This is a genomic window from Amycolatopsis sp. VC5-11, from assembly GCF_037034185.1.
GTDB classification, from domain to species: Bacteria; Actinomycetota; Actinomycetes; order Mycobacteriales; family Pseudonocardiaceae; genus Amycolatopsis; species Amycolatopsis nivea.
Map to the genome: position 1 here is coordinate 1 of NZ_JBAGKF010000019.1, position 112,148 is coordinate 112,148.

Genomic DNA, 112,148 nt, shown 5'->3' on the forward strand with positions numbered 1-112,148 from the left:
ACCGCGCCACCGCGCCACCGCGCCACCGCGCCACCGCGCCACCGCGCCACCGCGCCGTCGGCGATCGGCGTGTCCCGCGGCGGCAGACGGGACCGCGCGAGTTCCACGCCCCGGCACGCCGATACGGCCTGCCGAGGGACCGGCCGCCGAGGACACGGGCGTCGGCGCCCCTGTCTCGATTAGGGTCGGGAGCAGCACTCGCTCCGCCTACCCTGGGGGTCCACGCCGATGACCGTCGTTTCCGATCTCGCCGACGAACTCGTCGAGGTGTCGTTCGACCACGAGCCGCTCGACGCCGCCATTCTCGGCATCCGGCCGGACGCGCCGGGGCTCGGCGATCCGTCGGCCGCGGCGGAGGCGGCGCTGCGCGGGAAGCTCGCCGGGATCCGGGAGCGGGCCGAGGCGGTCGACCCGGCCGGGCTCGACGACGTCGACCGCGTCACCCGCGACGTCCTGCTCAGCTCCGTCGACGGCACCCTCGACCGGATGGACAGCCGGGTCGTCGACTTCACCGTCACCGACCTGTTCGTCGGGCCCGCTTCCGGGCTGCTGTCCGCGCTGCCGATGGTCACCGTCACCGCGGAAACCGCCGAGGTGCATCTCGGCAGGCTCCGCGAGATCCCGGAGTACCTCCGCGCCGTCGCGCAACGGCACCGCGACGGCATCGCCGCCGGGCTGCTGCCGATCGAACGCCTGGTCAAGGCCGCGATCGCGCACCTCGACCGCTACCTCGCCGAGCCCGAGAACGACCCGCTGCTGCGCCAGCCCGCCCCGGACGACGAGTTCGCCGCGCGCCGCAGGCAGATCCTCGAAGACGTCGCCCGGCCCGGCTTCCGCGAGTACCGCGACTTCCTCGAGGCCGAGGTCCTCCCGCACGGCCGCCCGGACGACAAGGCAGGCGTCTCCTGGCTGCCCGGCGGCGACGAGATCTACGCCCGTCTCGCCCGCACCCACACCACCAGCAACCGCACCCCGCAGGAGCTGCACGACACCGGCCTCGCGGTGATCGCCGGCCAGGTCGAGCAGTACCAGGCGCTCGGCGAGCGCGTGTTCGGCACGCGCGAGCTGCCGGAGATCTTCGAGCGGCTGCGCACCGACCCGAAGCTCCGCTGGACGAGCGCCGAGGACCTCCTCGAAACCGCCCGCACGGCCATCTCCCGCGCCGCGGCCGAGGCGCCGAACTGGTTCGGCAAGATCCCGGAGCACCCGTGGACCGTCGAGGCGGTGCCGGAGGACTCCGCGCCCGGCGCGCCCCCGGCGTACTACATGCCGCCCGCCGCGGACGGGTCCCGGCCGGGCGTCTACTTCGCGAACACCCACCAGGCCACCGAGCGGTTCCGGCACACCGCCGAGGTCATCGCGTTCCACGAGGCGATCCCGGGCCACCACTTCCAGCTCAGCACCGCGCTCGACCTCGCCGACCTGCCGCTGCTGCGCCGCATCGGCAACTTCACCGCGTACGCCGAGGGCTGGGGCCTCTACACCGAGCGCCTCGCCGACGAGATGGGTCTGTACTCCGACGACGTGTCGCTGCTCGGCATGCTGACGATGGAGTCCATGCGGGCCGGGCGGCTGGTCGTCGACACCGGCCTGCACGCGCTGGGCTGGAGCCGGCAGCAGGCGGTCGACTACCTGCTCGAGCACACGCCGATGGCGCAGGTCGAGATCGAGTCCGAGGTCGACCGGTACCTCGGCTACCCGGGCCAGGCGCTCGCGTACCTGGTGGGGCGGCTGGAGATCGAGCGGCTGCGCAAGCAGGCCGAACAGCGGCTCGGCAGCCGCTTCGACGTCAAGGCCTTCCACGACACGGTCCTCTCCGGCGGCTCCCTGCCGCTGTCGGTGCTGGACGCCGTGGTCACCGAATGGGCCGCGGGCTACGGCGACACCGTCGTCGGTCTGGCGGACGAGCTGGTCGAGCTGGACTTCGAGCGGGAGCCGCTGGAGCGCACCGTCCTCGGCCTCCCCGGCGACCACACGAAGCTCGCCGACCCGAGCCTCGCCGCGGCCGACCGCGACCGGGCCAAGTACGCCGCGATCGCCGAACGCGCCGACGCGATCGACCCGGCCGGGCTGACTCCGTCCGAGGTCATCACCCGCGAGGTGGTGCGCACGCACGCCCGCGGCGCGATCGACACGATCGATTCGCGGCTGTCCGGTTTCGCGGTGAGCGACGGGTTCAGCTCGCCCGCGCTGAACTTGATGACCATCCTTCCCGCGCTGGCCCCGGACGACGCGGACAAGGCACGCGACTACCTCACCCGGCTGGCGGCGATCGGCGGCTATCTGGACGCGGTGATCGAGGCGCAGCGGACGACCGTCGCGGACGGGTTCGCGCCGCCGGACTTCCTGGTGCGCATCGGGATCGAGTACGTCGAGCGGTACCTCGCGAACGAGGACGGCGACCCGTTCCGCGTCACGCCGTCGGTCGAGGTCGAGGGCTTCGCGGCGGAATGCGACCGGCTGCTCGCCGAGGTCGTGCGGCCCGCGTACCGCCGCTACCGCGACTTCCTCGCCGAGGACGTCCTGCCGGTTTCGAAGACGGACAGCCAGCCAGGCATCAGCCACCTGCCGGGCGGGCTGGAGAAGTACCAGGGCCTGATCCGCGCGCACACCACCACGGACCGCACCGCGCAGGAACTGCACGACACCGGGCTGCGGCTGGGCGAGAAGCTGGCCGAGGAGTACCGCGAACTGGGCTCCCGCGTGTTCGGCACCGGAGAACTGCGGGAAATCTTCGACCGCCTCCGCACCGACCCGGAGCTGCGCTGGCGCGACGGCGAGGAGCTGCTGGAAGGCGCTCGCACCGCGATCGCCCGGGCAGAAACCGTTGCCCCGCAATGGTTCTCCCGGGTGCCGGACGCGAAGTGCGCGGTCGAGCCGGTCCCGGAGGCGGACGCGGCGAGCGGCACCATCGCCTACTACCTCCAGGCCGCGTTCGACGGTTCCCGGCCCGGCACGTACTACGCGAACACCTACGAGGCGAGTTCGCGGCCGCGGTTCACCAGCGAGGGGATCGCGTTCCACGAGGCCGTTCCCGGGCACCACTTCCAGCTCACGTTCGCGCAGGAACTCACCGATCTGCCGCTGCTGCGCCGGATCGCGCCGTTCAACGCCTACATCGAGGGCTGGGGCCTGTACGCGGAGCGCCTCGCCGACGAGATGGGCCTGTACTCCGACGACGTCGCCCGCTTCGGCATGCTCGCCCAGGACTCGATGCGGGCCGGCCGGCTGGTCGTCGACACCGGCCTGCACGCGCTGGGCTGGACCCGGCAGCAGGCGGTCGACTACCTCGTCGAGCACACGCCGATGGCGAAGATGGAGATCGAGGCGGAGATCGACCGGTACGTCGCGAATCCGGGCCAGGCGCTGAGCTACATGGTGGGGCGGCTGGAAATCCAGCGCGTGCGCGCCGAGGCCGAGCGGGCGCTGGGCGACCGGTTCGACATCCGCGCGTTCCACGACGTGATCCTGGGCAACGGGATTCTCCCGCTGTCCGCTTTGGACACCGTGGTCGGCGCGTGGATCGCGGAGGCGTCCGCGTGACCTGGCTCGACCTTCCGGCCGACACCCTCTTCGGCCTCGACAACCTGCCCTACGGCGTCTTCTCGCACGGCGAGCGGACCCGCCGGGCCGGCGTCGCGGTCGGCGACCAGGTGCTCGACTTGACCGCGGCGGCCGAGGGGGAGTCCTTCGGCCGCCTGCTCGGCGCGGGCGTGCTGAACCCGTTGCTCGCCGCCGGCCCGGAAGTCTGGGCCGACGTGCGGGCGCGGGTCCGCGAATGGCTCTCCGAACCGCGGCACGCCGACCGGATCCGGCCGCATCTGGTGCCCCGCAAGGACATCACGAGTCATCTGCCGGTGGAGGTCGCGGATTACGTCGACTTCTACTCCAGCGAACAGCACGCGATCAACGCCAGCCGGATCTTCACCGGCGGGGACGATCTGGTGCCGGCGAACTGGAAACACCTGCCGATCGGCTACCACGGCCGCGCGGGCACCGTCGTCGCGTCCGGCACGCCGGTGATCCGCCCGGCGGGGCAACGGAAACCGCGCAAGGCGGCGGAACCGTCGTTCGGCGCGGCCAAGCGGCTCGACTTCGAGGCGGAGGTCGGCTTCGTCGTCGGCGTGGGATCGGAGCTGGGCGCGCCGGTGCCGATCGACGAGTTCCCCCGCCACGTCTTCGGCGTCTGCCTGGTCAACGACTGGTCGGCGCGCGATCTGCAGGGCTGGGAATCGCAGCCGCTCGGGCCGTTCCTCGGCAAGTCGTTCGCCACGTCGATGTCGCCGTGGCTGGTTCCGCTGGCCGCGCTGGAGCACGCCCGCGTGCCGCAGCCAGCGCAGGACCCGGAGCCGTTCGAGTACCTGCGCGCGGCCGAGCCGTGGAGCCTGGACCTGACGCTGGAAATCCGGATCAACGGACGGCTCGTGTCCAGTCCGCCGTTCGCCACGCAGTACTGGACGGGCGCGCAGCAGCTCGCGCACCTCACCGTGAACGGCGCGAGCCTGCGCACCGGCGACCTGTACGCGTCCGGCACGGTCACCGGCCCGGCGAAGGACCAGCGCGGCTCGCTGCTGGAGCTGAGCTGGGGCGGGCGCGAACCGCTCGCGGTCGGCGAGGAGACCAGGGCGTTCCTGGAGGACGGCGACGAGGTCGTCATCACCGCTTCCGCCCCAGGTCCAGGCGGTGCGCGGATCGGGTTCGGCGAGGTGCGCGGGACGGTGGCGCCCGCTGTGGTGTGACCCACGCCGTAGCGTCGTCACCCGGGCGGCCGCATAATGAGCAAACGCTTAGTCACAGTCGACCGGCACGGGAATGAGGGATCGATGAGGATCGGCACCGGCGTCAGCTACTCGGGCGGGTTCGCCGAAAGCGTCGCGGACATCGTGGAGCTGGAACGGGTCGGGCTCGACATCGTGTTCGTCCCCGAGGCCTACAGCTTCGACGCGGTGAGCCAGCTCGGCTTCCTCGCCGCGAAGACCGAGCGCGTCGGCTTGATGTCGGGCATCTTCCAGATCTACACCCGCACGCCGAGCCTCACCGCGATGACCGCGGCCGGGCTGGACTTCGTGTCCGACGGCCGGTTCACCCTCGGCCTCGGCGCGTCCGGGCCGCAGGTCATCGAGGGTTTCCACGGCGTGAAGTACGACGCGCCGATCGGCCGCACCCGCGAGATCATCGAGATCTGCCGCCAGGTGTGGAAGCGCGAGCGCGTCGTACACGACGGCAAGCACTACACGATCCCGCTGCCCGCTGACCAGGGCACCGGCCTCGGCAAGCCGCTCAAGCTGATCAACCACCCGGTGCGCGAGCGGATCCCGGTCGTGCTCGCCGCGCTCGGGCCGAAGAACGTCGCGCTCGCCGCCGAGGTGGCCGAGGGCTGGCAGCCGATCTTCTTCCACCCGGAGAAGGCCGCCGACGTCTGGGGCGCTTCGCTCGCCGAGGGCAAGGCCAAGCGCGACCCGCAGCTGGGCGAGCTGGACGTGTTCGCCGCGCCGCCGCTGGCCATCGGCGACGACGTCGACCACCTGCTCGACTGGGTGCGCCCGGTGTTCGCGCTGTACATCGGCGGGATGGGCGCGCGCGGCAAGAACTTCTACAACACGCTGGCCTGCAACTACGGCTACGAGGCCGAGGCCAAGCAGATTCAGGACCTCTACCTCGACGGCAAGAAGGAAGAAGCCGCCGCGGCGGTCCCGACGGAGCTGCTGCGCGCCACGTCGCTGGTCGGCCCGGCCGGGTACGTGAAGGAGCGGCTGGCGGCGTTCAAGGAGGCCGGGGCGACGACCCTCGCGGTCAACCCGCTGCAGCCCGGACGCGAGGCGCGAGTGGCCGCCGTCGCCAAGCTGAAGGAGCTGCTCGGCTAGGTCCGCTATGATGCGGGCTACTGAGAGTGTGAAAAAACCGCACTTCAGGTCGATGCCGCCGTCGAAATGCCGTCAACTCCCCGCGCGGGACGCGAATTCGGGAGTAAGAACGGGTTCAACGGGGAATCCGGGCGGGGCGAAAGCGAGGTAGGCCGGGCTGTGCGCAGAATCGAAGGACCCGCTGCTGCGGTGCTGGACGTCGGGTCGTTCAGTGCCCGGCTTGTCGTGCTCGAACCCGGCGGATCCCCGATCGACCCGGCCTTGACGCACCAGACCCGGCTGCGGCTGGACCGCGAACTGGACGACGACGGACGGCTCAGCAAGTGCGGCATCGCCGCCATCGCCAAGGCCGTCTCGAACGGGATGGAATTCGCCCGCGAGCACGGCGTCGAAGACGTGTTTCCGCTGGCCACGTCGTCGATCCGGGACGCGGTCAACTCCCGCGACGCGGTCCGCGAGGTCGCTCGTGAGACCGGCGTCGAACTGCGGTTCCTGTCCGGCCGCCGGGAGGCGGAACTGACCTACGTCGGCGCGCGGCGCTGGTTCGGCGCGTCCGGCGGCCCGCTGCTGGCGCTCGACATCGGCGGCGGCACGGTCGAACTGTCCGCCGGAGCGGGCGAGCAGGCCACGTTCGCGCGGTCGCTTCCGCTGGGCGCCCGGTCGGTTACGCGCGACTGGTTGCCCGCCGAACCGCCGGTGCGCAGCAAGCAAGTGCGTGCGCTGCGTGACCACGTGCTGGAAGAAGTCTCCGCCGCACTGGGCGACGTGAAGGACGAGCTGGCCGAACACCGCGTGGTCGGCTGCTCGAAAGTGCTGCGGCAGCTGGCGCGGCTGGCGGGCGACCGTCCGGGCAAGGCCCGCGAGCTGCACCTGGACGACGTGCGCGCGTGGATTCCGCGGCTGTCGGCGATGCCGTTCGCGCGGCGCGCGCAGCTGCCGGGGATTTCGCGGCAGCGGGCCCAGCAGGCGCTCGGCGGCGCGGTCGTCGCGGAGGCGCTGCTGACGGTCGCGGGCGGGAGCCTGTCGATCTGCCCGTGGTCGACCCGGGACGGGCTCCTGCTGACGCTGCTGGACCAGCTCACGGACGCGACCGGAAAGCAGCGCTCGCGTCCGGCCGCGTGAACTCCCTGGTGCGGGCGCGGTAAACCGGGTATCCCGGAGAGATGACCCCGCGCAGCGAATTCCTTCCCCGCGACCGGTCCGAGGACGACGACGAGGAAACGCCGTTCCCCGCGCGCCGCAAACGCGAGCTGCCGGACTCGGACGAGCTGCCCGGCGAGGTGGCGAACGCGCCGGGGCCGGATCTGAGCCCTTCCCGGACCGACGAGGTGCCTCGGGTGCCGGGCACGGACGAAACGCCGTCGTGAGCGGCAATCGCGGTTCTCTCCGCGATTGCCGCTCACGAGTCAGCTCCGGTCGAACTGCCGCACCTTCGACGGGTCCCTTCGCGCCGGGGCCCGGCCGATCGGCTGGACCGGCGCGGGGCCCGGGTCGAGCTTCGGGATCGGCAGTTCCACCGGCTCCTCGGTCACGGTGAACCGCTCGCCGTGGTGGAGCAGGTCCAGCGGCGGGCCGTTGAGCACCCGGTACGTCGCCGCGCCGGGCCGGATCGACACCTGGAACCGCGTTTCCCGTAACGCGAGGCGGAAGGTGAGGCCGCCGAGCTCGTCCGGCAGCCGCGGCGCGAACGACAGCTGGCCGCCGTAGTCACGGAAGCCGCCGAATCCGGCGACGGCGGCTTGCCAGGCGCCGGCCAGCGACGCCATGTGCAGGCCGTTGCGGACGTTGTTGTGCACGTCGTGCAGGTCGGTCAGCGCGGCTTCGGCGAGGTAGTCGTACGCCAGCTGCAGGTGCCCGACCTCGGCGGCGATGACGGCCTGCGTGCCCGCGGACAGCGAGGAGTCGCGGACCGTCCGTGCCTCGTAGTAGGCGAAGTCGCGGGCTTTTTCCTCCGGGCTGAACGAATCGCCGCAGAGGTGCAGGGCGAGCACGAGGTCGGCCTGCTTGACGACCTGCTTGCGGTAGAGGTCGAAATACGGGTAGTTCAGCAGCAGCGGGTAGAAATCCTCGTCGGTGGCGGCGAAATCCCACTCGTCGTGCTGCAGGAAGCCTTCCGACTGCGGGTGCACGCCGAGTTCCTGGTCGTACGGCAGCGCCATCGCGTCCGCCGCGGCGCGCCAGGAATCGATCTCCGGAGCGTCCACTTCGAACTGTTCGGCGACGTCCGGATGCCGCTGGCACACCTCGGCCGCGGCGAGCAGGTTCCGGCGCGCCATCAGGTTCGTGTAGACGTTGTTGTCCGCCACCGCGGAGTACTCGTCCGGCCCGGTGACGCCGTCGATGCGGAAGTGCCCGTGGTGGTCGAAATGCCCGAGGGACGCCCACAGCCGCGCGGTTTCCAGCAGCAGCTCCGCGCCGCAGGTGCGCTCGAAATGCTCGTCCTGGGTGGCGTTGACATAGCGCACGACGGCGTCGGCGATGTCCGCGCTGACGTGGAACGCGGCGGTGCCGGCGGGCCAGTACGCGGAACATTCGGCCCCGTTGATGGACCGCCACGGGAAAGCCGCGCCGCGCAACCCGAGCTGGGTCGCGCGTTCCTTGGCTTTGTCTATTGTGGAGTGTCGCCAGCCGAGTGCGTCGCGGGCGGCGTCCGGCATCGTGTACGTCAGCACCGGCAGCACAAAAGTCTCGCTGTCCCAGAACGCGTGCCCGTCGTATCCCGGTCCGGTGAGGCCTTTTCCGGCGATAGCCCGGGTTTCGCCGCGGGCGCCGGCCTGCAGCAGGTGGAAGAGCGCGAACCGGACGGCCTGCTGGAGTTCCGGGTCGCCGTCGATTTCGATGTCCGAAGTGGCCCAGAAATCGTCCAGGAACTGGCGTTGCTCGGCGGCGAGCCCCTTCCAGCCGGTCTGCCTCGCGCCCGCGAGCGCGGCTTCGACCTGCGCCCGCAGCGCCGGTGCGGAGCGTTGCGCGGACCAGCCGTAGGCGAGGAATTTGGTGACCCGCAGCCGTCCGCCCTTGGGCACGTCGACCGCGGCGGTGAGCCGGGCGAGGTCCTCCTCGGCGTGGATGCGGGTGCGCAGGCCGTCGTCGACCTCGATTTTGTGGTCCATCGCGGCGGCGACCCGCAGCCCGGACATCCGGGTCTGGTGCACCAGTACGGCCTGGTAGCCCGCGGCGTGGCTGAACTCGCCGACCAGCGGCGCGTCGAGCGCGGCGGCGACGCGCGGGTCGTGCGTGTCGGACTCGACCGGCTCGTTGGCCAGCAGGTCGGACTGCACGACGAGCTGCAGGTCCTCGTCCAGCGGTTCGACCTCGTAGCGGATCGCGGCGACCGCGCGCTGGGTGAAGGAAACCAGCCGTTCGGTGGTCACCCGCACCCGCCGGCCGGTGGGCGAGGACCATTCGGTGACGCGCCGCAGCGTGCCGCGGCGGAAGTCGAGCACACGGTCGTGCGCGGTCGCGATGCCGTAGCGCATGTCCAGCGGCTCGTCCTCGACCAGCAGCCGGATGATCTTGCCGTCGGTCACGTTGACGACGGTCTGGCCTTCCTCCGGATAGCCGTAACCGCCCTCGGCGTAAGGGAGTTCGTGCTGTTCGTAGAAGCCGTTGAGGTACGTGCCGGGCAGCCCGCGCGGTTCGCCTTCCTCAAGCGTGCCGCGCAGTCCGATGTGTCCGTTCGACACCGCGAAGGCGGATTCGGTGCGCTGCAACGCATCCACGTCGAGCCCGCGCCAGCGCAGCTCCCACGGAGCGCATTCGTAACCGGATTCCGTCACTTGTCCTCCAGCAGGTCGGCGAGGTCGTCCACCACGACGTCGGCGCCGTGCGCGCGCAAGGCGTCAGCCTGGTTTTCCCGGTTCACGCCCACGACGTAACCGAAACCGCCGGCTTTGCCTGCTTGGACGCCGGATTGTGCGTCCTCGAACACCGCGGCCTGCTTCGGGTCCACGCCGAGTTCCTTGGCGCCGGCGAGGAACGAGTCGGGTGCGGGCTTGCCTTTGAGGTGGTCACGGCGGATGACCAGGCCGTCTACGCGGGCTTCCACGAAGCGGGACAGGTCTGCTGCGTCGAGGACTTTCGCGCCGTTCGCGGAGGAGGTCACTACGGCGATCCTGAGTCCGGCTTGCTTGGCGGCTTCGAGGTAGCGGACGGAGCCCGGGTAGGGGTTTACGCCGCGTTCGTCGATGATCTTCAGGACTAACTCGTTTTTGCGGTTGCCGATGCCGTTCACGGTCGGGGCGTCGACGGGGTCGTCCGGGGTGCCTTCGGGGAGGTCGATTCCGCGGGAGCGGAGGAATTCCCGGACGCCGTCGGCCCTCGGGCGGCCGTCTACGTAGGTGGCGTAGTCGGCGTCGGTGAATTCCTGGAAGTTCGCGGTGTCGCGGGTGCGGAGGTATTCGTCGAACGTCCGTTTCCACGCCTCGCGGTGGAGCACGGCCGTCCCGGTCAGTACGCCGTCCAGGTCGAAGAGGCAGGCGGTGATGGTGTCGGGCAGTCCGATCATGCCTGCAAGGTACCGGGCGTTCGGCGGGTGGGCTCGTCGCCTGGCGGCGACATTGGCCCCTTGGTTGCGTGGGGCACCCCGAAGCTTGATTGTGCTGACGGTTCGGGGGTGCTTGTCAAGGCGGGAAAGATGCCTTGACAAGCACCCCCGAACCGCAGGGAGGCTTCGTATCGGGGTGCGGGGGGAGGGCTGGGTGCCTCGCTCGTGGGTGCATCGGCTGCGGTTTGGGTGGGGGTTAGCGCCCCAATGTGGCATTGGGTGCGTGGGATGCACCCAATGTGGCGTTCGGTGCGTCTGACGCACCCAATGCCACATTGGGGGCGGGATCCCAGTGGCTGCGGCGGAACGCTAGGCGGCGCCTACTCGGCGGTCGAAGACCAGGCGTTCCGCTGCGCGTAAGCCGACGCTGATTGCGCCGGTTAGTACGCCGTCGTCGCCTAGTTCGCCTTGTACCACTGTGGTGGTCAGGGGGGTGAAGGCGCGGAGTGCTCGGTCGATGGGTTCCAGCAGGAGGTCTGCTGCTGTTCCTACGCCGCCGCCCAGGACGATGAGTTCTGGGTCGATTACTGCGGCTACCGAAGCGACTGTGTAGGCGAGGCGGTCTGCTTCCGCGGAGACTGCGCGTTGAGCCAGTTCGTCGCCTTCGCGGGCCAGGCGGAAGACTTCGCGGGCGGATCGTGCTGTGCCCAAGCCCAGTTCGCGTGCGCCGCGGACTACTGACTGTGCGGCGGTGGCTTCTTCCAGGTGGCCGCGCGCGGGTGGTTCGGCTGGTTCGTCGGCGACGCGGGTGCGGCCGTAGGGGAGGTAGCCGATTTCGCCTGCGGCGCCGGTGGCGCCCCGGAAGACTCGGCCGTCGACCATCAGGCCCATGCCTACGCCGGTGCCGATGGTGATGCAGCCGACTACCGATGCTCCGCGGGCGGCGCCGCTTTCCCATTCGCCGACGGCGGTGAGGTTCGCGTCGTTTTCCACCACCAGTTCCGGGCCCAGGACCTGCTCCAGGTCGTCGAGCAAGCCCGGGCGGCCCCAGCCGGGCAAGTTCGGGGCGTGCCGGAAACAGCGTTTCACCGGGTCCGCGACGCCGGGGGAGCCCAGTACGCGGACCACGATGTCGTCGTTGGTCAGGCCCGCCTCGGCCACGATGTCGGCGGCCAGTTTGCCCAGTGCGGAGATCAGTGCGCTGCCGGAGCGGGCCGTGTTGCGCACGTCGCGCCGGGCGACCGTGGTGCGGCCCAGGTCGGCGACCGCGACCCGGATGTGCTCGCGGCCGATGTCCAGGCCCAGCACGTACCCCGCGGTCGGGTCCGCCTCGTAGAGCACCGCCGAACGGCCGGTGCCGGTGGACGTGTGCCCGGTCGCGCGGGCGAGCCCGGCGGCCTCCAGCGCCAGCAGCGCCTGGCTCACCGTGGGCTTCGACAGCCCGGTGTCCTTCGCCACCTGCGGCCGCGTCGCGGGCCCGCCGCGGCGCAGCAGGTCGAGCACCGCCCGCTGGTTGATCATGCGCATCCCGGCCGGGGTGCCGACCGGTGGTGTACCCGACCCTGCCACCTGCTGAGTTTCCTTCCCGTTCGGACTTCCGTCCTGCCACGGTAACCGGATTCGCCCCGCTTTGGCAGGAAAGTTTCTTTTCTTCCGGCTCGGGAGGGCAGGCGGGAGGTCTTGCCCGACGATACGGGCTCGGCGGGCAAGACCCGGGGACGGCACGCGGAGTGTGCCGTCCGCTGATCGAGGCGGATCAGGCGTCGGGCAGCCAGTTGCCGTGGAACCCGGCGGGCACGCGGCCGGGCAGGTGGACCGTCGCGACCGGATCGGCTTCGAGGTCCTGCGCGTCGAGCACGACCAGATCGCTGCGGTCGTTGGGGCCGTCGTAGACGTAGGCGAGCAGCCAGCCCGCGCCGTCCGGACGGTCGTCCGCCGGTACGAAAACCGCTTCGCCCGGGATGTGCCCTTCCGGGAACAGGTGCTCGCGCGACGCGTTCGTGTGCAGGTCGTACCGGCGCAGCACGAGCGGGCCTTCCGGGCTGTGCCATCCGGTGACGTGGCCGAAGCGGGCGTCGAGCCCGGCGAGCCGGTCGTCGATGCGGGGGAACTCGCCGTCGCGGTCGTCGAGCAGGTCCTCGGTGACGGTGCCCGCGCGCGGGTCGATCGTCCACCGCCACAGCACGCCCTTCGGATTCGGGACGTCCGGCTTGGACAGATGCCCGTACCGCACGACGTGCACCACGATCCGGCCGTCGGCGGTGTCGTGCGCGTTGAGGGTGTGGAAGACGTAGCACGGGTCGATTTCGAACCAGCGCACGCCGTCCTCCGGCCGGTCGCGGCTGAGCAGGCCGAGCCGCGCGCCGTACGTGTCGCTCCAGCGGTACGGGATCCCGCCGTCGGTCGCGTGGTCGAACACCACCGGGAGGTCGAAGAACACCACGTGCCGCCGGGTGAGCGCGAAGTCGTGCATCATCGTCAGCCCGGGAACGTCGATCGGCTGCTGCACCACGAGTTCCCCGGCGGCGTCGGCGCGGTAGTAGCTCACGTGCGGGGCGGTGATGCTGCCGTAGCCGAAGAAATGCAGTTCGCCGGTTTCCGGGCAGATCTTGGGATGCGCGGTCATCGCGTCGGCGAGCTTGCCGCCGAAATCGTAGACGCCGACGGTGTCGAGATCCGTGGTGATTTCGTACGGCAGCGAGGATTCCACGAGCGCGAGCGTGCGTCCCGCGTGGTTGACGACGTGGGTGTTGGCGACGCTCCACCGGAGATTCCGGGTTCCGTCGGCGTTGTAGAGCGCCGGATCCGGAAGATCGAAGCTTTCGGTGCGCACCCAGCGATTGCGATACCAAGCGGCGCGGCCGTTTTCCAGCCGCACGCCGTGCACCATTCCGTCGCCGGTGAACCAATGCGCGCTGTCCTGGCGCGGATTCGGCCCGTTGCGCAGATACCAGCCGGTGAGTTCCGGCGGCAGCGCACCGGTGACCGGCAGGTCGTAGGCGGTGAGTTCGTCGTGGACCGGGGCGTAGTGGCCCTTGAGGTGAAAATCGGTGGTGGTCATGGATTCACGCGGCTTTCTGGGCACGGGCCCGGACGATGCGCGGATAGCGGATGGTGAACGAGATCGGAATCGCGAAACCGAGCACCTTGATGACGACCAAGCCGACAGTGTCGTGCGGGGCGTAATGCAGCAGGACGGCTTCGGCGATTCCGGTGACCGTGAAGCTGGCCGCCCATACCGCGGTGATGACGACGTTCACCCGGCGGAACACCGCGGTCGCGGCGATTTCCGGCGGGACCATGGTTTTCGCGATCCCCAGGGTGAACGGCCGTTTCGCGGCGATCGACCCCCAGGCGGTCGCCGCGAGCCACAGATCGGTGAGCGCGCCGACGTAATCCCGGAGCGGCGAGGCCGGGTCGCTGAAGGACCAGATCGACAGCGCCGCGAAGAAAACGACCGCGGAGACCTCGATGACCAGCGTGTCCCAGCCCTTGCCGCGCCGGCGTTCGAGCAGGAGCAGTCCGCCCGCGAGCACCAGCCCGGTCAGCCCGGACCAGCGCCAGTCGGCCTGCGTCGACACGACCGCGAAGGCGATCCACGGAAGGAAACTCTTCAGGTAGTTCATCGGTGCCCCTCGCTCACGTTCCTGTGGTGACATGTCAAAGCTAGAACGTCCGGCGTGCACATGTCAATAGTGGAGGGTAGGGTGAGCGCATGACCTTGCGACACGCGGTGCTGGGGCTGCTCGCCACTGCCCCCGGCAGCGGCTACGACCTGCTGAAACGCTTCGAAACGGCAATGTCGAGCGTCTGGACGGCCACGCAGAGCCAGCTGTACGGGGAACTGGGCAAGCTCGAGAGCGCGGACCTGATCGAGGTCTCCGCAGAAGGCCCGCGCGGCCGCAAGGAGTACGCGATCACCGACGCCGGCCGGTCGGAACTGCGCAAGTGGCTGCTGGAGGAGCGGCCGCCGGCCGCACGGCGGAACGAGATGCTGCTGCGGGTGTACTTCCTGGGCGAGGTCACGCCGGAGGAGGCCCGCGGATTCCTGCGCAGGCACGGGGCTTTCGCCGAGGGACTGGTCGACGAACTGGCGGCGATCGACGCGTCGGTGGACTGGGACGACAGCGATCCGTCGCTGTACGGCCGCCTCGTGCTGGAGTGGGGCAAGCGCTACGCGGCGATGGAACGCGATTGGGCGGAGTGGGCGGCGGAGACGATCCGCGCGGCCCGCGGCTGATCATGACCGGCAGCGAGGCCCGCCACTGCGGCGACGACGCGGTTTTCGCGCGCGATCTTCGGGACGAGGGCGAACCGGAGGCCGAGTTCAACCCGGGCATCGCCGAACGGTTTCCGCGCAAGAACGCGGCCGCGGGAGCGCTCGTCCGCGACGAACGCGGTCGGATCCTGTTCGTCTGCCCGACCTACAAGCCGTTCCTGGAAATCCCGGGCGGCTTGGTCGAAGACGGCGAATCACCGTTGGCGGCGTGCCGCCGGGAGGTCCGCGAGGAACTCGGCATCGACGTGCCGCTGGGGCGTCTCCTCGTGGTCGATTGGCTGCCTGCGCACGGAGTCTGGCGGGACAGCCTGCAATTCGTCTTCGACGGCGGCGTGCTGAGCCGCGAGCAGATCGGCGCCATCCGCCTGGCAGCGGACGAAGTGAGCCGGTTCGAGTTCCTTGATCTCGAGGCCGCGCAAACGCAGTTGCGGCCCTCGAAGGCGCGGCGGATTGCCCTGGCGCACCAAGCGTTTCTGGCCGGGGAGACGGTTTACGGCGAGTTCGGCCGGAGGCTCGGGTAGCCCTCGCCTCCGGCCGTGCCGGGTCATCCGTCCGAAGACCGCTTCCAGATGTTGATGCCTTCTTCGGTGGCGTGCTGGTCGATCTCGGCCAGCTCCTCCGCGGTGAACGACAGGTTGTCCAGCGCGGCGACGTTGTCCTCCAGCTGCTTCACGCTGCTGGCCCCGATCACCAGCGACGTCATCCGCGGATCCCGCAGCGCCCAGGCCAGCGCGAGCTGCGCCAGCGTCTGCCCGCGCCGCGCCGCGATCTCGCCCAGCGCCCGGATCTTGGCGAGCTTCTCCTCGGTGATCGTGTCCGGGTTCAGCGATTTCCCTTGCGCCGCACGAGAATCCGAGGGCACCCCGGAGAGGTACTTGTCGGTCAGCAAGCCCTGCGCCAGCGGCGAGAACGCGATGCACCCGGCCCCGGCCTGCTCCAGCGTCCCGAGCAGATCGTCCGTCTCGGTCCACCGGTTGAACATCGAATACGACGGCTGGTGGATCAGCAGCGGCGTGCCCAGTTCGCGCAGCAACCGCGCGGCTTCCGCGGTCCGCGCGGAGTTGTAGGACGAGATCCCGACGTACAGCGCCTTGCCGGACCGGACCGCCCGGTCGAGCGCGCCGACGGTCTCCTCCAGCGGCGTCTCCGGGTCGAAGCGGTGCGAGTAGAAGATGTCGACGTAGTCCAGGCCCATCCGCCCGAGCGACTGGTCGAGGCTGGCCAGCAGGTACTTCCGCGAACCCCATTCGCCGTACGGGCCGGGCCACATGTCGTAGCCGGCCTTGGTGGAGACGACCAGCTCGTCGCGGTACGGCTTCAGGTCGCTGGCCAGCAGCCGGCCGAAGTTCTCCTCGGCGCTGCCGTAGGGCGGGCCGTAGTTGTTGGCCAGGTCGAAATGCGTGATGCCGAGGTCGAAGGCGCGCCGGACGATGTCGCGCTGGACGGTGAGCGGGCGGTCGTTCCCGAAGTTGTGCCACAGTCCCAGCGAGATCGCGGGCAGCTTCAGGCCGCTGCGCCCGCAGCGGCGGTAGGGCATCGAGTCGTAACGGGCGTCAGCGGCAGCGTAAGTCACGCCGCGATGCTAGCCCGCGACCCGCCGCCGGAGCCCGCACACTGCCGGTGACCTCCTGATCGGTGGCAAAAGGCGGTTTTGCGCGCGACATCCCATTTGGCTCCGTACTATGCGGGCTGTGGCACCCGTCACGGCCGGGCAGCCCGACGGCGAACGAGGGAGGAACGCATGGCCGGTTACAAGGTCATCACCGGCGCCTTGCGCACCGAAGCGAAGAAGTGGGATCCGCACGCGGAGAAGATCGCCGGCGTGCACACGGCGGTTTCCGGCATGACGCTCGACATCTCGGCGTTCTGGATCGGCGACGGCGTGAACTTCCTCCTCACCGCCGGGGTCGCCGCGATCGACAAATCCGCCTACGACAAGCTCCAGCAGTTCATGGAGCAGAAACTCTCCACGGCGGGCGCGGACATGGGCCACATCGGCGACGTGCTGGTCAAGGCGGCCAACACCTACGACCAGAACGAAGAAATCGTCGAACTCGACCTCAAGGACTGGTCGAAGAAGATCCCGGAGGGCGGCTCGTGAGCGAGGACGCGGAAAGCACCACCGCCGAGTTCAAGAAACTGATCGACCAGCTGGTCCAGTGGGTCAACGACATGGTCAACGGGTTCCGGGAGTTCGTCGGCAAATGGGCGGACTCCGCGTGGCGGTACGTCCTGGGCCCGGCGGTCATCGCCTTCGACCGGGGAATGAAGGCGCTCAGCGAGAAGCTGACGAAGATCGTCGAGGACATCAAGAAGATCCTGGAGCATTCGACCCCGATCGTCTCGATCATCGTCCAGGGGTTCTCCTGGCTGGAGGACGCCCAGCGTCCCGCGTCCCAGCTCCAGGGCGTCGTCAAGGAACACCCGGATGCGAACTTCGGGTACTGGGAAGGCGCGGCCCGGAACGCGTACAACGACGCCGTCGACCTGCAGCACGCCGCGCTGGGCGCGATCAAGACCAAAGCGGACAACATCAGCAGCTGGCTGCTCGACATCGCCAAGGCGAACATCATGTTCGTGAAGGAACTCGGCGACGCCTTCGCCGCCATCGCGGGGGAGTTCGTCGCCGTTCTGGTCGAGGCCGGGACGATCGTCGGCGCGCTGGAAGCCATCGGGGAAGCGGGCAAACTCGTCGAGAAGCTCGTCACCACCGCGGGGCAGCGGCTCACCAAGGTGGTCGAGATGTACAGCGAGGCGGTCGGGCGCACGCGCGACGCCACCAGCATCCAGTACGACGCCGCGGAATTCCCGCACGACAAATGGCCGAGCCTGGCCGGCTAGCCGCACGGAGGAGCGACAATGACCGATCCGGTCGCCTCGGCGAACACGCTCGACGCGGGGCTGGAAGCACTTCGGGACATCAGCGCACGGCTCGATCGGGCCCCGGAGCCGCAGGCACTGCCGACCGTCGCCGAACCCGTGCTGGTCGGCACCGGGCACGCCCGCGGTTTCCGCGCGTCCGACCGGACCGGCGTCGTCACGATCACGCTGGACGAGGACCTCAAGCTGGTCGAGGCGACGGTCCTGGACCACTGGAAAGACCGGGTCGAGCCGGCTTTCCTCGGCGAAGCGCTGACGGAGGCGTACCTGTCCGCGCTGGACGCGGCGGTGCAGGCCAGATCCGAACGCCTGGCTTCGGAACCGCCGCCTGCCGCGGCTCCGGGCGACGCGGACGGTCCCGTGGTGGTCCCGACGCTCGACGAAGTGGTCGCGGCAGCCAGGGCCAGCCGGGAGCGCAACGAGAACGAACGGCTCCGGCAGCAGCGAGAACGCGCTTCGGCGGCGGAGCCCGAAGCGCCGCGTGAGGTGCGCGGAAGCTTCGGCTACCTGACCCTGCGCGTCCAGGGCGGCGCGATGATCTCGGCGACCCCGAACGTCAGTGCGCTGGACAACGCCGGCACGGCCAACATCCAGGAGGACATCGAAGCCGCGTTCGGCAACGCGGGGCTGAAATCGCCGCACGCCGTCTCGGAATCGGGCAGTGTCCGCCCGGACCGGTCGGCCGGCCGCGAGTTCGACGACGAAGAGGACGCGTGGCAGGGGTTCCATGGCAATGATTAAGCGGCTCGTGCCCGTGCTGGCGGTCGCCGTCTCGGTGGCGGGATGCGGCGGCGCCGGCCCGGAGGAGACGTTCGCGAAAACGAACGCCTGCGAGTTGCTGGCGACCGCCGCGCGGGGCACGCCGATCGACCCGCAGCACAGCGAGTACAAGCTGGCGGACTCCGGGGCGTCGGGAGGCGTCGGCGGCTGCCGCACCGAGTGGAACCCGCCGTCGGGCAAGCTGACCGGCGGCGACCTGGCCGCGACGCTGGAGCTCGGCGAGGCGGAGGACTGGAGCGGGCACAGCGAATCGAGCACCCAGAGCGGGCACGAAGTCCGGAAGGACACCACGAAAGCCGGCGGCGGCTGCCGTTACCAGGTCCAGATCCCGGGCACGGACTCGGCGGTGCGCATCTGGTACCTCGACCGGTCCGTGAGCAACGAAGGGTCCTGCCCGGTCGCGAAACGGCTGGTGGACCAGGTCATTCCGAGCCTGCCGTGAACCGGCTCCGGCATACGTCGGAGGAATCTCGGGATTTCCGTGTGTCTTCTAGGTGGTGAGCGCGCTTAGATCCGATGTCTGGTCGGCAGGAAGCCGTTGGCGTCCGCCGCCCAGTACAGTGCGGGTGAGCGATCGCTTAGGAGGCCACGTGGGCACCGGGTTTTTCTCGTCCGTCGACGACGTGTCGGCGCAGCTGGCCGAGGCCGGGTACCTCGCGTCGACCGCGGTCGCGACCACGGTGTTCCTCGCCGACCGGCTGGGGAAGCCGCTGCTGGTCGAGGGCCCGGCCGGGGTCGGCAAGACCGCGCTGGCGACGGCGGTCGCCGAGGTCACCGGCTCGCGGCTGGTGCGGTTGCAGTGCTACGAGGGCATCGACGAGGCCCGCGCGCTGTACGAGTGGAACCACGCGAAGCAGCTGCTGCGGATCACCGCGGGCCGCGACGAGACGTGGGACGAGGCGCGCACCGACATCTTCGGCGAGGAATTCCTGCTGCGCCGCCCGCTGCTCACCGCGATCTCCGGCACCGAGCCGACCGTGCTGCTGATCGACGAAACGGACAAGGCCGACGTCGAGATCGAGGGCCTGCTGCTGGAGGTGCTCGGCGATTTCCAGGTGACCGTGCCCGAACTCGGCACGATCACCGCGACGCAGCAGCCGTTCGTGGTGCTGACGTCGAACGCGACGCGCGAGCTGTCCGAGGCGCTGCGGCGGCGGTGCCTGTTCCTGCACATCGATTTCCCGGACGAGGACCTGGAACGCGAGATCGTCCGGCTCAAGGTGCCCGGCATCGAGGCCGCGCTGGCGGATTCGGTGGTGCGGGTGATCGCCGCGCTGCGGGCGATGGACCTGCGGAAACTGCCGTCGGTGGCGGAGACCGTCGACTGGGCGCGCACGCTGCTGGAGCTCGGCGCGGGCGCGCTCGACGAACGGGTGGTGCGCGAAAGCCTCGGCGTCGTGCTGAAGCACCAGGACGACATCGCGAAGGCCGGGGCAGGGCTGCGTCTCGACCAGGTGCTGGACGCGTCGTGACCGCCGCGCCGGGCCTGACCGGACGGCTCGCCGAGTTCGTGCGGGCCTTGCGGGCGCAAGGCATCCCGGCCGGTCCGGGGGAGACGGCCGACGCGGCGGCCGCGCTGGAGGTGCTCGGCCTGGACGACCGCGAACTGGTCCGCGAAGGGCTCGCCGCCGCGCTGGTCCGCCGGGGCGGGCAGCGCACGGTGTTCGACGCCGCGTTCGACCTGTACTTCCCGGCCGGCGTCGGCGCCCCGGAGCTTGCGCGCGAAAACCCGCCGCGGGACCGGGAAGAGCTGCGGGAAGCGCTCGCCGCCGCCCTGGCCGAAGGCGACGACCAGGCGCTGGACCAGCTCGCCGGACTCGCCGTGGACCTGCTGGGCCAGTACGGCGTGGGAACCGGCCCCGGCGGCGGGTATTCGGCGCACCAGACGCTGGACCGCCTGCAACCGCAGACGCTCATCGCCCAGGTGCTGGCCGCGATGCGTGCCGCGGGCGCCCCGGACGAGTTCACCGACCGGCTCACCCGCGACGAAATCCGCCGCCGCGTCGAAGGTTTCCGCGGCCGGGTGCGCACCGAAGCCCGCCGCCGGGCCGCCGAAGTCAGGGGCCGCGAACGGATCGCCAAGCACGCGATCGCGCCCGCCGCCGACCGCGTCGACTTTCTCCTGGCCAGCCGTACGCAATTGGCCGAACTGCGGCGCACGATCCAGCCGCTGTCCCGGAAACTCGCCACCAGGCTTGCCGCGCGCCGCAAACGCACCACACGCGGCCAGATCGACTTGCGCCGAACGCTGCGTCGTTCACTCTCCACTGGCGGCGTGCCCTTGCGTCCAGCCTACCGGCACCGGCGTCCCGGCCGCCCGGAAATCATCCTCCTGTGCGACCTTTCCGGTTCGGTGGCGGGTTTCGCGAACTTCACGATGCTGCTGGTGCAGGCTTTGCGGGACCAGTTCAGCAAAATCCGCGTTTTCGGCTTCGTCGACAGCACCGACGAGGTAACGCATCTCGTGGACACCGGCGCCGCCGATCCCGAACAGCTGGGCGCGCGGATGCTCAGCGAAGCCGCAGTCGTCCGCTGGGACGGCCACAGCGATTACGGCCGCGCACTAGGACAATTCACTTCGCACTGGCTCGACGCCGTCGGCCCGCGAACGTCGGTCCTCATCCTGGGCGACGCCCGGACGAACGGCGGCGACCCGAATCTCGAGGCCGTCCGCGCGATCCGCTCGCGTGCGCGGCATGTCCACTGGCTGAACCCCGAACGCCGATCCCTGTGGGGGACCGGCGATTCGGCCGCGCCGGACTACGCGGACCTGGTGGAGATGCACGAATGCCGGAACGCGCAGCAGCTGGGCGTGCTCGTCACGCGCCTTCTGCCGACCTGAGCCAGCCGTCAATCTCCTTGCGCAGCAACGCTTTGGTCTCCTCCGGTGCGAACGATGCCTCGACCCCGTTCCGGGCCAGCTGCGCCAAGGTCGCGTCGTCGTACCCGAAAACTTCCCTCGCCCGAGTGAATTCGTCGGTGATCGTGGTGCCCGTGACGTCCGGGACATCCGTGTTGAGCGTGACCCGCAGCCCCGCCTCGATCAACCGGGGGAGCGGGTGCCGCGGAAGCGTCGGCACCAAGCCGAGCGTGACGTTCGACGACGGGCACACCTCGAGCGCGATCCCGCTTTCCGCTACCTGGGCGGTCAGTTCCGGATCCTCGACAATGCGGATCCCGTGGCCGATACGCTCCGCGCCACCGATTTCAATCGCCTCGCGGATGCTCTCCGGCCCAGCGTCCTCGCCCGCGTGGTGAACGAGGTGCACTCCCGCCTCCCGCGCCCGGACGAACACCTCCCGGAACGGAGCGAGCGAATGCCTTTCCTCGCCCGCCATCCCGATCGCGACGACCTCTTCATACTGCTTGGCGAGGTCCAAGGTCTTCATCGCCCGCTCGACCGACCTGCGCCGCGAGTGATCAAGGATCAACCGCCATTGCAGCCCATGCTCTTTTCCGCCCTCCGTCAGTCCTTTGCGGACCGCGTCGAGCGGCATTTCAAGATCCCCGAGCCGTTCCCCGTGCGACGCGGCGGTGAACGTAACCTCGACGTACCGAGTCCCCTGCGCGGCTTCGTCCGCGCAGAACTCGCGCGCGATCCGCTCGAAGTCTTCCGCCGCGCGCAAACACGACCGAGTGAGACTGTTGCGATCGGCAAACGCCCGAAACCCGTTGAACGAGGCCGGTTTATCCGGCACCTCGACTCCGTGGACAGCCGCGAGCTCCTTGAGCGTGCCCGGGCGGACAGTGCTCTCGAGGTGGACGTGGAGATGCACCTTGGGAAGGGCCGAAAGATCGCGCACGCGTCGGATGATGCCTGCCTTCGGCACCTCCTGTCACTCAAGTTTGCCCGGGGGAACTCGCGGTGGCGTGGCGGCGTTGAGAAGGTGACGGATGTTTCCGCAGGGGAAGGCTGTGCGCGATGGCTTTGATGAAGAAACTCACCATGCTGGCCGGTGCCGCGGGCGCGGTGTCGTATGTGCGGAACAACCCGCAGAAGGTCAACGAGGCCGTGGGCAAGGCGGCGCGCTTCGTGGATGAGAAGACCAATGGGCGGTATCACTCGCAGATCGCCGGGGCGGTGCGGAAGGTCTCGGACACCACGCGTCCTCGGACGGCTGAGTGACGCTGCTGGCTGGGACCCGGGTTCGCGCACCTTCCGCAGGGCCGTGCCGGGTCGCGTGAAGATCAATCGACTCGGTAGGCGGCGGCTCCGTTGTGCAGGAAGCGCGCGCGGCCGCGCGCGTCGGAGCCGATCAGTGACCAGACCTGGTGGCCGTCGAACTTCGGTTCGGCGGTGATGACCGCGTGGTCGTCGAGGCGGACCACCTCGACGCGCCGCGCTGGCTTGCCGTGCCGCGATTCGGCGGTCTCCTTGCGGGGACGGTAAGTGAGGAACGCTCGATCGTTGTCGACGGTCAGAGTGATGTCGTCCGAGGTGGTGCGGTAGGTGCCGCACATCAGGTCCGCGTCGAGGGGAACGGGTTCCGCGGGCGGTACGGGAAGCGGTGCCGTCTCGACGCCGGCGAGGTCCCGGAGCACCGTGCTGAAGAGTTCGTGGGCCAGAGGTTCGGCGCCCGCGCTGTTGGTCAGGACGGCCATCGCCACCCCGGCCGAGGGGACGACGCGCAGGAAAGCCTTCTGGCCTTTGGAGACGCCGGTGTGGCCGACGACGCCGTCGCGGTAGAGCATCCAGCCGAGCCCCCAGCCGAGGACGCCGCCGCCGAAGTCGGGGACGGATTCGAGCTGGGGTTCGCGCAGTCCCGCGAGCGTGTGGTCGGCGAGGTGCAGGCGAACGAACTCCAGCAGATCGCGGGCACTGATCGCGAGGTGCGAGCCGCTGGGCGTGGAGAAATAGCGGACTGCCCAGCTCTTCGTAGGCGCGAGTTTTCCTTCGGTCTCGACGTGGCCGACCGCGGTGCGGTGCAGGACCGCTTCGTAAGTGTCGGCGGCGAGGGTGGAAAGGCCCAACGGCGTCGCTAAACGATCCCGGAGCACGTCGTGGAAGGTCTTGCCGCGCAAGACTTCGACCAGCCTGCCGAGCACGGCGTATCCGCTGTTGGAGTAGGAGAAAACGCGGCCCGGGGGAAAAAGATGAGCTGCGTCGGCGAGGGCGGCGACGAACTTCTCGATCGCGTCGTCGTCGCGTCCGGTGTCGACGAGATGGTTGCTGTCGACTCCGCCGGTATGGGTGAGCAGGTGGCGGGCGGTCAGGGTTTCAGTGGCCGCCGGGTCGCTCAGCCGGAACCCGGGCAGGTAGGCGTGAAGCGGGCGGTCGAGGTCGAGCAGATCGTCGTTCACCAGTTGCTGGACCAGGGTGGCGGTCCAGATCTTGGTGATCGAACCGATCTTGAACACCGAGTCGGTCGTGGCCTCGACTCGCGTGCGGAGGCTCAGCACGCCCGCGGCCTCGTCCCGGATCTCGCCGTCGGCCAGCACCGCGACCTGCGCGCCCGGTACGTCGTGCTTCGCGATCAGCTCGCTCAAACCCCACGCCATCCCCGCAATCTACTGCCCGGAACGCTGGGTACGAGCACGAACCAAGCCTTCCGGGCAGCGGCATCGCCAGGCGGAACGCTCTGAAGCTGCTTCGCGGGGACGACTGTCGAGGGGACGCCGCCTGTTCTTGCCCAGCCTCACTCCTCGGCCAGCACCGCCAGCACACCCTCCCCGTACTTGGCCAGCTTGCTCTCGCCGACCCCGCTCACCGTGCCCAGTTTGTCGAGCGTTGTCGGCATCATCGCGGCGATCTGGCGCAGCGTGGCGTCGTGGAAGATCACGTACGCCGGGACGCCCTGTTCCTTCGCCGTCGCCCCGCGCCAGGCACGCAGGCGCTCGAACACCGGTTCCGCCTCCGGGGGCATGTCGATCGGAGCGGCTGGCGTGCGGCGGGACGTTCGCGGGGCGCGCGCCGGGCGTTCCGGTTCGCGGCGCAGTTGCACTTCCTGGGAACCGTTCAGCACCGCGGTCGAACCTTCGGTGAGCACCAGCGATCCGTAATCGCCCTCGACCGCGAGCAGGTTGCGCGCCAGCAGCTGCCGCACCACCGCGCGCCATTCCGGTTCGCGCAGTTCGGTGCCGATGCCGAAGACCTTCAGCGTGTCGTGCTGGAACTGGGTGACTTTCGGCGTCGTCTTGCCCAGCAGGATGTCGATGATCTGGCCGGCGCCGAAACTCTGCCGCCGCTCGTTGCGCAGACGGACCACTGTGGACAGTAGTTTCTGCGCGGGAATGGTGCCGTCCCAGCGTTCCGGCGGGGCCAGGCAGGTGTCGCAGTTCCCGCACGGCTGGCCGGACTGCCCGAAATACGCGAGGATCTGCGTGCGCCGGCATTCGACCGTCTCGCACAGCGCCAGCATCGCGTTCAGATGCCGGGCTTGCAGGCGGCGATGCATCTCGTCGCCTTCGGACTTGTCGATCATTTTGCGCAGCTGCATCACGTCTTGCAGCCCGTACGCGAGCCAGGCGGTCGACGGCTGCCCGTCGCGGCCCGCGCGGCCGGTTTCCTGGTAATAGCCTTCCACGGACTTCGGCAGATCCAGGTGGGCGACGAACCGGACGTCCGGTTTGTCGATGCCCATGCCGAACGCGATCGTGGCGACCACGACGAGCCCGTCCTCGCGCAGGAACCTCGCCTGGTTCGCCGCGCGGGTCGACTTGTCGAGCCCGGCGTGGTACGGCACTGCCCGGATTCCGTTCTGCACCAGGAAATCCGCCGTCTTCTCCACCGACGCGCGCGACAGGCAGTAGACGATTCCGGCGTCGCCCTGGTGCTCGGTGCGCAGGAGGTCGAGCAGTTGCTTCTGCGGCGAGTTCTTCGGGACGATCCGGTACTGGATGTTCGGCCGGTCGAAGCTCGCGACGAAATGCTTCGCGCCGTCCAGGCCGAGCCGCTGCGAGATTTCCTTGTGCGTGGCCTCGGTCGCGGTGGCGGTGAGCGCGATCCGGGGCACGTCCGGCCAGCGTTCGTGCAGCGAGGACAGCATCAGGTAGTCGGGCCGGAAATCGTGGCCCCACTGGGAGACGCAGTGCGCTTCGTCGATCGCGAACAGGGCGATTTTACCGCGGTCGAGCAGCCGCACGGTGGATTCGACCGACAGCCGTTCGGGCGCGAGGTAGAGCAGGTCCAGTTCGCCCGCGACGAACGCCTCCTCCACCTCCTGCCGCTGCGCGAAATCCTGGGTGGAGTTGAGGAATCCGGCGCGCACGCCGACGTTGCGCAGCGCGTCGACCTGGTCCTGCATCAGCGCGATGAGCGGCGAGATCACCACGCCGACGCCGGGGCGCACCAGCGACGGGATCTGGTAGCACAGCGATTTCCCGCCGCCGGTGGGCATGAGCACCAGCGCGTCGCCGCCGGAGATCACGTGCTCGACGATCTCCGCCTGGTCGCCGCGGAACGCGTCGTAGCCGAAGACGCGCTGCAAGGTCTCGAGAGCGGGGGAACGGGTGGCCTGCTCGGCCAGATCGGGGTGCGCCACGCGGCCGATTCTAGGGCGGCGAGCCGTCCGGGCGAGCCTGCCCCGCCGGGTTCGGCGCGAGAGTCCCCATCGCACCGGCCGTTTTCGGCGTTCGCGACGGGCCCGGTCGCACAGGGTGAACAGCCTGGCGACTGGTGACACCGGGGATGACGGGACCCTTCACGCCACCCCCGTGACAGACGGTGTCGAGACGACAGTCCCGGTGCCCTTCGCCCGCGGACCGGAGGCGCACAATGGGATCCGTGGCTTTTCCGATCGATGACCTGACCGGGTATTTCTCCGGCGAATGGCAGCTCGCGCGCGAAATCGTCGACGTCGACGGAGCGGCGCTGGGCGAGGCGAGCGGCCGGGCGACGTTCACCTGCGAGGACGGGGTGCTCGTCTATCGGGAGTCAGGAGAGCTGCAGCTCGGAGCGCATCGCGGACCATTTGTCCGGACTCTGCACTACCGTCCGTCCGGCGGCTCGCGCGCCGCGGTCCACTTCGACCACGGCGGGTTTTTCCACGACGTGGACCTGGCGACCGGCGAGTGGACAGCCGATCATCCGTGCGCCGCCGACTGGTATCGCGGGGCGTACCGCGTGCTAGACGCTCGCCAGTGGGAGCAGGAATGGGTGGTGACCGGACCGGCCAAGGACCACGTCATCACCAGCCGGTTCACGCGCGCGGACCGATGATCCTCCCGGTCTGGCGCAGGATTCCGCACTGCCGCACGTGAGATCCGCCGGATCTCGCAGCGAACGCGCTGCGTGAACTACTTCCGCCGGTTGCGCAGGATCACCAGCAGCACCGTGATCGCCGAAATCGCGCAGGCGGCGGCGATCACCATGCCCGCCCAGGCGGGAATCGCGATGCCGGCGATGTTGTCGAACCCGGGCAGGGCTCGGGGCGCGGTGATCGCCACGGGTCCCTCCGTTCGCGTCGTCGGCGTGCAGATCGCTCTCGCGCCGGAGTCTACCTGCCGCTGGCCGCGCGCGTCAGGTCCGAAGTGGACAGTTGCGGTCACCGCTGGTAGTCAACGGATTTTCCGTGCTGAAGCCGTGCGATCCGGTGCGAATGGACCCCTCGCGCCGCTCGAGTCACAGTGCTGGGCACAAGCGGATCTTCGAGGCATGATCGAGGCAAGCGCACGACGACGAAGAGGAGCGCGAGATGAATGTGGCCGATCTGCTCGTGGACGGATTCGGCCGGGTGCGGGAAGTGGTGCACCAGGCAGTCGACGGGCTGACCGCGGAGCAACTGGCGGCGCGCCCCGGCCCGGAAGCCAACTCGATCGGCTGGCTGGTCTGGCATTTGGCGCGGGTGCAAGACGACCATGTCGCGGACGTCGCGGGCACCGACCAGTTCTGGACGGCACAGGACTGGCGCGAGAAATTCGCCCTGCCGTTTCCCGCCGGCGACATCGGTTACGGGCACAGCAGCGACGACGTGGCCAAGGTCCAGCCGAAGTCGCCGGACTTGCTCACCGGCTACTACGACGCCGTGCACGAGCACACGGTGTCCTGGGTGACCAGCCTCAACGGAACGGCACTGGACCGCGTGGTCGACGAAGGCTGGAACCCGCCGGTCACGCTTGGAGTCCGGCTGGTCAGCGTGCTCTCCGACGACCTGCAACACGCCGGACAGGCCGCCTACGTGAGGGGGTTGCTGCTGGGATGACCTGGAGCGGCTGACGCGCTGAGCGAGTGACCGGCTGGCCTGGCAGCTCGCGCCGCGGCGCACGCGCACCGCCGCGGCTCTCTCGCTCCGTACCTGGGCCACGAACCGCCGCATTGCTCGCGCGGCGGCGGGCCGGGGGAGTGATGGCGACGCATGCTGGCCAACGCGCGGTGAGTGCGCGTGGTCAGAGTGGGACTGGCGGGCGTGGTGCGAGTGCGTTGCGAGAGCGGAACCGGTGGCTGAGGTGGGTGCGGTGCGAGCGCGCGGCGAGAGCGCGTGGCGAAGGCGGGCTGGCGGCTTAGTCGGGTGTGGCGAGGGAAGGTGGCGAGCGAGCGGAGGGTGGCTGAAGCGGCCGCCGTGCGAGCGCGCGGCGTGAGCAGGACTGGCGAGGGCGCTTGGCGAAAGCGGGGCTGGTGGCTGAGGTGGGTGCCGTGCGAGCGCACGGCGGTGCAGGACTGGCGGGTGTGGCGAGGGGATGTGGTGAGAGAACGGCCGGTGGCTGAGGTGGGTGCAGTCCGCGCGTGCGGCGAGAGCGGGACTGCTGACTGAGGTGCGCGCGTGAAGCGAGAGCGGGGCTGGCGGCTGAAGCAGGCGTGGTGATGGCATGTGGTGAAAGTTGGCTCGTCGCTGAGGCGAGCGCGCGGCGAGAGCGGGAGTGGCGAGGGAGGTGAGGATGTGCGGTGAGAGACGGGTTGCTGGCCAACGCGCAGTGAGAGCGTGCAGCGAGCTGGTGGCTGAAGCGCGCGGTGAGAGTGCGCCGTGAACACCGGGCTGGTAGCCGAAGCGGACGCGGCCTCGCGGAGGTGCAGTTCCGCAGAGAACTCCCGCAGTCCCACGCGAAGAAGCCTCGGCCGAGCAGCCAGCCAACCTCCCGGAGTCAGCTGCCGAGCGGTCTCACTCGAATCCGGCCCCCCGGTGGTCCGGCAGTCGGCGCGGGCCGGGGCCGTCTTGGCCTAGGCGGTCTTCTGGGTTGGCCAGGCGGCATTTGGCCAGGGACATGCAGCCGCAGCCGATGCAGTCGTTCAGTTGGTCGCGGAGTTGTTCCAGTTGGCGGATGCGCTGGTCCAGGTCGGAGCGCCAGCAGGACGAGATGCGGGACCAGTCGGCGCGGGTCGGGGTGCGGTCGTCCGGGAGGAGGGCCAGCACGTCGCGGATCTGCGCCAGCGGCATGCCCACCCGCTGCGACATGCGGATGAACGTGACCCGCCGCAGGGTGTCGCGGCGGTAGCGGCGCTGGTTGCCCGCGGTGCGCCTGCTTTGGATCAGGTTCTCGTCCTCGTAGAACCGGAGGGCCGACGCGGGTACGCCGCTGCGGTGGGAGAGTTCGCCCACGGTCAGTTCGGGCAGCTCCGTTTTCGCCATGCGCACAGCATAGCTTGACTTAAAGGGAGCTTGAAGTTCGAGACTCCTTTCCGGAGGCGGGAAACCTGTTCCGCCCCGGAAAAAAGGAGAAAAACGTGTCCGAAGCTCCCGTCCGGCTCGCTGTGCTCGTGGGCAGCGCCAGGGAAGGGCGGTTCGCCCCCACGGTCGTCCGCTGGTTCTCCCGCCAGGCCGACCGCCACGGCGGGTTCGAGGTCGACGTCCTCGACGTCGCCGAGATCTCGCTGCCGCTCGCGATGAACGGCGAGGGGGCCGCGCCCGTCGCTGCCCGGCTCGAAGCGGCGGACGCGTTCGTCGTGATCACGCCCGAGTACAACCACAGCTACCCGGCCGCGCTCAAGAACGTCCTCGACTCGTTCCGCGGCGAATGGCACGCGAAGCCGGTCGCGTTCGTGTCCTACGGCGGGATTTCCGGCGGGCTGCGCGCGGTCGAGCACCTCCGCCCGGTCTTCGCCGAACTGCACGCGGTCACCATCCGCGAAACCGTGAGCTTCCACGGGGTCCACGGGCGGTTCGGGGAGGACGGCGAACCGCTCGACCCTGCCGTCGAGACCGCGGCGAAGGCCTTGCTCGACCAGCTCGAATGGTGGGCTCGCGCGTTGCAGGACGCCCGATCGGTGCGGGCTTACCCGGCGTAGCGGCGCGGGATAGCGCTGGTCGGCGTGGTTGAAGCGCCGGGGTAGCCGTGCGGATGCTGCTCCGGCGGAGTTCGGACGGCTCGCTGCCGTGAACTGCGACGTGTTCCGTTTAGCCGAGGGGTGAGTCCGGGGCGGTGCTGGAAGCCGGTGGTGTGCTGGCTGACGGTGCGGCTCCGTTGGGCGATGCGGTTGCCCTTCCGGAAGAGGGGCGGCCGGACCATGTTCTGGGCCGGAACCGCTGCGATGGAAGAGGAATCCGGCGTTGCGGGAAGCCAGCGCAGTCTTGGTTGGCGACGCTGCGGCTCGGCGGAGCTTCCCGCTGCGATGGCTGAGGCTGGAGCACGCTTCGGTGCGGCCCCGTCCGACAAGGCAGCCAGTTCGGTGCGGCCCCGTCCGACAAGGCAGCGAGTCGGTGCGGCACCGGCCAACAAGGCGCTGAGTTCTGTGCGGCACCGTTCAACAAGGCAGTGCGTCCGGTGCCGCCCACCGGAACAGCAAATCCGGTGCGGTGCCGCAAACCCCCAACGGCACCGCACCGGACCGCCAAACGGTCAGCCAGCGTGACTGTCCACACCAGACCGTCGCGCGAAAGCGGGAGCGTGTTCCGGCCGCAACCCGACGCCGCCAAGGTAAGCAGTCACCCCGGAAAGCGCCGGGAACCGTTGCACCACCCGCATCGGTGCGGGCAAACGGTCCAGCGTCCCGGCTAGCGCGGGGCGCAGCAGCATCTCGTGTTCACCCCGCTGACTCGACTGCACCGCGACTGTCGGCAACAACCGGCGGCGGCGTACGGCGGCCAGGCGGGACACCGGAACTTCCCCGCGCCGCAACGGTTCCGCGAGGAGTCGTGCGGTGGCGACGGCGTCTTGCACGGCCAGGTTCACTCCGACACCGCCAACCGGCGACATCGGGTGGGCCGCGTCGCCGATGCACAACGCGCCGGGGGCGTGCCAGCGCGGCAGCAGGCCCATGGTCACTTCCAGCAACTTCACGTCGTCCCACGAGCGGACGGCGGACACTTGCGCGGGCGTCCAGCCGAACAACTCGGCCAGGCGTGAGCGGAAGTCTTCGATCGGGCCGGAACGCAGGCGGGCGTCTTGACCTCGGGGGATGAGGTACGAGGTCTGGTAGTAATCGCCGCGGTCCATGGTCACCGAGGCGTATCCGGGGCCGAACCGGGCGAACACCCCCTGTTCGCCCGGTCCGGCTTTCGGCACTCGCACCTGCCAGACGTCCATCGGGACGGCTGTCTCCCGCAATGCGAGGCCGAGTTCTTGGCGCACTTTCGACCAGCGTCCGTCGCAGCCCACGGTGAGCGGGGCTTCCAGTGCGGCAATGTCACCGCTGTCATCGCGGTAGTTGACGCCCGTGACGCGTCCGCCTTCGCGGCGCAGAGAGGTAACAGAAGCGCCCATGCGCAGGGTGAATTTCGGTTCGGCCGCACCGGCTTCGGCCAGCAGGCCCAGGAATTCGGCTTGCGGGACCATCGCGATGTGCTTGTGCGGGCCGCGCAGTCTGCTGAAGTCGGCGGCGATCACCGTTTCCTCGCCGATCTCCATTTTCATCCGTTCCAGGACCGAACGGGACAGTGCGGCGAACCGGGTGCCGAGGCCCAGTTCGTCCAGCAACCGCAGCGTCGACGGGTGCACGGTGTCGCCGCGGAAGTCCCGCAGGAAGTCGCGGTGCTTCTCCAGCACCACCACCTCGACCCCGGCCCGGGCCAGCAGCAGGCCCAGCATCACGCCTGCCGGACCGCCCCCGGCGACCACGCATCCGGTCCGTTCCATCGGGACCTCCAATCTTAGAGACTCTCTAAGTTTAGAGTAACGCTAAGATTCACGCCATGACCGGGTTGCGGGAAGAGAAGAAGCGGCGGACCCGCCAGGCGCTGATCGAGGCGGCGCTCACGCTGTTCGACGAGCAGGGCTACGACGGCACGACCGTCGCCGAGATCTCCGCGCGGGCGAAGGTGTCCCCGGCGACGTACTTCAACTACTTCGCAGCCAAAGAGGACGTCGTCTTCGCTGACCAGCATCTTTACGACGAGGTGGTGGACGGGGTCTTCGCCGCGGCGGAGCCGGGGACGCCGGTGGCGGAGATGGTGACCAGGACCGTCCACGCGCTGGTGACGGCGGACGCGTGGAGTTTCCCGCTGGACCATCCGCTCACCGAGGTGCGCACCCGGCTGCTGGCCGGGGTGCCCGCGTTGCGCGCGGGATACCTGCTGCGCAACGCGGCGGTGGGCGATCGGTGGGCGGAGAAGCTGTACGAGACGTGCGCGCCGCAGCTGGACCGGGTCGAGGCGGCCGCGCTGACCGGTGCGGTGTTCGGCGCGTTGGAGGCGGCGTTGCGGCAGGTGCCGCCGGGGGAGAGCGCGACGGAAGCCATGCTGGGGATAGTCGAGCGGGTCGTGCGCGGATTCGTGCCGGAAGGCTAGTTGCAGTACAGGGATTCGAGCTTGGTGTCCGAGGCGACCACGGTGATCCCCTTGCCGACCGGCTGCCCGGACGCCGCCAGCGACGCGGAGACAGTGCAGACCACCTGCTGCAGGCCGACGGGATACAGCAGTTTCATCGATTCGGAGACGGTCACGGTCACCGGCTGGGCCGAGGTGTCGACCGTGACGTGCCGGCCCGGCGAGAGCATCGAGTAGAAGCCCTCTTGTTCTTCCGTGCGAGTCGGGCCGCCGAACAGTTCCGTCAGCACCGTCGTGGGGGTCGCGTCCCTCGCCCAGGCACGTTGCACCGGGCTGAGCTGTCCCGCGTACACGAAGTAGAGCGTGATCTGCGGACGCGGCGTGCCCAGCTGGAAACCTCCGGGAGCGTCGCCGGCGGGGACCACTCCGGTCGGCTGGATACCGCAACCGGCGAGGGCCAAGACGGCAGCGAAAGCGACGAAGAGCCGCAGAAGTTTCATCGCTCCTCCTTCGCGGTGCGGGGCAGCCGGAGCGTGAACCGCGCCCCGTCGCCGGTGTTCGCCGCTTCGATGTCGCCGCCGTGCAGCCGGGCGTTTTCCAGCGCGATCGACAGGCCGAGGCCGCTGCCGTCGGACCGGGCGCGCGAGGTGTCGGCCTTCGCGAAGCGGTCGAACACCTTCGGCAGCACCTCCTCGGGGATGCCCGGGCCGTGGTCGGTGACAGTGAGGAAAACGGTCGTGTCGTCGGTGCTCAGCCGGATCTCGACCGGCGGCGCGCCGTGGCGCAGGGCGTTGCCGACCAGGTTGGCGACGACCAGGTCGAGCCGTCGCGGGTCTGCGGGCACGGAGACGCTCGGCAGGTCGGCCGCGACGGAGTCGGTCCAGCCGCGGGCGGCGACGCTGTTCGCGACTGCCTCGGCCAGGTCGACCTCCTCGACGCGCAGCTCGGCCCGTCCGGCGTCGAAGCGGGAGATCTCGACCAGGTCCTGCACGAGCCGGGTCAGCCGCCGCGTTTCGGCGGACACCAGGCGCGCCGCCACGGCGGTGTCCGCGGGCAGCTGGTCGGCGTCTTCGTCGAGGACGTCGGTGACCACGTTCATCGCGGCCAGCGGGGTGCGCAGCTCGTGCGAGACGTCCGCGACGAACCGGCGCGCGTCGGCCTCCATCTCGCGCAGCGAGCCGACGGTGCGTTCCAGTTCCGCCGCGGTGTGGTTGAACGTGGTGACCAGCTGGGCCAGCTCGTCGGAACCCTTCGCGGGCAGGCGCACGTCGAGCTGCCCGTCGCCGAGTTTGCGCGCCGCGGAGTTCAGCGCGCGCACCGGGCGCAGCACCTGCCGCGCGGCCAGCAGCGCCAGCGCGACCGCGATCGGCAGGGCCAGTGCGGTCATGACCCACGCGCGCGTCGCCAGCTGCTCGATCGCGGCCTGCTGGGTGGCGAGCGGGACCGTCTTGTAGACCTCGATGCCGGTGTGTTCGCCCTTCGTCGCGCCGTAGCGCAGCAGCGGCATCCCGATGTAGAGGACCGGGCGCCCGCCCTCGATGACGCGCTGGAACTGGATGCTGGTCCCGCCCGCGACCGCGGTGCGCAGCCCGCCGGGTATCTCCGCCGGGTTCAGCCCGACGTGCGAATGCAGCGACCCGAACACCACGGTCGTGACGCCCTTGAGCGAGCTCGCCATGTTGTCGAGCTGGCGCTGGTCGGGCGGCAGGGTCAGCTGCGGCAGGTACGTCCTGACCTCGTCGCGCAGCTGCACCATCGCCGGGTCCTGCACGCCGGCCAGGATCGTGTTGCGCGCGGACACGTAGCTCGCGCCCGCCGCCGCACCCGCGCCGACCAGCGTCATCGCCGCGAACGCCAGCACCAGCCGCAGGCGCAGCCCGGACACCCACGACCGGAGCCGTTTCACGAGCGGCCGAACCGGTAGCCGAAGCCGCGCACCGTCTGCACGTGGTCCGGCCGCGCCGGGACGTCCTCGATCTTCGCGCGCAGCCGCTGCACGCAGGCGTCGACCAGGCGGGAATCGCCGAGATAATCGTGTCCCCACACCGACGCCAGCAGCTGGCTGCGGCTGTACACCTGGCCCGGCGTGCGCGAGATCTCCAGCAGCAGCTTCAGTTCGGTCGGGGTGAGCGAAACCGGTTCGCCGTGTTTGCGCACCAGCATCCCGGCGCGGTCGATCACCAGGTCGCCGTGCTGTTCGGGGCCCGCGGCGCCGGGTTCGGCGGCGGTGCGGCGCAGCACCGCGCGGATGCGGGCGTCGAGCACGCGCGGTTCGACCGGCTTCACGACGTAGTCGTCCGCGCCCGCTTCGAGGCCGGCGACGATGTCGAAATCGTCGCTGCGCGCGGTGAGCATGATGATCGGCACCTGGCCGAGCGCGCGGATCCGGCGGCAGGTCTCGAACCCGTCGATGCCGGGCAGCATGAGGTCGAGCACCACGAGGTCCGGCACGCGTTCGCGCAGCTGCGCCACACCGTCCTCGCCGGTCGCCGCGGTGTGCACGGTGTGTCCTTGCCTGCGCAGCGCCAGTTCCATGCCCTCGCGGACGGACGCGTCGTCCTCGACCACCAACACCACAGCCACGGTGGCCATTATTCGGAATGCCCGCGGATTCGCGCGAGCCGGGCGGATCTTGTAGCGAAACCATGACACGGCCCTGACGAGATCTCGAAATCCCGCGGCCAGGCTCGAAGGCATGGCAGTACTGACTCCTGATCCGCCGACCGTGCCCCTGTTCGCGCCGCGCCACGCGCTCGCCCCGCCGCGGCGTTCGCGGACCGCGGTGCTGATCGCCGCGGCCATCGGGTTCGCGGGCGCGTTCGTCGTCGCCTACCTGCTGTTCGTGCGGACCGCGGCCGGGCAGCGCGCGGAGGACGGGGTCGTCCGCTTCGCGCAGGGCCTTCCGCGGTCCACTGTGGACTGGGCGCGGCCGCTGGCCGGGATCGACGGGGTCGAGGTGTTCGGCGCGGCCGGGATCGTCATCGTGGCGCTCGCGGTGCTGCGCAAGCGGTTCGCGCTCGGCGTGACCGCGCTGGTGCTGTACTTGCTGCCGCTGGCCGCCGCGCAGCTGCTCAAGATCTACCTGCTGGACCGGCCGGACGTGGGGTCGGCCGGGGCTCCGCACCACAACAGCTTCCCGAGCGGGCACGTGAGCGCGGCGACCGCCGTGCTGCTGGCACTGGCCGTGGTGCTGCCCGCGCGGTTCCGGACCTGGGTGCTCGCCGTGGGTGCGCCCGGCGTCGCCTGGGTGGCCGCGGCGACCGTCGCGCTCAGCTGGCACCGGCTCTCCGACACCGTGGGCGCCTGCCTGCTGGTGGCCGCGGTGGTGTCGGCGGGCGCGGCGGTCGTCTCGGCGCGGCGTCCGGACGGCAGCCGGATCCCGCCGGTGCGGACGGCGATCGCGCTGTTCGGGCCGGTCGCGGTGGTGCTGGGCGGCTACGCGGTGCTGTCCTCGGCGACGTCGGTTCCGGCCCGGTTCGTGGCGGCGCTGGTGCTCGCGGCGCTGAGCGCGGTGGCGGTGGTGTTGCTGGCCGCCGGACCGCTCCGGCGGGTGAACTTCGACCCGTCCGGGGCGCGGAACCGGCTCAGCGGAGGGTCGTGAGCGCGGATCCCCCGCCTACCCCGCGACAGCCGCTCACGACGGGTTCCGGCGCGGTTTGATCCGCACCGCGGGCAGCGGGGGAGCGGGCAGCCGCGCCGGCCCGCCGGGGTACGGCTCGATCGCGCCGAACTGGTCGGAGTTCGCCTCCCAGGCTTCGCGGTATTCGGCGATCTCGTCGTGGCTGCGGCCGACGAAGTTCCACCACATCAGGATTTCCTCGCCGAACGGCGGCCCGCCGAGCACAATCGCCCGCGCTGGGGACGACCCGGGGTTGTGCAGGTCGAGCGTGGTCGCGCCGATGCCGAGGTAGCCGAGCTGGGCCCGCTGCAGCGGGGTGCCCGCGAAGGTGAGCTCTCCGGTGTCGAGCAGGACGCCGTGCTCGAAGGACGGATCCGCGGCGAGGCTGAGCGATGCTCCCGGGTCGAGGACGATTTCCGCGCCCAGCAACGGAGTGAAGGTCTTGACCGGCGAGGTTTCCCCGGCCAGCGTGCCGAGGAAGACGCGTGCGGTCGCTCCGTCGAGGGCGGTGGACGGCGGGACGTAATGCTGGAAGTCGCGAGCGGTGTGCCGGTGCTCGTCCGGCAGCGCGACCCACAGCTGGACCCCGTGCAGCGTCGTGGTTTCCGGCGTCGACACCTCTTCGTGGCAGATGCCGTGCCCGCCGGTCATCAGGTTCAGCTCGCCGGGCCGGACCATCGCGTGCGAGCCGAGGCTGTCGCGGTGCTCGATCTCGCCGGTGAACAGCCAGCTCACCGTCTGCAGCCCGGTGTGCGGATGCGGGCCGACGGACATGCCGCCGCTGACGGAGGTGTCGTCGGGACCGTAGTGGTCGGCGAAGCACCACGCGCCGATCAGCGACCGCTGGCGTTGCGGCAGCGTGCGGCGGACCGGCATCGCGCGCGGGCCGCCGAGCGGCACGGAGCGGGCGTCGAGGATCTCGACCTTGCCGGGGTCAACAGGGTCGCCGCCGCAGGCTAGTTCGGCCGGGTCGGTCTCGACGTTGCTCATGCCCGACACGATAACCGGCGGTCAGCGGGCGGGGAGGTGGCGCAGCCAGTCGAGCGCGGTCGGGAGCGCGTTGAGCACCGAGATGTGCCCGTCGCGCGGACGGAGCCACAGTTCGGCGTCCGGGAGGTTCCGCACGAGCCATTCGCTGTGGCTGGCCGGGACGATCCGGTCCTCGCCGCCGTGCACCAGCAGCACCGGGACCCGCACGTCGGCGGCGGAGAAGCCCCACGGCGCGACGTACGCGAGGTCGTCGTCGGCTTCCGCGGCCACGTCCCCGGCAGCCCCGGCGTCCTCGCCGAGGGGACCCCACGTGCCGCGCAGCGCCGCCCAGTCCGCGTCGGTGAAGCTCGTCGGGTCGAATTCCTGCGTTTCTCCGTGCTGCAGCCGGGTTTCGCGGCCCTTGCGGGCGGCCCGCAACGAGCTGTCGTCGACCATCCCGCCGTACCAGTCGTACTCCTCGGAGTACGGAGCCAATCCGGCCAGGCACACGGCCGCGGTCACCCGATCCGGCAGCAGCGCGGCGCAAGCCAGCGTGTGCGGTCCGCCGCCGGACGCTCCCATCACCGCGAAACGCGGCAGGTCAATCGCATCGGCCAGCTGGCGCACGTCCTCGGCAGCCGAGCCCACCGTGCGGCCGACCTGCGGCGTGGATCCGCCGTACCCGGGCCGCGCATAGGAAACGACCCGGAATCCGCGCGCGGACGCGGCCTCGACCACCGGCGGCAGCAGGCGACCGGATTGCGGAGTTCCGTGGTGCCACACCAACGGGAATCCGTCGCCTTCGCTGTCGTGGATCCGAAGGTTGCGGCCGTCGGGCAGCGGCAAGTCAGTCGTCCCCATGCGGAGGACTCTAGCCACCCCGCCGCGCTCGATCGGCGAAATTGTCCCAAGCCTGGCGCACCAGCGCGGGATGCGCGAGGAGGTCCGACGCGGTGCGCGCCAACGCCGACGCGGTCGCGAGCAGCACCGTCCGGGCTCGCGGCGACCCGGTCGCCTCGGCGAACGCGCGGCTGCCGACCGCGCGCACCGGATCGTGGAGCGCGACGGACGGGTGGATCGTCGGCATCCGCACGCTCAGGTCGCCGACCTCGGGCCGGCCGGGAATCGCTGCGGACCCGGACGGGGACGCATGGATCCCGCACGCCGCGAGATGCCGGGCGAAATGCCCGGACAGCACCGGATTATCCTGGAACCGCGCGTGAATCGGGCCGAACCGTTCGACGTTCGCCTTGGTCCCGGTCGCCATCGCGGCACCTTCGGCGGCGGTGGTCACTTCGGTGACGACGTGTCCGAGCGTTGCGGAGTCCGGCGCGCGCAATCCAAAGCGGGCTTCGGCGAAATCGGGCACCACATCGGTGGATTCCCCGCCGTGCGTCACGATTCCCTGCACCGCCGCGCCGGCGGGCAGCCGGGCCCGCAGCGCGGCGATCGCGGTGAAAACCTGCACCAGCCCGGCGACCGCGTCGGTGCTGTCTTCCGGCGCCGGCCCGGAATTCCCGTGCACGGTCACCCGCAGCTCGGTCCGCGCGGCGAGCGGCGCGGCGGCCCAGGTGTGCACGCCGGGCTGGAAAGTCAGCACCGCGTCGATCTCGTCGCCCGCGCGGTCGATGACGACGACGGAACCGGATTCCAGCGTCGCCGCGGTGGCGAGCGCGGCGCCGAGCACCGCCGCGGCGACGAGGTTGTGCCCGAACTCCCGGTGCCGGTCGGACGGGAGCAGCAGGGCGACGCACGGACGGCCGGAGCCGTACCGCGCGACGCCGCCGTCGACGGCGAACCCGGCCTCGGCGAGCGGGCCGAGCTCCGGCCCCCGCTCGCCGTCCGGTTCGCGGGACCAGGCCCAAAGCCGCTCGGCGAGCAGCTCGATTTCGTGGTCGGTCCGGTCGTGCCGGTCCTCGTCGGACTCCATGCCGCCCAGGTACCCACCGGGCAGCGATTCGATCCCCTTCGAAAGTGGGTAATTCGGCCGTTGGCGCGCCCGGGCCGGTGCGCGAGGGTCACGGGCATGACAGCGGGAAGCTACCGGGTGCTGCCGGCCGAGGTGTCGGCGATCGTGAAGAACGTGGAGGGCCTCGGCGCCGCGGCGTTCTCGGCCGTTCGCGACCTCGAGACGCTCGTGATCGACGCCTTGTCGTTCGCGGGCATCGGCAGCGGGGTCGCCGCGGCGAACACCTTGCTGCAGTCGAAACTCGTGTCCTCGCTCGGCGATTTCGTGAAGCTGATCGAACAGGTCAACGGCAAGGTGCAGCACGCGGCGCGGAACTACGCCGACGCCGACACCGCGGTGGCCCAGGGCTACGGCGGCGGCACGGGCGGCGGGGGAGCCGGGGCCGGCGGCGGCGGTGCGGCTGCTGGGGGTGCCGCACCGCAGCAGCTGGACGACCGGGTCGTCGATTCGATCATGCGGTCCGAGGGCGCGACCGGCGAACAGGGCGGCGTGCGCGAGGCGTACGGCTTCCGCGAGAGCATGCACAACGGCTACGACCAGATCATGGCCGCCCGCCGGGAATACGGCCTCGGCAGCGCCGAAGAACGCGCGGTGGTCGCGCAGCTGATGACCGCGAACGCGCGCCGCGCCGGGGCGATGGAGTTCACCGACGCGGGCACCCAGGCCGCGATCATGTCCGGCGCGCACATGCGCGGCGCGGGCGGCGTCCGGGCGATCCTCAACCACATGGGCGGCGCGGACATCGTGCAGAGCGCGCGCACCCTCGACCCGGACGCCGTGCAGCATCTGCGGAGCCTGACGCCGCAGGAATTCCAGCAGCAGTTCCACGACGCGCGGATCGAATACGACCGCGAGGTCTACGGCGACACGACCACCCGGCAGAACGGGCACACGCAGAACTGGTGGGACCGCTACGGAAACGGCCTGACCCAGCGCTACGACCGCGAGCAGCAGGAGTTCCTGCGGATGTCGCGGTAATCCCGTTCAGTCCAGATCGGACAGCCGGGCCGTCAGGTCCTCGACCAGCTTCGTCATGAGGCGGTCGAGGAGCTGGCGGTCTTCGGCGGTCCAGTCGCTCATCGCGTCGGCGAACCAGCCCTCGATGACCGCGACGTAGCGTTCGGCCGCCGTTTTCCCTTCCGGCGTCAGCTCGATCAGCCGCGCCCGCTGGTCGTCCGGGTCGGCCACGCGCCGCACCAGCCCGCGGCTTTCCAGCCCCTGCACCTGCCGCGTCACGTGCGGCCCGACGACGTTCATCCGGTTCGCGATCTCGCCGACCCGCAGCGGCGCGTCCTCGATGTGCAGGATGCCGAGCACGCTCATCGCCGGCCGCTCCAGGGGCAGCCCGGTCGCCTCGACCGCGCGCTCGAACAGCTTGCCCCGGCGCAGCGTCCCGCTCAGTTCGTTCAGCCGGGGGAGCAGGTCCCGGAACAGGGAAGGGACGGCGGACATCGCGGGCTCCTTGAATAGATACCTAACTTAGGTATACAGTTGGGTCACCGGGATCGCGCGAGGCGGTTCCGGCCGGTCTCGAAAATGATACCTAAGGTAGGCATCTATCGCCTGCCGGGGAACTAAGGGGAGAACCATGAGCAGGAGTGTGCTGATCTCGGGGGCGAGCATCGCGGGTCCGGCGCTGGCGTACTGGCTGAACCGGTACGGCTTCGCGGTCACCGTGGTGGAGAAGGCGGCCGCGGTGCGCGGCGGCGGGTACCCGATCGACATGCGCGGCCCGGCCGTCGAGGTGCTGCGGCGGATGGGGCTGGCGGAGCAGGCGCGGGAGCGGCACGTCGCCACCCGGCGGCTCTCGTTCCTCGACGCGGACGGGAGCGTGCTGAACAGCGTCGCGCCGACCGTGATCACCGGGGACGAGGCCGGGCACGACATCGAACTGGCCCGCGGCGACCTCACCAGCCTGTTGTACGACGCGGTCCGCGACGACGTCGAGTTCCGCTTCTCGGAGTCGATCGCCGCGCTGGACGACCGCGGCGACGCGGTCGACGTGACCTTCGCCAGCGGCCGGAGCCAGACGTTCGACCTGGTCATCGGCGCGGACGGGCTGCACTCGAAGACCCGTTCGCTGGCGTTCGGGCCGGAGGAGCAGTTCCACCGCTACCTCGGCTACTGCTTCGCCGGATTCACCATGCCGAACTACCTCGGCCTCTCGCACGAGGGCAGGTCCTGGGCGGTGGCGGGCCGGTCGGCGTCGCTCTACGCCGCGGGCAACCGCGACGGCGACCACGTGCACGGGTTCCTGGTGTTCACCCGCGCCGACGCGCCCTTCGAAGCGTTCGCCGACCCGGCCGCGCAGCGCGAACTGGTCGCGAGCCGTTTCGAGGGCTGCGGCTGGGAGGTGCCGCGGATGGTCGAGGCGATGCGCTCGGCGGACGACCTGTTCTTCGACGTGGTCAGCCAGATCCACATGCCGGTGTGGTCGAAGGGACGCGTTGCGCTGGCCGGGGACGCCGCGCACGCGACGTCGTTCCTGTCCGGGCAGGGGTCGAGTCTCGCGATGATCGGTGCGTACTTGCTGGCGTACGAGCTGGCGGACGCCCCGCACGACGTCGCTTTCGCGGCGTACGAGCGGCGGTCGCGGGAGTTCGTGGAGGCCAACCAGGCGTTGGCGACGGGCGGGTCGGCGCTGATGTCGCCGCGGACCGAGGCGGAGGTGGCGGCGCGAAGCGCGGCGTTGCGGGCGCTGGACGGGCTGCCGGGGGAGGAGCACAGCGAGGTGCACAACTTGCTGACGCTGCCGCCGGAGCGCACGACCGTCTGAATCGTGCGTGCCTGCGCCGGTGAGAACCGGAATTGCCGCGCACGAGGGCGAGTGGTGGGGCGGTCGTGCGTGCCTGCCGGGGTTGAACCGCGATCGCCGCACGGGCTTTCCCCGACGCGCGGCGACCGGGCGCGGCGTGCGAGGCTACCCGGCGGCATTGCGCGGTGACGGAACGGGGCGGGATGAACGCGATTGCGCGCGGCGGCGGGATGCTTGCGGCGGTTCTGGTGGTCGTCGGCGGCACGGCCGGGCTCGGGGTGGCGCTCGGGCTCGGCGGGACGGCGGTGCTGGCCGGGCTGACCGCGTTGTTCTGCTTCATCGCCGCCACCGGCGGGCCGTTGCGGCCGGATCTGTGGCTGCTCGCGGCGTTCGCGCCCGCGGTGGTGATCGGCGGGGCCGGGCCGCGGTTGCTGGGCGAGGTGTCGCCGGTCGCGTCGATCGCGCTGCTCGTGCTGGTGGTGTTCGCGGCGGCGGTGGTGCCCGCGCTCGGGCCGCGGTACGTGACGGTCGGGCTCGGACTCGGCATGGCTTCGGTTTTCGGCTACGGCTTCCAGTTGAGCGGGGCGGCCAGCCCGGTGCAGATCGTCTGCGCGCCGGCGCTGGCCGTCGCGGTCGTGTTCGTGCTGCGGCTGTTGATGGGCCTGAGCGACCCGGGCAAGCCGACCCGCACCGCGCTGGCCGACGCGCTCGCCGGACCGGATCGCGCGAGCGCGGAGCGGGCGGTGCGGTTGTGGGTGACCGACCGGCCGCGCGCGTGGCAGGCGCGGGTTCTCGCTGGCGGCGCCCGGTACCACGGCACCGCCGCATTGCTGCGGGACCGGCTGCGTGCGTTCGATGAAGAGCAGGCAGCGGCGGTTTCCCGTGTGCTCGACGCCGCGGACGAACAGGTCGCGGCGCTGGCGGAAGCCGTGCGGGCCAAGACCGTTTCGGAACCGCCGGAGATCGAACGGATCGACCCGGACGTCGCGTTGCCCGGCGACACCGCTGCGCTGCTTGATGAAGCGTGGGCGGGGTTGTTCGCGATCCGGGAAGCCGTGCTGAACCGCGACGAGTCCATTGTGGACTTCCCGCGGCATCTCGTCCGCGAGGCCTTGCGACGAGAGGCGACCGGGGTGTTCTCGTGGCGGTCCGCGCAATTGCGGCACGCGGTGCGGTGCGCGCTGGGGACGCTGGTCGCCGCGGTGATCGCGACGTTCCGGCCCGGCGATCCGCTCACCGTGTCGTTCCTCATGACGACGTTCGCGCTCATGCAGCCGGAATGGCGGGACACGCTGGCGAAGGCGTGGCAACGCGCGGCCGGTGCGGCGGCCGGGGCCGTGGTGCTGGCGATCGCGTTGTGGTTGATGCCGCCGGGCGCGTTGCTGCCGCTGGGGATTGTCGCGCTGCTCGTCGGTTTTCCGTTCATGCAGGTGCAGCCCATGGTGTTCAACGGGTGCATGGTGCTCATGAGCGTCGGGATGAACGCGACGACACGGCATCTGGACGCGGTGTCGGTGCTCGTGGAGTACCTGCTGCTGGTCGTGCTGGCGGTGGTGATCGGCCTGTTGTTCGGCTTCGCCGCGGTGCCCGGGGTGCCGAAACCTTCGGTGGCGCAACGGTTTTCCGACGCTGTCTCCGAAACTGGCGAGCTGCTCGCGTCGGTGGCGGAGCGGTTGCGCGGCGGAGGCGGCCGGCGTGAGGTCGGGCTGCGGTTCCGCGCGGCGGCTCGGACGCATCAGGACCTGCTGAGCCCCGAACCCGGTAGCCGGGAGCCTTCTTCGGAGCAGCGAGAAGCCTTGGAAGAGGCCGGACAGGGGTTGCGCGGTCTCGCGGCTTCGGCGGGCGCGCTGCTGCAGCGGGACGGGCAGTCGCCGACGATGGCGTCCTTCGCGGAGGCGGCGGCGGGCGCGCTGGCCGGAAGCGGGGAACTGCCGCCGCGACCGTCGGAGGCGGACGAGGAGGAACGGCTGCTGGCCGACCTCGTACGGGCTGACCTGCTGCGCGTGCACCGCGGCGCGGAGGTCCTCGCGAGCTGAAGGTCCGTGCGGACACCGGATGCTTCCCCTGCGTCCCTTCACCTTCCGCGTTCGCGGTGTCACCATCCGGACATGAGGAAACTCCCGCTCGCCCGCGTCGCGACGGTGGCAGCCTGCGTCGCGTTGCTGTTCCCGGTGTCCGCGGCGTACGCCGATCCGCCGCACAACCTGCCGCAGAACGCCAACGGATACGAGCAATCCTTCTCGCCCGCCTACGACTACGACGGCGACGGTTGCTACGCCACCCCCGCGATCGGCCCGGACGGCACTCTCGCGCCCGGCCTCAAGACGACTGGCGCGGTCAACGGCAACTGCCACGACCAGTCCGACCTGGACAACTCCCAGACCTACTCGCGCGCCACCTGCAACCACGGCTGGTGCGCGGTCGTGTACGCGAGCTATTTCGAGAAGGACCAGGCCGTCGACGGCAGCGGCCTCGGCGGGCACCGGCACGACTGGGAGCACGTGATCTCGTGGATCGACCAGTCGTCGAACCAGGTCGAGTACGTGACGACCACACAGCATTCCTCGCAGGTGACGTACCCGCGGTCGAAGGTGAGTTTCGACGGTGCCCACCCGAAGGCGGTGTACCACAAGGACGGCCCCGGCACGCATTTCTTCCGCCTCGCCGACGCCCACGACGAGCCGCCGGAGAACCACTACCACGATTGGCGCTATCCGCCGCTGGTCGGCTGGGACGGGTGGCCGTCGAGCGCGCTGCGCGACCGCCTCATGGCCGCGGACTTCGGCGCCGCGACGATCAAGATCAGCGACGGCCGGTACCAGGACCTGCTGGAGAAGTCGAAGCCGGCCGGCATCCCGTTCGACCCGCGCGGCTAGCTTTCCGGGTGCTCCACGCGACACAACTCACCCGGGCACCCGCGCGAAAACCGGGTAATAGTAATCGGCATGCACTCGGACTCCGCGCTCCCGCTCGACGGAATCACCGTCGTCTCCATCGAACAGGCAGTCGCCGCCCCGCTGGCCACCCGCACCCTGGCCGATCTGGGCGCGCGGGTCATCAAGGTGGAACGCGCCGACGGCGGCGACTTCGCCCGCGAGTACGACCATGTCGTGCACGGAACCGGCGCCCACTTCGTCTGGCTCAACCGAGGCAAAGAATCCCTGGCCGTAGACCTGAAAACCGCGGAAGGCCGCGACGCGGTCCACCGCCTGATCGCCCGGGCCGACGTCTTCGTCCAGAACCTGGCTCCGGGCGCGGCCGCGCGGCTCGGGTTCGGGGCCGAAGAACTCCGCGCCGGCCATCCGGAACTGGTGGCCGTCGACCTCTCCGGCTACGGCGCCGGCGGGCCGCGGGAACAACGCAAGGCCTACGACATGCTGGTCCAGGCCGAAGCGGGCCTGATCGGCATCACCGGCACCCCGGACACCCCGGTCAAGACCGGCATCCCGACCTCCGACATCGCCTCCGGAATGTACTGCGCGCAAGCGGTGCTGGCCGCCCTGCTGCGCCGCTGGCGGACCGGGCAGGGCGCGACGGTCGAGGTGTCGATGCTGGAGGCGACTGTCGAGTGGATGGGCTACGCGATGTACAGCCAGATGTACTCCGGACGCCAGCCCGCGCGCATGGGCTTGAGCCACGCGTCGATCGCCCCCTACGACGCGTACCCGACGAAAGACGGTCAGATGCTGATCGGGGTCCAGAACGACAGCGGCTGGCGGACGTTGGTCACCGCAGTCCTCGAAGCCCCGCAGCTGGCCGACGACCCGCGATTCACCACGAATGTGCAGCGCGTCGAACACCGCGCGGAATGCGACGCGGCGGTCGCGGCCGAGACCGCCCGATGGTCCACAGTGGAATTGGACGAGCGGCTCGCGAACGCCGGAATCCCTGCGGCGCAAGTGAAACAGGTGGCCGACGTCGTGGCCGATCCGCAGCTTCGCGCCCGCGACCGCTGGCGCAAGATCGGCACCGAACACGCGACCGTCGACGCGCTGCTGCCGCCGGTGACGTTCGCGGACGTCGAGGCGCGGATGGGCGACGTACCCGCGTTCGGGGCGCATACCCGTGCGCTGCTTGAAGAAGCCGGGGTCGACGCGGAGGACCTGCTGCGCCGGGGGATCGCCGCCGAGCCGCGTTGACAGTTGTATGGTGCATCTCTAGCATGCGGGGACATGCCGGGAGAAGACCGCGACGGCGATGCCCTGGACGCTATCCACCGCGCGATGATCCTGTTTTCCCGCGGGTCGCGGGTGCGCTCGAACGAACTGTACGAGGGGCTCGGGTTCGTGCAGTACACGATGCTGTCCTCGATCGACCTCGCGGACTGCGCGCACGCGGCGGATCTCGCCCAGGAGTACGGGCTCGACCCCTCGACGGTGAGCAGGCAGCTGGCGGAACTGGAGACCGCCGGGCTGCTGGTGCGCAGCCCGGACCCGCGGCATTCGCGCAGGCAGCGGCTGGAGCTGACCGAAGCCGGGCATCGCGCGCTGGCGATTACCCGTGCGGCGCAACGGAACCGGCTCGAAGAGCGGCTGCGCGACTGGCCGAGCCGCGACGTGGCCGAGTTCGGGCGGTTGCTGAGCAGGTTCGTCGAGTCCTGACCGGTCCACTGTGGACGGACCCGGCTCAGCCGCGGCGGATCGGGCCCAGTTTCGCGGAAAGGGCCTCGGCGAGGTCGGCCGGACGGGGCGGCCCGGCGGCGCGGTCGGCGGCCCAGGCGAGCGCGAGCCTGCTCGGTTCCCAGCCGTCCTCGTCGATCCGGACCAGCTTGAACTCCGGCGGCGAGAACATCCGGCCGATAAACGACGCCGGCGCGTAGGACACGAGCGCGACCAGCCGCCGGTTGAACACCTGCGCGGCCATTTCGAGTTCGCCGCCGCGCCCGCTGACCGCGCGCACGATGTTCCGGACGCCGCGTTTGGCGAGTCTCCTGGTCAGCGCGGCGAGGATGACCGGGTTCGGCCGGGCGAAGTCGATGACCACCTCGCGGTCGCGCAGTTCCTCGATGTGCACGAGGTCGCGGCAGGCGAGCGGATCGTCCGCGCGGACCGCGATCGCGCCCTGGTACTCGGCGACGGTGCGGGCGCGCAGCCGCTGATCCTCGACCGACAGGTGGATCAGCCCGAGCTCCAGATGCCCGGACACGAGTTTCGCGGTGACCTCGGCGGCGGAACCGGCGACCTCGAACGTCGCCGGAGCGGCCAGCCCGCCGACCGCGGTTTCCAGGTCCTCGAGCAGATCCGACGGCGCGTACGCGGTGGCCCCAACCCGGATCGGCGTGCCGTCCTCGAGAACTCCGGCCGCGATGTCCTTCAGGTCGTCGACCTGGCGCAGGATCGCCCGCGCCGGGCCGAGCAGCGCCTGGCCGAGCGCGGTGAGCCGGACCTCGTGGTAGTGCCGCTCGAACAGCGGCCCGCCGAGCTCGCGTTCGAGCAGCTTGATCTGCTTGCTGAGCGGCGGAGGGGTGATCCGCAGCCGGTCCGCCGCGCGCTTGAAGTGCAGTTCGTCGGCGACCGCGACGAAGTACTTCAGCCGGGTGAAATCGATCTCCATCGTCCAATGTCCAGCGAGGCGAGCGGGTTGCGGCGATCATACGGCGGGGAGCGAAGTTCGGCGGGGCGCCGGGCGGGTTTCCGGGGTGGCTGGGCCGGGTTAGCGGGTTGCTGGGCGGCTAGGCGGGGCGGCTTCGTTCGGGCCGCTGGATTCTGGGGTGCCTGGCCACTCGGCGAGGGGCTGGGGCGGGTTCGCCGAGCGGCCGGGCGGATTGTGGCGTGGCGGGGTGCTTTCGCTTGGCTCCGTCGGGCCTGGGGCGGCGGACTGCCAGGCGGGCACTCGGCCCCGCCGCATCCTCGGGCGGCAGCATCGGCGAGGCGTCGGATGCGGCTTCGCGGGAAGCAAACGTTCGCCTCGAAGCTCGCCCCGCCGGAAATCACCCGGCGCGAGCAGCCCGCCCGCCCTGCTCCTCAGGCGCCTCCAACACCCCGCGAGCGACCAACCCAGCCGTCTCCGCGACCCCCAACCCCAGCAGTTCCGCCGCGATCTCGAACGTCTGCTCGCCCAGCAACGGCGCCTGCCCCGTCGGCGGATCGGCGACATGCGCGGCATGGATCTGCACGTTCTCCAGCACGTACGGCTCCTCCGCGCACGGATGCAACTCCTCCCGAAACACCCGCCGCTCCCGGTACTGCTCCCACTCCGGCAAATCACCCGCCCGCAGCATCGCCCCGGCCGGAACGCCCGCGGCCTGCAGCAGATCCATCGCCTCGAACGGGGAATGCCGCTCCGTCCACTCGGTCACCGCGGCGTCGATCCGGGTCCGGGAAGCGGCGCGGCCGGAGCGGGTGGCCAGACCGGGGTCGGCAGCCAGGTCAGGGCGGTCCAGCACCGAGCACAACGCACCCCAATCCGCGTCGTTCCGTACCGTGACGGCGAGCCAGTCGTCGTCGCCGGCGGTCGGGAACACGCCCCACGGCGCGTCGTGGGCCGGTTCGGTCAGGTGGTGGCCCCGGCGGGCCAGGTCTTCGGCGGCGATCCGGTCCGCGAAGTGGCTCAGCATCACCTCGGACTGCGCGACGCTCACCGACCCGCCCTCGCCGTCGCGTTCGCGCCGGACGAGCAGGGCCAGCGCGGCCAGCGCGCCTATCCGGGCGCATACGTGGTCCGGATAGACCGTGACGGCGTCGCTGAACGTGCCCGGTTCGCCCGGATAGATCCACTCGCTCGTGAGTCCGGTCGCGGCGCGCACGAGCGGGCCGTAGCCGAGCCGGGCGGCCCACGGGCCGGTCGGGCCGAAGGCGGAGCTGTCCACGACGACGATGCCCGGGTTCACCTCGGACAGCGCGGCCCGGTCGAGCCCGAGCGAGGTGATGACGCCGGGTTTGAAGTTGGTCAGCACGACGTCCGACTGCGCGACCAGTCGCCGCACCAGCGCTTGGCCTTCCGGATCGCGCAGGTTGACGCCGATGGCGCGTTTGTTGCGGTGCCCGGCGGCGAAACCGTGCGACATCAGGCCGGGCAGCGCGGCGCGGGAACCGTCCGGGAAAGCCGAGTTCTCGATCTTGATGACGTCCGCGCCGAGGTCGCCGAAGAGCCGTCCGGTGTCGCCGCCGACCACGATCACGCCGAGGTCCAGGACCCGGATTCCCTCCAGCGGACGTCCTTCGCCGCGCCGGGAGCGTCCCGCGAGGATCGGCGCGGCGGTGACGCGTGCGCCGGTGTCGGGGCCGGCGACGGCGCGGTGGCCGTCGATCTCGGTGATTCCGGCCGGGACCGGCGCGACGAGTCCGGGGGACAGTTCGGTGTCGCGGAAGAACCCGCGTGCGGCGAGCTGGTCGGTGTGCAGGGCTTCGGCGAGCGTGAGCACGGCAGCGGTCGGCACGCCGTGGCGCTGGCCCTCGCACTCCAGCGAGGCGCGGGTCTGATCGGCGAAGAAGCGGCCGATCGCGGGCAGCAGGTCCGGCGACGCGTAGCGTTCGCGCACCTGGTCGTACTTCGGATCGGCGAATTCGGCCGGGCTGCCCATCCACGCGAACATCCCGCGCCACTGCCGCCGCGACAGCAGGCAGATCCGGATGTACCCGTCCTGGCACGGGAAAATCGGGTACCGGTGGCGTTCTTCGGTGCGTCCGCGCGGGAGGTCGCTCAACGGCACCCCTGCGGCCGCGCTGCCGACCATGCCGAACGCCGGGTCCAGCGCCTGCATCGCCCCTTCGAGGACGGCGAAGTCGATGCGGTCGCCGCGTCCGGTGCGCAGCCGGTCCAGGTACAGGCTCACCGCCTGGAACGCGGCTTGCGCGGCGGCGACGTGGTACGGCAGTTCGCCGGGCGGCAGCAGCGGCGCGCGGCCGGGGATGCCGGACCGGGAGAGTTCGCCGGTCAGCGCGTGGAACACCGGCGTGGTGGCCTGCCAGTGCCGCCGGGTCGTGGCGCGGCCGAAGTCGCTGATCGACAGGACGACCAGCGCGGGATGCCGGGTGCGCAGGCCGGGGACGTCGAGCAGTTCTTCGGCGCGCGAACCGGGCGGAGTGGTCTCGATCAGCAGGTCGGCGTCGGCCAGCAGCTGTTCCCAGCCGTGCGAGCCGGGTTCGGCGGTGGCGTGGGCGAAGCCGTGCCGGTCGATCGCGGTGCCGATCGCGACGCCGTCGACGACCGGTCCGGTGGTGCGTTCGTCGGTGACGCCGGGCAGGACGACCCGGGTGACGCGCGCGCCGAGATCGGCCAGCAGCCGTGCCGTCGCGGTCATCGGGCCGGACGACAGATCGAGCACGCGGACCCCGGACAGCGGCGGGTCGTAGGTGTCGGGCAAGGGAACCAGCCTCCTCGGGGCTCAGCTGCGGCGGACGGCGCGGAAGGGCAGGTCGCGGTCGATCTCGGGTTCCTTGGGAAGCCCGAGGACGCGTTCGGCGATGATCGTGCGCTGGATCTGGTCGGTGCCGCCGCCGATGGACGTGAAGAACGCGTTGAGCGCCAGGAAGTTCACGTCGTCGGCGACCGGGTTCTCGTCCCCGGCCAGCAGGGTTTCCGGACCGGCGATGGCGGTGCGCAGCCGCCCTTCGGCGTGCAGGATGCCGGACATCGCGAGCTTTCCCAGCGACATCACCGAACTTGACGTGCCCTGTTCGGCCGCGGCTTTCGCCCGGGCGTTGTTCAGCGCGTTGAGTTCGCGCAACGCGAGCACGGTGGCCAGGTTGTCGCGGATGACCGGGTCGGCGAGGCGGCCGCGTTCCCGCGCCAGTTCGACGAGGTCGTCGGCGACCGAACCGTGCCGCGAGGCACGCGCGCCGTCGCCCATGATCGAGCGTTCGTACGCGAGCGCGGTCTGCAGCACGCGCCAGCCCTTGCCCTCTTCGCCGACCAGGTAGTCCGCCGGGATTTCGACGTCGGTCAGGAAGACCTCGTTGAAGTGCGCTTCGCCGGTGATCTGCACCAGCGGCCGGATGTCGACGCCGGGCTGGTGCATCGGCACGACGAAGTAGCTCAGGCCCTTGTGCTTCGGGACGTCCCAGTCGGTCCGCGCGATCAGCAGCGCGTAGTCCGCGGTTTTCGCGCCGGACGTCCAGACTTTCTGGCCGTTGACGATCCAGCGGTCGCCGTCGCGGACCGCGGTGGTGCGCACGCCGGCGAGGTCCGAGCCCGCGCCGGGTTCGCTGTAGAACAGGCAGGTCCGAGAGCGTTCGGTGAGGACGTCGTGCAGCAGGTCGTTCTTGAGTTTTTCGGTGCCGAACGCGAGGACGGTGTTGGCCGGGATGCTGTATTTGTCCTGGCGGGCGCCGGGTGCGTCGACGGCGTCGAACTCCGCCGCGATCACGTCGGCTAGCTCGGCCGGGTAGGCGCGGCCGGACCATTCGACCGGCCAGGTCGGCACGGCGTATCCGGCGGCGACGACCTTTTCCAGCCACGCGACGCGTTCCGGGGTGGTGCTCCAGCGATCCTCGGCCGGGGCGAGCCCGGTCCATTCGGCGGCGAGCCACGCGCGGACTTCTTCGCGGAGTTGATCGACGGTGATCATGGTCAGGCCCCCTTCGAGACGAGGTAGCGCTCCCGGTGCAGCCGCGAGCCGCCGAACAGCTGTGCGCCGGAGCGGGCGCGGCGCAGGTACAGGTGCGCCGGGTGTTCCCAGGTGAAGCCGACCCCGCCGTGCATCTGGATCGCCGACAGAGCAACGGTTTCGTACGCTTCCGCGCAGGCGAACCCGGCGAGCGCGATCGCGCCGGGACTGCCGTCGGCCGCGGCGTGCCGGGCGGCCGACGTCGCGGATTCGACGTCCAGGAGCCGGTCCGCCGCGAGGTGCTTCATCGCCTGGAAACTGCCGATCGCGCGGCCGAACTGGACGCGGGTTTTGAGGTAGTCGACGGTCGTTTCGAAAATCTGCCGGGCACCGCCTGCTTGTTCTCCGGCGAGTGCGATCACGCTGACGTCCAAGGCTTTTTGCACGGCTTCCCAGCCTGCAGTACCAATTCGTCGCGCTGGTGTATCAGCGAAGGTGAACTGGGACAGCCGCACGGTCGGGTCGAATACCGACTCCGCGGTGCGAGTGAAACCCGACGCGTCGGGTGCGACCTCGAAGATGCCGATGTCGTCGCCGGTGCGAGCCACCACGAGAATGACGTCGGCAACCTGGCCGAAGGTCACATAGGGCGTGGTCCCGGTGAGAGTTCCGTTTGCTTGCACCGCAACGCTTTCGGGCGTCCAGGTGGCGCTGACGGCGACGGTCCCAATCGAGGATCCGTCGGCCAGTGCGGGTAGCAGACGGCGTTTGTCCTCTTCGGACCCGGCGGCGTCGATGAGCGTCGAGGTCAGCACCGCGCTGGACAGGAACGGCGACGGCAGCAGCGCCGCCCCGATTTCCTCCGACACCGCTTCGAGTTCTTCCGCGCCCAGGCCGACTCCGCCGTATTCCGTCGCGATCAGCAGGCCGGGCAATCCCAGTTCGGCCAGTTGTTTCCACAGTTGCGGGTCGTAACCGGAGTCGCTCGCCATCACGCGGCGTACGTCGGACTCCGTGCAGCGGTCCGCGAGCAGGTCGCGCACCGCCTCCCGCAGCTGTTCGGTTTCCGCGGCGCTGATCGCCATCGCCGGACCGCCTTTCCCGTCGTCGGGTCTCGATTCCCATGCTGGGCGCGGAAATCCGCGATGTACATCACGGATTCCGACACCGGCAGGTTTCCGGGAGCGACATCGGCGCACGTGTCGCGGGCGCACATCTGCCGGTGTCCCGACCGGTCGTTTACGCCGCGTCAGCGGGATGCGAACGTGGAGGTGCGACCACCGGTCGGGAACGGAGTGCGATGATGACGAGCAGGCGGGAGACCCCGGCGCGCCGGAGGGCGGCAATCGCCGGTCTCGGGCTCACTGAGCTGGGGAAAGTCTACGGTCCGAGCGCGCGGCAGTTCGCCGCGCAGGCCGTCCGGCGGGCAGCCGCGGACGCCGGGATCGGGCTGTCCGACATCGACGGGCTGCTGGTGTCCGCCGGCACGACGCCCGGCGTGGACCTCAGCCTGCAAGTCGACTTGGGACTGCGCGACCTGCGCCTGTTCACCCAGATGCAGGCGTTCGGCTCGACGGCGGGCGCGATGGTGCAGTACGCCGCGATGGCCGTCGAAGCGGGCATGGCCGACACCGTGGCCTGCGTCTTCGCCGACGCGCCGCTCAAGGAGGGAAAAGCGACCGGCGCGGCCTACGGCGGACGGCGCACGACCCCGACCGGCTGGGGAAGCCTGCTGGGCTCCAGCGGTTTCGCCGGGCCGAACTCGTTCTACGCCCTCGCCGCGCGACGGCACATGAAGACTTACGGCACCACGAGCGAACAACTCGGCGCGATCGCGGTCGCGCAGCGCGCGTGGGCGGCGAAGAACCCGCTGGCACAGCTGCGGGATCCGATCACCCTGGCGGATCATCAAGCGTCGCGGTTCATCGCGGAACCGTTCCACCTGCTGGACTGCTGCCTGGTGTCGAACGGCGGTGCGGCGGTGATCGTGACGTCCGCCGAGCGGGCGAAAGAACTCGCCCAGCCCGCGGTGCAGGTGCTGGGCTGGGGACAAGCGCACCCGGGCAATTCCTTCCGCCGCAACGACAACCTCGGTCTCGTGAGCGGTGCGGCGCAGTCCGGCCCGGCGGCGATGGAGATGGCCGGAGTGACCATCGAGGACATCGACGTCGCCGAGATCTACGACTGCTACACCTTCACCGCGCTGCTCACGCTGGAGGACTACGGGTTCTGCGGCAAGGGCGAAGGCGGCGAGTTCGTCGCGACGCCGGGCATGCTCGGCCCGGACGGCAAGCTCGCGGTCAACACTGGCGGCGGCCAGCTGTCGTCCTACTACCTGTGGGGCATGACGCCGCTGTCCGAGGCGATCATCCAGGCCCGCGGCCAGGGCGGCGAACGCCAGGTGCCGAAGCACGACACCGTGCTGGTTTCGGGCAACGGCGGCATTCTGGACCACCACAGCACGCTCGTGCTCGGAACGGAGGCATGACAGTGCGGATCAACCCAGTCGCCCGCGACGAGGAGTCCGCGGCGTTCTTCGACGGCACTGCGGTCGGCGAGTTCCGGCTGCTGCGGCGGCGCGGCACCGGCGAGTACCTGGACCCGCGCACGGTTCCGGACCCCGACGACGATCTGGAGTGGACGGCCGCCGCCGGAACCGGCACGGTGGTGTCGTGGTCGGTGGTGCACAAGCGGGCGCGCGACGGCGGCGAGCCGGAGCGCGTGGTCGTCGGCATCGTGGAGCTGGCCGAGGGACCGTGGTGGTGGTGCCGGCTCGACGCCGACCCGGACGCGGACCTCTGGCAGCTGCCGGTGCGGGCAGTGTTCGTGCCCTCCGGTCCCGAATCTGACCACGAGAAGGTGCCGGTCTTCGCACCGGCGGAGGAGGACGGTCATGCCCGCTGACGCCCCGGCCGCGCTTGTCGAACAGCGCGGACACGTCCTGGTCGTCACGCTCAACCGGCCGCACGCGATGAACGCGGTCAACGCCGAGCTGAGCGAACTCGTCGGCACCGCGCTGGACCGGGCCGAACAGGACCCGGAAACGCGCGTCGTCGTGCTGACCGGCGCCGGGGAGCGCGCGTTCTGCGCCGGCGCCGACCTGAAAGCCGTGTCGCGGGGCGAATCGCTCGCCGCGCCCGGGCACGAGGAGTGGGGCTTCGCCGGCTACGTGCGGCACCCGATTTCGAAGCCGACGATCGCCGCGGTGAACGGATTCGCCCTCGGCGGCGGCACCGAACTCGCGCTGGCCAGCGACCTGGTGGTGGCGGCCGAATCGGCGAAATTCGGGCTGCCCGAGGTGAAACGCGGCCTGTTCGCCGCGGCGGGCGGGGTGTTCCGGCTGCCGCGGCAGATCCCGCAGAAGATCGCGATGGAGATGATGTTCACCGGCGAACCCCTGGACGCCGCCCGCGCGGCGGCGCTGGGGCTGGTGAACCACGTCGTCCCGGACGCCGGCGTGCTGACCGAGGCGCTGGCGCTGGCGGAGAAGATCGCCGCGAACGCGCCGCTCGCGGTGCAGGCCAGCAAACGCGTCGCACTGGGCATTGTGGACGGTGCGATCGCGGCCGACGACAGCGACTGGGACAACACTCGGGAGAACGCCGTCGGGGTCATGACGAGCGAGGACGTCCGCGAGGGAACCCTGGCGTTCGTCGAGAAGCGCGCGCCGGTCTGGCAGGCGAAGTAAGCGTTCTGTAGTCGGGAAAACGCGCTCTGTGCGCATCGACCGGCACCCGCCGGGGCCGAGATCGTGGCAGACTCGGCAGATGCGCGGGTGGGGGGCGACGCCGTGGACGCGGGCGCCGAAAACGGGGTGGCGGCAACCAGCGGTCGTCGTGGCGGCGATCGCGGCGGCGGTGCTCGTCGCGTTGCCCGCTGCGGCAGTGGCGTTGTTCCTGTCGTCGGCCGGGAACGCGACGCTGCACGACCAGATGAGCCGGGCGTGCCAGTGGGCGGTCGGCGCGGAGTGGTCCGGCGGGCTGCCGATGTCCCAGCCGTACCCGGGCGCGACCGGACCGACCGGGAAGGCGCTCGACGACGCCCGGCTCGCCGTCGCCCGGGACGCGGCTCGCGAGGTGCCGCGGCTGTCCGGCGTGCGGTCGACGCTGACCAGCAGCGCGAAGGTCAACCCGGTCCGGCCGGGCTCGCCGAACCCCGAGCAGTCCGCGATGTGGCTGGTCGCCCAGGACGATTTCGCCGCGCACCTGCAGGTGCTGGAGGGCGGCAAGGGCCAGGGGATCTGGGTGCCGAGCCAGTTCGCGCGGGCGCGCGGGCTGCACGCGGGCGACCAGGTGGCGATCCAGGGCGGCTGGAGCCCGCGGACCGGGGTGCCCCCGGGAGCGCCGGTGGCGACGATGCCGGTCGCCGCGGTGTACCGCGACCTGCGCGAGCTGCCTGACCAGCCGTTCTGGTGTCATCTGCAGCCGCTGTACCGGCCGAATCCGCTGAGCGAGGCTCCGGTCTTCCCGGTGGGGTTCGTGTCGCGGGACGCGCTGTTCGGGCTGACCCCGGCCGATTCGGGCGTCGGCAGCATGCTCGAGGCCTCGGTCGACCAGAACGGGCTGACCACCGCGAACGCACCGGACACGATCGCCGGGCTGGAACGGGTGCGCGAGCGCACCGAAAATACTCCCGAACTGTTCGCGCAGCGCGGCCGGATGCAGTTCACGTCGTCGCTGGGCGGCATCGCGGACCGCGCGGACCAGGTCGAATCCTCGCTCGCCGCGACGGTCGTGCCGATCGGCGTCGCCGGGTCGCTCACCGGGCTGGTGATTTCGGCGACGGTCGGGTCGTTCTGGGTCGAACGCCGCCGGGCCGAGCTCGCGGTGCTGTCCGCGCGTGGGGCGGGGCCGGGTGCGCTGGCCGGGAAAGCGTTGCTGGAGCTGAGTTCCATCGCGCTGCTCGGCACGGTCGGCGGCTGGTTCGCCGCGCGCGGGCTGGTGAGCGCGCTGGGGCCGAGCCCGCTGGTGACGTCGTCCGCGCTCGGCTTTTCGATCGGCGGCGCGGCGGTCGCGTTCCTGGCGACGCTCGCCGGGATCGCCGGGTCGGTCGTCTTGCGCACGCGGGCGATGTTCGACGCGCGCACGTCGCGGATCCGGCATCTGCCGTGGGAAATCCTCCCGCTGGTCGCCGCCGTGGTCTGCTACTTCGCGCTCGGCGACGGCACGCAGACCGGGCTCGGCCAGGCGGGCTCGGTCGCGCGGATCCCGCCGCGGCTGATCGTCGTGCCGTTGCTGCTGGTGCTGGGCCTGGCGATGCTGGTGACCCGGGTCGTGCGGCTGACCCTGCCGCGCGTGCGTGCGGTGCGGCGGGAACGCGCGGTGGCGTTCCTGGCCTGGCGGCGGCTGGCTTCGGCCCCCGCAGCGGCAGCCGTGCTGGTCGGGGCAACCGCGGTACCGGTGGCGCTGTCGATTTTCGCCACCACCGTCACCAGTTCCGTCCAGCGCACGCTCGCCGACGAGGGTCAGCTCGTGGTCGGCTCGGACGTCGTGGTGCATCTGACCGGCCCCGCCGCGATCCCGCCCGGCCTCGCCGGGCAAGCCGCGCTGGTCGACCGCTACGACTCGGCGTACCTGGGCAGCAAGACGGTGAACGTGCTCGGCGTCGACCCGGCGACGTTCGGCTCAGCCGCGTTCTGGGACGACCACCTCAGCGGGCCGACCCTGCCGGAGCTGCTGGACGAACTGTCCGGCGACAATGCGGTCGGCATCATCGCCGGGGTCCCGGACGCACCCGCGCAGGCGACGCTGAGCATCGGCGGCAAAGACCTGCCGTTGCGCGTCATCACGGTGGCGCAGCTGCCCGGGAAGAGCGCCGGGTTCCCGGAACTGCTGCTGCGCAAGGACATTCTCGCCAAGTTCGCCGGAGAGAGCGTGCACCGCGAGCTGTGGGCGCGCGGCGATCCAGCGCAAGTGCTGCCGGAACTGGGCAAAGCCGGGGTTCCGGCCGGGACAGTGAGCCGCGCGACCGACGTCACCGCGCACGGCGTGTACGGCGGAGTCACTTACACCTTCGCGTTCTTGACCGCAGTGTCCGCTTTGGTCGGTGTGGTAGTCCTAATTGGACTGTTGTTGTATCTCAACGCCCGGGCTCGCGCGCGGCGCGGAGCGTATGTCCTCTTGCGACGGATGGGCATCACCTCGGGCGCGCATTGGCGAGCGCTCGCGTACGAGGTCGGCGGGTTGCTGGCGGCCGGATTCGCTTTGGGCGTCGGGTTCGCGGCCGTCGCGGTCTCGGTGACTTACGAGGGTTACGACCTCGATCCGGCGACGCCGCCCGGCACAGTGATCCCGGTGCCGTGGGGACCGGGTGGGCAATTGCTGCTCGCGGCGGTGGTCGTCGCGCTTGTCGTTACTTATGCGGCCCAACGCGCGGCTGCGCGGGCGTTGCCTTCGGAGGTGTTGCGTGACACTGCCTGATGCTGTCCGGGGTACCGGATTGACGCACAGCTATCGCACCGCCGGTCGCTCGCTGACCGCTCTGCACGAGGTGTCGATCGCCGCCGCACACGGCCGGATCACCGCGCTGGTCGGCCCCTCTGGCTCCGGCAAATCGACCTTGCTGCGTCTCTTGGCGTGCCTGGAACGACCGAACGAGGGCCGGGTCGAGGTCGGCGGCACCGACGTCACCGCGTTGTCCGCGCGAGCGCGCCGGGCGGTGCGGCGACGGCGGATCGGTTACGTCTTCCAGAATCCCGTCGACAATCTGCTGGATTACCTGACAGTGCAAGAACATCTGGAGCTGGCCGCGAAAATGCGCGGCACGGGACTTTCCCTGGCCTTGCTGGAGCGGCTGGGTCTGGACCACCGCCGCAGCCACCGTCCGCGTCAGCTTTCCGGCGGTGAGCAGCAACGGACCGCGCTGGCCTTCGCTGCGGTTGGCGACCCGGATGCGGTGCTGGCGGACGAGCCGACCGCTCAGTTGGACCGTTCGTCGGCCGGGTTGGTGGCGGAGGCTTTCCGTGCGCTGGCGGAGTCGGGCCAGACTGTTGTGGTTGCGACCCATGATCCGGTGCTGGCCGAGGCGGCGGATGACGTGGTGGAGCTGGTGGACGGGAGAGTCCGGTGAATGCGCTGCTCAGCGTGTCCGACGTAAGCCGTTCGCACGGCGGGATGCCGGTGCTGCGGCACACGAGCCTGGAGCTGGCGGCGGGCGAACTGGTCGCGCTGACCGGCCCGTCGGGCTCGGGGAAAAGCACGCTGCTGATGATCGCGGGCGGCTGGGACAAGCCGGACAGCGGGACCGTCACCGCGCATCCGCCGATGCCGGACGTGCCGGTTTCGGAACAGCCCTGGCACGCGCTGGCTTTCGTGCCGCAGTCGATCGCGCTGTTCGAGGAGTTGACGGTCTCCGACAACCTCGCGTTCGCCGCACGGACCGCGGTGGAGCCGCCGGATCAGTCGAAACTGCTGGAAACCCTGGACCTCGCGAAGCTGGCGGATCGGCTGCCGAGCGAGGTTTCGCGCGGGGAACAGCAACGGGGCGCCGTGGCGCGGGCTTTGGCGGCGGGTCCGCTGGTGCTGCTGGCGGACGAGCCGACGTCGCATCAGGACCGTGCGCACGCCGAGATGGTGCTGACGGCTTTGCGCCGGGCAGCGGATCGCGGGACGGCGGTTGTGGTGGCGTCCCACGATCCGCTGCTGGCCGGGCACGCGGACCGGGTGGTGACGGTCGGCGAGTGAGTCAGTCCACTTTGGACGGATGCCGCGCGAGCGCGGTCACCTGGATGTCCATGTACGGGAACAGCGGCAGGTTCGACAGGATCTGGTGCAGCTCGTCGTGGTCGGCGACGTCCAGCACCGAGTAGTTCGCGTACTCGCCGGCGATCCGCCAGATGTGCGGCCATTTCCCGCTGCGCTGCAGCTGCTGGCTGTACTCCTTCTCGCGCGCGATGAGGGCGTCGCGGACCGCCGGGTCCAGGTCCGGGGGAATGCGGACGTCCATCCGCACGTGGTAGAGCATGGTTCTCCGATCGAATCAGGCCGGGTCGAGGACGAAGTTGTATTCGATCGTCTCGCCGTTGTCCGCGGGCTTCGGGTCGAGCAGCAGCTCCGGCTTCACCGCGGAGGCGATGTCGTCGTCGTTGTGCTCGTCGCCCGGGAAGTACAGCTGCGCGGTGAGCAGTTCGTGGCCCGGCGCGGACACCTTGACGTGCAGGTGCGCCGGACGCCACGCGTGCCAGCCCGCCGCCGCGATCAGTTTGCCGCAGGCGCCGTCGGTCGGGATCTGGTACGGCGCGGGCCGCACGGTGTGGATTTCGAAGCGGCCCTCGTCGTCGGTGGTGAAGGTGCCGCGCAGGTTCCACTCCGGGATGTCCGGCGCGAACTGCGAGTACAGCCCGTCCGCGTCCGCGTGCCACAGTTCGACCTTCGCGCCGCCCAGCGCCGCGCCGGTGGTCGAGGTGACCTGTCCGGTCCAGGTGAGCGGCGTGCCCGGCTCGTTTTCCCGCGAGGGAACCGAACCGCGCGCGCCCTGCTCGGGGGCGTCCGGCACGTAGTAGGGGCCTTCGATGGTGCCCTTGTTGCCCTTGCGGTGCTCGGTGGCGACGTCCTCGACGACGTGCTCGACCCAGACGTCCAGGAACAGCGGCCATTCGCCGTCCTCGCCGACGCTGATCAGCCACGACTTGAGCGCGTTGTACTCCTCGTAGGTCACCTTGTGCTTGCGGATGGTCGCGTGCACGGCCTCCAGCACCTCGCGGGCGAGCAGGCTGACCCGTTCCTTCGGGGTGCCCGCGACGCCGGCGAGCTTGTCGCTCTTGAACCGTTCGGTGGCGTTGGCTCCGGACGCGGCGGCGGTGGGGGAATGCGTGGCAGTCATGAATCCTCCTTGATCCATCGGGGTTTTCCGGCTCAGCGGTCTTGCCGGTAGTGCCGGAGCTTGCCGGGGTCGAGTGCGGCGCCGAGGCCGGCGCCGGGGCGGATGACCAGTTCGCCGTCCGCGATGCACAGCGGTTCGGCGAGCAGGTCGTCGGTCATGTCGAGGAAGTTGGACAGTTCGCCGGGACGGCGCGACGTCAGCTCGTACGCCGATCCGAACGCGACAGTGCACAGTGAACCGATCTGGCCGTCGATCTGGTTGCCCATCACGACTTCCAGCCCGAGGCCTTCCGCGAGGTGGTGCGTGCGCTGCGAACGCGTGAAGCCGGTGCGGGCGGTCTTGATGCTGATCGCGGTGGCCGACCCGCCGAGGATCTCGCGGGTCACGTCGGCCGGGGTCACCGCGGATTCGTCGGCGATGAACGGAACGTCCAATTGCGACACGAGCCAGCGGCGGCCGAGCACGTCGTCGGCGGGGCACAGTTCCTCGGCGTACAGCAGGTCGAGGTCGGCCATTTCCCGCATCGCGCGGGCGGATTCCGCGGCCGTCCAGCCCCGGTTGCCGTCCACGTACAGGTCGACCTCGGCGCCGAAGCGCTCCCGCAACGCGCGGACCACCGCGGTGTCGAGGGAAACCGGACGGCGGCCGACCTTCACCTTGAACGTGGTGATGCCGTAGCTGTCGCGAATCCGTTCCGCCTCGGCGACCATCGCGGCAGGCTCGTCGAAGCCGAGCATGTGCGACACCTTCATGCGGTCGGTGTAGCCGCCGAGCAGTTCGGTGACCGAGACGTCGAGGCTTTGCCCGAGCGCGTCCCAGATCGCCATGTCCACAGCGGACTTCGCGGCCGGGTTCCCGACCGTGCGCCCGAGCCGCGCGTGCACGGTCTCGCGTTCGAGCAGGCTCAGGCCCACCACTTGCGGGGCGAACACGGTCTCGATGACGGCCACGATCCCGGCTTGCGTCTCGCCGTAGGTGAACGGCCGGGGCGGTGCCTCGGCAACGCCGACCACGCCGTCGTCGGTGTGCACGCGGACCAGCACGTGCTCGGCCGTGTGCACCTCGCCGGAAGCGAAACGCAGCGGTTTGCGGTAGGGGATGGCGAACGGGATCGCCTCCACCCGGGTGATCTTCATCGTGTCCTCCCTGACACGGGCACTTCGACGGGGAACAGCTCGCCGAGCGCGTCGAGCACGGCCGGGACCAGTGCCGAGGCCCGGTCGCGGTGCCAGGCGAGCGCGAGCTGGACGGTGGCCGCCCCGGCGAGGTCGCGGAACACGACCCCGGCCAGCGGCAGCGCCCGCGCGGACGCGGGGACGACGCCGACGCCGAGACCGCCGGCGACGAGCGCGAGCAGCACCGCGGTGCCGGCCGCTTCGTGCTCGCGTTGCGGGGTGAATCCGGCGTCGCGGCAGCTGCGCAGGACCGCTTCGTTGACGACGGAGTAGCTGGCCGGATAGGTGACGAAAGCTTCGGCGCGCAGATCGCTCATCGCCACGACCGGTTCCACCGCGAGCCGGTGGTCGGCCGGGACGGCGAGCACGAGCGGCTCGGTCTCGACGATGCGCAGGTCGAGGTCTCCGCCGGTGACCGGCGGACGCAGCACGCCGATGTCGAGGGTGCCGTCGCGCAGCTGTTCGCACTGCTCGCCGGTGAGCAGGTCGGCGTGCACCTCGAGCTCGACCTCGGGAAGCCGGTGCTGCAGCGCGCGGGCGACCTGCGGCAGGTGCGAGAGCGCCGCGGTGCCGGTGAAGCCGATCCGGGCGAGTCCGCGGCGGCCGTCGGCGATGCGCCGGGCTCCGCGCGCGCCCGCCTCGACGGCGTCCAGGATCCGCTGGGCCTCGGCCAGGAAGAACCGGCCCGCCGGGGTGACCTGCACCTGCCGCGTCGTGCGGCTGAGCAGGGCGACGCCGAGCTCGTCCTCCAGCTGCCGGATCGCGTGCGAAAGCGCGGGCTGGGCGAGGTGCAGGCGTTCGGCGGCACGGCCGAAGTGGCAGGTCTCGGCGACGGCGGCGAAGTACCGCAAGTGGCGCAGTTCCATCGGGCTGCCTCCTCACCGGCTCCTCGCGTGGTCCCGCTCACCGTAAGTTCCGGCATTGAGTGAAGACAAGGAGCGATTTACGCGCGATTGATAAACGACATCGAATAATCACACCCTAGGTCAGGACTGGGTCTTGCCCTGGTGTGGCGGCGGCCACGGGCTGGCACAGTGCGGGAAACGCCCTGCTGGGGAGCCGATCAGTGCAGATCAGAGGCCCGTTGGAGGAGTCATGACCGAGACGCTGGACCACGCCGCTTCCGTAGTCGCGGACGCGGTGGTGGAGGACCCGGAGGCGGGCGTCTACCGCGCGAACCGCCGGATCTTCACCGACGAGGAGATCTTCGAACTCGAGATGAAGCACATCTTCGAGGGCAACTGGATCTACCTCGCGCACGAGAGCCAGCTGCCGAACCCCGGCGACTACTTCACCACCACGATCGGCCGCCAGCCCGTCGTCGTCACCCGCGACAAGGCAGGCGAGCTGCACTGCCTGATCAACGCCTGCGCGCACCGCGGCGCGATGATCTGCCGGCGCAAACGCGACAACCGGCCGACGCTGACCTGCCCGTTCCACGGCTGGACCTTCCGCAACGACGGCAAGCTGCTCAAGGTCAAGGACCCGGACGGCGCGGGCTACCCGGAGTCCTTCGACACCGGCGGCTCGCACGACCTGACGAAGGTCGCCCGCTTCGAGTCCTACCGCGGGTTCCTGTTCGGCAGCCTCAACCCGGACGTGCTGCCGCTGACCGAGCATCTCGGCGACGCCACGAAGGTGATCGACATGCTCGTGGACCAGTCGCCGGAGGGGCTTGAAGTACTGCGCGGGGCCTCCACGTATACCTACGACGGCAACTGGAAGGTCCAGGCGGAGAACGGCGCGGACGGCTACCACGTCACCGCGACGCACTGGAATTACGCGGCCACCACGGCTCGGCGCAACACCGGCGAATCGGCGAACGACACCAAGACCCTCGACGCCGGGTCGTGGGGCAAGTCCGGCGGCGGGTACTGGTCGTTCCCGCACGGGCACCTGTGCCTGTGGACCTGGGCGGGCAACCCGCAGGACCGGCCGCTGTGGCCGCGGATGGCGGAGCTGAAGGAGCGCTACGGCGACGCCAAGGGCGAGTTCATGGTGCGCGGGTCCCGGAACCTGTGCGTGTACCCCAACGTGTACCTGATGGACCAGTTCTCGACGCAGATCCGGCATTTCCGGCCGATCGCGCCGGACAAGACCGAGGTCACCATTTACTGCATCGCGCCGAAGGGCGAGAGCGCCGAATCGCGGGCGTGGCGGATCCGGCAGTACGAGGACTTCTTCAACGCCTCGGGCATGGCGACGCCGGACGACCTGGAGGAATTCCGGTCCTGTCAGCTCACCTTCCGCGCGACGGCCGCGCCCTGGAACGACATGAGCCGCGGCGCGCAGCACTGGCTCACCGGACCGGACGAGGTCGCGTCGTCGCTCGGGCTGGACGGGGTCGTGTCGGCCGGGCAGAAGAACGAGGACGAGGGCCTTTATCCGGTGCAGCACGGGTATTGGCAGGAAACCATGCGCGCGGCGATCGCCCGCGAGCAGGCCGTTCGAGGAGAAGCCCGATGACCGCCGCCGCCGAGAAGACCATCACCCAGCACGACGTCGAACAGTTCCTCTACCGCGAGGCGCGGTACCTGGACGACCGCGAGTTCGAGAAGTGGCTGGACTGCTACGCCGACGACGTCGTGTACTGGATGCCTTCCTGGGGCGACGACGATCTGCTCACCGAGGACCCGCAGCGCGACATTTCGCTGATCTACTACCCGAACAAGGGCGGGCTCGAGGACCGGGTGTTCCGGATCCGCACCGAACGCTCGAGCGCGACGTCCCTTCCGGAACCGCGGACGAGCCACAACATCACCAACGTCGAACTGATCGAGCGGCACGGCGATCTGGTGGACGTGCGGTTCAACTGGCACACGATGTATTTCCGGTACAACACGGTCGACCCCTATTACGGGACTTCGTTCTACACCGTCGATTTCTCCGGGCCGTCTCCGTTGATCCGGCGGAAGACCGTGGTGCTCAAGAACGATTACATCCACCACGTCGTCGACGTGTACCACTTCTGAGCGGAGGCGGTCATGAACCACCGGATCGCTCTGTCCTTCGAGGACGGCGTCACTCGCTTCGTCACCTGTGCGGCGGACCAGACGGTCGCGGACGCGTCGTACCGGCAGCGCATCAACATTCCGCTCGACTGCCGCGACGGCGCGTGCGGAACCTGCAAGGCGTTCTGCGAATCGGGGGAGTACGAGGGCGGGTCTTATCTCGAAGACGCGTTGAGCGCGGACGAGGCGGAGCGCGGTTACGTCCTGCCGTGCAGCATGAAGCCGAAGTCCGATCTGGTGCTGCAGATCGCGAGCACGTCGGCGGTCGCGAAGACGCAGGCCGCCGAGCATCACGGAACTCTCGTCGCGCTGGAACGGCTTTCGCCGACGACGATGTCGCTGACCGTCGAGATCAGCGATCGGGACCGGCTCGCGTTTCTGCCGGGGCAGTACGTGAACATCACTGTCCCGGGGACCGAGGTGACGCGGTCGTATTCGTTCAGCAACGCGCCTGACGACAAGCGGCTGACCTTTCTGGTGAAGCTCACGCCGGGCGGTGTCATGTCGGATTACCTGACCGGGCGGGCGAAATCCGGCGACGAATTGACCTTCACCGGTCCGCACGGGAGTTTCTTCCTGCGCGAGACGGACCGGCCGGTGCTGCTGCTGGCCGGAGGCACCGGGCTCGCGCCGATCCTGTCCATTGTGCGCACTATGCGCGATTCCGGCGTGACCCGGCCCGCGCATCTCGTGTACGGCGTCAGCACCGACGACGACCTGGTCGAGACAGCGACGCTGGACAAGCTCGCCGCCGAGGTTCCGGGCCTGACCTGGGATTACTGCGTGTCGGACCCGGGGAGTGCCGCGCCGAACAAGGGTTACGTGACCACGCTGATCCGGGACGAGCACCTGCACGGCGGCGATGTCGCGGTGTACCTGTGCGGGCCGCCGCCGATGGTGGAGGCGGTGCGCGGGCATTTCGCGTCCGCCGGGTTCGAGCCGACCGGGTTCTACTACGAGAAGTTCGCGCTGGCGGCGCCAGTCCGGGCGCCTGAGATCCCAGTCGAGCCGGTTGTCGCGGCACTGCCGGAACCTGAACCGGAGCTGGAGTTCGTCGCGGGCCGCGCACTGGCCGGGCAGGAGCTGTTCCCGGAGGTCGAATTGGCCCCGCTGCGGGCCGGGGCGGTGTTGTCCGCGGCGGAAGAAGCGCGGGTCGCGCGCACGATCGCGGGCCAGGAAATGCTGCCCGCGGCCGACGAAACGCCGGGCGAGTACGAAATCGGCGAGGAGCACCCGTCGGTGCATGAATCGGACGCCGTTTTCGAGGCCAGGCAAGCGCTCGAACTGGGTGCGCTCGAACTGACCATCGGACGGCTGACCTCGGGCCAGCTCGCCGGGTACCGGCTGCTCGCCGAGTCGACCGTGCCCTATGTGGACGGTGACCGGTTCCTGGACGCCGCCGCCTACACCGAAACCAACGCGGCGTTCCACGACTACCTGTTCACGCTCACCGGCAACGAGCATCTGCTGCAGGCATATCAGGCGCTCGGCGTGAAGGGCCACATGGCCGAGACGCTGCGCAACGCGACCTGGTGCCATCCGCGATGCACGCAAGACCACCTGGACCTGGTCGCCGCGTTCGAATCCGGGGACCGGGCGACCGCGCGACGGCTGGTCGCCGAGCACGCGGAACGGTCGAAGGTCACCACCCGGCGGGCGATGAGCGGCGCGGCGGCGGGACCGAAATTCCTGTCGCCGGGGCGCTTCGCGGGCAAGGTCGTCGTGGTCACCGGGGCCGCGCAGGGGATCGGCGAGGCGACCGCCCGGCGGATCGCCGCGGAGGGCGGCGCGCTGGTGCTCGCCGACCGGTCCGGCCTGGTCAGCGGGCTTGCCGACGAGCTGCCCGAGGCCGCCGCGGTGGTCGCGGACCTGGAGACCTGGGCGGGCGCGCAGGCGGTCGCGGAAGCCGCGCTGGCCCGGTTCGGCCGGATCGACGTGCTGGTGAACAACGTCGGCGGCGCGCTGCGGTTCAAGCCGTTCACCGAGTTCGGCCCGGACGAGATCGAGGCCGAACTGCGCCGGTCCTTGCTGACCACGCTCTTCTCCTGCCGGGCCGCGCTGCCGTCGATGGCGGAGCGGGGCGGCGGGGTGATCGTGAACGTGTCGTCGGCGGCCACCCGGGGCATCCACCGGATCCCGTATTCGGCGGCGAAGGGCGGGATCAACGCGCTGACCGCGTCGCTGGCGTTCGAATACGCCGACGCTGGCATCCGCGTGGTCGCGACCGCGCCGGGCGGCACCGAGGCCCCGCCGCGGCGGATCCCGCGCGGCGGCCCCGATCCGGCCACCGACCAGGAACGGGAGTGGTTCCAGGCGCACATCGACCAGACTGTCGGGTCGTCATTGCTCAAGCGGTACGGCACCCTGGACGAGCAGGCCGCGGCGATCGCGTTCCTGGCCTCGGACGAGGCCTCGTACGTCACCGGCACCGTCCTGCCCGTGGCCGGGGGCGATCCCGGCTGACGGAGGCATTCGGCGAAGCGGGGAGGACCGTGACGACCGCGGCGGAGGAGCTGGCCGGCCTGCTGTCCCGGGCAGGACGCGCGGTGCTGCTGTGCGGTCCGGCCGGGTCCGGGCGCACCACGCTGGCGCGACGGGCCGCCGACGCGTTCCCCGGACCGGTGCTCCAGGCGACCGCGGCCGAATGGGAGAGCGACAGCGCGTTCGCCGTACTGCGGCAGCTGTTCCCGGACCTGTCGACCGATGGCGGGCCGCTGCCGCTTGCCAGCCGGATCGCGGCGGAGCTGGTGCCTGGGACGTTGCTGGTGATCGACGACGCGCAACTGGCCGATGTGGACTCCGTGCGGACGCTGTCGTCGTTGCTGCGGCACCATCCGGCAGTGCGGGCGACGGTCCTGCTCACTGTCGCGACCGGCGATTCTCGCGCTCGTGCGGATGTTCTGGAGCTGCTTGCCCGGATGTCCGGCGACGAGGTGCGCGTTCCGCCGCTTGATGCCGCCGAAGTGTCCGAATTGGCCTCGGCGCGCGGCATCGCCTTGCACCCGACGATGGCTGAACGATTGTGCCGCCACACTCTTGGCCGGCCGCGCAATGTCGTGCAGCTGCTGACCGAGGTCCCGCGTACGACGTGGGCGGGGTTCGATCCGAATCTGCCCGCACCGGCCGCGGTCGCTGCTTCGGTCCGCGAACGGGTCTCGCGGCTTTCCCCTGCGGCGGAACGGTTTGTCGCGGCCGCCGCAGTGCTCGGTGCTGGTGCGGCGGTGCGGTCGGTGGCGTCGCTGGCCGATCTCGACGGCGATCCGTTGCCGGTGCTGGACGAGGCGTGCGCGGCGCGACTGGTCGAACTCGCGCCGCGTGGGCTCGCCGAGGTGGGGCCGCCGGATCCGATGGTTCGCGCGGCGGTGCTCGCCGGGCTGGGTCCGGAACGACGGTCGAAGCTGCAGCGGCGGGCTGCGGAACTGGTCGAGGATCCGGCGCGGAGCTTGCGGTTGCTGGTCGCGGCCAGCCCGGTGCCGGACGCGAGTGTCGCTGATCGGCTCGACGCGCTGGCGGTCGAGCGAGCCGCTGCCGGGGCGTGGGGGACGGCCGCGGTGCTGCTCAACGATGCTGGGCGGCTTACCGAGGATGCTGAGCTGCGCCAAGCGCGGATCACGCGGGCTGTCGATGCGCTGATCGGTGCTGGCGATGTGTTCAGGGCGGCTGCGCTGGCTCCGGAAGTCGAGAGCGTGCGCGAGACGCCGCTGCGGGACGCGGTGCTGGGTTATCTGGCGGTGGTGCGGGGTCGAGCCACGGAAGCTGGCGGACGGCTGAGCCGGGCTTGGGATATCGTCAACGCCTCGCGGGACCCGGAGACGGCCGCGTTGATATGTCAGCGGTACGTGCTTGACGCGCTTTGCCGATACTCGGCAGAGGATCTCGTGCGGTGGGCGGATCGCGCTCTAGAGCTGGCCGTGCCGGAGACCCCGGCCGCAGTGGAGGCGGCGGCGATCCGGGGTCTCGGACTCGCTGCTTCGGGGCGGGCCAAGCAGGCTCGGCGGGATTACGCACAATTGGCTGAGCGGATCCGGCATGGTGCGCAGGCGCAGCGGATCGTGATGGCGCGGGGATGGCTGAATCTGCTCACCGATCGGATCGACGACGCCCGGGTGGATCTGGAAAGTGCTGTGCCCACTAGTTATTTGGGTGGTTCGGCGCGGATTTCCTTGTGGGCGCAGGCTTGGCTGGCGCGGACGTTGTTCCTGAGCGGAGAATGGGACGACGCTTTACGGGTGGTTCGGGAAGCACTCGTGCTGGTGGGCCGGACGGGAATTGTGCTTACCGCGCCTTTGCTGCATTGGACTTCCGCCGCGGTACATGCGTTGCGCGGGGATCAGGCGCGGGCGGAGGAGGCGTTGCTGGCTTGTGCTTCCGGGCCGCAGGATTACGAGATCATGCGGGTTCCGGCTTTGCTGGCCCGGGCGCAAGTTGCGGAGGCGGCCGCGGATTCAGCTGGGGTTTTGCGGGCGTTGCATCCGTTGACTCGGTTGTCGTTGCCTGCTTCGGTGGATGAGCCAGGGCATTGGCCTTGGCATGATCTGTACGCGCATGCCTTGGTCCTTAGTGGACGGTCTGACGAGGCGGATGCCTTTTTGGCTCCGCATGAGCGGGCAGCCGGGAAGCGGGAGCATGCTTCGGCTCGGGCTCGTCTTGCTGCCGCGCGGGGGCGGTTGCTGGGGGCGCGGAATGATCATGTCGGGGCGGTGGCGGCGTTTGATGCTGCGGTGGAGATGATTTCGGGGTTGCCGTTGCGGTATGACCAGGCTCGGATCGCGTTCGCATACGGACAGACGTTGCGGCGGTTAGGTCGGCGGGCTCGGGCGGATACGCAACTGGTTGCTGCTCGGGACGGGTTCGCTTCTTTGGGGGCGGTTACGTATGTGGCTCGGTGTGAGCGGGAGTTGCGGGCCGGTGGGGTGCATTTGCCGCGGGGTGGGGTGGATTCCTTGACGCCGCAGGAGGAAGCGGTGGCGCGGATGGTGGCTCGGGGGCAGTCGAATCGGGAGGTGGCTGCGGAGTTGTTTTTGTCGGTGAAGACTGTGCAGTATCACTTGACGCGGATTTACGCGAAGCTGGGGATTCGGGGGCGGACTGAGTTGGCTGTGCTGCGGTCTGGGGAGGAGGAGGGGTGACTGCTCGTCGCCTGGCGGCGACATCGGCTTTTGGTTGCGTGGGGCACCCCGAAGCTTGATTGTGCAGGGGAGCTTCGTATCGGGGTGCGGGGGAGGGGCTGGGTGCCCTCGATGGTTGGGTGCATCGGTTCCGGTGTGCGTTAGCGCCCCCCAACGAGATCTTCTCAATCGCTGTGGTGCATCGGCCGGACTGCGTGACATCTCCGCTTCCGCTGACGTCTGCGAGGGAGCGGCCCGGCGCGGCTCGTCGGCCGGTTCTCCGCCGCGCCCTGACAAACACCGTTACCACGAACCCGCCGCACACCGCGCTCCGAGAAAACCCCAATGTGGCATTGGGTGCGTCAGATGCACCCAATGTGGCGTTCGGTGCGTGGGATGCACCCAATGCCGCATTGGGGCGCACCCCGGCGGCGGGGCGGGGCGGTCCGTGAAGGGACCCCTCACGAACCGGTAGCGGTCGTGAGGGGACCCCTGAAGGAATCTGATTCCCTCAGGGGTCCCCTCACGTACGGGTCAGCTACGGATAGCGAAGGTCCAGCGGGCGTGCGCACCTGGGCCAACAGTGAGAGTCGAGTGCCCCAGCTGCTCAACGTGCCGCGTGCCAGCGGGGCCGTTCAGAGCCAGGTCGAGTTGGCGCAAACCGACTTGGTCGGCGGTTACCGTGTCGAAGCGGATGGTGGTCATGCCGTCGAAGGCGATGGCACCGGTGGGGAGCTGCCGTACGGTCATTCCTCCGGCGCGCAGCAGGGGCAGGGTGTTGCCCAGGTCGCGTGCGGTGATGCCGATGCGGATGCCGGTGACGTCGCGCATCTGGTGGTTGCGGTAGTCGTCCGGCAGGTACCGGTTGCGGCTGATGTCGCCGGGGTATTGCGCGGGGCCGGTGTTGCTGCGCGGGTCCGCGAAGTACTCCTCGCGGTATTCCATGCCCCAGGCACCGAAGGTGTCGTACTGGTCGGTGGTGAAGACTCCGTTGAACCACGGGACCGGCTTGCCGTCGCCGAAGTCGCGGGTTTGCAGGAATTCCAGCGGGTTCGCGATGCCCGCGTCGTGCAAGCGCTGGACCACTGTGGACAGTTGTCCGGTGTGTTCGACCGAGACTCCCAGGCCCGCCGAACCGAGGTCGCCGTCCTTGCCGGGGACGTCGCCGACACCGAAGAGTTCCACGTAGGTTTCCCGGCCCATCAGGTAGCGGCCGGTCCATTTTTCGCCGCCCGCGCCCGTGGTGGTGCGGACCTGGAAGTTCGCGAAGTCCTTGAGGTAGGCCGAATGCTCGATGGCGTCGGCGGTCTCGCGGTCGAGGACGCCGTAGCCGTGGTTGAAGTGCAGCAAGGTCTGCTCGCTCGCGTGTGCGGTGCCGGTCGCGGCCAGGGTCAGGAGCACGACCAGGAGCTGGAGGATCGTCCGGGTTCTTCGAGGTTTCGACATGGCCGAGGAGAGTAAGGCGACGGCGGCCGGGCGGCGGCGTTTTCGCGGAACTCGACCGCAACGGCCTACTGAGAATGTCTTTCTCGTTGTCCGGTCAAGTGGAAATTAGTTCACTTGGAGCAGTGACAGTGCATCACATTTAGTAACAGAATCAGGTCCTCGTGCCACCTGATCGGGTGGCACGTCGCGAGGGCCTCCGAAAGGACCTGTCATGACCACTCACCACTGGGGACCCGCCGGGAGGGCGCGCCGCCGCCTGACCGGTGCGGTGCTCGCCGCGGCTGCCGCCCTGCTCGTGGCGACCGCGCCGGACGCTGGGGCCGCACCTGCCGCGGCTTCGGGCACTTCGGCCGAGACTCCGGACAACCACCAGATGGGCGCCTCCATCCGGGCGCACGAAGGAGGCGGCACGGGGGTCGCGCCGGCGTCGGTCGAGGCGACCACGTCGGGCATCGACGTGAGCAGCTACCAAGGGGCGGTCGACTGGCAGTCCTATTGGAACCAGGGCAAACGGTTCGCCTACGTGAAGGCGACCGAGGGCACCGGCTACCAGAACCCGGACTTCACCCAGCAGTACAACGGTTCGTACAACGTCGGCATGATCCGCGGCGCGTACCACTACGGCCGCCCCGATCTCTCCGGCGGCGCGGCGCAGGCCGACTACTTCGTCGCGCACGGCGGCGGCTGGTCAAAGGACGGCAAGACCCTGCCGGGCACGCTCGACATCGAATGGGGACCCAACTCCGCCTGCTACGGGCTGAGCCAGTCCGCGATGGTGTCGTGGATCAAGGCGTTCAGCGACGAGTACCACGCGAAGACGTCGCGCTGGCCGGTGATCTACACGGCCACCAGCTGGTGGACCCAGTGCACCGGCAACAAGGGCGACTTCAGCTCGACCAATCCGCTGTGGGTGGCGGCGTACTCGTCGTCGCCGGGCGCGCTGCCGTACAACTGGGGCTTCTACACCTTCTGGCAGTACACCTCGACGCCGCTCGACCAGGACTACTTCAGTGCGGGCATCGACCGGCTGAAGGTTCTGGCCACCGGCTGAACCGGGCCCGTTCGGGAGTCCGGTCCGGCCGGGCTCCCGAACGGGGCCGTGCCCAGGCGAGGACGGCCAGCCCGGCCAGCGTGCCCGGCAGTCCGGTCGCGACTTTGGCCGCGACCAGCCAGGCGTTCGCCGGGTCGAGGCTGAGCAGGCCGGTCACCGCCGCCCGGACGAGGAAACCCGCGGCGAGGATCGTGGTCGCGACCGTGAACCGGCGGCGCGCGGCGCGTTCGGTCCCGGCGCGGCCGACCGCCGCCCAGCCGATACCGACGAGCGGCCGCCGCACGACGATCGACCCGGCCAGCACCAGCGCGGCCAGCAGGTACCAGACGAGGTCGGGCAGGAAAAGCCCGCCGCCGGATCCGGTCTGCCACGCGATGAACCCGGCGATGCCGACGCCGACCAGCCCGCCGAACGCCGGTCCCTTCGGATCTCCGCGCCGGATCCGGACCGCCGCGAGCACGGCGGCAATGGCAGCCGCGGCGCCGACTGCGATTCCGGTGCCGGCGACGGCGTTGAGCGGCGCGAGCACCGCCGAGGGGATGGCGGACAGGACGATCCCGGACGGCGTGTCGATCCGCGGTCTCGGCGCGGGGTTTCCTTTGCTGCCAAGGAAACGCCGCTTCACTTAAGCGCTCCCGCGACGGACCGTGCCGCTTGGTCGGGCGTGTCGCCGTACCCGATCGCCAGCCGTACCAGCAGATCCGCCAGCGCCGCCCGTCCCGCGGCCTCCGGCAACGCGCCGCTGAGCACCATCGTCGCCAGCCCGTGCTGCGTGCTCCACACCTGAGCCGCGCACATCTCCGTCTGCTCCGCGGGCACGCCGGGGAACCGGCCGGACCCCGCTGCCTGGTCGAGAATCTTCCGCAGCAGCAGGAAACAGGCTTCGCCCGCGCGGTCGTCGTCCAGCGGACGGTCGACGAACATCGCCCGGTACAGATGCGGTTCGGCCATCCCGAACCGGAAAAATGCCGCCACCGCCGCGGCGAGGGCGGTCACCGGGTCTTCAGCGGGCGAGTCCATCGTCTCTTCGAGCCGGCGAAAGCCCTCCAGTCGCACCTCCCGGCGCAACTGCTCGACGCTGCCGAAGTAGGTGTAGACCGCTGTCGTCGACACGCCCAGCTCGCGGGCCAGCCGCCGAGTCGACAAGGCTGGACCGCCTTCCTCGGCCAGCACCTGGGCGGCCGTCGCCAGAAGGCTTTCGCGAAGTGCGGCGTCGCGCTGTCTTGGGCTCACGCCAACGATAGTAAAACGGCGTTGCGTAACAGTGCAACACTAAAACTTCGCCAGCACCTCCATGACCGCGCCGACGATCCGCCGGGTCTGCGGCTGGCACGCCGCCCACGTCGTCAGCGGCACGCCCGGCTCGACCAGTTCGCTCCAGGCCCACTCGGGCAGCATCCGGTTCGCGCTGGGGCGGCTGAGCAGCACCGCGTCCGCCTCGACCGCCTCCGCGCAGGCCAGCGCGTTCTCGTTGAACCGCGCGAGCCGCCAGTTCGGCGACACTCCAAGCCCGTGCGCCGCGGCGAGCATCTGGTCGTGCCCGGCCGGGACCTGCGCCCGCGAATGCGCCAGCACCCGGACGTCGTCGAGATCCCGCAGCCGGCAGTGCGCGCGTCCGAAAAGCTGGTGACCAGGCCGGATCGCGACGCCGAAGGGATGTTCGAACAACAACCGCCCATGCAGCGTCGACGGCGGGTTCTGGTGGATCAGCCCGATGTCGATCCGTCCTTCGCTGAGCATTCGCAGCTGCTCGGTGCTGCTGGCGTCCAAAAACGACAGTGCGGCATCCGGCACTTGACGGCGGATTTCCGCGAGCGCCGCGAGCACCCAGTCCTGCGGAATCCCGGGCGGCAACGCGATCTCGACCTGCTCCTTGACCGGAGCCGCGGACCGCGTGACCTCCCGTGTCGCGTCCGCGAGCCGCAGCAGCTGCCGCGCGTGCTCGTGCAACGCCCGGCCGGCGACCGTCGCCTGCACGCCCGTCGGCACGCGGTCGAACAACGGCGTCCCGAGTTCGCGTTCGAGGACCCGGATCTGCCTGGTCAGCGCGGGCTGCGACATCAGCAGCAAGCCGGCCGCCCGGCTGATCGACCCCTCGGTGAACACGGCCACGAAATAGCGCAGCTGACGCAGTTCCATACCCTGGGGTTATACCCCCTTCGTTTGCGCCGCGGCGGCTGCCGGCGGACGCTGGGTGGCGACGGGAACCGCTGACACCGGAAGGAGCCGCTGCCCCGATGAGCAAACGCCAAGTCCAGGTACGCCGGGTCTACGACGCCCCGGAATCCAGCGACGGCGCGCGGGTCCTGGTCGACCGGCTGTGGCCGCGCGGGCTGAGCAAGGACCGCGCGCATCTGGACGACTGGCTCAAGCAGATCTCCCCGTCGACGGACCTGCGCAAGTGGTACTCCCACGACCCGGACCGCTACGACGAATTCGCCGAACGCTACCGCTCGGAACTGGAAGAACCGGAACGCGCGGAAGCCTTGGACCAGTTGCGCGCACTGGCGAAAAAGGGCCCGCTGACTCTCTTGACCGCGACCAAACGCAGCGACATCAGCGAAGCGGCGGTCCTGGCCGACCTGCTCAGCTAGCGTTCAGCCGCCGACCTGGATACCGTTGCGCTCGGCATACCGGCTGCCCCATTCGTACAACGCGGTCAGCGCCGGGCGTAGTTCGTCGCCTTCGGGGGTCAGCCGGTACTCGACCGTCGGCACCCGGCCGCCCACCTCGGTCCGGTCCACCAGCCCGGCCGCGGCCAGCTCCCGCAGCTGTTCGGTGAGCACCTTCTCGGTGATCGACGGAATGGCCCGGCGCAGCTGGCCGTAGCGGTGCGGGCCTTCCTTGAGCCGCGCCAGGATCACCGGCTTCCACTTCCCGCCCATGACGTCGACGGCCAGCTCGACCGCACAGGAGTAGCGCGCTTTCATCCCTCCATCATCGCCTAGTACGCACCGGAAAGTGCGTACTAGGCGCGCGGCCGGGCGCGTGCTTGGGTGATCCGGTGATCATCGAGTACATCCGGTACCGCATCCCGGACGGCGGGCACGCGGACTTCGAAGCCGCCTACCGACGCGCGGCCAAGTCGCTCGCCGCGGCGGAACAGTGTCACGACTATGAACTCTCGCACGCCGTCGACGAGCCGGGCAGCTATGTCCTCCGCATCGTCTGGACCTCCGCCGAGGCCCACCTCAAGGGCTTCCGCGACGGCCCTCATTTCGCCGCGTTCTTCGCCGAGATCCGGCCCTATGTCGAGCAGATCGAAGAGATGCGGCATTACGAACGCACCGAAGTGACCGGCCCGGGCGGGGCGGTGCCGACGCTCTATGAGTGGGCAGGCGGAGCGCCCGCGCTAGCCAGGCTGACCGAGGCGTTCTACGCGAAAGTGCCGGAGGACGACCTGCTGGCCGAGGTGTTCGCGGGGATGAGCCCGTCGCACCCCGCCCACGTGGCGGTTTGGCTGGGCGAGGTATTCGGCGGCCCGCCCGCGTACACCGAGCGACACGGCGGACACGCGCACATGATTTCCAGGCACACCGGCCGCGCGATCACCGAACCGCAGCGGCGCCGGTGGGTTTCGCTGCTGCTGGCTACTGCGGACGAGGTCGGGTTGCCTAATGACCCGGAGTTCCGCGCCGCGCTCGCGGGATATTTGGAGTGGGGCAGCAGGCTCGCGGTGGTGTTCTCCGCCCCGGACGCCGGGCCGGTGGGCGACCAGCCGGTGCCTCGGTGGGGCTGGGGGTCGGCTCCTCCGTGGAGCGGGAACTGAATTCGCGTTATCCCTTGCGGCGATGAGAAGTGCCGCACCGCCAGAAACGACACCACGGGTACAGTAAACTGCGGGCATTCCACAGTAGACCGTCGGCCGACGGTCATGCTGGCGATTCCCTTCGCCACTCCCGGCAATGACATCGTCCTGTTCCGCGCGAATGTTTCGCCCGCTCCGGAAGCCCCGGTGAATTCGGCTGTTCGCCGCAACCGCGATTCGGGCGTTCGGCGGCACCCGCGGCGGGGTAGTTGGGGCACGCTCGGTGTCCTTCGGGGCGCGAAAATCCCGGTTCGAGCCGGTGTTTCGCGTCGCGGGCCAAGGGAGGGGGCCGCGCTGGCGTCTACTGTGGACGTCCGGGGCCGTTCGTTTCGGATATGGTTGGCGGAATGGCTGATCTGACGCTCACCGGCCTCCGGGTCGTGGTCGAGGTTGCCCGCACCGGGTCGTTCAGTGCTGCCGCGCATCGGCTCGGCTACACGCAATCCGCGGTGTCGCGGCAGATCGCGGCGAGCGAACGTGCTACTGGAACCGCGTTGTTCGAACGGCATGCACGTGGAATCCGTCCTACGACAGCAGGAGAAGTGCTGATCCGGCACGCCGGTCGGGTGCTGGAAAGCGTGAGCGCGGCCGGAAAAGAGCTCGCCGGACTCCGTGACCGGCTGGCCGGGCGGATCTCGGTCGGCGGATTTCCCGCCGCGTCGGCGGTTTTGCTGCCGCGCGCGGTTTCCCGGCTGCTGCGCGCGCATCCGGGTGTGGAGGTGCAGCTCGCCGAATCCGCGACGCCCGCGCAACTCCAATCGGTGCGCCGCGGCCGGCTCGACGTCGCGGTGGCGGTCACCGGCGACGGTTTGCCGGAATACGATTTCGAAGGCTTGCGCCGCAGCGAATTGCGCAGCGGAATCGGGTGCGGAGTGGCGGTAGCGGAATCGCATCCGTTCGCCGGGCGAAGCTGGGTCGAGCCGGACGAGTTGGCTGAACAGCAGTGGATCGTCGGCGCGGGCGGCTCGCCGGAATTCGGGACGTGGCCGGGCATCGCCGGGCCGTCGATCGCGTTCGCGGTGCGCGCGTGGCCGACCCGGCTCGGCCTGGTCGCGGCGGGGCTGGGAATTTCGTTGGTGCCCGGGTTCGCGGCGGATTCGCTGCCTGCCGACGTCCGATGGATCCCCGTACGCGACGAGTGCGGCGGGTTGCGCCGCGTGCTGTGGGCGGTGACGGGGGAGCGGCCGGAGCCTGCTGCGGCGGCGATGGTGCGGGCACTGGAGGAGGAGGCCGGGTCGATCGGCCGGGGGTGCTAGGCGAGGGGTTCGCGAGTGGCTGGTTTTGGTGCGATGTGCGCACTATGACTCCGTGCGGTGAGGTGTGCCGTATCGAGTGGGTGACCGGGATTTACCTGGCCGAGCGATGCGGTGTCGAACAGGTGTTCGACATGATGGTGAGGTGTCGAAAGCAAGGTTTCTCCCGGCGCGACAGCCGCGAACCCGGGAGCGAAGAGAAGAGTCTTGGCGGATCCCCCAGCGCGGAGTTCAGCCGAAAACGCGTGTGCCGTATGCGTTTCTGTCGTATTTCGGAGCGGGTCGCTTCCCGCTCGGAGAGTTTCGCGGGTGGAGGCGGCGACGCTCTCTCGACCCGGAACAGTCGCCGGGCCGAGAGAAGCCGTTCCGGACAGCAGGCTGCCACGGGCCCCGGTGGCCCGGGTTGCGGCGTTGTCGGCTGCGCGCCTGGCTCCGTGTCCTTCGGGGAGTCGGGAGTGGCAGGAACGAGTGCCTCGAGACCCGACGTCGCGGCTACCCGTTTGCCGTGGGGCTGAGTCTGACGGGCCGGTCCGCGCGTTCGGAACCGGTCTTACCGTGGTCCGAACCCTCGGTAGGGCTGAAGCGGGATCACTGTGAACTCCGACAGCCCGGACTTGGCCATCGGCAAAGCGTCCACTGTGGACCTGGCCGTGGATTCGTCCGGCGCTTCGACGACGAAGCAGGCGCCGGGGAGGTCGTCGCGCAGCCAGATCTGGCGGACGACCCCGTCGAGGTAGAGGCGGCGCACCCGGTCCGTCTCGGCGGGGATGACCTCGGCGAAGTCGGCCTCCTCGAACGTCTCGGTGCGGCGGCGGCTGAGAACCATGAACTGCATGACAAACCTTTCGAATCAACGGTGGGAGAGTTGCGCGGTCTTGAGCAGCCGGGCGAGCAGACCGCCCGCGCGCATCCATTCGTCCTCGGCACCGGTGTCGACGCGGGCGACGGCGGGGTGTTCGGACACCGCCCGCCCGCCGCGGCGGACGACGACGGTGAGCGGGGCGTTGACGAGCGGTCCGTGTTCCAGGCCGAGGACGTCGAACTCCTCGCTGCCGTCGAACGCGCCCAGCTCAGGGCATTCGACGGGCAGCACGCCCAACGCGACGAGATTCGTGCGATGGATGCGCTCGAAACTCCGGGCGAGGACCGCCTGCACGCCGAGCAGCCGGGTGACCTTCGCGGCCCAGTCGCGGGCCGACCCGGCGCCGTAGGAATGGCCGGCGACGACGACCGCGGGAGTGCCGCGCTCGGCGTAGGCGGCGGCCGCGACGTGCACCGGTACGAGGTCGCCGTCGGGGAGGAGGCGGGTCCAGCCTCCGGGCCGCTCCCCGGCGAGTTCGTTGCGCAGCCGCGGGTTGGCGAAACCGCCGCGCAGCATCACCTCGTGGTTGAGCCGCCGGGAGCTGTAGGTGCCGAGGTCCTCGCGCGCCACCCCGCGTTCGGCGAGCCACTGGCCCGCCGCCGAATCGGGCAGGATGCGCGAGACCGGGGAGATGTGGTCGGTCGTGATGCCGTCGCCGAGCACGAGCAACGGCCGCGCGCCTCGGATGTCCCCCTCCCGGACCGGCCTGGCGACCTCGGCGTCGGCGAACGGCGGCCGCCGGATCGTCCCCGTTTCGTCCTCCCACTGGTAGCTTTCGTCGTCCGGATGAGGCAGGCGCTGCCAGCGATCCGTCGTCATGGGCGAGAACGCGCCGGGAGACGCCAGCGCGGCGGCCGCGTCGATGTCCGCTTCGGCGGGCCAGAGGTCCGCCAGCAGCACGGGATTCCCGTCGCGGGCGGTGCCGAGCGGTTCGCGGTCCAGGTCGATCGTGGTGCGCCCGGCGAGCGCGAACGCGACGACCAGGGGAGGCGAGGCGAGATAGGCGTTGCGCACGTCGGGGTGGATCCGGCCGGGGAAGTTCCGGTTGCCCGACAGCACGGCGGAAACGGCGAGATCGCGGGCCTCGATCTGCCGCGCGACGTCCGGACGGAGCGGGCCGGAGTTGCCCATGCAGGTGCCGCAGCCGAATCCGGCGACTTGGAAGCCCAGTTCGTCCAGTGCCGGTTGCAGGCCGGCAGTGGCGAGCAGGTCCGCGGTGGCCTGCGAACCGGGGGTCAGCGAGGTCTTCGTCCACGGGGCGACTGCGAGGCCGCGGGCGACGGCGTTGCGAGCCAGCAACCCAGCGGCAGCCATCGCCCGCGGGTTGGACGTGATGGTGCAGCTGGTGATCGCGGCGATCACCACGGCTCCGTCGGGCAGATCGCCAGAGCCGGGCCGGGCCGCCGCGGGGTCGTACAGGTCGGCGGGCCGGAGCGGCTGGTGCGGGCGGGACGGCCCGGCCAGCGTCCGGTCCACCGTGGCGAGGTCCAGCTCGATCACGTCGTCGTAGTCCGGCTCGGCTCCGTAGAGCATCCCTTGCGCGGCAAGGTAGTCGCGCACCGGTCCGGCGGGGCGGCCAGTCGCGGAAAGGTAGTCGAGCGTGCGGGTGTCGGCGGGAAAATAAGCCATCGTCGCGCCGTACTCGGGTGCCATGTTCGCGATGGTCGCGCGGTCGGGCACGGCCAGACCGGCGAGGCCGGGTCCGTGGAACTCCACGATCCGCTGCACGACCCCGTGCGTCCGCAGCAGCGCGGCGAGCGTCAGCGCCACGTCGGTCGCCAGCACGCCCGGCCGGACCGTTCCGGTCAACCGGACCCCGACGACCTCGGGCACCCGCAGGTAAAGAGGCTCGCCGAGAGCGGCGGCAGTCGCCTCGATGCCGCCGGCTCCCCAGCCCGCCACGGACAGCCCGTTGATCATCGTGGTGTGGCTGTCGGTGCCGACGACGGAATCGAACCCGGCGAGCGGGCCGGGCGTGACGACGTCGGCGAGCACCTCGAGGTTCAGCTGGTGGCAGATCCCGATGCCGGGCGGGACGACCCGCAGGCCGGGAAACCGGGTCTGGGCCCAGCGGAGGAACCGGTACCGGCCGGCGTGGCGGGCGTACTCGCGGTCGAGGTTCGTCGCGGCGGCCAGGGGAGAGCCCGCGGTGTCGAGTTCCAGCGCGTGGTCGACGACCAGGTCCATCCGCTTGCGCGGGGCGACCGACGCCGGGTCGAGCCCGAGCCCGGCGGCCCGCTCGGCGAGCGCGACCAGGTCGGCGAGGACAGGAATGCCCGAAGCATCCTGCAACAGCACCCGTTCCGGGTGGAACGGGATCGCCGCGGCGGTGTCCCGGCGGGCCAGCGCGCGCACGTGCTCGGCCGTCGCCGTGCGGCCGTTCTCGTGCCGCAGCACGTTTTCCGCCAGGACGCGGGTGGAGTAGGGCAAGCGGCCGAGCGGGCCCGCGCCGTTCGCTTCGGCGGCGGGCAGGCTGAAGAACCGGGTGCCGCCGGGCAGCGGCCGCAGCGCGCGGAACGAATCGAGGGTCACGGCTGCGGCACCGGACGTTCGGAGGCCCCGGTGTAGGCGGGCAGCAGCGGCGGCGGGATCGGCCCCTTGATCCGGCGTCCGGACTGGCTTTCCTCCCAGGCGTGGGACAGGATCCCCACCGACCGGGACAGGATGAACAGCCCGCGGCCCAGTTCCGGCGGGAACCCGAGTTCCGCGTAGACGACGGCGGTCGCCCCGTCGATGTTCATCGGGACCGGCTTGGCCCGCCCGGCCGCCAGCTGCCGTTCGAGTTCCCTGGCGACGGCGAGGAATCGCCCCTCGACCACTCCGGCCGCGGCTTGGTCGGCCACTGCCTCCAGCAGGGGGTCGCGGCGCGGGTCGCGCGGGTGGAACCGGTGCCCGAAGCCGGGTATGTGCTGCCGGCGGGAGCGGAAGTCCGACAGCGTCTTGGCGACCGCGGTCTCGAGACCGTCCTTTTCGGACTCCGCGCGGAGCTGGCCGAGGAGTTCCATGCACTGCTGTCCTGCGCCGCCGTGCACGTCGCCGAGCAGGCCGACGCCGGTGGACATCGCGCCGTGCAGGCCGACGCCGCACGTGGCCGCCATCCGCGCCGCGGCGATCGACGGGGCCTGCGGGCCGTGGTCCACCGCGGCGACGAGGGCCTTCTCCAGCAGCGTGGCCTGTGCCTTGCCAGGAAGCTCCCCGCGCACCATCAGCCAGACCGTCTCCGCGAAGCCCGCGCCGGAGATCAAGTCCTGCACCGGATAGCCGCGCAGCCGGATGCTCCCGGGCTCGATGTCGGAGACCGCGGTGGACCACCATTCGGTCACGTCCCGGGTCGACGTCGCCCGGACCGCTTCTTCGCGAGCGGAGGTCATACCGCCTTCTCCTCCCGCAGCCGGACGATCTCGGGTTCCGCGAACCCCAGTTCCCGCAGGATCGCGTCGGTGTGTTCGCCCAGCCGCGGCGGTCGCGAGCCGGCGGCGACCCGTGCGCCGTCGACCCGGGTGGGAGCGCCGAGCACCCGCATCGCTCCGCCGGCCGCGGCGGGCGATTCGACTGTCGTGACGAGTTCGCGGTGCGCGATCTGTTCCGACGCCAGTGCTTCGGGCACGGAAACCACCGGCGCGGCCGGTACTCCGGCCTCCAGCAGGATCTCGTCCCACTCCGCCGCGCTCTTTTCCTTGAGGGAGGTCTCCAGCTCCGCTCGCAGGGCCTCCCGGTTGCGCTTGCGGTCCTCGCGGACGGCGAACCTCGGGTCGCTGATCAGCTCCTCGCGGCCGAGCACCCGGCAGAGGATCTCGTACTGCTCCTGCTTGTTCGCCGCGATGTTGAGCGCGCCGTCGCCGGTCTCGAACGTGCCGGACGGCGCGGAGGTGATGTTCTCGTTGGCCATCGGAGCGGGTTCGCGGCCGCCGATCAGATGATCCGACACCACCCAGCCCATGGCGGTGAGCGCGGCGTCCAGCATCGAGGTGTCGAGGAAAGCTCCTTGGCCGGTGCGGCGCTGGCGGAGCAGCGCCGAGGAGATCGCGAACGCCGCGGCGAGCCCGCCGAAGCTGTCGCACACCGGGAACCCGACTCGCAGCGGCGCGACCTCCGGCGTTCCGGTCACGCTCATGATGCCCGAAAGCCCTTGGACGACCTGGTCGTAAGCCGGCCTGCGCCGCATCGGCCCGGTCGCGCCGAATCCCGAGACGGCGCAGTAGACCAGGCTCGGGTTGATTTCCCGCAGCCGGTCCCAGCCGAACCCGAGACGCTCCAGCACTCCGGGGCGGAAGTTCTCCAGCAGCACGTCGGCGCGCGCCACCAGCTTCGCGAAGACGTCCTTGCCTCCCTCGCTCTTGAGGTCGACCGTCACGGACCGCTTTCCGGAGTTCTGGGCGAGAAACGAGACGCCGAGCCCTTCGCCGGACAGCTCCGGATCGGCGCCGAGCTGGCGGGCGAGGTCGCCGGTGCCGGGCGGTTCGACCTTGATCACCTCGGCGCCCATCAGCGCGAGCTGGTACCCGGCGAACGGACCGGCCAGCACGTTGGTGAGGTCGAGGACGCGCACGCCCTCGAGCAGGTCGGCGGTCACAGGAACACCTCCACCGGGCCGAGCCCGGCTTCGCTGATCTCGCGGGCGGCCGCGGTCACCGCGTCGACGTAGCGGCCGACGCGATCGGCGGTGAAGCGCGAGGTCGGCCCGCTCGCGGACAGTGCCGCGATCACCCGGCCGTCCTTGGCGAAAATCGGGGCGGCCACCGCCGACGCGCCCAGTTCGCGTTCGCCGTGCGTCACCGCGTAGCCCGCCTCGCGGATGCTGGCGACCTCCCGCCGCAGCGGCTCCAGTTCGAGGCCGGACCGGCGGCCGGCCAGCTCGTGCAGCACCTCGTCCGGCGCGCCGCCGAGCAGGATCTTGGCGCTGGCTCCGCTCGCCAGCGGATACGGCACCCCGACGGCGACCACGCTGCGGACCGTCGCGGTGCCCTCGGCCTGGGCGATCGCGGTCCGATCGAGGCCGCGGCGGACGTAGACGTTCACGGTCTCGCCGCAGGATTCGGCGAGCCGCGCCATGATCTGGCGCGCCTCCGGCCCCACCTCCCACAGCGCTTCCGCGAGCTTGACCCAGCGGAGGAGACCCGCGCCGGGGCCGTAGGAGGAGTCGCCGCGGTCCACGATCAGCCCCAGGGATTCGAGCGTCGCGAGCAGCCGCACGACGGTGGTCTTCGGCAGGCCGGTGAGCGCGACCAGCTCGCGGAGCTGCCGGATCGGATGCGCCGCGTCGAACAGTTCCAACACCTCGACGGCTCTCGCGATGCTGCGCACTCCGCCGTCGACCCGCGTGGAAGCGGTACCAGTCTCAGCCATGTCCACCACCATAGACCGTCAGATGGTTCGCGTAAACCACGTTGTGGGTTGACTGAGACTTGAGCGCGTGTTCTCCTACTTTCCGCGATGCTCGGACTGGACAGCGGAATTCTTGAACCGCTCAATGGCGCGCTCGGGACGAGAAAGGGAGTTTCGTGAGTCGACAACAGGCAGATCTGGTCGTGGTGGGGTGCGGCGCGGGCGGGCTCGCGACCGCGGTGCGGTTTCTCGAATGCCGTCCGGAAGGCCGGGTCGTCGTGCTCGAACGGACGTCGAAGGCGCAGCGCGGCGGCAACACCGCGTGGACCGGCGCGTTCTTCCGGCTCGAACCGGACGGCGAACCGGCTGCCGACTTCTCCGCGCGGATGCGCGACCTGAGCGGCGGACGCACCGATCCGGCGATCATCGGCAGGCTGGCCGCACTGGCCCGGCCCACGATGGAATGGCTCAACGAGAACGGCGTCGCCACCAAACCGGACCTGACCTACTTCCTGACCTCGAAGGGCCCGCGGCTGATGCCCGTCGGCGGCGGCGCGGCGATCGTCGAAACCCTTGCCGCGCGGGTGGAAACCCTCGGCGGGACCATCCGCTACAACACCGCCGCCCACGACCTCGTCCAGGACGAGACCGGCGCGGTGACCGGCGTCGTCACGGCGGACGGCACGCAGTGGGAAGCGCCGACGGTGGTGCTCGCCTGCGGCGGTTTCGAAGGAAGCACGGCACTGCTCGACCGCCACCTCGGCGAGCGCGGGCACGAACTCGCGCCGATCGCTCCCGGCGGGCGCGCCAACCAGGGCGAGGGCATCGAAATGGGCGTGCGGGCGGGCGCGGCGACGGACGGCCAGTTCGAGCGCTTCCACGGCGAGCCGGTCGATCCGCGCACCCGTTCGCCGGAAGCGCTGGTCATGGTCTACCCGTACGGCATTCTGGTCGACCACCGCGCGCAGCGGTTCCTCGACGAGGGTTCCGACACCCCGGACAACACCTTCGAGTCGGTGGCCTACCGGATCTGGCGCGACGCCGATCAGTTCGCCTACGTCGTCGCGGACCAGAAACTGGTGCGCCGGGACATCGCCCGCGCCGTGCTGACCGACCGCGAGCCCGAAACCGCGGACACCCTCGAAGCGCTGGCGCAGCGGCTCGATCTCGACCCTGCCGCGCTCGTGGCGACCGTCGAGGCCTACAACGCCGCGGCCCGGCCGGGCCCGCTCGACGTCACCGCGCTCGACGGGATCGCGACCAGCGGTCTCGAACCGCCGAAATCCAACTGGGCCCGCCCGATCGACGAGCCGCCTTACGTCGCGTGGCCGGTCACCTGCGCCATCACCTTCACCTTCGGCGGCCTCAAAACCGACGAACACGCCCGCGTCGTGGACCGCCTCGGCGCACCGATTCCCGGCCTGTACGCCGTCGGCGAGACCGCCGGGATCTACCACGGCAAATACCCCGGCGCGACCTCCGTCCTGCGGGCCCTCTGCTTCGGCCGGGTCGCCGGGGAAGCGGCGGCGTCCCGTTCCACCACCCCGAGCACCGCGGCTTGAGGCCACAGGAGAAAGCCATGAACCCGTCCACCCGCAGCATGTCCCGGCGCGCCGCCGTCGCGAGCCTCGTCGGCACCACCATCGAATGGTTCGACTTCTTCATCTACGGGCTCGCCGCGGCCCTGGTCTTCGGCGAGCTGTTCTTCCCCGAGGCCGACCCGCACAGCGGACGGCTGGCGTCGTTCGCCACGCTCGGCGTCGCGTTCGTCGCCCGGCCGATCGGAGCCGCGATCTTCGGCCACCTCGGCGACAAATTCGGCCGCCGGACCACGCTGATCGCGACCCTGGGCGTCATGGGCGCGTCGACCGGGCTGATCGGGGTGCTGCCGACCTACCGCTCGATCGGCATCGCGGCCCCGATCCTGCTGATCGCGTTGCGGCTGCTGCAGGGGCTCGCGGTCGGCGGCGAATGGGGCGGCGCGGTGCTGATGTCGGTCGAGCACGCGCCGCCGTCGCGCCGGCGGCTGTTCGGGTCCGCTCCGCAGATGGGCAGCCCGCTCGGCCTGGTGCTCGCCACGGCCGTCATGTCCGCGGTGTCGGCGCTGCCGGACGACCAGTTGCTCGCCTGGGGCTGGCGGATCCCGTTCCTCGCCGGTTTCGTGCTCGTCGGCGTGGGACTGGTGATCCGGCTCGGAGTCGCCGAACCGGAGCAGTTCAGCGAGCTCAAGTCGGCCGGGCGGACGGCGCGGCTGCCGCTGCGCGAAGTATTCACCGGTGCGCTGCGCGGGCTTGCCGCCGGCACCGGCGTGCAGGCGTCGGTCAACGTCGTCTTCTACCTGATCTCGGTGTACTTCCTGACCTACGCGACGGCGTCGCTGGGCATGCCCCGCAACACCGCACTGCTCATCGTGATGATCGCGGCCGCCGTCGACCTGCTCGCACTGCCGCTCGTGGCCTCGGTGAGCGACCGGATCGGCGCGCGCCCGGTGCTGCTCGGCGGAATCGCGTTCACCGCCGTCGCCGTGTTCCCGTTCTTCTGGTTGCTGGACGGCGATCACCCGGTCGTCACCGGTGTCGTGATCACCGTCATGATGCTGGGCGCGCACGCCACCGTGTACTCCGTGATTTCCAGCGTGATCGCCGACCAGTTCGACACCCGCGTCCGCTACAGCGGCACCGCGCTGAGCAACGCACTCGGGGCGCTGATCTTCAGCGCTCCCACGCCTTTCATCGCCGAAGCCGTGGTCGGCAACGGCACCCGGTGGTGGCCTCTCGCGCTGCTGACCGTCGTCGCCGCTGCCATCTCGCTTGTCGCCGTCGCCGGTACTTCGCGCCGTCGGCGGTCCGCCGCCCGGGCGACCGAACCGGCCGTCTCCGCCTCCGCCTGAACACCTGTTGGGAGAACTGCTTTCATGTCCACCGAGAACTACGAGATGCTGATCGACGGAAAATGGCGCGTCGCGTCCGACGGCGCCACCTTCCCGTCGGTCAACCCGTTCGACGGCCAGGAGTGGGCGCACGTGCCCGCCGCCACGGTCCAGGACGTCGACGACGCGGTCACCGCGGCCCGGCGCGCGTTCGACGAGGGACCGTGGGCGCAGTCGACCCCGTTGCGACGCGCCGCTCTGCTGCGGAAATTCGGCGACCTCATCAAGGAAAACGCCGACGAACTCGCCCGCATCCAGGTGCTCGAAAACGGCAAGCTCATCCGCGAGGTCGCCGGTCAGACCGCCGCGCTGGCCAACCACTGCTACTTCTTCGCGGGCGTGGCCGAAGCTCCGGTGGGGGAGACGCTCGCCAGCAGTGTGCCCAACATGCAGGTGTTCACGGTGCGCGAGCCGATCGGCGTGGTCGCGGCCATCACGCCGTGGAACAGTCCGCTGGCGCTCCTGCTGTGGAAGCTGTGTCCCGCGCTCGCCGCCGGGAACACGGTAGTGGTCAAGCCCTCCGAGGTCACACCGGTGTCCACGTTGGTGCTGGCCAGGCTGATCCAGGAGGCCGGGTTCCCGGACGGGGTCGTCAATGTCGTCACCGGCGCGGGCGAGGCAGGCGCCGCGCTCGCCGGGCACCGCGGCGTCGACAAGATCGCTTTCACCGGATCCACCGCGGTGGGCAAGAAGATCGCGGTGACCGCGGCGGAACGGCTCGCCCGCGTTTCGCTGGAGCTGGGCGGGAAATCCCCGAACATCGTGTTCCCGGACGCCGATCTGGACAACGCGGTCAACGGCGTCGTCGCGGGGATCTTCGCCGCCACCGGGCAGACGTGCATGGCCGGGTCCCGGGTCCTCGTCCACGAGGACGTCCACGACGAGTTCGCCGCCGCGCTGATCGAGCGCACCGAGCGGATCAAACTCGGCGACCCGCTCGACCCGGACACCGAGATGGGCACGGTCGCCTGCCAGGCGCAGTACGACAAGGTGCTGCACTACATCGAGGTCGCCAAGGCTGACGGCGCACATCTGGCGGCAGGCGGCGGCCGGCCCGAGGATCCCGCGCTGAGCAAGGGATTGTTCGTCCGCCCGACCGTGTTCACCGGGGTCGCCAACGACATGCGGATCGCCCGCGAGGAGGTGTTCGGGCCGGTCGCCGTCGTCATCAAGTTCCGGGACGAGGACGACGCCGTCCGCATCGCCAACGACACCGCGTTCGGGCTGGCGGCCGGCGTCTGGACCCGCGACGTCGCCCGCGCGCACCGGATGATCCGCCGCCTGCGCGCGGGCAGCGTCTGGGTGAACAACTACCGCAAGACGAACTACGTGGCCCCGTTCGGCGGGTTCAAGGAAAGCGGCATCGGGCGGGAGAACGGGTTCCACGCGATCGAGGAGTACACCGAGGTCAAAACCGCGTGGATCGACACCGGCAACCGCATCGCCGACCCGTTCAACCCGCGCGCCTGAGCGGCGACCGAGGCCGCGCTGACGAGGGCTCGCCGTCGGCGCGGCTCAGCGGTCGCTCCACCCCCAGAGATAACCCGGAACCTCGTCCGGACTTCCTTCGACGCCGAAATCGCCGCGGTAGAAAATCATCGGCCGGTCTTCGGTTCCGGGGTCGAGTGCGAGCACCCGGCCGAGGACGACGTCGTGGTCTCCCGCGCGGTGCACGGTCTCGATCTCGGCGTGCACGCGCAGCAGAACGCCGGGCAATTCCGGCGTGCCCCAGCGGGAAAGCTCCCAATCCAGTCCTTCGAAGCGAAGCCCGCGGCGGGATCCGAAGCGGGCGCAGAGATCGGCTTGCGGTTCGGCGAGCACGTTGACGCAGAACCGTCCAGCGGAGCGGATGCGCGGCCACGCTCGGCCGCCGCGGTCGGCGCAGAACAGCACCAGCGGCGGTTCCAGCGACACCGACGTGAAGGACTGGCAGGTGAACCCCACCGCCTCGTCGTGGTCGACGCCGGTCACCACGGTGACCCCGCTGGCGAACCGGCTCAGTGCGCGGCGCATCTCCAGCGGGCTCGGTGCTTCGGTGGCTTGCATGACTCGACGGTAAAAGCCGCGGGCGAACCCTGATCCCGGCTCTCTCGGTGACCGGGACTTCCGCCGCGCGCGGGTTCGGCGGCTGGCTAGCTTCGGCGGCATCCCGCACCCACGAGCAAGAGGTCAGCCATGCCGGAACTGAGCCACGACGCGACGCTGCGCGAACTTCGCACCGACCGGGGCGTGCTGCGCTACCACGAAGCAGGCGACGGCCCGCCGGTCGTGCTGCTGCACGGATCCGGTCCCGGCGTCACCGGATGGCAGAACTTCCGCGCGAACCTGCCGTCGTTCGCCGCGCGTTTCCGGTGCCTGATCCTGGAATTCCCCGGCTTCGGCGTGAGCGACCCGGTCGACGCGCCGCCGATGCCCGCCGCCGAACGCGCGGTGCTCGACCTGCTCGACGGGCTCGGCATCGCCGCCGCTGACCTGGTCGGCAACTCCATGGGCGGATTCGTCGCCACCCGCATCGCGATCGAGCATCCGGACCGGGTTCGCCGGCTGGTGACCGTCGGCGGGATGGGCACGAACATCTTCAGCCCGGCGCCGGGCGAGGGCATCAACCTGCTGACCGAGTTCGTCGATGACCCGACGCGCGAGCGGCTCGTGCAGTGGCTGAACTCGATGGTGTTCGACCGCGGCCTGATCACCGAAGAGCTGATCGAGGAGCGGTGGAAGCTGGCTACCGCGCCGGATTCCTTGGCCAGCGCCAAGAAAATGTACGGCAAAGGGGTGCTGCAGGCGCAGGCGGCCGCGGCTTTCGACGTCACCCCGCTGTGGGCGACGCTGCGCAAGATCCGCGCCCGCACGCTCATCACGTGGGGCCGCGACGATCGGGTCAGCCCGCTCGACATGGCGCTGATTCCGATGCGCACCATTCCCCACGCGGAACTGCACATTCTCCCGAACTGCGGCCACTGGACGATGATCGAGCAGAAGGACGCGTGGGAAAGCGCTGTCCTCGCGTTCCTGCTCCGGAAGGACGGCGAGTGATGGTCTGGGACGCCGAATACGACTTCGTCGTCGTCGGCTCGGGCGGCGGCGGGATGACCGCGGCGCTGACCGCCGCGGCGGCCGGGCTGGACGTGCTGGTCGTCGAGAAGGGCGCGATGTACGGCGGTTCCACCGGGATTTCCGGCGGCGGCATCTGGATCCCGAACAACCCGACGCTGCGCGCGGCCGGGCACGACGACAGCCGTGCGTCGATCCGTCGCTACCTCGATCTGCTCACCGAGGGGCGGGTGCCCGCTGAGCGGCTCGACGCGTATGTGGACCACGGTCCGGCGGCGATGGAGCTGCTGGAGAGAAGCAAGTGGCTGCGGTTCTTCTGGGTGAAGGGATACGCCGATTACCACCCGGAGATGGAGGGCGGTCGCCCGCTCGGCCGGTCGGTCGAGGCGAAGCCGTTCGACACCCGGCAGCTCGGCGAGGACGAGCGGTACCAGCGGCCGAACACGATGAAGGGTCCGCTCGGCCTGTGGGTCACCGCGAAGGATTACCACGATCTGGCGATGGTCAAGCGGACTTGGCGCGGCCGGTGGGCGTCGGTGATCGCTGCTTGGCGAGTGTCGTCCAACGTGGTGCGGCGCCGGCATATGGCGACCGGCGGTCGTGCGCTGGTCGCGCGGTTGCGGATGGCGTTGAAGGACGCCGGGGTACCGCTGTGGCTGCGGTCGCCAATGACCGAGCTGGTCGTCGAGGACGGCAGGGTGACCGGCATCGTCGCCGAGCACGACGGCGTGCCGCGGCGGATCCGTGCCCGCCGTGGCGTGCTGCTGGCGACCGGCGGCTTCGAGCACAGCGCTGATCTGCGGAAACGCTATTTGCCGGAAGCCGCGTGGGACGACTACAGCGGCGGTGCGCGCGAGAACGTCGGCGACGGCATCGAGGCCGGGCTGGGCGTCGGGGCGGCCACCGACCTGATGGACGACGCGTGGTGGATGCCGTCCGTGCGGCACCCGTCGGGTGCAGTCGTGCCGCTGGTATCCGAGCGGTCGATCCCGCGTTCGGTCATCGTGTCGGCTGAGGGCACGCGGTTCACCAACGAGTCCGCGCCGTACGTCACCTTCGTGCACGCCCAGCTCGAGGGCGGACACGTGCCCGCCTGGTTCGTCATGGACGCCAAAGCCCGGGCGCGATACCCGTTCGCACAGATTTTGCCGGGCGCGCCGATTCCGGAGCCGTACTACGCGGCGGGCATCGCGCACCGTGCGGACACTCTCGCTGGGCTGGCTGAGAAGACCGGCGTTCCGGCCGACGCATTGACGGAAACGGTGAAGCGGTTCAACGGCTTTGCCCGCGCCGGAGCGGACTCGGACTTCGGCCGCGGGAATTCCGCCTACGACCGGTATTACGGCGATCCGACGCTGCCGAACCCGTGTCTCGACGTGATCGAGCGAGGTCCGTATTACGCGTTCCGCATCGAGGTCGGCGACCTCGGCACCAAGGGCGGCCTGGTGTGCGACGAGAACAGCCGGGTCCTGCGGGAGGACGGCTCGCCGATCGACGGCCTGTACGCCACCGGCAACACGACCGCCGCGGTGATGGGCAACGAATACGCCGGTCCAGGCGCGACGATCGGACCGTCGATCGTCTTCGGCTATCTCGCGGCGCAGCACGCGGCCGCGCGCTCGGCATGAACGCGATGCGCGTGCGGGTGACCGAGGTGGTCCGCGAGACCGCTGACGCGCATTCGCTGGTCCTGGAACCGATCGACGGCAGTTTTTCCTACCTGCCCGGTCAATTTCTCACGGTGCGGATTCCGTCCACTGAGGACAGTGTCGCGCGGTGCTATTCGCTGTGCAGTTCCCCGCATTGCGACGAGCCAGCGAGAATCACGGTGAAGCGCACCGCGGGCGGGTACGGGTCGAATTGGTTGGTGGACAACGCGGTCGAGGGGACTGTGCTGGAGGTGCTGCGGCCATCGGGCACGTTCACGCCGCATTCGCTCGACGCCGACGTGTTGCTGCTCGCTGCCGGAAGCGGGATCACGCCGATGCTGTCGATCCTGAAGTCCTGCCTGCGGGCCGGGTCCGGACACGTGACCCTGGTGTGCGCGAATAGGGACGAGCAGTCGGTGATCTTCCGGGACGACTTGCTGCGGCTGGCGAAGGAGCATCCGGATCGGTTGACCGTGCTGCACTGGCTGGAGTCAGTGCAGGGCTTGCCGACCGAGGCCGGGCTTCGGGCGTTGACCGCGCCGTACCGAGATCGGGAAGCGTTCCTTTGTGGACCGGGCCCGTTCATGGATTTGGCTTCAACGGTCCTTAATGGACTTGGCGTGGAAAGCATTACGGTAGAACGGTTCACGTCGCTCACGGGCGATCCGTTCGCGGCGGTGGAGGTGGACGATAACGGTCCCGCGAGCACGGTGGAGGTCGAGCTTGACGGGGAAACGCGGACCTTGCTTTGGCCACGGGAGAATGCGTTGCTCGATGTCCTCCTGGCCGCTGGTTTGGACGCGCCGTTCTCGTGCCGGGAGGGTGCGTGCAGTGCCTGTGCTTGCGTGCTCGTGAGCGGTGAAGTGGATCTGGCGCACAACGAAGTCCTGGATGACCGGGATCTTGCGGAGGGGTTGATCCTGGCCTGTCAGGCCCGGCCTAGGACGGACGAGGTCAAGGTTACGTACGAGGTTCAGTGAGGTGGGCATGGACCGGTCCGCGATCTCGGCCGCGGCGGCTGAACTCGGCGGCATCGACGTGGTCCTCAATGTCGCCCATCTGACGCGGACTCCCGGTGAGCGGGATCGTGCGAGGGCGGTGCGGCGGCCGTGATTACGCTCACGTCGATTCCGGCCTCATCAGCGCGGGACCTCGTATTCCGGCGGGGATTCCCCTGATCACTTCTGGAAAGGGACCGGCATGGCACTCGACCTGAATCCGGCGAACGGACCTGTTTCCCGCGGGCGGATCATCGCGGTCTGCGCGCTGATCATTCTGCTCTCCGAAATAGCCACGTTCGAAATCCTCATGGTGTATCCGGCGCTGCCCGGGATGGCCGCGCATTTCCGGACCCTCGACGTGGCGCAGGCGGCCTCGGTGGTGACCCTCGCCGGCGCGGTCGTGCTGCCGCTCGCGGGCAAGGCCGCCGACCGCTACGGCAAGAAGCGGATCATCCTCGTGATGGGCGCGATCTTCCTGCTCGGCAGCATCCTCTGCGCGACGACCGACGTGTTCGCCGTCCTGTTGATCGGCCGACTGCTGCAGGGCAGCCTGGTCGGCATCGTGAACATTTCCTACGCACTCGTCCGCGACGTCATCCCGCGCTCGTACGTGCCGATCGCGCTCGGTTCGGTGGTCACCGGGATTGGCATGGGCGCGGTCGCCGGGCCGTTTCTCGCCGGAGCGCTGATCGACAATTTCGGTTTCCGCAGCGTGTTCTGGTTCATGGTCATCTACGTCGGCGTGCTGCTTCCGCTCCACGCGTGGCTGGTGCCGGAAAGCACGGTGCGGGTGAAATCGTCGTTCGACATTCTCGGTGCCATTCTGCTCGGTGCGAGCCTCGGCATTCTGCTCGTGGCGGTCGGCAAAGGCGGGACGTGGGGCTGGGGCTCGACGACCACTGTCGGCGCGTTCGGTCTCGGGGTGCTGCTGCTGGCCGCGTTCGTGCTGCGCGAGCTGAAGGCCAAGGAACCGCTGATCGACCTGCGGGTGCTCGTCGGCCGCAAATTCCTGCCGACGGTGGTCGCGGTCGGGCTGGTGTCGTACATGATGAACGCGCACAGCATCCTCAGCCCGACCATGTTCGAGACGCCGCACATCCCCGGAAACACTTACGGCGTCGGACTTTCCGCGCTGCAACTGGCACTGTGGACGTTCCCGCTCGGCGTCGTCGGCATGGTCGTCGGCCCGCTCGGCGGCTACCTGTCCAAGCGGATCGGCGCGCGGCAGGTGCTGCTCGCGTCCAGCCTGTGCTTCCTCGTGGTGATGTTCCTCGGCTCGCGGATGTTCACCGTGCAGTGGCAGGTCGCGATCACCAGCTTCGTCGCCGGATTCGCGGTCGGGTTCCTGCATTCCTCCAACGCGAACCTGCTGCAGGACGCCCTGCCCGCGCGGCTCGGCGGCGCGGGCAACTGCATCGCGGGCGTGATCGCGATGCTGGCGGCGTCGGCCGCGGTGACGGTGACCGGAGCGATCATGTCCGGGCACGTCCGGATGACGCTGCCCCAGTCGCACGCGGTGATCTACGGCGACGCCGCGTTCACCCAGTCGTACCTGTGGGCGGGTGTCGTCGGCATCGTCGGGGTGGCGATCATCCTGGTGATGAAGCACGGGCGCAAACCCGCGCAGGGCGGGCTGGTCGAGGAAAGCGACACGGCTGCCCGGGTGGCGGTCGCGCAGGCCTGACAGCGGCCATACTGCGTCGCGTGGAGCAAGCGGTGCGGACGGAAGACGGTATCCGGCTTTGGGCGGCGAAGACGGGCGACGGCGAACCGGTCGTCTTCTGTCACGGCGGCCCGGGGTTGTGGGACATGATGGCGGACGTCGCGGCTGACCTTTCGGCAGCCGCGACCGTCTGTCGCTGGGACCAGCGAGGATGCGGCCGGTCGGAGCGGCGGGGACCGTACTCGGTGGAGACGACAGTGACCGATCTCGACACGGTCCGAGCCCATTTCGGCTGGGACCGCGTCGCGCTGCTCGGCCACTCGTGGGGTGCGCAGCTGGCGTTGCGCTACACGCTGGCGCATCCGGATCGCGTGACGAAGCTGGTTTACGTCTCCGGCACCGGAATCGACGACGACTCGACCTGGCACGCGGACTACGAACGCAACCTCCGCAACTCTCTGGGAAACCGCCTGATGCGGTGGGAATCGCTGGCAGCCAAGGACCGCACCGCGGAGGAAGACCGGGAGTACTGCGTCCTGCAGTGGTCAGCGGACTTCGCCGACCGGGAACGCGCTCTGGAACACGCCGAAGTCATGGCTGACCCGTGGTTCGGCGTGAATTTCGAGTGCAACGCGGCGCTGAACCGCGAGCGTTGGCCGGACCTGCGTGGTCAGTGCGAAGGGTTGAAGGTGCCGACCCTGATCGTGGACGGAACAGCGGACATCCGGCCGCGCTCGGCGGTGGACTCGCTGGAACGCGCCTTGCCGGTGGCGTCGCGCGTCCAGTTGCCAGCCGGTCATCTGCCGTGGGTGGAGGACCCGGCTGGCTTCCACGCCGCGGTCAGCGGATTCCTGACGAAAGAAGGGGCGGACTCGGCCTGAGTCCGCCCCTGTCTCCGCGTGAATTACCGCGCCGGGAGCAGCTTTCGCGTTGCCTCGTGCGCGGCGAGCGCCAGTTCGGCACGCGGGAATCCGCTGCGCTTCTCCGCGGTGGCGCGGTTCCCGCCCGCGACCCACACCGGCCCGTCCGCGAGGTGCGCCAGACCCTCCCGCGCGACGTCCTCCGGCTCGGCCACGTTCAGCCCGGGCAGGTCGAACGCCAGCCCGGCCCGCTCCATCGCCGGAGTCCGGGTGACCCCCAGCACCAGCTCGAGGACGTCGACGCCGCGGTCCCGCATCTCCAGCCACAGCCCCTCGGCGAACACCCGGCCGAACGCCTTCACCGCGGAATACACGCTGATCTCCGCCTGCCCGAGATACCCCGCCAGCGAGCCGACCAGCAAGATCCCACCTCGCCCGCGTGCTGCCATCAGCGCGCCGAAGTGATGTGTCAGCGCGAGCTGCGCGGTGATGTTCAGATCGATTACTCCGCGCACCTTCGACAAATCCCCGGTCACGAACTCGTGCCCGTAACTGTTCGCTCCAGCGTTGAAGATCAGCAAACCGACCTCAAGCCCGTCTGTCACTTCCCGGATCGCCGAAAGCGCCTCCGGATCGAGCAGATCCGCTTGCACAGTGCGGACTTCCGCCCCCCGCGCTTCGACCGCGGCCGCAGTTTCCGCCAACGGTTCAGGCTTGCGTGCGATGAGCACCAGATTGATCCCGGCCTCGGCGAGCTGGTGCGCGAACGCCGCGCCAACACCCTCCGAACCGCCCGCGACGACCGCCCACGGCCCGTACTTCTCGTGCGTGCTCATTCGCCAGCCACCGGAATTCCCCCGTCCGCAACCGCCCGGTCAATTGAATCCTGGAGCGCGTGACAGCCGCGGAACAGGTCCTCAGCACAGGCGGATCGTTCGACACAGCGCTCGGAAGCCGTGGTATCCCACTGGATGCTCGTCTGATACCAGCTGCTCTTGCGCACCTTCAGCCAAGCCTCGCACGTTCCGCATCGGACCGGCCGCATCGGCTCGTCCAGCAGCCGGTTGTCGGGGCGGACGGCCATCAGACGCGCTCGCCGGTCCGGCGGCCGAGGTTCTCCTCGACCTCCTTGCGCCACGCGGCATTCGGCTTCGCGGTGTCCAATTCGAACTCGAACCGCTCGGTCATCTCCGGCGTGACGTCCGCGACGTCCACATAGAACTGTTCGTACCAGCGCCGCAGCTGGTAGACCGGACCGTCCTCCTCGCACAGCAACGGGTTCTCGATCCGGGTCTTGTTCTTCCAGATCTGCACGTCCTGCTCGAAGCCGATCCGGATGAAATCGCCCATCTTGCGCGCGGTTTCCTCCGCTTCGGCGCCGGAAAGCTTGTCGGTGCGCTTCACGATGATCCCGTACTGCAGCTTGAACGAATTCGCCGTGACGGGGTAGTGGCAGTTGATGAGGACGGCGTCGATGTCCATGCCCTCGTAGTGATATGTCAGCTCGTCGATCATGAAAGACGGCCCGTAGTACGAGGCGACGGAGGTGTTGCCAAGCGCCTTCGGCTGGCCGTCCTTCGCGGGCGGACGCACGTCCTCCCGTGAAGTCCCGCGCTGCAGCTGGGTGGCGACGTGTCCTTCGAAGATGTTCTTGAAGTAGGTCGGGAAAGCGAAGTGGACGTAGAAGAAGTGCGCCATGTCCACGACGTTGTCGACGACCTCGCGGCAGTTCGTGTCGACGTGCGTTTCGTACCAGGTCCAGTCGGTCCAGTCGGCGCGCGTGGCGCCCTCGATGCGCGGGATGACGACGTCGGCGGGCGGCGGATTGCCCTCCGGGTCGTTCCAGACGAACAACATCTTGTCCTGCACCATCGTCGTCCACGCGGCGGTGCGCGCCCGCAGCGGAACCCGGCGGCTGTAGGGGATCTGCTTGCACCGGCCGTCGCCGCCCCAGCGCCAGTCGTGGAACGGGCAGGCGACCTCGTTGCCCTTCACCGTGCCCTGCGACAGATCGCCGCCCATGTGCCTGCAGTACGCGTCGAGCACGTTGAGCTTGCCGTCCTCGCCGGCGAACACCACGAGCTTCTGCCCGAACGCGGTGATCGGATGCGGCTTGCCGTCGGCGAAGCTCTCGGCCAGCCCGAGACAGTGCCACCCGCGGGCGAACCGCGTGGGCGCCGCGCCGGCCTCGATCACGCGGACCTCGTCCGGTGCCGGCTCCACTGTGGTCATCGTCGGATCTCCTTCCAGTGCCCCGCTTCTGCGAGACTGAACGTAGAACGGCGGGCAGCCCCGAGGCCATTGGCGTCTCGGTGACTGAGAGTCCTTTATGGACGGTCAGTTCCAGGCAGGTTCGGCGGTGCGCAGCCGGACCATCGGGTACAACTCCTGGGTGACCTGCCGCGCGGCGACCACGACGAGCGGTGCGACACGCTCCAGTGCGGTCTGGGCGTCGCCGACGAGAGAGATCGCCGCCTCGGGTCCTTCCGGGCCTCGGATGGCAGCGGCGACGCAAGAGATGTCAGAGAAGCATTCGCCGCGTTCGAAGGCGAGGCCGTTGCGGTCGCGGATCCGGCCGAGTTCGCGGTGCAGCGTCACCATGTCGCAGATCGTGCGGCTGGTCTGGCGGTCGAGCGTCGGCATGACCCGGTCCTCGACCTGTTCGGCGGGCAGCCACGCGAGCATCGCCTTGCCGAGCGCGGTGCACTGCGCGGGCGCGCGGCCGCCGACGCGCGACGGGACGACCGCGGCGAACCGGCCGCCGACCTTGTCGAGATACCGGACGTCGGCGCCGTCGAGGATCGCCAGGTGCGCGACCATCCCGGTGCGCAACTGCAGTTCGTGCAGCACGGCCGCGGTCGCCTCGCGCAGTTCGAGGTGGTTGCCGCCGGTGCCGCCGAGGTTCAGCGCCCGTGCACCGAGCGCGTAGCCGAACGACGAATGCGACAGCCACTGCAGCCGCACGAGCTGGTCGAGGATGCGGTGCGCGGTCGAACGGGGGAGATGGGTCGTGCGCGCGACCTGCTCGAGGGTGAGCCGGGTGCTCGGCGCGTCGAAGGCGTCGAGGATCAGCGTCATCCGCTCGACCATCGACGGCGGCAGGGCGCGGTCCCGCGCGACATCCGTGCCGAGGGAGTCCGTTTCGATCGCGACCACCGTCATGCTGTGCTCCTCGCGGACGAATTGAAATCATTTCTAGTTTTGACGGTAACACGGCGGCCTCCCGGAGCGTCAACACGCGGCGGGTCACGAGTGCGGCACGGCTCCCGATCAGCGGGAGAACGCGCTCGCGCCGGCGCGGCGGCCGGTAGGCATGGCGGCATGGACATCGGCCTCGTGAGCCCCGTGGTGACCCGGCTGCCGGGGGATCCGAACACCTGGGAGGACAGCGCGGGCATCGAAGACCTGGCACGGATCGCGGAGACCGCGGACCGTCTCGGCTTCCATCACCTGACCTGCAGCGAGCACGTCGCGGTGCCGGTGGAGGTGGCGGAGCAGCGCGGCTCGACGTACTGGGATCCGCTCGCGACGTTCGGCTTCCTGGCTGCTCGTACCAGCCGCATCCGGTTGGTCACGCAGGTGCTCGTGCTGGGATATCACCACCCGCTGGAGATCGCGAAGCGCTACGGAACGCTCGACACGGTCAGCGGCGGACGACTCGTGCTCGGCCTGGGCGTCGGATCGCTGCGGGAGGAGTTCGACCTGCTGGGCGCGCCGTTCGAACAGCGCGGCGAGCGGGCCGACGACGCGCTGCGGGCGCTGCGGGCCGCGTTGTCGCAGCGGCTGCCGGAGTACCGCGGACCGCACTACGACTTCGCCGGGATGATCGTCGAACCGCATGCCGTCCAGGCGAAAGTCCCGCTGTGGATCGGCGGCCGAACCAAGCGCTCGCTCCGGCGGGCGGTGGAGCTGGCCGACGGCTGGGTCCCGTTCGGATTGTCGCTGGAAGATCTGCGCCGGATGCTCGGCACGGTCGCGCTGCCGGAGGGCTTCCAGGTCGTGCTGTCGCCCGGACGGCCGCTGGACCCCGGCGCGGGCTCCTGCCGGGAGCGGCTGGCCCGCGTGGTCGAGGCCGGGGCGACGACGGTCAGTGCGCGGATCGCCGCGCACTCGGCCGACCACTACCGCGAGCAGCTCGAAGCGCTCGCCGAGCTAGGAAGCGAGGTCTGAAGTGGACCGGATCGCCCAGTTGGAAGCGCGGCTCGCGCGGCTGGAGGACGAACGCGAGATCAGCAGGCTGATCGCCGCGTACGGTCCGCTCGTCGACGCCGGCGCGGCCGAGGACGTCGCCGCGCTGTGGACCGAAGACGGCGCGTACGACGTCGACGAGATCTACCTCGAAGGCCGGGAACAGCTGGCCCGGATGGTGCGGTCGAGCGCCCACCAAGGCTGGATCTCCGGCGGATGCGCGCACTTCGTCGGCCCGCCGCACGTGACCGTCGACGGCGACACGGCGATCGCAGTCTGCCACTCGCTGATGGTGGTATATCAGGACGACCGCTTTGTCATCCGGCGCGCCACCGCGAACCACTGGGCGCTCGCCCGCACCGACGAGGGCTGGAAGGTCACCCGGCGCACCAACCGGGTTCTCGACGGCCGGGCCGAGTCGCCCGGGCTGCTGCGGCAAGGCGCGTACGGCGAGCCAGCGTTCCGCTGAGCCGGTCCCGGTCACTGGAATCGGCCCGGCGCTCCCCGCCGCGAGCAGGCACAATCACGCCCGCACCGGTGCGAGGAGGGAGACCTTGGATGAGCCTCTCCGCTGATCCTCGGCAGGCACTGACCGCGCCCGGCGGACCGTGCGAACTGCGCACCGAAGAGGTGCTGGGCGTGCCGATGACGGTGTTCGCCCATCGCGCGCGGTCGCTGGGGGAGGTGCTCGCGGCCTCGGCGCGGCACGGTGAACGCGAGTATCTGGTGACGGCTGACCGGCGGATCACCTTCGCCGAACACGCCCGGCAGGTGGCGTCGGTGGCCTGTGCGTTTCGCGACGAGTACGGGATCGGCAAGGGCGACCGGGTCGCGATCGCGGCCGCGAACAGTCCGGAGTGGGTGGTCGCGTTCTGGGCGACCGTGTCATTGGGCGCGATCGCGGTCGGCTACAACGCGTGGTGGTCGCGGCCGGAGCTGGCGTACGCGCTCGGTCATACCCGACCGTCGCTGGTGGTCGCCGACTCGAAGCGGGCCGCGCTGCTGGACGGCGTGCCGGTGCTTACCGTCGAGGAGGACATTCCCCGGCTGGCGCGCCGGGAGGTACCGCTGCCTTCGTGCGTTGTGGCCGAGGACGATCCGGCGGTCATCCTTTACACCAGCGGCACCACCGGACGGCCGAAAGGCGCGGTGCACACGCACCGGAACCTGACGTCGGTGATCGAGTTCCACCGCCTGAACAGCGAAATCGCCCGTGCGCTCGGCGATCCGGCGGAGCCGTCCGCGCGGCGGTACCTGCTCGGGGTGCCTCTGTTCCACATCGCCGGACTGCACAACCTGGTGGTGCCCCGGCTCGCCGACGGCAGCGCGGTCGTGGTGCACCAGGGCGGTTTCGACGCGGAGCGGGTGCTGCGGTTGGTCGAGGCTGAGCGGGTGACGAACTGGGGCGTCGTGCCGACCATGGCGCACCGGCTGCTGGAACACGGCGACCTCGAGCGGTATGATCTTTCTTCGCTGACTGCGTTCACGCTCGGTGCTGCGCCTTCTTCGCCGGCCTTTCAACAACGGCTGCGCGCGGAACTCCCGATAGCGGAACAGGGATTAGTCGACAGTTACGGGCTGACGGAATCGTCCACGGCGATTTCCGTTGCCAATGCGGATGATCTGGCCGCTTTCCCCGGTACTGTCGGGCGTCCCATCGCGACGGTGGAACTGGAGATCCGGGACGCGTTCGGCGAGGTGATGCCGGACGGCAGTGCGGGGGAGATCTGCGTCCGCAGTCCGTTCACGATGCTCGGCTATTGGGAAGACCCCGAGGCCACCGCGGCCGCTATCGACTCCGATCGGTGGCTGCACACCGGGGACATCGGGGTTCTTTCCGAGGGGCTGCTCCGGCTCACCGCACGGCGTTCGGATTTGATCCTGCACGGCGGGGAGAACGTTTATCCGGCCGAGGTGGAGAACGTGCTCGCGGAACACCCGGCGGTGCGGGAATGCATTGTGCTGGGCGTACCGCATGTCGACCTGGGGCAGGAAGTGGCTGCGGTCGTGGTGGTCTCGGCACCGGTCGACGCGGAGGAGCTGCGGGCGTTTGCGGCCGAGCGGGTGGCGTATTACAAGGTCCCGTCGCGGTGGCGGATCGGGACGGAACCGTTGCCGCGCAACGTGACCGGCAAGGTAGTGCGGAACCAGGTGCCGCGGCCCTGATCCCGTTGACCGGGAGCGCACCCGCGCGCTCGCGGGTTCCGCTGGGAGGCTCAGGGCAGCCGGGACCGCACCGTATCCGGACCGGAGAAAGGGAAGCGCCATGACCCATCCCGCTCTTGCCGCCGTCGAGGAACGGTCCGAAGAGATCGCCGCGCTCGGACCGGAAAACGAGCGGCTCGGCCGGCTCGCCGACGAAGCGGCGAAGGTGCTCCGGGAAACCGGCGCGATCAAAATGCTCCAGCCCGCCGATTACGGCGGTGCGGAAGCGCATCCGCGCGAATTCGCGGAAACGGTGATGCGGCTGGCTTCGCTCGACGGTTCGACGGGCTGGGTCGCCGGGATCGTCGGCGTCCACCCGTGGGAAATGGCGCTCTGCGATCGTCGCGTGCAGGAAGAAATCTGGGGTGCGGACAACGACACCTGGATCGCTTCGCCGTATGCGCCGATGGGTGTGCTGAAGCCGGTCGACGGCGGGTATGTCTTCAATGGACGGTGGCAGTTCTCGTCCGGAACCGACCATTGCGACTGGATTTTCCTCGGCGGTTTCCTCGGCGACGCGGACGGCAATGTGGTGCAGCCGCCCCGGAACTACCACGTGATCCTGCCGCGCGCGGACTACGAAATCGTCGAGGACACCTGGGACGTCGTCGGCCTGCGCGGCACGGGCAGCAAGGACATCGTCGTCAAGGACGCGTTCGTCCCGGAGTACCGCGCGGTGCCGTTCAGCCGGATGACCGACGGCAGCGCGCTGCGGGAATCCGGTCGCGCCAACCCGACGTACGGCGTCCCGTTCACGACGATTTTCCCGCTCGGCATCACGTCCGCGGTGATCGGCATCGCGGAAGGTGCGTTGGCCGCGCATCTGGCATATCAACGCACGCGCGTGCAAATCACCGGCACCCGGGTGAAGGACGATCCGTACGTGCTGTACGCGATCAGCGCCGCCGCCGAGGAGATCAAAGCGTCGCGAATCGCCATGCTGGACAACGTTTCCCGGTTCTACGACAAGGCCGCCGCCGGCGAGCCGGCGACGCTCGCGGACCGTGCCGCGTCGCGCCGCACCCAGGTCGCTGCGGCGTGGCGGGCGGTGCGCGCGATGGACGAGGTGGTCGCCCGCAGCGGCGGCAACGGCCTGCGGATGGACAACCCGATCCAGCGGTTCTGGCGCGACGGCCACATGGGCCTGGCGCACGCGATCCACGTGCCCGGTTCGGTGTTCCACGCGTCCGCGCTGACCGACCTCGACGTCGAGCCGCCGCCCGGACCGATGCTGTCCATGATCTGATTTTTTCCCACCCCGCAAGGAGTTTCGCCATGACCGAGATCCGAGGGCTCGGATACCTCCGAGTCCAGAGCCGGGACGTGCCGCGCTGGCGCGAGTTGACCGTGGAGGCGCTGGGCTTCGCCGAGTCGGCCGGCCCGGTCGCCGACGGCCTGTACCTCCGGATGGACGAGCGCGAGGCACGGCTGATCGTGCTGCCCGGCGAGGACGACCGCGTGCTCGCGGTCGGCTGGGAGGTGCGCGACCAGTTCGCGCTGGCCGCCGTCGGGCGCGCGGTGGAGGCGTCCGGTACCGCGGTGAAAGTGTTGTCGGAACAGCAATGCCGCGAACGCCGCGTCGATTCGGCGCTCACCTTCGACGACCCGTCCGGCACCCCGGTCGAGGTGTTCTTCGGCCCGGTCCTCGACCACGACCCGGTGCGGACGAAGTGGACGCAGCAGTTCGTGACCGGCGCGCAGGGCATGGGCCACGTCGTGCTGCCGACGACGAGCTTCGCCGAGGTCGAGACGTTCTACACCGAGGTGCTCGGCTTCCTCCCGCGCGGCGCGGTCGCGATGGGCGGCGCGGCCCCGGACCAGAAACCCCGCCGGGTGCGGTTCATGGGCGTCAACCAGCGCCACCACAGCCTGGCGATCTGCCCGGCCCCGCACGGCGAACCGCCCGGCCTGGTGCACCTGATGGTCGAGGTCGACTCCCTCGACGCGGTCGGCCGAGCCCTGGACGAGGTCGGCAAACGCGGATTCTCGGTGTCCTCGACGCTGGGGCGGCACACGAACGACAAGATGGTCTCGTTCTACGTCCGGGCGCCTGGCGGGTGGGACCTGGAGTACGGGACCGAGGGAATGCTGGTGGACGAGCGGTTCTATACGGCGGAGGAGATCACGCGGGACAGTTATTGGGGGCACGACTGGTCCGGGTCGGAGCAGTTGGCGGCGTTCACTTCGCCGCAGTGAGGGTGGGTGTAGTGGCGATCCCGGTTAGCACCGCGATCGCCACTCACGACCCCTCAGCGCCCCGCAAATCGATGCAGGGCGTCGAGCACAGCAGGCGCGGGCGTATCCGGATGGCCGGCGTCGTGCAGCAGGTGGTCCACTCCGGGCAGCCGCACCCGGCCCGGTCCGCCGACGTGCGCGCGGCGCAGGGCGACGGTCAGCGCATCCGTTGTAGCGCAAGGAACTTGCGCGTCATTCGTGCCACAGGTAAGCAGCACCCTGGTCCCCGGCCGCAGCGCCGCGGCGGTGGCAGGCGGGTAGACGGCGTCGTCGCTGTCCACGAACCGGCCGTTCTGCCCTTGGAAGCCCTGGAACAGCTGCGCGACGGCGGGCGGCAGGCCGGTGGCGTCGACCGGCCGGTGTTCGCGCAGGGCGGTGACGGCGGCGTCGATCGCCGCGTCGACAGTCCGCTGCTGCTCGGGGTCGAGCTGGCCGTGGCGGGCCGCCTCGGCGATCTGGGCGTGCAGCTGCAGCGCGACCAGGTCCAGCAAGCGGAGGGCTTGGGGTTGCAGCAGCACCAGGCCGGCCGGGCGGGGACGGACTGAGCCACCGAGCAGCAGCGCGGTCATCGCGCCTTCGCTGTGCCCGACGACAGTCAGCGCGTGCGGTGCTGTCTCCGGCTGTTCGCGCAACGTCTCGTAGGCGGCTTTCGCCTGACGGACGAACGCCGGATAGTCGAGCGTTTCGGGATGGTCGCGGTAGGCGCCGAGCCCAGTGGCGCCGGTTCCGTACTTGTCGAACCGCAGCGTGACGACCCGGTCGCGGTCGAGCGCATCAGCTACCTGCGCCAGGGTGTTCGGGGACATGCGCGGCTGGTTGCCGTCGCGATCGGTGGGGCCGCTGCCGGGCAGCAGGAGCGCGGCGCGCAAACGTTGGCCGGCTCGGTGCGCGGGAACGTGCAGGGTGCCGTACGTCGGCGTCCCCTCGACGGTGAAGACGATTTCGCGGTCGGCAGCGGGCACGAGATCGGGCACCGCCGCGACGGGGGCGGCCATGGTCAGTGCGACTGCTGCGAGGTGGGAGAGCATCAGCGCAGCGCCTTCTCGACCAGTGCGACGGTCGTGCGCGGGTCGTCGACTTGGAGGACGAGGCGGGCGTAGCGCTCGTCGGCGAGTTCGAGCACGACGGCCTTCGCCGGATCCTTGACGTCCCAGAAGACCTTTTCGCCGTCGAGGTGGAACGTGCCCGCCGTGATCACGCCGGGCACGTGGGCTCCGGGCGCGCGGATCCCCTTGGGGTCGGCGGCGATGCCGGGGTCCGCGGTCGCGCCGCGGACGTTGGCCAGCGGGATGGTCAGGCTGCTCTTGAAGGCCCACAGCTTGTCGAGACCTTCGATCACGACGACGAGGTTGCCGCCGTCGATGGTGACCAATGCCATGTCTTTTCCTTGTCAGTTAAGGGGATCGAGCAGTTGGGCCAGCGCGGTGCCCGGGTCGCCGGGGTCGCCGCGCAAGCGGAGGCCCAGTGCGGCGGACGTGAGGGCGGCGGCCAGTGCGGTGGAAATGCCGAGCGCGTCGGCAATCGCCTGATCGAGCGTGGCCAGCGCCTCGGCGACCTCGGCAGCCGCCTCCTCGTCGGCCGGCGCCCGTTCGACCGCCGCGAGCAGCAGCATGCCGAGGTCAGCCGACGCGACGAGCCGGAGCGCCGTCGCGGCGTCCGGCGCCGCGGCGAGCGCTTCGGCCAGGGGACGGACGTCGTCGGCGAGATGGCGGCGCAGCGCGGCCAGATAGAGGCCGCGCTTGCTGCCGAACGTCTTGTACAAGCTGTTGCGGTGCACGCCGAGGTGCGTGACGAGGTCGTCGACGGACACTCCGTCGTACGCGCGGCCGCCGAACAACCCCACGGCGGCGCGCACCACCTCGTCCTCGTCGAATGCCCTTCGCCTGCCCATGTCCTGACGGTAGCCTTTTGAGGAACGATCAGTCAAGAACGATCGTTCCTTAAAAATTGCGGCTCCGGATCAGCTTCCGGCCCGCGCCACCAGATCGTCGACCGCCCGGGCAGCGAAAGCCATCGCGGTGCCCAACGGAATACCCGGCCCCGGGTAGTAACCGCCGGTCATGGAAGCCGCTGAATTCCCGACCGCGTAAAGGCCTTCCACCGCCGAACCGTCCTCGCGCAGCACCCGGGCGTCCGGATCGGTCACCAGGCCGCCCTTCGTGCCCAGGTCCGACAGCACCAGCCGGGCAGCGCGGAACGGCGGGCGATCTACCGGCACCAGTACCGGATTCGCGAAGTGCCGCGCGTATTCGTCCTCACCCCGGCCGAAATCCGCGTCGTGCCCAGCCTCGGCGAAAGAATTGAAGCGGGCGACCGTCTCCGGCAGCTCCGGAGCATCGATCAGCTTCGCCAGCTCCGCGAGCGTGTCCGCTTCTACCCAGGTGCCGGCCGCCAGATGGTCGTCCGGCCGTCCGCCCGGCAACGCGATCGCGGGCAGCCGTCCGCCCTCGCGGCTGTCGAACACGATGTGCGACGGGATCCGCCGCGCCGGGTCCGCTGCCATCTCACGACCCATCTGGTCGTATGGCAGCGATTCGTTCGCATACCGCCGCCCGTCGCGGTCGACGACGAGTCCGCCGCGGAAGCCGAGCGTGAACGACGCGCCGCCGTCCGGCATCGCGATTCCCGGGCACCACCAGCCCTCGTCCATCAGGTCGACGGCCGCGCCCAGTGCGATCGCCGCCGCCAGGACCTGGCCGCGGTTCGTTTCCGCGGGTGCCATCGACCACGCCGCCGAGCCGGGCACGCCGGACTGTTCCCGCAGGTCCGCGTTCCGCTCGAACCCGCCGGCGCCGATGAGCACGCCGTAGGTCGCCCCGATCCGCCGCGGTCCGACGCCGACGACCCGCCCGTTCTCGACCACCAGCTCGTCGACCGGCGTACTGGTGAAGACGGTGCCGTTGCCGGTCGCGTCGAAGGCCAGCAGCAGCCGGCCGATCAGCGCGCGGCCGCCGTCCAACGGGGCGTCGCGGTGCCCGCGGCCGGCGCGGTCGCGGTCTACCGGCGGACGCACCAGCTCGGCCCGTTCGCCCAGCTCGGACAGCGGCAGGTCGACCGGGACGAACGAGCGTCCGCCAGGGACGCGGCCGGGCCGGTCGAAATAGTCCGGGAACGCCCGCCATTCGAACTCGAGCGCCGGATCCGCCTCCAGCGCCGCGACCAGCTCCGGCGCCTTCGCCAGGAACGCCTCCTGCCGCCCGGTCCGGTCCTCGCCGAGCAGCGCGCGCAGGTACTCGCGCGCGGCGGCGGTGGAATCCGCGACCCCGAACCGCTCCTGGACCTGCGTGCCGGGCAGCCAGCAGGCCGCGCCGGAGTACGCGGAAGTCCCGCCGAGCCGGTCCGCGGCCTCGACCACCGCGGTGCGCAACCCGGCCCAGGCAGCGAGGTACGCGCCGGTCAGCGCGCCCGCGCCGGACCCGACCACCACCACGTCGAACTGGTCGTCGAAAGCCATGAGTCCTCCAAGTCGTCGCGACCCGGCGAGCCAACCGCATCCGCGGCGCGCCGGGGCGCGGTCATCCCACTCACCGGTAGCGGCGGCGCCCGGTGGGAGGATCGTGCGCGAGAATGGCCTGATCACGAGCGGAGGAGTCGCGGTGCCGAGAGTCGCCGAAAACCGGGCGCCGGCCACGCCGAGTTCGCCCGCGCAGCAGGAGCGCTACCGCCGCATCCTGCGAGCGGCCGCGGACCACGGCGCCGAGCACGGCCTCGACCGGATCCAGATGCTCGACGTCGCCCGCGACGCCGGCGTCGCCATCGCCACGCTCTACCGGTACTTCCCGTCCAAGACGGTCCTGTTCACCGCGCTGCTGCACAGCCAGGTCGAGCAGCTGGACCGCAACAGCGTCCCGGTCGAACCCGGCCAGGAACCGGCCGAGGCGGTCGCGCGCGTGTTGGTCGACGCCGCCCGCCGCCTGCTGGAACGGCCGCGGCTCGCGCAGGCGATGCTGCAGTCGAACAACGCGACCGTCGCGGGGGAGTCGCCGAACATGGCCGCGACGGTGGAGTTCGCCGACCTGATCCTGCGCGTCGCCGGGGTGGCCGAGGCGAGCGAGCACGACCGCCGTCTGGTCCGGCTGATCGAGCAGACCTGGTACGGCGTGCTGACGTCCCAGCTGAACGGGCACATCACCGCCGAGGAAGCGGAAGCGGACACGGTGCTGGCTTGCCGGTTGCTGCTGGCGGGGCTGGGCGGGCCGGGTTCTCCCGGTGACCGGGATGGGACCGCCGCGCCGGGCTGAGTCCTCGTAGCGTCGGGGCCGTTCCCGGAACCCCACCTCAGGAGGCCCTCATGCCGCGCACCGTCGTCGTCACCGGAGCGAGTTCGGGGATCGGGGCGGCGCTCAGCGGTCTCCTCGCCGAACGCGGCGACCAGGTCCTCGGCGTCGACCTCGCGGGCAGCGACGTGGACGCGGACCTCTCGACCCCGCACGGCCGCGCCGCTGCCGCCGAGGAGGTCGGCAAGCGCACCGGACAGGTCGACGCCGTGGTGACCTGTGCCGGCACGTCGAACCCCGGCGAAGCCATGGTCACGGTGAACTACTTCGGCAGCACCGAGTTCATCGAAGCCCTGCAGCCGCTGCTCGCGAAATCCGAGGCGCCGCGGGTCGTCCTGGTCGGCTCGATCTCCGGGACCCAGCCGAACGACCCCACCGTGGTCGACGCCTGCCTGCGCGGCGACGAGCAAGCCGCACTGACCGCCGCCCGCGCGGCGATCGCGGACAATCGCGCGCTCCAGCTGTACCCGTCCTCGAAGTCCGCGATCGCGCAATGGGCGCGCCGGACGTCGGTTTCGGCAGGATGGGCCGACGCGGGAATCGCGGTCAACGTGGTCGCGCCCGGCGTGGTCCGGACGCCGATGACCGACGGGCTTTTCGCCGACCCGCAGATGAAAGCCGTGATGGACAAAGCAGTCCCGATGCCGCTGCACGGTTACGCAGCTGCGGAAGACGTCGCGCGTGTCCTGGCGTACTTCGCTGATGCCGCGACCACGCACATCACCGGCCAGGTCGTCTACGTCGACGGCGGTGCCGAGGCGACCCTCCGCCCGGCGGCGCACTACTGATGACGACTTACGCCGAGAACGTCCCGTTGTCGCCCGTTCCGAACGACGACGGCATCGACGCTGCCGTCGCGGCCGCCCGCCGGGTGGTCAGCGCGCTCCTGCACGCGGGTGCGGACAGCGCCGCGCCGATGACCGAGATCGCCCGCGAACTCGACCGGATCGCCGACCAGCTCGAAGAACACGCGCCGGAGCGGCACGACCGGTTCGTCGGAATGTGGGCCGGGCGACCGCGCCACGATCCCGTCACCGGCCCGGAAAACGCGCTCGCCCCGCCGCTGCACTTGCACGGTTTGCCGGACGGCTCGGTCACCGGAACCGTGACGCTCGGCCTGCCTTATCAGGGTCCGCCGGGCTGTGTGCACGGCGGGATTTCCGCGCTGCTGCTGGATCACGCGCTCGGCGTCGCCAACAGCTGGAGGCCGGGGCCGGACGGAATGACCGGCACGCTCAGCGTCCGCTACCACCGGACGACCCCGCTCTTCGAGGAACTGACGATTCGCGCGCGGCAGCAATCCAGCGAGGGCCGCCGGATCCACACCACCGGCGAAATTCTCGCCGGCGGCCAGGTTTGCGTTTCCGCCGACGGCATTTTCGTGGCGAAACACGTCGCGCGACCGGTTGCCCCAGACGAAGGAGGCCGATGAACACGCTCGCGGGCCGGGTGGCCCTGGTGACGGGTGCCGGACAAGGCGTCGGGCAAGGAATCGCGCTGGCGCTGGCAGGGGAGGGGGTGTCGGTCGCGGTTCTCGGGCGTACGCGCACCAAACTGGACGAGACCTGCCGCCTCGTGCGCGAGCGGGGAGCTTCCGCGGAACCGTTCGAGTGCGATGTCGCGGATACTACGGCTATTCCCGGCGTTGTCGACGAGGTTGTTGCGCGGTTCGGCCGGCTGGACATTCTGGTCAACAATGCGTACTCCGGCGCTTTCAGTCCATTGCTAAAAATGAGCGACGAGGATTTCGCGCGCGGTTTCGAGACCGGCCCGTTCGCGGCTTTCGCGTTCATGAAAGCTGCACACCCGCATTTGAAGGCGACCGGTGACGGTTCGATCGTCAACCTGGTCACATCAGCGATGGTACGTTGGGATCCCACCACCTACGGTGCTTACGCCGCAGCGAAACAAGCCTTGCGCTCGCTGTCGCGCACTGCCGCAGTGGAGTGGGCGCGCGACGGGATCCGAGTCAACGCGATCGCGCCGCACGCGTTGTCGCCCGGGTTGAAATGGTGGACCGAGCACAATCCCGAAGAGGCCGAAAAATTCGTCGCGACCATTCCGATGGGCCGGATCGGGGAATGCGAGGAGGACATCGGCCGCGCCGTCGTCGCGCTGGTCGGCTCCGACCTGCGCTACCTGACCGGAGCCACCGTGCCGCTCGACGGCGGCCAAGCCTTCTTCGGCTGAGCCCTTCTGAGGAGACCTCGCTGTGTCCACCCTTTCAGCCCTCGACACCGCCGCCGCCATCCGCCGCGGCGACCTGTCCGCCCGGGAAGCCGCCGAGCAAGCGATCGTCCGCATCGAGGAGGCGAATCCGCAGCTCAACGCCGTCGTCGGCCGTCGCTTCGAAGCCGCGCTCGCGGAAATCGACGCCGGACTCCCGGACGGCCCGCTCACCGGAGTCCCATTCCTGGTCAAGGATCTCGGTGCCGAAATCGCCGGTCTCCCCGCGACCCAGGGCAGCGCGCTCTTCGCCTCTGCGGTGTCCACAGTGGACAGCGAACTGATCCGCCGCTACAAACGCGCCGGTCTGGTCATCCTCGGCACCACCAACACCCCGGAATTCGGCCTCAACGCCAGCACCGAACCGCAACTGCACGGCCCCACCCGAAACCCGCACGACCCGTCCCGCTCACCCGGCGGCTCCAGCGGCGGTTCCGCGGCCGCCGTCGCCGCGGGCTTGGTCCCCGCCGCCCACGCAACCGACGGCGGCGGCTCGATCCGCATCCCGTCGGCCATGTGCGGTTTGGTCGGCCTGAAACCGAGTCGCGGCCGCACCACCGGCGCCCCCGACTCCGGCACCCTCGCCGCCCCAGTCTCCGTCGCCCACGCGGTGACCACGACTGTCCGTGACAGCGCCGCCCTGCTGGACGCGATCGCCGGACCACTCCCGGGTGAAGCCTTCGCCGCCCCGACGTCTCCCGGCACCTTCCTCGACGCGACCCGCCGCACCCCCGGCCGCCTCCGCATCGGCCTCGCCACCCAAGCCCGAACCGGCGTCGACCCGCATCCGGTGTGCCTTGCCGCTGTGCAGCAGACGGCGAAACTGTGCGAGGAACTAGGCCATCACGTCGAGGAAACCGTGGCCCCGTTCGATTTCCCGGACGTCCGCACGACCGGCGGAGTGCTGATGGGCGCGGACCTGGTGGTGATCGTCGAAGACCGGCTGGCCGCCCTGGGCCGCGAACTGCGGCCGGGCGATGTCGAGCCGTTCACCGAGCTGCTGCTGGACCACTACCGGGGCCTGACCGCCAACCAACTCCACCGCGCCCTGCGGCGGGCCCAGGAGATCGGGTGGGAGGTCGGGCAGGTCTTCACCTCCTACGACGTGCTGCTCACGCCGACCCTGCCACTCCCGACTCCGCCGCTGGGCTTGCTGGACACGACGGATCCCGCGTCGATTTATGAGCACGCGGCTGGGTTCTCGGCGTGGACGAGCGTTTTCAACGTGACCGGGATGCCTGCGATCTCACTGCCGCTCGGAAGGGACGACGACGGACTGCCGCTGGGAGTGCAGTTCGCGGCGGACCTGGGGCAGGAGGGGTTGCTGTTGTCGTTGGCGGCGCAGCTGGAGGAAGCGGCTCCCTGGCCGGTCCCTCAGTAGCGGTATGCGGGCGACGCACTGCTTAGCAGCTGCGCCATGATGACGATGATCCCGATCGAGGTCAGGATCGCCCACAGCACGACAATGGTGGCGATGACCAGCGCGTGCCGTCGGATCGCCGCGAGCTGGCCCAGGATCTCCAGGTTGATCCGGTTCGCGTAGTCCGTCGGCCCGTCCGTCTCGGACGCTTCCTTGAGCCGCTCGGCGATCGCGACGGGGCCGGTGAACGCGTCGGGGTGATAGCGGGGGCGCGGCTTGAAATCGGTCATGAGCGGCTTCTCCTCCGGTGAGGCATGAAGAGAAGTCGCCGGGCCCGGCCCCGGCGTTACCGCACTCAAGAGCCCGCCGCTCTCCCGGTCACCGAGATCGTGGGAGCGGGCCAGTCCCTCCGTTTCCTACCGTGGCAGGGTGACTTCCACGACCCCCACTCCGCCCGATCCGCTGGCTCCTGCCCGGCTCGGGCCGGTGCAGTTGCGCAATCGCGTTGTCAAGGCGGCGACCTACGAGGGGCTCAGCCATCACGGCCGGGTCACCCGGGATCTGGTCGATTTCCACGTCGGCTACGCGAAGGGCGGCGTCGGGATGACGACGGTCGCCTACTGCGCGGTCGCCAAGGAAGGCCGCACCGACCGGCATCAGATTTACTGGACCGACGAATCGCTGCCCGGGCTGCGCGTGCTCACCGACGCGGTGCACGCCGAGGGCGCGGCGGTTTCGGCGCAGATCGGGCACGGCGGGCCGGTCGCGAATCCGAAGGGGAACGGGCTGCCCGCGCTCGCGCCGAGCCGGTACTTCCACAAGACGACGCTCAGTTTCGCCCAGGAAATCGACCACGCGGGCATCGAACGCGTCAAACGCGCCCACGCCGACGCGGCCCTGCGCGCCATCGAGTGCGGCTTCGACGCCATCGAGGTCCACTTAGGACACAACTACCTGATCAGTTCCTTCTTGAGCCCGAAACTCAACCATCGCACCGACGAATACGGCGGCTCGCTGGAAAACCGCGCCCGGCTCGCGCGCGACACGATGCGTGCGGTGCGCGACGCCGTCGGCGGCCGGATCGCGGTGATCGTGAAAATGAACATGGACGACGGCGCACCCGGCGGCTTCTGGCTCGACGAGGCGATCCCGGTGACGCAGTGGCTCGAAGCCGACGGCACCTGCGACGCGCTCGAAATGACCGCCGGATCGTCGCTGCTCAACCCGATGTACCTCTTCAAAGGGGACGCGCCGGTCCGCGAGTTCGCGGCGGTGATGCCGCAGCCGCTGAAATTGGGCGTGCAGGCGGTCGGGAAGCATTTCATTCGCGAATATCCTTACCGGGACGCGTTTCTGCTCGAGGACGCGCGGCAGATCCGAGCCGCGGTGAAGCTGCCGATGGTGCTGCTCGGCGGGATCACCGACCGCGCGGCGATGGATTTGGCGATGCGGGAAGGGTTCCAGTACGTCGCGATGGGGCGGGCGTTGCTGCGCGAGCCGGATCTGGTGAATCGCATCGCGGCGGAGCCGGAGACGCCGTCGTTGTGCATCCACTGCAACAAGTGCATGCCGACGAACTTCACCGGGACGCGATGCGTGCTGGTGGACCGGACTACGACCCGGGGTGCGGACTGGGGAAAGCCTGCGGGGTACGTGGGCTGAGCGGTTCGTGAGTGTTCATACCGGTTCTAACCGGTATGAACACTCACGAGGCACCGTTCGGGTTGCCGCCCGGCTGGTCGGCTGCGCGTGGGCCGGGCGGGGGTTGGCGGCTCGTGGGAGGGGCCGTGGTGGTGCGCGGGCTCGGCGAGTGTTGGTGGGCGGGCGGAGTCGCGATGCGGCCAAGACGGGGCCTGGCGGCGCGACGGCAGGGCCGACGCGGGGCGAGGGACGAATCCGTGGTGCGGTCAGGGCAGGGCTGTGGCGGGGTGAGGACGGCCTGTGACGGGGCGAAGGCGGGGCTGTGGCGGGGTGAGGACGGGC

105 protein-coding genes are annotated in these 112,148 nt (G+C 70.1%); 59 read left to right on the forward strand and 46 right to left on the reverse strand.

Annotated elements, in window-relative coordinates; genetic code table 11:
- Positions 1-228 precede the first annotated feature (228 nt).
- The 5 genes from WA670_RS37015 (at position 229) to WA670_RS37035 (ending at position 7,231) form a co-directional block, all read left to right on the forward strand.
- On the forward strand, positions 229-3,543 hold the full coding sequence (locus WA670_RS37015) for a DUF885 domain-containing protein (RefSeq protein ID WP_336160917.1): 3,315 nt from the start codon (positions 229-231) through the stop codon (positions 3,541-3,543).
- A complete protein-coding gene (gene fahA, locus WA670_RS37020; RefSeq protein WP_336160918.1) occupies positions 3,540-4,739 on the forward strand; it encodes a fumarylacetoacetase in 1,200 nt (399 codons plus the stop codon). Before WA670_RS37015 ends, fahA begins: the two co-directional genes overlap by 4 nt.
- A gap of 84 nt (positions 4,740-4,823) precedes the next feature.
- Complete coding sequence (locus WA670_RS37025) at positions 4,824-5,864, forward strand: LLM class F420-dependent oxidoreductase (protein WP_037812396.1); 1,041 nt, start codon at positions 4,824-4,826, stop codon at positions 5,862-5,864.
- Positions 5,865-6,023: 159 nt separating this feature from the next.
- Positions 6,024-6,986 carry a Ppx/GppA phosphatase family protein gene (locus WA670_RS37030; protein WP_336160921.1) on the forward strand — a complete coding sequence of 321 codons (963 nt, stop codon included), beginning with the start codon at positions 6,024-6,026 and terminating at the stop codon, positions 6,984-6,986.
- Between the two features lie 41 nt (positions 6,987-7,027).
- The gene (locus tag WA670_RS37035; RefSeq protein ID WP_043838517.1) at positions 7,028-7,231 is read left to right on the forward strand and encodes a hypothetical protein; all 204 of its coding nucleotides are present in this window, start codon (positions 7,028-7,030) and stop codon (positions 7,229-7,231) included.
- Positions 7,232-7,270: 39 nt separating this feature from the next.
- On the opposite strand, the gene WA670_RS37040 is transcribed toward WA670_RS37035, so the two are convergent.
- From WA670_RS37040 to WA670_RS37060, 5 genes are all read right to left on the reverse strand, one after another.
- Complete coding sequence (locus WA670_RS37040; protein ID WP_336160926.1) at positions 7,271-9,640, reverse strand: glycoside hydrolase family 65 protein; 2,370 nt, start codon at positions 9,638-9,640, stop codon at positions 7,271-7,273.
- Complete coding sequence (locus WA670_RS37045) at positions 9,637-10,368, reverse strand: HAD family hydrolase (RefSeq protein ID WP_134728595.1); 732 nt, start codon at positions 10,366-10,368, stop codon at positions 9,637-9,639. Before WA670_RS37045 ends, WA670_RS37040 begins: the two co-directional genes overlap by 4 nt.
- A 348-nt stretch (positions 10,369-10,716) precedes the next feature.
- Entirely contained in the window at positions 10,717-11,874 is a 1,158-nt protein-coding gene (locus WA670_RS37050; protein ID WP_199817639.1) for an ROK family transcriptional regulator, read from the reverse strand.
- A 229-nt stretch (positions 11,875-12,103) separates the two neighbouring features.
- Positions 12,104-13,408, reverse strand: a complete 1,305-nt coding sequence (locus tag WA670_RS37055; protein WP_336160928.1) for a carotenoid oxygenase family protein — start codon at positions 13,406-13,408, stop codon at positions 12,104-12,106.
- 4 nt (positions 13,409-13,412) lie between these two features.
- On the reverse strand, positions 13,413-13,973 hold the full coding sequence (locus WA670_RS37060; protein WP_336160929.1) for a hypothetical protein: 561 nt from the start codon (positions 13,971-13,973) through the stop codon (positions 13,413-13,415).
- A gap of 89 nt (positions 13,974-14,062) precedes the next feature.
- Here WA670_RS37060 and WA670_RS37065 point away from each other — a divergent pair, with 89 nt between their 5' ends.
- Together WA670_RS37065 and WA670_RS37070 are read left to right on the forward strand one after the other, a co-directional pair.
- Positions 14,063-14,587, forward strand: coding sequence for a PadR family transcriptional regulator (locus WA670_RS37065; protein ID WP_336160931.1), 525 nt, complete (start codon positions 14,063-14,065; stop codon positions 14,585-14,587).
- Positions 14,551-15,147 (forward strand): NUDIX hydrolase, encoded by a 597-nt coding sequence (locus WA670_RS37070; RefSeq protein WP_336161040.1) that lies wholly within the window; start codon positions 14,551-14,553, stop codon positions 15,145-15,147. Before WA670_RS37065 ends, WA670_RS37070 begins: the two co-directional genes overlap by 37 nt.
- Before the next feature lie 23 nt (positions 15,148-15,170).
- Here the strand turns inward: WA670_RS37070 and mgrA are convergent, their stop codons facing one another.
- Positions 15,171-16,199 carry an L-glyceraldehyde 3-phosphate reductase gene (gene mgrA, locus WA670_RS37075; RefSeq protein ID WP_037812382.1) on the reverse strand — a complete coding sequence of 343 codons (1,029 nt, stop codon included), beginning with the start codon at positions 16,197-16,199 and terminating at the stop codon, positions 15,171-15,173.
- 168 nt (positions 16,200-16,367) lie between these two features.
- On the opposite strand from mgrA, the gene WA670_RS37080 reads away from it, so the two are divergent.
- From WA670_RS37080 to WA670_RS37105, 6 genes are all read left to right on the forward strand, one after another.
- A complete protein-coding gene (locus WA670_RS37080; RefSeq protein ID WP_051172698.1) occupies positions 16,368-16,727 on the forward strand; it encodes a hypothetical protein in 360 nt (119 codons plus the stop codon).
- Positions 16,724-17,467 carry a hypothetical protein gene (locus WA670_RS37085; RefSeq protein WP_037812380.1) on the forward strand — a complete coding sequence of 248 codons (744 nt, stop codon included), beginning with the start codon at positions 16,724-16,726 and terminating at the stop codon, positions 17,465-17,467. The genes WA670_RS37080 and WA670_RS37085 overlap by 4 nt, the downstream gene beginning before the upstream one ends.
- Before the next feature lie 18 nt (positions 17,468-17,485).
- A complete protein-coding gene (locus WA670_RS37090) occupies positions 17,486-18,247 on the forward strand; it encodes a hypothetical protein (RefSeq protein ID WP_336160933.1) in 762 nt (253 codons plus the stop codon).
- Complete coding sequence (locus WA670_RS37095; protein ID WP_158691474.1) at positions 18,240-18,728, forward strand: hypothetical protein; 489 nt, start codon at positions 18,240-18,242, stop codon at positions 18,726-18,728. Before WA670_RS37090 ends, WA670_RS37095 begins: the two co-directional genes overlap by 8 nt.
- Positions 18,729-18,876: 148 nt before the next feature.
- Positions 18,877-19,758 (forward strand): AAA family ATPase, encoded by an 882-nt coding sequence (locus tag WA670_RS37100; RefSeq protein ID WP_009080300.1) that lies wholly within the window; start codon positions 18,877-18,879, stop codon positions 19,756-19,758.
- A complete protein-coding gene (locus WA670_RS37105) occupies positions 19,755-21,128 on the forward strand; it encodes a vWA domain-containing protein (RefSeq protein ID WP_037812376.1) in 1,374 nt (457 codons plus the stop codon). The genes WA670_RS37100 and WA670_RS37105 overlap by 4 nt, the downstream gene beginning before the upstream one ends.
- On the opposite strand, the gene add is transcribed toward WA670_RS37105, so the two are convergent.
- Entirely contained in the window at positions 21,106-22,089 is a 984-nt protein-coding gene (gene add, locus WA670_RS37110; protein WP_336160936.1) for an adenosine deaminase, read from the reverse strand. The genes WA670_RS37105 and add overlap by 23 nt on opposite strands.
- A 119-nt stretch (positions 22,090-22,208) precedes the next feature.
- On the opposite strand from add, the gene WA670_RS37115 reads away from it, so the two are divergent.
- Positions 22,209-22,412 carry an antitoxin gene (locus tag WA670_RS37115; RefSeq protein WP_037812373.1) on the forward strand — a complete coding sequence of 68 codons (204 nt, stop codon included), beginning with the start codon at positions 22,209-22,211 and terminating at the stop codon, positions 22,410-22,412.
- 62 nt (positions 22,413-22,474) lie between these two features.
- Here the strand turns inward: WA670_RS37115 and WA670_RS37120 are convergent, their stop codons facing one another.
- Both WA670_RS37120 and recQ read right to left on the reverse strand, forming a co-directional pair.
- Positions 22,475-23,785, reverse strand: coding sequence for a serine hydrolase domain-containing protein (locus WA670_RS37120; protein WP_336160938.1), 1,311 nt, complete (start codon positions 23,783-23,785; stop codon positions 22,475-22,477).
- Positions 23,786-23,922: 137 nt separating this feature from the next.
- Positions 23,923-25,767: a DNA helicase RecQ gene (gene recQ / locus WA670_RS37125; protein WP_037812369.1), complete on the reverse strand. Its 1,845-nt coding sequence runs from the start codon at positions 25,765-25,767 to the stop codon at positions 23,923-23,925.
- A 242-nt stretch (positions 25,768-26,009) separates the two neighbouring features.
- Here recQ and WA670_RS37130 point away from each other — a divergent pair, with 242 nt between their 5' ends.
- Entirely contained in the window at positions 26,010-26,444 is a 435-nt protein-coding gene (locus WA670_RS37130; protein ID WP_238605470.1) for a DUF6314 family protein, read from the forward strand.
- Positions 26,445-26,521: 77 nt separating this feature from the next.
- On the opposite strand, the gene WA670_RS37135 is transcribed toward WA670_RS37130, so the two are convergent.
- Positions 26,522-26,671 (reverse strand): hypothetical protein, encoded by a 150-nt coding sequence (locus WA670_RS37135; protein ID WP_158714476.1) that lies wholly within the window; start codon positions 26,669-26,671, stop codon positions 26,522-26,524.
- 248 nt (positions 26,672-26,919) lie between these two features.
- Here WA670_RS37135 and WA670_RS37140 point away from each other — a divergent pair, with 248 nt between their 5' ends.
- A complete protein-coding gene (locus tag WA670_RS37140; protein WP_037812365.1) occupies positions 26,920-27,426 on the forward strand; it encodes a mycothiol transferase in 507 nt (168 codons plus the stop codon).
- 894 nt (positions 27,427-28,320) lie between these two features.
- Here WA670_RS37140 and soxR read toward each other — a convergent pair.
- On the reverse strand, positions 28,321-28,788 hold the full coding sequence (gene soxR / locus WA670_RS37145; protein ID WP_134670128.1) for a redox-sensitive transcriptional activator SoxR: 468 nt from the start codon (positions 28,786-28,788) through the stop codon (positions 28,321-28,323).
- Positions 28,789-28,883: 95 nt separating this feature from the next.
- Between soxR and WA670_RS37150 the strand changes: the two genes are divergently transcribed.
- Positions 28,884-29,444, forward strand: coding sequence for an NADPH-dependent FMN reductase (locus WA670_RS37150; protein ID WP_336160944.1), 561 nt, complete (start codon positions 28,884-28,886; stop codon positions 29,442-29,444).
- A gap of 551 nt (positions 29,445-29,995) precedes the next feature.
- Here WA670_RS37150 and WA670_RS37155 read toward each other — a convergent pair.
- Complete coding sequence (locus tag WA670_RS37155; protein WP_336160946.1) at positions 29,996-31,231, reverse strand: FAD-dependent oxidoreductase; 1,236 nt, start codon at positions 31,229-31,231, stop codon at positions 29,996-29,998.
- A 56-nt stretch (positions 31,232-31,287) separates the two neighbouring features.
- Between WA670_RS37155 and WA670_RS37160 the strand changes: the two genes are divergently transcribed.
- The gene (locus WA670_RS37160) at positions 31,288-31,881 is read left to right on the forward strand and encodes a TetR/AcrR family transcriptional regulator (protein ID WP_336160948.1); all 594 of its coding nucleotides are present in this window, start codon (positions 31,288-31,290) and stop codon (positions 31,879-31,881) included.
- Here WA670_RS37160 and WA670_RS37165 read toward each other — a convergent pair.
- Genes WA670_RS37165 through WA670_RS37175 form a run of 3 tightly spaced genes read right to left on the reverse strand, consistent with a single transcriptional unit; the run spans position 31,878 to position 34,443 of the window.
- The gene (locus WA670_RS37165) at positions 31,878-32,360 is read right to left on the reverse strand and encodes a hypothetical protein (RefSeq protein ID WP_037812357.1); all 483 of its coding nucleotides are present in this window, start codon (positions 32,358-32,360) and stop codon (positions 31,878-31,880) included. The genes WA670_RS37160 and WA670_RS37165 overlap by 4 nt on opposite strands.
- Positions 32,357-33,703 carry a HAMP domain-containing sensor histidine kinase gene (locus WA670_RS37170; protein WP_336161041.1) on the reverse strand — a complete coding sequence of 449 codons (1,347 nt, stop codon included), beginning with the start codon at positions 33,701-33,703 and terminating at the stop codon, positions 32,357-32,359. Before WA670_RS37170 ends, WA670_RS37165 begins: the two co-directional genes overlap by 4 nt.
- A 59-nt stretch (positions 33,704-33,762) precedes the next feature.
- Positions 33,763-34,443, reverse strand: coding sequence for a response regulator transcription factor (locus WA670_RS37175; protein WP_336160951.1), 681 nt, complete (start codon positions 34,441-34,443; stop codon positions 33,763-33,765).
- 112 nt (positions 34,444-34,555) lie between these two features.
- Between WA670_RS37175 and WA670_RS37180 the strand changes: the two genes are divergently transcribed.
- Positions 34,556-35,461 (forward strand): phosphatase PAP2 family protein, encoded by a 906-nt coding sequence (locus WA670_RS37180; RefSeq protein WP_336160953.1) that lies wholly within the window; start codon positions 34,556-34,558, stop codon positions 35,459-35,461.
- Positions 35,462-35,494: 33 nt separating this feature from the next.
- Here the strand turns inward: WA670_RS37180 and WA670_RS37185 are convergent, their stop codons facing one another.
- From WA670_RS37185 to WA670_RS37195, 3 genes are read right to left on the reverse strand one after another with little or no spacing between them, the layout of a single operon-like run.
- Positions 35,495-36,469: a pirin family protein gene (locus WA670_RS37185; RefSeq protein WP_336160955.1), complete on the reverse strand. Its 975-nt coding sequence runs from the start codon at positions 36,467-36,469 to the stop codon at positions 35,495-35,497.
- Between the two features lie 21 nt (positions 36,470-36,490).
- Positions 36,491-37,309 carry an alpha/beta fold hydrolase gene (locus WA670_RS37190; protein ID WP_336160957.1) on the reverse strand — a complete coding sequence of 273 codons (819 nt, stop codon included), beginning with the start codon at positions 37,307-37,309 and terminating at the stop codon, positions 36,491-36,493.
- A gap of 10 nt (positions 37,310-37,319) precedes the next feature.
- A complete protein-coding gene (locus WA670_RS37195) occupies positions 37,320-38,378 on the reverse strand; it encodes a hypothetical protein (protein WP_336160959.1) in 1,059 nt (352 codons plus the stop codon).
- Positions 38,379-38,474: 96 nt separating this feature from the next.
- Here WA670_RS37195 and WA670_RS37200 point away from each other — a divergent pair, with 96 nt between their 5' ends.
- Positions 38,475-39,395, forward strand: coding sequence for a hypothetical protein (locus WA670_RS37200; RefSeq protein WP_336160962.1), 921 nt, complete (start codon positions 38,475-38,477; stop codon positions 39,393-39,395).
- Between the two features lie 6 nt (positions 39,396-39,401).
- Here the strand turns inward: WA670_RS37200 and WA670_RS37205 are convergent, their stop codons facing one another.
- Positions 39,402-39,869 carry a MarR family winged helix-turn-helix transcriptional regulator gene (locus tag WA670_RS37205; protein ID WP_037812343.1) on the reverse strand — a complete coding sequence of 156 codons (468 nt, stop codon included), beginning with the start codon at positions 39,867-39,869 and terminating at the stop codon, positions 39,402-39,404.
- Positions 39,870-40,005: 136 nt separating this feature from the next.
- On the opposite strand from WA670_RS37205, the gene WA670_RS37210 reads away from it, so the two are divergent.
- The 5 genes from WA670_RS37210 to WA670_RS37230 all read left to right on the forward strand — a co-directional run bounded on the left by WA670_RS37210 (position 40,006) and on the right by WA670_RS37230 (position 45,773).
- Complete coding sequence (locus WA670_RS37210) at positions 40,006-41,193, forward strand: FAD-dependent monooxygenase (RefSeq protein WP_336160964.1); 1,188 nt, start codon at positions 40,006-40,008, stop codon at positions 41,191-41,193.
- 182 nt (positions 41,194-41,375) lie between these two features.
- Positions 41,376-43,208: an FUSC family protein gene (locus WA670_RS37215; protein ID WP_336160966.1), complete on the forward strand. Its 1,833-nt coding sequence runs from the start codon at positions 41,376-41,378 to the stop codon at positions 43,206-43,208.
- A gap of 72 nt (positions 43,209-43,280) precedes the next feature.
- Positions 43,281-44,048: an NPP1 family protein gene (locus WA670_RS37220; protein WP_336160968.1), complete on the forward strand. Its 768-nt coding sequence runs from the start codon at positions 43,281-43,283 to the stop codon at positions 44,046-44,048.
- Between the two features lie 69 nt (positions 44,049-44,117).
- Positions 44,118-45,311 (forward strand): CaiB/BaiF CoA transferase family protein, encoded by a 1,194-nt coding sequence (locus WA670_RS37225; protein ID WP_134728615.1) that lies wholly within the window; start codon positions 44,118-44,120, stop codon positions 45,309-45,311.
- 33 nt (positions 45,312-45,344) lie between these two features.
- Positions 45,345-45,773, forward strand: coding sequence for a MarR family winged helix-turn-helix transcriptional regulator (locus tag WA670_RS37230; protein ID WP_037812335.1), 429 nt, complete (start codon positions 45,345-45,347; stop codon positions 45,771-45,773).
- 25 nt (positions 45,774-45,798) lie between these two features.
- Here the strand turns inward: WA670_RS37230 and WA670_RS37235 are convergent, their stop codons facing one another.
- The 4 genes from WA670_RS37235 to WA670_RS37250 all read right to left on the reverse strand — a co-directional run bounded on the left by WA670_RS37235 (position 45,799) and on the right by WA670_RS37250 (position 51,744).
- Positions 45,799-46,725 carry a LysR family transcriptional regulator gene (locus WA670_RS37235; RefSeq protein ID WP_037812333.1) on the reverse strand — a complete coding sequence of 309 codons (927 nt, stop codon included), beginning with the start codon at positions 46,723-46,725 and terminating at the stop codon, positions 45,799-45,801.
- 376 nt (positions 46,726-47,101) lie between these two features.
- Positions 47,102-49,477 (reverse strand): CaiB/BaiF CoA-transferase family protein, encoded by a 2,376-nt coding sequence (locus WA670_RS37240; RefSeq protein ID WP_336160971.1) that lies wholly within the window; start codon positions 49,475-49,477, stop codon positions 47,102-47,104.
- A gap of 21 nt (positions 49,478-49,498) precedes the next feature.
- Positions 49,499-50,680, reverse strand: coding sequence for an acyl-CoA dehydrogenase family protein (locus WA670_RS37245; protein WP_134728617.1), 1,182 nt, complete (start codon positions 50,678-50,680; stop codon positions 49,499-49,501).
- A gap of 2 nt (positions 50,681-50,682) precedes the next feature.
- Positions 50,683-51,744, reverse strand: a complete 1,062-nt coding sequence (locus WA670_RS37250) for an acyl-CoA dehydrogenase family protein (RefSeq protein WP_134728618.1) — start codon at positions 51,742-51,744, stop codon at positions 50,683-50,685.
- Between the two features lie 218 nt (positions 51,745-51,962).
- On the opposite strand from WA670_RS37250, the gene WA670_RS37255 reads away from it, so the two are divergent.
- The 6 genes from WA670_RS37255 (at position 51,963) to WA670_RS37280 (ending at position 58,341) form a co-directional block, all read left to right on the forward strand.
- Positions 51,963-53,147, forward strand: a complete 1,185-nt coding sequence (locus tag WA670_RS37255) for a thiolase family protein (RefSeq protein WP_043835779.1) — start codon at positions 51,963-51,965, stop codon at positions 53,145-53,147.
- Complete coding sequence (locus tag WA670_RS37260) at positions 53,144-53,563, forward strand: Zn-ribbon domain-containing OB-fold protein (protein ID WP_063697733.1); 420 nt, start codon at positions 53,144-53,146, stop codon at positions 53,561-53,563. Before WA670_RS37255 ends, WA670_RS37260 begins: the two co-directional genes overlap by 4 nt.
- Entirely contained in the window at positions 53,553-54,347 is a 795-nt protein-coding gene (locus WA670_RS37265; RefSeq protein WP_238605485.1) for a crotonase/enoyl-CoA hydratase family protein, read from the forward strand. The genes WA670_RS37260 and WA670_RS37265 overlap by 11 nt, the downstream gene beginning before the upstream one ends.
- Before the next feature lie 79 nt (positions 54,348-54,426).
- On the forward strand, positions 54,427-57,078 hold the full coding sequence (locus tag WA670_RS37270; protein WP_336160977.1) for an ABC transporter permease: 2,652 nt from the start codon (positions 54,427-54,429) through the stop codon (positions 57,076-57,078).
- Positions 57,065-57,727 (forward strand): ABC transporter ATP-binding protein, encoded by a 663-nt coding sequence (locus tag WA670_RS37275; RefSeq protein WP_336160978.1) that lies wholly within the window; start codon positions 57,065-57,067, stop codon positions 57,725-57,727. The genes WA670_RS37270 and WA670_RS37275 overlap by 14 nt, the downstream gene beginning before the upstream one ends.
- 14 nt (positions 57,728-57,741) lie before the next feature.
- Positions 57,742-58,341: an ABC transporter ATP-binding protein gene (locus WA670_RS37280; protein ID WP_336160979.1), complete on the forward strand. Its 600-nt coding sequence runs from the start codon at positions 57,742-57,744 to the stop codon at positions 58,339-58,341.
- Between the two features lies 1 nt (position 58,342).
- On the opposite strand, the gene catC is transcribed toward WA670_RS37280, so the two are convergent.
- Genes catC through WA670_RS37300 form a run of 4 tightly spaced genes read right to left on the reverse strand, consistent with a single transcriptional unit; the run spans position 58,343 to position 61,520 of the window.
- Positions 58,343-58,621, reverse strand: a complete 279-nt coding sequence (gene catC, locus WA670_RS37285; RefSeq protein WP_037812322.1) for a muconolactone Delta-isomerase — start codon at positions 58,619-58,621, stop codon at positions 58,343-58,345.
- A 15-nt stretch (positions 58,622-58,636) separates the two neighbouring features.
- Entirely contained in the window at positions 58,637-59,479 is an 843-nt protein-coding gene (gene catA / locus WA670_RS37290; protein ID WP_037812320.1) for a catechol 1,2-dioxygenase, read from the reverse strand.
- Positions 59,480-59,511: 32 nt separating this feature from the next.
- Positions 59,512-60,615 (reverse strand): mandelate racemase/muconate lactonizing enzyme family protein, encoded by a 1,104-nt coding sequence (locus WA670_RS37295; protein ID WP_037812318.1) that lies wholly within the window; start codon positions 60,613-60,615, stop codon positions 59,512-59,514.
- Positions 60,612-61,520 carry a LysR substrate-binding domain-containing protein gene (locus WA670_RS37300; RefSeq protein WP_037812316.1) on the reverse strand — a complete coding sequence of 303 codons (909 nt, stop codon included), beginning with the start codon at positions 61,518-61,520 and terminating at the stop codon, positions 60,612-60,614. The genes WA670_RS37295 and WA670_RS37300 overlap by 4 nt, the downstream gene beginning before the upstream one ends.
- Positions 61,521-61,749: 229 nt before the next feature.
- Between WA670_RS37300 and benA the strand changes: the two genes are divergently transcribed.
- The 4 genes from benA to WA670_RS37320 are packed head-to-tail and all read left to right on the forward strand — an operon-like array spanning position 61,750 to position 68,794.
- Entirely contained in the window at positions 61,750-63,120 is a 1,371-nt protein-coding gene (gene benA / locus WA670_RS37305; protein ID WP_037812314.1) for a benzoate 1,2-dioxygenase large subunit, read from the forward strand.
- The gene (benB, locus tag WA670_RS37310; RefSeq protein ID WP_037812312.1) at positions 63,117-63,626 is read left to right on the forward strand and encodes a benzoate 1,2-dioxygenase small subunit; all 510 of its coding nucleotides are present in this window, start codon (positions 63,117-63,119) and stop codon (positions 63,624-63,626) included. Before benA ends, benB begins: the two co-directional genes overlap by 4 nt.
- A 12-nt stretch (positions 63,627-63,638) precedes the next feature.
- Positions 63,639-66,128: a benzoate 1,2-dioxygenase electron transfer component BenC gene (benC, locus tag WA670_RS37315; protein ID WP_336160980.1), complete on the forward strand. Its 2,490-nt coding sequence runs from the start codon at positions 63,639-63,641 to the stop codon at positions 66,126-66,128.
- Positions 66,129-66,157: 29 nt separating this feature from the next.
- Complete coding sequence (locus tag WA670_RS37320; RefSeq protein WP_336160981.1) at positions 66,158-68,794, forward strand: helix-turn-helix transcriptional regulator; 2,637 nt, start codon at positions 66,158-66,160, stop codon at positions 68,792-68,794.
- 513 nt (positions 68,795-69,307) lie between these two features.
- Here WA670_RS37320 and WA670_RS37325 read toward each other — a convergent pair.
- The gene (locus tag WA670_RS37325) at positions 69,308-70,219 is read right to left on the reverse strand and encodes a DUF5829 family protein (protein WP_336160982.1); all 912 of its coding nucleotides are present in this window, start codon (positions 70,217-70,219) and stop codon (positions 69,308-69,310) included.
- A gap of 211 nt (positions 70,220-70,430) precedes the next feature.
- Between WA670_RS37325 and WA670_RS37330 the strand changes: the two genes are divergently transcribed.
- On the forward strand, positions 70,431-71,270 hold the full coding sequence (locus WA670_RS37330; RefSeq protein WP_078870432.1) for a GH25 family lysozyme: 840 nt from the start codon (positions 70,431-70,433) through the stop codon (positions 71,268-71,270).
- Here the strand turns inward: WA670_RS37330 and WA670_RS37335 are convergent.
- Genes WA670_RS37335 through WA670_RS37345 form a run of 3 tightly spaced genes read right to left on the reverse strand, consistent with a single transcriptional unit; the run spans position 71,227 to position 73,409 of the window.
- Complete coding sequence (locus WA670_RS37335) at positions 71,227-71,895, reverse strand: DUF3159 domain-containing protein (protein ID WP_336160983.1); 669 nt, start codon at positions 71,893-71,895, stop codon at positions 71,227-71,229. The genes WA670_RS37330 and WA670_RS37335 overlap by 44 nt on opposite strands.
- Positions 71,892-72,503, reverse strand: coding sequence for a TetR/AcrR family transcriptional regulator (locus tag WA670_RS37340; RefSeq protein ID WP_336160984.1), 612 nt, complete (start codon positions 72,501-72,503; stop codon positions 71,892-71,894). Before WA670_RS37340 ends, WA670_RS37335 begins: the two co-directional genes overlap by 4 nt.
- Before the next feature lie 39 nt (positions 72,504-72,542).
- The gene (locus WA670_RS37345) at positions 72,543-73,409 is read right to left on the reverse strand and encodes a LysR family transcriptional regulator (protein WP_037812306.1); all 867 of its coding nucleotides are present in this window, start codon (positions 73,407-73,409) and stop codon (positions 72,543-72,545) included.
- Positions 73,410-73,507: 98 nt separating this feature from the next.
- On the opposite strand from WA670_RS37345, the gene WA670_RS37350 reads away from it, so the two are divergent.
- Entirely contained in the window at positions 73,508-73,864 is a 357-nt protein-coding gene (locus tag WA670_RS37350) for a DUF488 domain-containing protein (RefSeq protein ID WP_037812305.1), read from the forward strand.
- Positions 73,865-73,867: 3 nt separating this feature from the next.
- Here the strand turns inward: WA670_RS37350 and WA670_RS37355 are convergent, their stop codons facing one another.
- The gene (locus WA670_RS37355; protein WP_134667726.1) at positions 73,868-74,200 is read right to left on the reverse strand and encodes a winged helix-turn-helix transcriptional regulator; all 333 of its coding nucleotides are present in this window, start codon (positions 74,198-74,200) and stop codon (positions 73,868-73,870) included.
- Positions 74,201-74,274: 74 nt separating this feature from the next.
- Between WA670_RS37355 and WA670_RS37360 the strand changes: the two genes are divergently transcribed.
- Together WA670_RS37360 and WA670_RS37365 are read left to right on the forward strand one after the other, a co-directional pair.
- Positions 74,275-75,039 carry a group II truncated hemoglobin gene (locus WA670_RS37360; RefSeq protein WP_336160985.1) on the forward strand — a complete coding sequence of 255 codons (765 nt, stop codon included), beginning with the start codon at positions 74,275-74,277 and terminating at the stop codon, positions 75,037-75,039.
- Between the two features lie 386 nt (positions 75,040-75,425).
- A complete protein-coding gene (locus WA670_RS37365) occupies positions 75,426-76,334 on the forward strand; it encodes a LysR family transcriptional regulator (RefSeq protein WP_336160986.1) in 909 nt (302 codons plus the stop codon).
- 547 nt (positions 76,335-76,881) lie between these two features.
- Here WA670_RS37365 and WA670_RS37370 read toward each other — a convergent pair.
- The 5 genes from WA670_RS37370 to WA670_RS37390 are packed head-to-tail and all read right to left on the reverse strand — an operon-like array spanning position 76,882 to position 82,539.
- On the reverse strand, positions 76,882-77,166 hold the full coding sequence (locus WA670_RS37370) for a hypothetical protein (protein WP_134667729.1): 285 nt from the start codon (positions 77,164-77,166) through the stop codon (positions 76,882-76,884).
- A gap of 15 nt (positions 77,167-77,181) precedes the next feature.
- Complete coding sequence (gene acnA, locus WA670_RS37375; RefSeq protein WP_336160987.1) at positions 77,182-79,725, reverse strand: aconitate hydratase AcnA; 2,544 nt, start codon at positions 79,723-79,725, stop codon at positions 77,182-77,184.
- Positions 79,722-80,564 carry a citryl-CoA lyase gene (locus WA670_RS37380; protein ID WP_336160988.1) on the reverse strand — a complete coding sequence of 281 codons (843 nt, stop codon included), beginning with the start codon at positions 80,562-80,564 and terminating at the stop codon, positions 79,722-79,724. The genes acnA and WA670_RS37380 overlap by 4 nt, the downstream gene beginning before the upstream one ends.
- A complete protein-coding gene (locus tag WA670_RS37385) occupies positions 80,561-81,766 on the reverse strand; it encodes a CaiB/BaiF CoA transferase family protein (protein WP_336160989.1) in 1,206 nt (401 codons plus the stop codon). The genes WA670_RS37380 and WA670_RS37385 overlap by 4 nt, the downstream gene beginning before the upstream one ends.
- Positions 81,763-82,539: an IclR family transcriptional regulator gene (locus tag WA670_RS37390; RefSeq protein WP_037812737.1), complete on the reverse strand. Its 777-nt coding sequence runs from the start codon at positions 82,537-82,539 to the stop codon at positions 81,763-81,765. The genes WA670_RS37385 and WA670_RS37390 overlap by 4 nt, the downstream gene beginning before the upstream one ends.
- Before the next feature lie 155 nt (positions 82,540-82,694).
- Between WA670_RS37390 and WA670_RS37395 the strand changes: the two genes are divergently transcribed.
- Genes WA670_RS37395 through WA670_RS37405 form a run of 3 tightly spaced genes read left to right on the forward strand, consistent with a single transcriptional unit; the run spans position 82,695 to position 86,917 of the window.
- Positions 82,695-84,080 (forward strand): FAD-binding protein, encoded by a 1,386-nt coding sequence (locus WA670_RS37395; protein WP_336160990.1) that lies wholly within the window; start codon positions 82,695-82,697, stop codon positions 84,078-84,080.
- A gap of 17 nt (positions 84,081-84,097) precedes the next feature.
- Positions 84,098-85,408, forward strand: a complete 1,311-nt coding sequence (locus WA670_RS37400; protein WP_336160991.1) for an MFS transporter — start codon at positions 84,098-84,100, stop codon at positions 85,406-85,408.
- Positions 85,409-85,432: 24 nt separating this feature from the next.
- Positions 85,433-86,917, forward strand: coding sequence for an aldehyde dehydrogenase (locus WA670_RS37405; RefSeq protein WP_336160992.1), 1,485 nt, complete (start codon positions 85,433-85,435; stop codon positions 86,915-86,917).
- 45 nt (positions 86,918-86,962) lie between these two features.
- On the opposite strand, the gene WA670_RS37410 is transcribed toward WA670_RS37405, so the two are convergent.
- Positions 86,963-87,493 carry a flavin reductase family protein gene (locus WA670_RS37410; protein ID WP_336160993.1) on the reverse strand — a complete coding sequence of 177 codons (531 nt, stop codon included), beginning with the start codon at positions 87,491-87,493 and terminating at the stop codon, positions 86,963-86,965.
- Between the two features lie 129 nt (positions 87,494-87,622).
- Here WA670_RS37410 and WA670_RS37415 point away from each other — a divergent pair, with 129 nt between their 5' ends.
- The 6 genes from WA670_RS37415 (at position 87,623) to WA670_RS37440 (ending at position 93,695) form a co-directional block, all read left to right on the forward strand.
- Entirely contained in the window at positions 87,623-88,483 is an 861-nt protein-coding gene (locus tag WA670_RS37415; protein WP_238605502.1) for an alpha/beta fold hydrolase, read from the forward strand.
- The gene (locus WA670_RS37420) at positions 88,483-90,129 is read left to right on the forward strand and encodes an FAD-binding protein (protein ID WP_336161042.1); all 1,647 of its coding nucleotides are present in this window, start codon (positions 88,483-88,485) and stop codon (positions 90,127-90,129) included. Before WA670_RS37415 ends, WA670_RS37420 begins: the two co-directional genes overlap by 1 nt.
- Positions 90,126-91,130, forward strand: a complete 1,005-nt coding sequence (locus tag WA670_RS37425; RefSeq protein WP_336160994.1) for a ferredoxin--NADP reductase — start codon at positions 90,126-90,128, stop codon at positions 91,128-91,130. The genes WA670_RS37420 and WA670_RS37425 overlap by 4 nt, the downstream gene beginning before the upstream one ends.
- A gap of 7 nt (positions 91,131-91,137) precedes the next feature.
- Positions 91,138-91,263, forward strand: a complete 126-nt coding sequence (locus WA670_RS37430; RefSeq protein WP_255807020.1) for a hypothetical protein — start codon at positions 91,138-91,140, stop codon at positions 91,261-91,263.
- Between the two features lie 87 nt (positions 91,264-91,350).
- Complete coding sequence (locus WA670_RS37435) at positions 91,351-92,835, forward strand: MFS transporter (protein WP_336160995.1); 1,485 nt, start codon at positions 91,351-91,353, stop codon at positions 92,833-92,835.
- Positions 92,836-92,855: 20 nt separating this feature from the next.
- A complete protein-coding gene (locus WA670_RS37440) occupies positions 92,856-93,695 on the forward strand; it encodes an alpha/beta fold hydrolase (protein ID WP_336160996.1) in 840 nt (279 codons plus the stop codon).
- Positions 93,696-93,718: 23 nt separating this feature from the next.
- On the opposite strand, the gene WA670_RS37445 is transcribed toward WA670_RS37440, so the two are convergent.
- The 3 genes from WA670_RS37445 to WA670_RS37455 all read right to left on the reverse strand — a co-directional run bounded on the left by WA670_RS37445 (position 93,719) and on the right by WA670_RS37455 (position 96,836).
- Entirely contained in the window at positions 93,719-94,510 is a 792-nt protein-coding gene (locus WA670_RS37445; protein WP_336160997.1) for an SDR family NAD(P)-dependent oxidoreductase, read from the reverse strand.
- Positions 94,511-94,757: 247 nt separating this feature from the next.
- The gene (locus WA670_RS37450; protein WP_238605507.1) at positions 94,758-95,906 is read right to left on the reverse strand and encodes a Rieske 2Fe-2S domain-containing protein; all 1,149 of its coding nucleotides are present in this window, start codon (positions 95,904-95,906) and stop codon (positions 94,758-94,760) included.
- 105 nt (positions 95,907-96,011) lie between these two features.
- Entirely contained in the window at positions 96,012-96,836 is an 825-nt protein-coding gene (locus tag WA670_RS37455; protein ID WP_336160998.1) for an IclR family transcriptional regulator, read from the reverse strand.
- A 159-nt stretch (positions 96,837-96,995) separates the two neighbouring features.
- Here WA670_RS37455 and WA670_RS37460 point away from each other — a divergent pair, with 159 nt between their 5' ends.
- From WA670_RS37460 to WA670_RS37480, 5 genes are all read left to right on the forward strand, one after another.
- Positions 96,996-97,844: an LLM class F420-dependent oxidoreductase gene (locus tag WA670_RS37460; protein WP_336160999.1), complete on the forward strand. Its 849-nt coding sequence runs from the start codon at positions 96,996-96,998 to the stop codon at positions 97,842-97,844.
- 1 nt (position 97,845) lies between these two features.
- On the forward strand, positions 97,846-98,331 hold the full coding sequence (locus WA670_RS37465) for a nuclear transport factor 2 family protein (protein WP_134728639.1): 486 nt from the start codon (positions 97,846-97,848) through the stop codon (positions 98,329-98,331).
- 89 nt (positions 98,332-98,420) lie between these two features.
- Positions 98,421-100,028 (forward strand): class I adenylate-forming enzyme family protein, encoded by a 1,608-nt coding sequence (locus WA670_RS37470; protein ID WP_336161000.1) that lies wholly within the window; start codon positions 98,421-98,423, stop codon positions 100,026-100,028.
- 100 nt (positions 100,029-100,128) lie between these two features.
- Positions 100,129-101,313, forward strand: coding sequence for an acyl-CoA dehydrogenase family protein (locus tag WA670_RS37475; RefSeq protein ID WP_037812269.1), 1,185 nt, complete (start codon positions 100,129-100,131; stop codon positions 101,311-101,313).
- 29 nt (positions 101,314-101,342) lie between these two features.
- Positions 101,343-102,263 (forward strand): VOC family protein, encoded by a 921-nt coding sequence (locus WA670_RS37480; RefSeq protein ID WP_134728642.1) that lies wholly within the window; start codon positions 101,343-101,345, stop codon positions 102,261-102,263.
- Positions 102,264-102,316: 53 nt separating this feature from the next.
- Here WA670_RS37480 and WA670_RS37485 read toward each other — a convergent pair whose 3' ends face one another.
- The 4 genes from WA670_RS37485 to WA670_RS37500 form a co-directional block, all read right to left on the reverse strand.
- Positions 102,317-103,330 (reverse strand): alpha/beta hydrolase, encoded by a 1,014-nt coding sequence (locus WA670_RS37485; protein WP_336161001.1) that lies wholly within the window; start codon positions 103,328-103,330, stop codon positions 102,317-102,319.
- Positions 103,330-103,680, reverse strand: a complete 351-nt coding sequence (locus WA670_RS37490; protein ID WP_037812266.1) for a hypothetical protein — start codon at positions 103,678-103,680, stop codon at positions 103,330-103,332. The genes WA670_RS37485 and WA670_RS37490 overlap by 1 nt, the downstream gene beginning before the upstream one ends.
- Positions 103,681-103,692: 12 nt before the next feature.
- Positions 103,693-104,193: a TetR/AcrR family transcriptional regulator gene (locus tag WA670_RS37495; protein WP_037812265.1), complete on the reverse strand. Its 501-nt coding sequence runs from the start codon at positions 104,191-104,193 to the stop codon at positions 103,693-103,695.
- A 69-nt stretch (positions 104,194-104,262) separates the two neighbouring features.
- A complete protein-coding gene (locus WA670_RS37500) occupies positions 104,263-105,756 on the reverse strand; it encodes an FAD-binding protein (RefSeq protein ID WP_336161002.1) in 1,494 nt (497 codons plus the stop codon).
- 142 nt (positions 105,757-105,898) lie between these two features.
- Between WA670_RS37500 and WA670_RS37505 the strand changes: the two genes are divergently transcribed.
- Genes WA670_RS37505 through WA670_RS37525 form a run of 5 tightly spaced genes read left to right on the forward strand, consistent with a single transcriptional unit; the run spans position 105,899 to position 110,186 of the window.
- On the forward strand, positions 105,899-106,543 hold the full coding sequence (locus WA670_RS37505) for a TetR/AcrR family transcriptional regulator (protein ID WP_051728922.1): 645 nt from the start codon (positions 105,899-105,901) through the stop codon (positions 106,541-106,543).
- 50 nt (positions 106,544-106,593) lie between these two features.
- A complete protein-coding gene (locus WA670_RS37510; protein ID WP_336161003.1) occupies positions 106,594-107,367 on the forward strand; it encodes an SDR family oxidoreductase in 774 nt (257 codons plus the stop codon).
- On the forward strand, positions 107,367-108,011 hold the full coding sequence (locus WA670_RS37515; RefSeq protein ID WP_336161004.1) for a PaaI family thioesterase: 645 nt from the start codon (positions 107,367-107,369) through the stop codon (positions 108,009-108,011). Before WA670_RS37510 ends, WA670_RS37515 begins: the two co-directional genes overlap by 1 nt.
- Positions 108,008-108,769: an SDR family NAD(P)-dependent oxidoreductase gene (locus WA670_RS37520; RefSeq protein ID WP_336161005.1), complete on the forward strand. Its 762-nt coding sequence runs from the start codon at positions 108,008-108,010 to the stop codon at positions 108,767-108,769. The genes WA670_RS37515 and WA670_RS37520 overlap by 4 nt, the downstream gene beginning before the upstream one ends.
- A 22-nt stretch (positions 108,770-108,791) precedes the next feature.
- The gene (locus WA670_RS37525; RefSeq protein ID WP_336161006.1) at positions 108,792-110,186 is read left to right on the forward strand and encodes an amidase; all 1,395 of its coding nucleotides are present in this window, start codon (positions 108,792-108,794) and stop codon (positions 110,184-110,186) included.
- Here the strand turns inward: WA670_RS37525 and WA670_RS37530 are convergent.
- Entirely contained in the window at positions 110,180-110,455 is a 276-nt protein-coding gene (locus WA670_RS37530) for a hypothetical protein (RefSeq protein ID WP_275295147.1), read from the reverse strand. The two genes, WA670_RS37525 and WA670_RS37530, sit on opposite strands and share 7 nt — an antisense overlap.
- Before the next feature lie 139 nt (positions 110,456-110,594).
- Between WA670_RS37530 and WA670_RS37535 the strand changes: the two genes are divergently transcribed.
- Complete coding sequence (locus tag WA670_RS37535) at positions 110,595-111,827, forward strand: NADH:flavin oxidoreductase (protein ID WP_336161007.1); 1,233 nt, start codon at positions 110,595-110,597, stop codon at positions 111,825-111,827.
- Positions 111,828-112,148: the final 321 nt, after the last annotated feature.

What these genes read in the sequence shown, in the direction of transcription:
- WA670_RS37015 (WP_336160917.1), top strand. Translation starts at nt 229, where the DNA reads ATGACCGTCGTTTCCGATCTCGCCGACGAACTCGTCGAGGTGTCGTTC.
- WA670_RS37025 (WP_037812396.1), top strand. Translation starts at nt 4,824, where the DNA reads ATGAGGATCGGCACCGGCGTCAGCTACTCGGGCGGGTTCGCCGAAAGC.
- WA670_RS37035 (WP_043838517.1), top strand. Translation starts at nt 7,028, where the DNA reads ATGACCCCGCGCAGCGAATTCCTTCCCCGCGACCGGTCCGAGGACGAC.
- WA670_RS37045 (WP_134728595.1), bottom strand. Translation starts at nt 10,368, where the DNA reads ATGATCGGACTGCCCGACACCATCACCGCCTGCCTCTTCGACCTGGAC.
- WA670_RS37050 (WP_199817639.1), bottom strand. Translation starts at nt 11,874, where the DNA reads ATGCGCATGATCAACCAGCGGGCGGTGCTCGACCTGCTGCGCCGCGGC.
- WA670_RS37055 (WP_336160928.1), bottom strand. Translation starts at nt 13,408, where the DNA reads ATGACCACCACCGATTTTCACCTCAAGGGCCACTACGCCCCGGTCCAC.
- WA670_RS37060 (WP_336160929.1), bottom strand. Translation starts at nt 13,973, where the DNA reads ATGAACTACCTGAAGAGTTTCCTTCCGTGGATCGCCTTCGCGGTCGTG.
- WA670_RS37065 (WP_336160931.1), top strand. Translation starts at nt 14,063, where the DNA reads ATGACCTTGCGACACGCGGTGCTGGGGCTGCTCGCCACTGCCCCCGGC.
- WA670_RS37080 (WP_051172698.1), top strand. Translation starts at nt 16,368, where the DNA reads ATGGCCGGTTACAAGGTCATCACCGGCGCCTTGCGCACCGAAGCGAAG.
- WA670_RS37090 (WP_336160933.1), top strand. Translation starts at nt 17,486, where the DNA reads ATGACCGATCCGGTCGCCTCGGCGAACACGCTCGACGCGGGGCTGGAA.
- WA670_RS37095 (WP_158691474.1), top strand. Translation starts at nt 18,240, where the DNA reads ATGATTAAGCGGCTCGTGCCCGTGCTGGCGGTCGCCGTCTCGGTGGCG.
- WA670_RS37115 (WP_037812373.1), top strand. Translation starts at nt 22,209, where the DNA reads ATGGCTTTGATGAAGAAACTCACCATGCTGGCCGGTGCCGCGGGCGCG.
- WA670_RS37120 (WP_336160938.1), bottom strand. Translation starts at nt 23,785, where the DNA reads ATGGCGTGGGGTTTGAGCGAGCTGATCGCGAAGCACGACGTACCGGGC.
- WA670_RS37140 (WP_037812365.1), top strand. Translation starts at nt 26,920, where the DNA reads ATGAATGTGGCCGATCTGCTCGTGGACGGATTCGGCCGGGTGCGGGAA.
- soxR (WP_134670128.1), bottom strand. Translation starts at nt 28,788, where the DNA reads ATGGCGAAAACGGAGCTGCCCGAACTGACCGTGGGCGAACTCTCCCAC.
- WA670_RS37155 (WP_336160946.1), bottom strand. Translation starts at nt 31,231, where the DNA reads ATGGAACGGACCGGATGCGTGGTCGCCGGGGGCGGTCCGGCAGGCGTG.
- WA670_RS37160 (WP_336160948.1), top strand. Translation starts at nt 31,288, where the DNA reads ATGACCGGGTTGCGGGAAGAGAAGAAGCGGCGGACCCGCCAGGCGCTG.
- WA670_RS37165 (WP_037812357.1), bottom strand. Translation starts at nt 32,360, where the DNA reads ATGAAACTTCTGCGGCTCTTCGTCGCTTTCGCTGCCGTCTTGGCCCTC.
- WA670_RS37170 (WP_336161041.1), bottom strand. Translation starts at nt 33,703, where the DNA reads ATGACGCTGGTCGGCGCGGGTGCGGCGGCGGGCGCGAGCTACGTGTCC.
- WA670_RS37180 (WP_336160953.1), top strand. Translation starts at nt 34,556, where the DNA reads ATGGCAGTACTGACTCCTGATCCGCCGACCGTGCCCCTGTTCGCGCCG.
- WA670_RS37185 (WP_336160955.1), bottom strand. Translation starts at nt 36,469, where the DNA reads ATGAGCAACGTCGAGACCGACCCGGCCGAACTAGCCTGCGGCGGCGAC.
- WA670_RS37190 (WP_336160957.1), bottom strand. Translation starts at nt 37,309, where the DNA reads ATGGGGACGACTGACTTGCCGCTGCCCGACGGCCGCAACCTTCGGATC.
- WA670_RS37195 (WP_336160959.1), bottom strand. Translation starts at nt 38,378, where the DNA reads ATGGAGTCCGACGAGGACCGGCACGACCGGACCGACCACGAAATCGAG.
- WA670_RS37200 (WP_336160962.1), top strand. Translation starts at nt 38,475, where the DNA reads ATGACAGCGGGAAGCTACCGGGTGCTGCCGGCCGAGGTGTCGGCGATC.
- WA670_RS37205 (WP_037812343.1), bottom strand. Translation starts at nt 39,869, where the DNA reads ATGTCCGCCGTCCCTTCCCTGTTCCGGGACCTGCTCCCCCGGCTGAAC.
- WA670_RS37210 (WP_336160964.1), top strand. Translation starts at nt 40,006, where the DNA reads ATGAGCAGGAGTGTGCTGATCTCGGGGGCGAGCATCGCGGGTCCGGCG.
- WA670_RS37215 (WP_336160966.1), top strand. Translation starts at nt 41,376, where the DNA reads ATGAACGCGATTGCGCGCGGCGGCGGGATGCTTGCGGCGGTTCTGGTG.
- WA670_RS37220 (WP_336160968.1), top strand. Translation starts at nt 43,281, where the DNA reads ATGAGGAAACTCCCGCTCGCCCGCGTCGCGACGGTGGCAGCCTGCGTC.
- WA670_RS37225 (WP_134728615.1), top strand. Translation starts at nt 44,118, where the DNA reads ATGCACTCGGACTCCGCGCTCCCGCTCGACGGAATCACCGTCGTCTCC.
- WA670_RS37230 (WP_037812335.1), top strand. Translation starts at nt 45,345, where the DNA reads ATGCCGGGAGAAGACCGCGACGGCGATGCCCTGGACGCTATCCACCGC.
- WA670_RS37235 (WP_037812333.1), bottom strand. Translation starts at nt 46,725, where the DNA reads ATGGAGATCGATTTCACCCGGCTGAAGTACTTCGTCGCGGTCGCCGAC.
- WA670_RS37245 (WP_134728617.1), bottom strand. Translation starts at nt 50,680, where the DNA reads ATGATCACCGTCGATCAACTCCGCGAAGAAGTCCGCGCGTGGCTCGCC.
- WA670_RS37250 (WP_134728618.1), bottom strand. Translation starts at nt 51,744, where the DNA reads ATGGCGATCAGCGCCGCGGAAACCGAACAGCTGCGGGAGGCGGTGCGC.
- WA670_RS37255 (WP_043835779.1), top strand. Translation starts at nt 51,963, where the DNA reads ATGACGAGCAGGCGGGAGACCCCGGCGCGCCGGAGGGCGGCAATCGCC.
- WA670_RS37260 (WP_063697733.1), top strand. Translation starts at nt 53,144, where the DNA reads ATGACAGTGCGGATCAACCCAGTCGCCCGCGACGAGGAGTCCGCGGCG.
- WA670_RS37265 (WP_238605485.1), top strand. Translation starts at nt 53,553, where the DNA reads ATGCCCGCTGACGCCCCGGCCGCGCTTGTCGAACAGCGCGGACACGTC.
- WA670_RS37270 (WP_336160977.1), top strand. Translation starts at nt 54,427, where the DNA reads ATGCGCGGGTGGGGGGCGACGCCGTGGACGCGGGCGCCGAAAACGGGG.
- catC (WP_037812322.1), bottom strand. Translation starts at nt 58,621, where the DNA reads ATGCTCTACCACGTGCGGATGGACGTCCGCATTCCCCCGGACCTGGAC.
- catA (WP_037812320.1), bottom strand. Translation starts at nt 59,479, where the DNA reads ATGACTGCCACGCATTCCCCCACCGCCGCCGCGTCCGGAGCCAACGCC.
- WA670_RS37295 (WP_037812318.1), bottom strand. Translation starts at nt 60,615, where the DNA reads ATGAAGATCACCCGGGTGGAGGCGATCCCGTTCGCCATCCCCTACCGC.
- WA670_RS37300 (WP_037812316.1), bottom strand. Translation starts at nt 61,520, where the DNA reads ATGGAACTGCGCCACTTGCGGTACTTCGCCGCCGTCGCCGAGACCTGC.
- benA (WP_037812314.1), top strand. Translation starts at nt 61,750, where the DNA reads ATGACCGAGACGCTGGACCACGCCGCTTCCGTAGTCGCGGACGCGGTG.
- benB (WP_037812312.1), top strand. Translation starts at nt 63,117, where the DNA reads ATGACCGCCGCCGCCGAGAAGACCATCACCCAGCACGACGTCGAACAG.
- benC (WP_336160980.1), top strand. Translation starts at nt 63,639, where the DNA reads ATGAACCACCGGATCGCTCTGTCCTTCGAGGACGGCGTCACTCGCTTC.
- WA670_RS37325 (WP_336160982.1), bottom strand. Translation starts at nt 70,219, where the DNA reads ATGTCGAAACCTCGAAGAACCCGGACGATCCTCCAGCTCCTGGTCGTG.
- WA670_RS37330 (WP_078870432.1), top strand. Translation starts at nt 70,431, where the DNA reads ATGACCACTCACCACTGGGGACCCGCCGGGAGGGCGCGCCGCCGCCTG.
- WA670_RS37345 (WP_037812306.1), bottom strand. Translation starts at nt 73,409, where the DNA reads ATGGAACTGCGTCAGCTGCGCTATTTCGTGGCCGTGTTCACCGAGGGG.
- WA670_RS37350 (WP_037812305.1), top strand. Translation starts at nt 73,508, where the DNA reads ATGAGCAAACGCCAAGTCCAGGTACGCCGGGTCTACGACGCCCCGGAA.
- WA670_RS37355 (WP_134667726.1), bottom strand. Translation starts at nt 74,200, where the DNA reads ATGAAAGCGCGCTACTCCTGTGCGGTCGAGCTGGCCGTCGACGTCATG.
- WA670_RS37365 (WP_336160986.1), top strand. Translation starts at nt 75,426, where the DNA reads ATGGCTGATCTGACGCTCACCGGCCTCCGGGTCGTGGTCGAGGTTGCC.
- WA670_RS37370 (WP_134667729.1), bottom strand. Translation starts at nt 77,166, where the DNA reads ATGCAGTTCATGGTTCTCAGCCGCCGCCGCACCGAGACGTTCGAGGAG.
- WA670_RS37380 (WP_336160988.1), bottom strand. Translation starts at nt 80,564, where the DNA reads ATGACCTCCGCTCGCGAAGAAGCGGTCCGGGCGACGTCGACCCGGGAC.
- WA670_RS37390 (WP_037812737.1), bottom strand. Translation starts at nt 82,539, where the DNA reads ATGGCTGAGACTGGTACCGCTTCCACGCGGGTCGACGGCGGAGTGCGC.
- WA670_RS37400 (WP_336160991.1), top strand. Translation starts at nt 84,098, where the DNA reads ATGAACCCGTCCACCCGCAGCATGTCCCGGCGCGCCGCCGTCGCGAGC.
- WA670_RS37405 (WP_336160992.1), top strand. Translation starts at nt 85,433, where the DNA reads ATGTCCACCGAGAACTACGAGATGCTGATCGACGGAAAATGGCGCGTC.
- WA670_RS37410 (WP_336160993.1), bottom strand. Translation starts at nt 87,493, where the DNA reads ATGCAAGCCACCGAAGCACCGAGCCCGCTGGAGATGCGCCGCGCACTG.
- WA670_RS37415 (WP_238605502.1), top strand. Translation starts at nt 87,623, where the DNA reads ATGCCGGAACTGAGCCACGACGCGACGCTGCGCGAACTTCGCACCGAC.
- WA670_RS37420 (WP_336161042.1), top strand. Translation starts at nt 88,483, where the DNA reads ATGGTCTGGGACGCCGAATACGACTTCGTCGTCGTCGGCTCGGGCGGC.
- WA670_RS37425 (WP_336160994.1), top strand. Translation starts at nt 90,126, where the DNA reads ATGAACGCGATGCGCGTGCGGGTGACCGAGGTGGTCCGCGAGACCGCT.
- WA670_RS37430 (WP_255807020.1), top strand. Translation starts at nt 91,138, where the DNA reads ATGGACCGGTCCGCGATCTCGGCCGCGGCGGCTGAACTCGGCGGCATC.
- WA670_RS37435 (WP_336160995.1), top strand. Translation starts at nt 91,351, where the DNA reads ATGGCACTCGACCTGAATCCGGCGAACGGACCTGTTTCCCGCGGGCGG.
- WA670_RS37445 (WP_336160997.1), bottom strand. Translation starts at nt 94,510, where the DNA reads ATGAGCACGCACGAGAAGTACGGGCCGTGGGCGGTCGTCGCGGGCGGT.
- WA670_RS37450 (WP_238605507.1), bottom strand. Translation starts at nt 95,906, where the DNA reads ATGACCACAGTGGAGCCGGCACCGGACGAGGTCCGCGTGATCGAGGCC.
- WA670_RS37455 (WP_336160998.1), bottom strand. Translation starts at nt 96,836, where the DNA reads ATGACGGTGGTCGCGATCGAAACGGACTCCCTCGGCACGGATGTCGCG.
- WA670_RS37460 (WP_336160999.1), top strand. Translation starts at nt 96,996, where the DNA reads ATGGACATCGGCCTCGTGAGCCCCGTGGTGACCCGGCTGCCGGGGGAT.
- WA670_RS37470 (WP_336161000.1), top strand. Translation starts at nt 98,421, where the DNA reads ATGAGCCTCTCCGCTGATCCTCGGCAGGCACTGACCGCGCCCGGCGGA.
- WA670_RS37475 (WP_037812269.1), top strand. Translation starts at nt 100,129, where the DNA reads ATGACCCATCCCGCTCTTGCCGCCGTCGAGGAACGGTCCGAAGAGATC.
- WA670_RS37480 (WP_134728642.1), top strand. Translation starts at nt 101,343, where the DNA reads ATGACCGAGATCCGAGGGCTCGGATACCTCCGAGTCCAGAGCCGGGAC.
- WA670_RS37485 (WP_336161001.1), bottom strand. Translation starts at nt 103,330, where the DNA reads ATGCTCTCCCACCTCGCAGCAGTCGCACTGACCATGGCCGCCCCCGTC.
- WA670_RS37490 (WP_037812266.1), bottom strand. Translation starts at nt 103,680, where the DNA reads ATGGCATTGGTCACCATCGACGGCGGCAACCTCGTCGTCGTGATCGAA.
- WA670_RS37495 (WP_037812265.1), bottom strand. Translation starts at nt 104,193, where the DNA reads ATGGGCAGGCGAAGGGCATTCGACGAGGACGAGGTGGTGCGCGCCGCC.
- WA670_RS37500 (WP_336161002.1), bottom strand. Translation starts at nt 105,756, where the DNA reads ATGGCTTTCGACGACCAGTTCGACGTGGTGGTGGTCGGGTCCGGCGCG.
- WA670_RS37510 (WP_336161003.1), top strand. Translation starts at nt 106,594, where the DNA reads ATGCCGCGCACCGTCGTCGTCACCGGAGCGAGTTCGGGGATCGGGGCG.
- WA670_RS37515 (WP_336161004.1), top strand. Translation starts at nt 107,367, where the DNA reads ATGACGACTTACGCCGAGAACGTCCCGTTGTCGCCCGTTCCGAACGAC.
- WA670_RS37520 (WP_336161005.1), top strand. Translation starts at nt 108,008, where the DNA reads ATGAACACGCTCGCGGGCCGGGTGGCCCTGGTGACGGGTGCCGGACAA.
- WA670_RS37530 (WP_275295147.1), bottom strand. Translation starts at nt 110,455, where the DNA reads ATGACCGATTTCAAGCCGCGCCCCCGCTATCACCCCGACGCGTTCACC.